Below are 115,343 nucleotides of genomic sequence, written 5' to 3'. Positions count from 1 at the left end.
CCGCCCGGACCCCGGCCGGTCCGTCCCGGTCGCCTCGGGCCAGGCCGCCTCAGGCCCGGTCGGCGGCCCGGGCGGCGAGCCGACGGGTGCGGCGGGGCGTGCGGGTCGGGCGGCGGGAGAGACGGGTGAAGGCGGCGACCAGGGCGAGGGCGGCGGCGGTGGCGGAGGTGACGGTGAGGCCCTCGGTGAGGCCGGGCGGGCGGAAGGAGCAGGCGATGCGGTCGGCGCCGGCGCCGAGCGGCACGCCGATCATGCCCAGGACGGGCGTCGGCGGGACGTACCGGCCGCCGCCCGCCGCGCAGGTCCAGCCCTCGGCGGCCGGGACGGACAGCAGCGCGGTGCCGGTGGAGCCGGCCGGGAGGGTCGCGGCGAGGGTGTGCCCGCCGACCGCCACGCCGGTCGCGCCGGTGGCGGTGAGGCGGGCGACGGCGGCGTCCAGGGCGCCGGGCCGCAGGCAGCCGATCGGGCGGGCGGGGATCTGGCCGACCGTGTCGGAGCGCAGTGTCACCCGGACCGTCCCGTCGGCGGGGACGGGCCCCAGCCGGTGGATCGCGACGGCGGTGGTGGGCTGTTCGCCGTCGCTGCGGTAGGTGGTGCCGAGGCCGCTGACCGTGCCCCGGTACCAGACGCCGTGGAAGTAGGCCGTGCCACCGGGGGTGCAGGCCGCGGTGAGGACGGTGCCCTCGCCGCCGCCGGGCAGCGACCAGCCGCTGGTGCCGTGCAGGGTGGGCGCCGGGCCGCCGGCCGGGACGGGCAGCGGGGCGTCGTACACCTGGCCGCCGAGCAGTGACTCCTGCCGGGACCAGACCGAGGAGGTGTCCGGCCGGGCGCCGGGCGGCAGCACGGTGACCAGTGGAGGTGCGGCGGACCGGCCGGGGGTGAAGCCGGCCGGGGGCGGTCCGTCGTCGAGGTGGGCGCGGACGGCGAACAGGGCCCGCCCGACCGGGTCGGTGACGCTGGCGGTCTGCCGCCCGCCGGCCGTCCAGCCCGCGCCGAGGTCGTGCAGCAGCAGGGCGGCGACGGTCGGCAGGTAGCCGCTGAAGTAGCCGCCGCCCTGGCCGTCGAGCAGCAGCGGGTCGTTGGTGGTGAAGGCGTGCGGGCCGGGGTCGCTGCGGCCGCGGGGCCAGGCACCGCCGTCGCGCACCGCCGCGTACCCGGCCCGGACGGCGGTGGCGGAGGGGGCGCCGGCCGGGTCGGCGGCGAGCGCCGCGTACCCGGACCAGACGGCGTTGCCGAGCACCGCGCCGCCCAGCACCCAGGTGGCGAGGGCGGTGGCCCGGCGGTCGGTGTGCCGGCGGTCGAGGGTCCAGAGCGCGGCGAGCAGGACGACGCCGCCGACGGCCAGCAGCGTCCAGGTGGAGGCGCGGACCGAGTGCCGGCCCGCCGCCAGCGCGGCGATCACCGCGACCACGGCGGCGCCGCCCAGCAGCGTGAGCCGGTCCGGCCGGTGCGCCAGCGACACCCAGCCGGCCAGCACCAGCAGGCCGCTGAGCACGAACGCGACCCGGTACGGCCCGCCGGCCGGGATCGCCAGACCGTGCCAGACCAGCATGGTCGGCGTCCAGACGAAGCTGAGCACCACCAGCACCAGCGCCCCGCACCACACCGCCCGCTCCCGGGCCCGCACCCGCCGGTTGAACGGCAGCCCGCACACCAGCAGCAGCCCCAGCAGGCCGATCGCGACGTCCGGCAGCGGCCGCCCGCCGTGGGTGGCGGGCAGCAGTTGCGCGAGGTGCCCGCCGAGCCCGGCCGGGCCGAGCGGCTGCACCGGGGACTCCGGCTGGGCGCCGCGCGCCGCCCGGACGGCGACGAACAGCACCGGGGAGGCGAGCAGGACGCCGGTGGTGGCCATGGTGACGGCCCGCCCGGTGACCCGGACCCGGTGGCGGAACGGCCGCGGGGTGGCGAACAGGCGGACGGCCAGCAGCAGCCCGGCCATCAGGGTGGCCAGCGCGGCGGTGTAGAGGTTGCCGGCCCAGGCGAGGGTGACGCACAGCGAGCCGGCCACCCAGCGCCGCTCGCGCAGGCACCAGTCGGCGGCCAGGCCGAGCAGCGGCAGCGAGACCAGGCCCCAGAGCCACATCGGCGCCGCCCCGCCGACATCGAGCACCCAGGCGCAGAGCCCGTACCCGACGGCGGCGAGCGCCCGCAGCCAGTGCGGGCCGGTGTGCAGCCGGCCGAGCAGGTGGGCCATCAGGGCGGTGCCGAGGCCGATGGTGGCGAGGGTGACCAGGAGGAGCGCGAGCCGGCCCTGGTCGCGGGGGAGCAGCGCGGTCGGCCAGGAGAACGGGTTCATCAGGTAGGCGAAGAAGTCGGCCAGGAACGGGACGCCGTAGCCGCTGTTCCAGTTGAACAGGAGGTCCCCGGCGGCCCGCCCGTGCAGCAGGTCCCACAGGTGGGCGTGGTACGGCAGGGCGGCCTCGCCCGCCCCCGTCGGCCACGCCCCGCGCAGCCCCGCCGCGAGCGCGTACCCGCCCACCGCCAGCCCGGCCGCACTCCCGCAGACCAGCACCTCCCGCCGCCGCACGCCCATTGCTGCTCGACCCCGTTTCCGCGAGGGATTGCCGGACCCCGTCACCCTAAGCGCGCTCCCCGCGCGGACCCGGCCCCCCGCGCTCCCTCGTAGGGGTGATGAGGTGGCAGCCCGGCGGATCGGCCTGCGATGGTGCCCCCGTGGAAAGGGAACTCGACCTTGCGATGCCGGGGTGGCTGCGCCCTCCGGCTACCGGCTACACGGCGGACGACCTGGATCGGCTACGGGATCTCCCGCCCCACACCGAGCTGCTCTTCGGTGGCCTGGTCTTCTCCGCCCGTCAGACAACGTTCCATGCCCGGACGTCCGGATGGTGGACGCCGGGTGTCAGCCCCTGGGACACCGGAGTAGGGTCCGAGCATGTCTCGCACGATTCGTCTCGCAGTTGTCCCGGGTGACGGCATCGGCCAGGAAGTGGTGGCCGAAGGTCTCAAGGTCCTGGGTGCCGTGCTCCCCGCCGACGTGAAGCTGGAGACCACCGAGTACGACCTCGGCGCCCGGCGCTACCACCGGACCGGGGAGACCCTGCCGGACAGCGTGCTGGCCGAGCTGAAGTCGCACGACGCGATCCTGCTGGGCGCCATCGGCGACCCGAGCGTGCCGTCGGGCGTGCTGGAACGGGGGCTGCTGCTGAAGCTGCGGTTCGCCTTCGACCACCACATCAACCTGCGTCCGGGCCGGCTGTTCCCCGGCGTGGAGTCCCCGCTGGCGGGTGAGCCGGACATCGACTTCGTCGTCGTCCGCGAGGGCACCGAGGGCCCGTACGTCGGCAACGGCGGCTCGTTGCGCACCGGGACGCCGCAGGAGGTGGCCACCGAGGTCAGCCTGAACACCGCGTTCGGCATCGAGCGCGTGGTGCGCGACGCCTACCGCCGGGCCCAGGCGCGTCCGCGCAAGAAGCTGACGCTGGTGCACAAGAACAACGTGCTGGTGCACGCCGGGCACCTGTGGTCGCGGATCTTCGCGGAGGTCGGCCGGGAGTTCCCGGAGGTCACCACCGACTACCTGCACGTCGATGCGGCGACGATCTTCTTCGTCACCCAGCCGGAGCGCTTCGACGTCATCGTCACCGACAACCTGTTCGGCGACATCCTGACCGACCTGGCCGCCGCGGTCACCGGCGGGATCGGCCTGGCCGCGAGCGGCAACATCAACCCGGGCGGCGAGTTCCCGTCGATGTTCGAGCCGGTGCACGGTTCGGCCCCGGACATCGCGGGCCAGGGCAAGGCCGACCCGACGGCCACCGTGCTGTCGGTCGCCATGCTGCTGGAGCACCTGGGCTTCGCCGCCGAGGCCGCCCGGGTGGAGGCCGCCGTCGCGGCGGACCTGGCCGGGCGCACCGGCACCCGCAGCACCTCCGAGGTCGGCGACGCGCTGGTCACCCGAGTAGCCGGCTGACGGGCCGGATCCGCGTCACGGACTCCGGCCCACGGGCCTGATCCGACAACGGTCGCGGCCCGGCGGGCCGCGACCACATAACCGCAGCTTGCAGCTCCCCAAGGAGCGGGCAGCTGTTCGGCACGGCCCTCTGGATGCGAGTATCGACAGTGGGTCGTGCCGCTGTGCGTTCGTTCCGGTGCTGGTTCGCCGTGACGCGCACCCGGCGGTGGCGGCCCTGACCTACCCCACGGTGAAGGAAACAGCCATGAGCACGCCCACCCAGGCGCCCATCACGTTCGACCTCAAGCCTTCCGCCCACCCGCTGCCCACCGTGGAGCGCGAGGCCCGGCTGACCAACCCCGGTTTCGGCCGGATCTTCACCGACCACATGGTCACCATCCGTTGGACCGAGGGCGTGGGCTGGCACGACGCCCAGCTGGCGCCGTACGCGCCGCTGGAGATCGACCCGGCGAACATGACCCTGCACTACGGCCAGTCGATCTTCGAGGGCCTCAAGGCCTACCGCCAGGCCGACGGCTCCATCGCGACCTTCCGTCCGGAGGCCAACGCCGCCCGCTTCCAGGCCTCGGCCCGCCGGCTGGCGATGCCGGAGCTGCCGGTGGAGACCTTCGTCGAGGCCGTCGAGCTGCTGGTCCAGCAGGACCACGCGTGGGTGCCGAACGAGCCGGAGCAGAGCCTGTACCTGCGCCCGTTCATGTTCGCCACCGAGGTCGGCCTGGGTGTCCGCCCGGCCAACTCCTACCTGTTCATGATCATCGCCTCGCCGGCCGGCGCCTACTTCCCGGGCGGCGTCAAGCCGGTCTCGGTGTGGCTGTCCAAGGAGTACGTCCGGGCCGCGCCCGGCGGCACCGGCGCCGCCAAGTGCGCCGGGAACTACGCCGCTTCGCTGATCGCCCAGGCCCAGGCCGCCGAGAAGGGCTGCGACCAGGTCGTCTGGCTCGACGCCGCCGAGCACCGGTGGATCGAGGAGATGGGCGGCATGAACCTGTACTTCGTCTTCGGCGAGGGCAAGGACGCGAAGATCGTCACCCCCGAGCTGTCCGGCGCCCTGCTGCCCGGCATCACCCGCGACTCGCTGCTCCAGCTCGCCGCCGACCTCGGCTACGCCGTCGAGGAGCGGAAGATCTCCACCGACGAGTGGCAGCAGGCCAACGCGGACGGCACCCTCACCGAGGTGTTCGCCTGCGGCACCGCCGCCGTCATCACCCCGGTCGGCTCGGTCAAGTCGGCCGCCGCCGACTGGACGGTCGGCACCGGCGAGCCCGGCCCGACCACCATGGAGCTGCGCCGGGCCCTGCTGGCCATCCAGGGCGGCCAGACCCCCGACACCCACGGCTGGCTGCACAAGATCGTCTGAGGCGGCACCCGCTCCGGCCTGCCCGGTTTCGCATCGCGAGACGGGCGGGCCGGATACCGGGACCTGTGCCAGACTGCGAGCGTGTCCTCGCTGACCCTGATGATTAGCAGCAGGCGCGCCGGTCCGCAGTGACCGCTCCCGCAGGACCCGATGCGGAGCGACCACCAGCGTCCAGACCCGCGCGCAGACCTCTCGCACCCGCGAGGGGTTTTTTCGTTTTTCGGGCACCGCCCCGATCGACACAGCCTCCGGACCGGCCGGGAGCCCCCACAAGGGGCTCAGGGACACCGGGGCCGCGCGCGGGATGCTGGACAGTGGAGCCGGGACTCGCAATCCGGCAGAGCAGTACGAACCTCCCCGAACGGAGAACCAGGGGTCATGACCGAGGTCAGCCGTACCGACGACAGTTTCCACGTGTTCGACACCACCCTGCGCGACGGCGCGCAGCGGGAGGGCATCAACCTGACGGTGGCGGACAAACTGGCCATCGCCCGGTACCTGGACGAGTTCGGGGTGGGCTTCATCGAGGGCGGTTGGCCGGGGGCCAACCCGCGCGACACCGAGTTCTTCGCCCGGGCCGCCGCCGAACTGGACCTCCGGCACGCCCGGCTGGTCGCCTTCGGCGCCACCCGCCGGGCCGGCGGCAAGGCCGCGGAGGACCCGCAGCTGGCCGCGCTGGTCGCCTCGGGCGCCCCGGTCGTCACCCTCGTCGCCAAGGCGCACGACCGGCACGTGGAGCTGGCGCTGCGCACCACCCTGGACGAGAACCTGGAGATGGTCCGGGACAGCGTCGAGTTCCTGCGGGCGCAGGGGCGCCGGGTGTTCATCGACTGCGAGCACTTCTTCGACGGCTACCGGGCGAACCGCGAGTACGCGCTGGCCGTGGTCCGCACCGCGCACCGGGCGGGGGCGGACGTGGTGGTGCTGTGCGACACCAACGGCGGGATGCTGCCGGCCGGCGTGCGGGAGACCGTCGCCGACGTCCTCGCCGTCACCGGCGCCCGGCTGGGCATCCACGCCCAGGACGACACCGGCTGCGCGGTGGCCAACACGCTGGCCGCGGTGGACGCCGGCGCCACCCACGTCCAGTGCACCGCCAACGGCTACGGCGAGCGGGTCGGCAACGCCAACCTGTTCCCGGTGGTCGGCGCGCTGGAGCTCAAGTACGACCGGCGGGTGCTCCCCGAGGGCCGGCTCGCCGAGATGACCCGGCTGTCGCACGCGATCGCCGAGGTGGTCAACCTGACCCCCTCCACCCACCAGCCGTACGTCGGCTACTCGGCCTTCGCGCACAAGGCGGGCCTGCACGCCTCCGCGATCAAGGTCGACCCGGACCTGTACCAGCACATCGACCCGGAGCAGGTCGGCAACACCATGCGGATGCTGGTCTCCGACATGGCGGGCCGCGCCTCGGTCGAGCTCAAGGGCAAGGAGCTCGGCTACGACCTGTCCACCGACCGGGACCTGGCGGGCCGGGTGGTGGCCAAGGTGAAGGAGCAGGAGAACCTCGGCTACACCTACGAGTCCGCCGACGCCTCCTTCGAGCTGCTGCTGCGCGACGAGGTGCGCGGCGGCCGGGACCGCTTCTACACCCTGGAGTCCTGGCGGACCATCAGCGAGCAGGGCCCGAACGGGTTCACCGGCAACGAGGCGACGGTGAAGCTGTGGGCGAAGGGGGAGCGCCGGATCGCCACCGGCGAGGGCAACGGCCCGGTGAACGCGCTGGACCAGGCCCTGCGCACCGCGCTGGAGGGGATCTACCCGCCGCTGGCCCGGTTCGAGCTGGTGGACTACAAGGTCCGCATCCTGGAGGGCCAGCACGGCACCGGCTCCAAGACCCGGGTGCTGATCGAGTCCACCGACGGCACGTCCACCTGGTCGACCGTCGGGGTGGCCGACAACGTGGTGGCCGCCTCCTGGCTGGCGCTGGAGGACGCCTACACCTACGGGCTGATCCGGGCCGGCCTGGAGCCCACCGCGTAGCCCGCCCGGCAACCCGCCGAGTGACCCGCCGCGGCCGCGGCCCGCGGACCTCCGAACGAAGGTCCGTGGGCTGCGGCCGTGGCCGTGGCCGTGCCCGTCATCGGAGTCGGGCGAGGAGGGCGTGTTCGACGAGGGTGATGAGGGCGCTCTTGGCGCTGTCGCGGCGGCGGGCGTCGAGCGTGATGACCGGGGTTTCGGCGCTGAGTTGGAGTGCTTCGCGGACTTCGTCGGCGGTGTGGGGTTGGTGTCCGTCGAAGCCGTTGAGGGCGACGACGAAGGGGAGTCCGCTGTTCTCGAAGTAGTCGAGGGCGGGGAAGCAGTCGGCGAGGCGGCGGGTGTCGACGAGGACGACGGCGCCGATGGCGCCACGGACGAGGTCGTCCCACATGAACCAGAAGCGGTCCTGTCCGGGGGTGCCGAAGAGGTAGAGGATGAGGTCTTCGTCGAGGGTGATGCGGCCGAAGTCCATGGCGACGGTGGTGGTGGTCTTGCCGGAGACGTGGCTGATGTCGTCGATGCCGGCGGAGGCCGAGGTCATGACGGCTTCGGTGCGCAGGGGGTTGATCTCGGAGACGGCGCCGACGAGGGTGGTCTTGCCGACGCCGAAGCCGCCTGCGACGACGATCTTCGCGGAGGTGGTGGCGCGGGTGGGGGCGGCCGCGTTAGAGCTTGCGAAGTCCACTGAGGACCCTTTCGAGCAGCGTGACGTCGGGCTGGTTTCCGGATTCGCCGCCGGAAGCGGGCTGGTGGATGGCGACGAGGCCGGCCTCGGCCAGGTCGGCCACGAGGATGCGGGCCACTCCCAGGGGAAGGGAGAGCAGCGCCGACACCTCCGCGACGGATTTGACCTCCGTGCACAGGGTGCAGATCCGCTGGTGCTCGGGGAGCAGGGTGGCCAGGCGCTGCGGGTCGACGTCGGCGGAGACGAGGGCCTCCAGCGCGAGTTCGTAGCGCGGCCGGGTGCGTCCACCGGTCATCGCGAACGGCCGGATCAGCGGGCCGGAGTCGACCTCGTCCTCGAACTCCTCGACGTGCCCGGGCTCGTGGGCCGGCTGGTAGCCGGGCGCCGGTGCCGGGTAGCCGGGCGGCGGCGTGTCGAAGGCGGGCTGCGGCCGGTCGTACTGGCCGTGCCGGCCCTGCCGGTCGTACTGCTCCTGCTGCGGCTGCCCGTACGGGTGCTGGGGCTGTCCGTACGGGTGCTGGCCGTACTGCTGGCTGTGCTGCTGGCCGTGCTGAGGCTGGCCGTACTGCTGACCGTGGCCGACGCCGGGTGCTCCGAAGGCGTCATGGCCTGTGCCAGGGTACGGAACGCCGTACTGGCCGCTGCGGTCGTCGGGCGGTGTCACGGTTCCTCTCCTCACAGGGTGCGGCGGTGCGGTGCGAGCTTCGGTGCAGGTCCGGAGCCGGTGGTGCGAAGGCCGTACAACGCCCGAACCCGAGCCCGCCGAAGCGGGCCCGGGAAGGACGCGGAGGTACTTCGAATACCTGGACGGTATCCGACGGACCGTCAGTGCAGGAGACTGCCCTGGAGTTCCGCGCGGAGTGCGGGGGTGAGGACGGCGCCGGCGCGGTCGACGAGCAGGGCCATCTCGTAGCCGACGAGGCCGATGTCGGAGTCGGGGGAGGCGAGTACGGCGAGGGCGGAGCCGTCGCTGACGGCCATGAGGAAGAGGAAGCCTCGTTCCATCTCGACGACGGTCTGGTTGACCTCGCCTCCTTCGAAGATCCGGCTGGCGCCGGAGGTGAGGGAGGTGAGGCCGGAGGCGACGGCTGCGAGCTGGTCGGCGCGGTCGCGGGGGAAGCCCTCGGACATGCACAGCAGGAGGCCGTCGGCGGAGACCACCACGGTGTGGGACACCCCGGGGGTGTTGTCCACGAAATTGGTGATCAGCCAGTTCAGGTTCTGTGCGGCCTGGCTCATCTGAGTCAACTCAACGCTCCTGGTGGTTCGAGCCGCCGAAGAGATCGGTGCTTCGGTTCTGTCCGTTGCCGGACGGGTCTACCTGATCGGGGTCGATCCGGAAGCTTCCGGTGTTACCGGCACTGCGGCCCTGCTCCACGCCGCGCCGCAGGTTGGTGAGCCGGCCGCGGACCTCCTCGGGGCTGCGGGAGACCTGCGGCCCGTCCTGCGGAGTGGGCTTGGCGTTCCCGGCCACCAGGTTCTGCTTGGGCACGCGCCGCGGCAGGCCGGCCCCGGTGGTGCCGCCGGAGGCGGGCTCGCGGGTCTGCTCGGCCTGCTGCCAGGCGCCGTCGTTGGGCGACTGCCAGGGCGAGTTGGTCGGGCCGGTCGGGCCGTAGCCGCCCAGCGCCGACACGTCGTGGCCGCGCGGTTCGTCGACCGCCGAGGTGTCCTTGGCGCCGGCGAACCAGTTCGGGGCGTCGCCGCCGCCCGCCGGAGCGGGCGACGTGCTGAGGCCGCCACTCGCCAGCTGCTGGCCGGGGCGGCGCTGCGGCAGCCCGGACGGCAGGGTGGCGGCGGGCTCGGCGGCGGGCAGCGCGGGCGGCTCCGGGGCGTACGGGTGGCCGGCCGGGGCCTCCTCGGCCTGCTGGCCGTACTGGTCGGCGTAGCCGTCCTGGTAGCCCTGGTAGCCGTTGTCCTGGTAGTCCTGGCGGCCGTACTGGTCGTCGGCGTAGCCGGACTGCTCGTAGCCCTGCTGCGGGTACTGGCCGTACTGGTCCTGGCCGTACTCGTCCTGCTGGTAGCCGTCCTGGGCGTAGCCGTACTGGTCGTCGGCGTAGCCGGACTGCTCGTAGCCCTGGGGGGCGTACTGGTCGTAGCCCTGCTGGTACTCCTCCTCGACCTCGGCGTCCAGCACCGGCGGCTCGCCGTCGTGCGGGGCGCCCTCCAGGGCCGCGCGGCGGACCTGGTCGAGGCGCTGCGAGCGCTGGACGGACTCCAGGGCCGGGCTGAAGCCGCTGGACCCGGCGTTGCCGGCGCCGGTGAGGTGGTCGTCGAAGCCCAGCTCGGCGGCGCTGCGCGGCTGGCCGCCCGGCGCCCACTGGGAGCTCGGCTCCTGCTCGGCGAAGATCCGGGAGACGGTGAACTGCTCCTCGGGCTCCGGCGCGGCGCCCGACCGGGTGATGAACGGCGGGATCATGACCAGCGAGGTGGTGCCGGCGGACTCGCCGGACGGGCGGAGCTGGACGCGGAGGTCGTGCCGCTGGGACAGCCGGCCGACCACGAACAGGCCCATGCGGCGGGAGATGGTGGCGTCGACGGTGGGCGGCTCGGCCAGCTTCTCGTTGATCTCGGCGAAGTCGTCGGCGGTGAGGCCGATGCCCTTGTCGTGGATCTCGACCAGCACCCGGCCGTCCGGCAGGCGGGTCGCGTTGACCAGGACCCGGGTCTGCGGGCTGGAGAACGAGGTGGCGTTCTCCAGCAGCTCGGCGAGCAGGTGGACGAGGTCGGTCACGGCGGCGCCGACGACCTCGACCTCCGGGATGCCGGACAGCTCGACGCGCTCGTACTGCTCCACCTCGGAGGCGGCGGCGCGGAGCACGTCGACCAGCGGCACCGGGGTGTTCCAGCGGCGGCCGGCCTCCTCGCCCGCGAGGACGAGCAGGTTCTCACCGTTGCGGCGCATACGGGTCGCGAGGTGGTCCAGCTTGAAGAGGTTCTCCAGCTGGTCCGGGTCGGCCTCGTTGTTCTCCAGGTCGGTGATCAGCGCCAGCTGGCGCTGGATCAGGCCCTGGCTGCGGCGCGACAGGTTGGTGAAGATCGCGTTGACGTTCCCTCGCAGCAGGGCCTGCTCGGCGGCGAGCGCCACGGCCTGCTGGTGGACCTGGTCGAACGCCCGGGCGACCTCGCCGATCTCGTCCTTGCCGTGCAGCGGGATCGGGGTGACGGAGGTGTCGACCCGGTCGGGGTCGGTCTTGGAGAGCTTCTCGACCAGGTCCGGCAGGCGGTGGTCGGCGATCTCCAGGGCGGCGCTGCGCAGGGTGCGCATGCCGAGGATCATCGAGCGGGCGACGTAGCCGGTGAGCAGACCGGCCAGGATGAGCGCCGCGACGACGATGATCGTGTTGAGGATGGCGTCGTAGAGCGCGTTGTCCTTGAGGTTGCGGGAGTCGGTGAGGACGTCGTCCAGCAGCTGGACCTCGGTGTCCCGCAGGGCCTGGATGTGGGTGTTGGAGGCCTGGTTCCAGTTCTCCGGGGTGAGGCCGGAGTCCTTGGCATCCTTGTAGGCCTGGTCGGCGGCGGCCTTGCCCTTGCTCTGGCCCTCGGCGGCGGCCTGGCTGTAGGCGGCGCCGAGGGAGAGCAGGGTCTGCATGGAGGGCGCGGTGCCGTTCGGCATCTTGTAGGCCGAGCGCTCCGACGCGGCGGCCTGGGCGACCTGCGCGTTGGCGTACTTGCGGGCGTCCTCGGGGGCGCTGCCGGTGTTGAACTCGGTCAGCGAGACCTGCTCCAGCCGCTCCGCCACCAGGATCTGCTGGATCACGTCGGCGTTCTCGAACCGGGTGGTGGCGTTCTGGGAGATGCCGACCAGCAGGTGCAGCATGAGCGCGCGCTGGGTCGAGGCGGAGGCCTTGGCGAGGGACATCGCGTAGATCGCGCGGCCCTTGCTGGCGGCGTTGCTGGAGCTGATGCCGACCGAGTTGTCGTAGGACAGCAGCGGGGCGAACATCACCGAGTAGGCGTTGACGGTGGCGCCGGCGAACAGCTCGGGGCCGTACGCGTTGGCCCGCAGGTGCGGCAGGTCGACCACCAGGGCCTGGAAGCCCTCGTGGCGGCGCGGCAGCTCGCCGGTCTTGTCGGAGGCCGCGTAGGCCGCCTCGTACGCCTTCAGCGCGGCGTCCGTGTTGGCGCGGATCTTGGCGACCTTGCCGTCCGGGTCCTGCTTGGTGAGCAGGGGTATCAGCGTGGTGTCGCGCTCGATCTCCAGCGATTCGGCGAGCTCGGTGGCCGCCTTGGCGAGCTCGGCGGTCTTCTCGGCGCGGGAGGCCTTGATGTAGCCGTCGACCGAGGTGTTCACGCGGAGGCCGCCGAAGACGAGGCTGATGATCACGGGGATCAGCAGGATCGCGATCAGGCGGGTCGGCACGCGCCAGTTGCGCGGGCGGAGGAAGTCGTACCGCCTGGATCCGTCGCCGTCCGGACCGTCGCTGCGGGGCTCCGTGGACGCGGCCGGGGGCTGCGGGGCCGAGGGCGCTTGGGAGCGCTCCTCGGTGGGGGTGAAAGCGGAGAATCCGGCCGGGTCCGCTGCGGTACCGTTCGGCTCGCTCCGGCGGGGCTCGGAGCGCCGCTGCGGGGCGGGTTGCTGCTTACGCCTCACTCGACAACTACCTCTCGGCCGACAGTCGGCCATGGATCAATCCAGCGCTACCCCCGGGCCCTGGCCCGTCACCGGCGGGCCGGCACGAGAGCTTCAGGGGTAGCTGGAATTTCAGCACGTGCAGGGATGGGGGACAAACAGCCGCCGGATGGCCCCCGCGTCGGCGCAATAGGGACATTCACCGACATGACGGAGCAAAACCGTGGTCTTCTGGCGCTGAGTGACGCTGATTCGCCACGCAGAGTCACTGTTGATCACGAAATGCCTACCGAACTGTTATCCGCTGCTTATACAGCGGGTCTTGCGCGATGCCCCTGGAGGACACCGGCCGGTAAGCGGCTCCGCCCCGGGGACCGCCACGCCGACGGCCCCCGGGGTCCGGATGTCCGGCCCGTCATCGGAGTCGGGCGAGGAGGGCGTGTTCGACGAGGGTGATGAGGGCGCTCTTGGCGCTGTCGCGGCGGCGGGCGTCGAGCGTGACGACGGGGGTTTCGGCGCTGAGTTGGAGTGCTTCGCGGACTTCGTCGGCGGTGTGGGGTTGGTGTCCGTCGAAGCCGTTGAGGGCGACGACGAAGGGGAGTCCGCTGTTCTCGAAGTAGTCGAGGGCGGGGAAGCAGTCGGCGAGGCGGCGGGTGTCGACGAGGACGACGGCGCCGATGGCGCCGCGGACGAGGTCGTCCCACATGAACCAGAAGCGGTCCTGTCCGGGGGTGCCGAAGAGGTAGAGGATGAGGTCTTCGTCGAGGGTGATGCGGCCGAAGTCCATGGCGACGGTGGTGGTGGTCTTGCCGGAGACGTGGCTGATGTCGTCGATGCCGGCGGAGGCCGAGGTCATGACGGCTTCGGTGCGCAGGGGGTTGATCTCGGAGACGGCGCCGACGAGGGTGGTCTTGCCGACGCCGAAGCCGCCTGCGACGACGATCTTCGCGGAGGTGGTGGCGCGGGTGGGGGCGGCCGCGTTAGAGCTTGCGAAGTCCACTGAGGACCCTTTCGAGCAGCGTGACATCGGGCGTTCCGCCCGACTCGCCCGCGGCGGCGGGCTGGTGGATGGCGACGAGGCCGGCCTCGGCCAGGTCGGCCACGAGGATGCGGGCCACCCCGAGCGGGACGCCGGCCAGTGCGGAGATCTCCGCGATGGACTTGACCTCACGGCAGAGGTTCACGATCCGGGCGTGCTCGGGCAGCAGGCCACCGGTCCGCTCGGCGTTGCCCGTGGTCGAGATCAGGGCCTCGATGGCGAGCTGGTACCGGGGCCGGGTGCGGCCACCGGTCATCGCGTACGGGCGGACCAGCGGCTGCTGCTCGTAGCCGTCGGACTGCTGCCCGCCGTAGCCGCTGCCGTACCCGTTGCCGTACGAGCCGGCGGGTGTCGAGGGCGGGGTCATGGGTCCTCCTTGTGCTGCAGCCTTGGGCAGCCGGTTCCAGCTGGGGCGGTGCCAGCTGAGGCGGGATCAGCTGCCTGAGGGTAGCTGAGGGTGAGACGCCGGGGCCGGTCGGGTCGGACCCGGCGGGGGAGGTGGGACGGTGGGTGGATTCCGCTCGGACTCCGGTCAGTGCAGGAGACTGCCCTGGAGTTCCGCGCGGAGTGCGGGGGTGAGGACGGCGCCGGCGCGGTCGACGAGCAGGGCCATCTCGTAGCCGACGAGGCCGATGTCGGAGTCGGGGGAGGCGAGTACGGCGAGGGCGGAGCCGTCGCTGACGGCCATGAGGAAGAGGAAGCCTCGTTCCATCTCGACGACGGTCTGGTTGACCTCGCCTCCTTCGAAGATCCGGCTGGCGCCGGAGGTGAGGGAGGTGAGGCCGGAGGCGACGGCTGCGAGCTGGTCGGCGCGGTCGCGGGGGAAGCCCTCGGACATGCACAGCAGGAGGCCGTCGGCGGAGACCACCACGGTGTGGGACACCCCGGGGGTGTTGTCCACGAAATTGGTGATCAGCCAGTTCAGGTTCTGTGCGGCCTGGCTCATCTGATTCAACTCAACGCTCCTGGTGATCTGCGCCGTTGCCGTCGGTCCGGCCACCGAAACTATCGAATCCGGGCTGCTGGGCACCATGCTGGGAGCCCGGCTGGTTGGCCTGTTCGGCCCCGGCCCGGCGGCCCTGCTGGATGCCGCGGCGCAGGTTGGTCAGCCGGCCGCGGACCTCCTCGGGGGCCCGGGAGACCTGGGGACCGGTCAGCGGCGAGGCCTCGGCGGTGCCGGAGACCAGGTTGGCCTGCGGGGTCCGCCGGGGGAGACCGGACATGGTGACGCCGCTGGTCGAGGGCTCGCGGACCTGCTCGGCGCGGCGCCAGCGCTCGTCGTTCGCGGACGGGCGCCACGGGGCGTCCCCGGTGCCGGGCTGCGGCTGGCCCTGCTGCGGGGCCTGGGCCTGGGCTTGGGCTTGGGCTTGGGCCTGCGGAGCCTGCTGCGGGGTCTGGGCCTGCTGCGGCTGCTGCGGGGCCTGCTGCGGGGCCTGGGCCTGCCGCCCCTGCGGGTCGGACGGCTGGAACTCCGGCGCCGAGGTGCCGGGCCGGCGCGGCTGGTACTGCCGCGGCCGCGCCTCCTGACCACCCTCCTGCGGGTACCACGGCTGCTCGGCCGCGCCCTCGGAGGGGCCGGTCGGCAGTGCCATCGGCTCGGGCCGGGCCTGCTCCTGGCGCACCGGCTCGGGCCGGGCCTGCTCCTGACGGACCGGCTCCGGGCGCGTCGGGTTCGGCACGCTCGGCAGCACCGGCTCCACCAGACCGAGGCCCAGCGGGTCGCGCGGGTCGATCTGGCTGGCCTCGAAGCGCGGCCGGGCGAACTGCTGGGTGCTCTCCATCGGCGACGGCTCGGCCGACGGCAGCGGCTGGGGCTGCTGCTGTGGCGGCAGCTGCGGCTGGCGGTCGCGCTGCGGCGCCTCCGGGCCGGGGCGCTGCGGACGGCGCTGGCCCTGCGGGCCGGGCTGGCCGGGGCCGCCCTGGCCCTGCGGGGCGGGCCGGCGCTGCGGCAGGCCGTCCTGCGGGCGGTTGCCCGGGCGGGCGCCCTGCTGCTGCGGAGCGCCGCCCGGCCGACCCGGCCGGCCGTGCTGCGGCTGCTCGCCGGTCCGGGGGCCCGGACCGCCGTCGAACTCGCCGCCCGGGCGCGGCCGTTCCTGGCCGGGGCGGCCCTGAGCGGGCCGTTCCTGGCCGGGGCGGCCCTGAGCGGGCTGCTGCTGGCCGGGGCGGCCCTGGGCGGGCCGTTCCTGGGCGGGGCGGCCCTGGGCGGGTTGCTGCTGGCCGCGGCGGGGCAGGCCGCCGAGGCCGCCCTGTGCCGGGCCGGGCCGGTTCGGGCCGCGCTGCGGCAGGCCGCCCTGCGGGGACTGCTGGGGCTGCGGGGACTGCTGGGCCGGCTTCTGGCCCTGGCCCTGGCCCTGGGGCTGAGGGGCCTGTCGGCCCGGTCCCTGGGGCCCCTGGGGCTGCTGGCCCGGTCCCTGCTGGCCCGGCTGGGCCGGGTTCTCGCGCAGCGACTGGCCGACCTGACGGGTCGGCAGGCCGCCGGGCGCGGCAGGCGCCCCCGGGCCGGTCGGAGCACCCGGAGCACCCGGGCCGGTCGGAGCACCGGGGCCGGTCGGGCCGGTCGGAGCGGTCGGGCCGCCCTGGCCGAGCTGCGGGCGGCCGCTCTGCGGGGCACCGCCGCCCGGGCCCTGGCCGAGCGCGGCAGGGCCGCCCTGGCCGCCCTGGCCGGGCGGCACCTGGCGCTGCTGGCGCGGCGTCGGGGCGACCCCGCGCTGCTGCTTGGCCTGCGCGGGGCCGGGCCGGCCGGCGCCGCGGCGGTCGGCGGAGTTGGTGACGTCCACCGGGAGCATGACCAGCGCGGTGGTGCCGCCGGAGTCGCTGGGGCGCAGCTGGATGCGGATGCCGTGTCGCAGGGACAGGCGGCCGACCACGAAGAGGCCCATGCGGCGGGAGACCGAGACGTCCACCGTCGGCGGGTTGGCGAGGCGCTCGTTGATCTCGGCGAGGTCGTCGGGGCTCAGGCCGATGCCGGTGTCGTGGATCTCGACCAGGACGCGGCCGTCGGGCAGCGCGTGGCCGGTGACCCGGACGCGGGTCTGCGGGCTGGAGAACGAGGTGGCGTTCTCCAGCAGCTCGGCGAGCAGGTGGACGAGGTCGTTGACGACGCGGCCGGCGACCTCGGCCGACGGCACGGCGGCGAGCTCGATGCGCTCGTACTGCTCCACCTCGGAGGCGGCGGCGCGGAGCACGTCGACCAGCGGGACGGGCCTGGTCCAGCGGCGGCCCGGGTCCTCACCGGCGAGGACGAGGAGGTTCTCGCCGTTGCGGCGCATGCGGGTCGCGAGGTGGTCCAGCTTGAAGAGGTTGGCCAGCTGGTCCGGGTCGGCCTCGCGGCTCTCCAGCTCGGAGATGAGCGACAGCTGGCGCTGGATGAGGCCCTGGCTGCGGCGCGAGAGGTTGGTGAACATCGCGTTGATGTTGCCGCGCAGGAGGGCCTGTTCGGCGGCGAGGCGGACGGCCTCGCTGTGCACCATGTCGAAGGCGTGCGCCACGTGACCGATCTCGTCGGTGGAGTCGACGGCCACCGGTTCGACCGTGGTGTCGACGTCGTGCGGGTCGCTCTCGGAGAGGGTCTTGACCAGCTCGGGCAGACGGCGTTCGGCGACGTCCTCGGCCGCGGCCTGCAGACGGGTCAGCGAGCGCACCATCGAGCGGGCGATCAGACCGGCGCCACCGAGGGCGACGAGCAGCACCAGGGCGATGGCGGCACCGATGATGATGGCCTCGGTGTCGGCCTGGGACTGGAGGTCCTGGGCCTTGCCGTCGAGGTCCTCGATGAGCTTGGACTCGATCCGGCGCTCGGCGGTGATCTTGGCGCTGGCCTTCTCGTACCAGTCCTTGTAGGTCACCGGGTCGGTCTGGTGGATGCCGCTCGGCTGGAGGATCGAGCGCGCGTACCGGTCGGCGTCGGCGATCACCGAGTTGTAGCTGAGCTGGCCGCGCAGGTTGTCCAGGTCGTGCGCGGTGTAGATGTTGTTGAAGCTGGTGAGCGAGTTGTCGTACGAGGTGCGCAGGCGGATGCCGAAGGACTCGTCGCTGGGGCTGAGGTCGGGGCCCTTGGGGTTGGCGAGTGCGGCGCCGATCAGGGCGCGCTGCTGCGAGGTGGCGTTCTTGGCCAGCGAGAACTGCTGCAGCGAGCGGGTCGCGACGAGCAGGTCCTTGTTGTTCGAGGCGAGCGCGATGTCCTGGGTGATGGCCAGCAGGTCGCGGATGATCACGTCGTAGGCGGTGATCGTCGACTGGATGTTCTGGTTGTTCTGGTACGGCGAGTTGCGCGCGTCCGAGATCGAGTTCAGGTCCCTGCGGATCTGGAACAGCAGCGCCTTTCCGCCCGAGAGTTCGAGGTTCTCGAACTTGTCCGAGGACGTGGTGAAGGTGCGGCTCAGGTCGTCGGTGGCCTTGCGGGCGGTGGCGATGTCGTCGTCGAGCGGGTCGTTGGGCCGCGCGGTGATGTAGCCGGCGCTGATGTCGCGCTCGGTCTGCAGGGCGTCCGCGAGGTTGGTCGCCTTCTTGGCCAGGTCGGACAGGTTGGCCATCTGGGCGAGCTGCTGCGAGTTCTGCATCGAGGCCTGGATCCGCAGGCCACCGAGGGACAGGGAGACCAGGACGGGCAGGGCGAGCAGGGCGATCAGCCGGGTGCGGATGCGCCAGTTGCGCATCGCGAGCCGGCTCAGACCGGTGGCCCGCCGCCTGGTCAGGGTCGTCCGGAGCTTGTCCCGGGCGGACTTCCGCTCCTGGCCGTCGTCCTCCGGGTGCCCGGGGGCCTCGGGGATCACCGGCTCGACCGGGCCGCCGGGGGCCGCCGCCGGCTGGGGGGCTGCCACAGGCTCAGGCTCCGGGTTACCCGCGGCGCCGCTACCCCTTTTGAAACGTCCCTGCACTGGCGTCGCAACCTCTGGACCGGGCGTCCCGCCGCGTCGCCGCGGACCGGACGGTGTCGAGTTTCCTTCCGCTCCCCGGCCGGTCCGGGTGAGCGGGTCGCCGGGGTGGACTTCTCCCTACCCACGGTCCGTGGCATTCCAGCACAGCCGGGGAATCCCAACAAGGGCCGCCAGGACACGCCGGGCGCCGCTACCGAACGCGTGCGTGACTTCACTGACTGTGTGGCAACAGGACCGGAATACCGCATTTTTCGGACACTCGCCGGATACATGCCAACCCGACCCGAGATCGAGAAGAGTCACAGACCTTCCGAAATGACCGTTATCGGAGATATGCCGGAAAATCCCGTTGCGGCGATATGTCGGATATCTGCAATTCACTCATGAATTTGTGAGCAAAATCACAGCACAATGTGTAGCTTTGGTCACGGTCCCTGTGGAATGAGATCTCGTAACCTGGCTGTCTCCGGAGCACGGCCCCGATCAGCCTGCCCAGAACCCCTCCGAATCAATCGGAATCACTCAGGCCGGTGCCGATCCGCCGCGATCCGCCCGACCGCGACCACGAGGTGCTCTCGATGTCCCAGGCGAAGAAGGCCACCAAGTCCACGCTGCCCTGCCGCTCCACGGCGAACCCGCGCCGGACGACGCTGGCCTCGGTCGCGGACTTCAGCACGATCCCGGGCGCCCGCAAGCCCGAGGACGCCGTCACCTACACGACCGAACTGCCGGCCAGCACCGCCAACCCGCGCCGCACCCAGCTGATGGTCGCCCCGGCGCCCGTCGTCCTGCAGGACTGATCCGACCCGCGCTCCGACAGGGCGCCGCGGCCACGCCCCGTGGGCGGCCGTGGCGCCCTGCGGCGTTCCCGGGCGGCTGCCGGGGCTTGCGGCCCAACCGCGCTGAACAGGGGCAAAGCGGTCAGCCGGAGCCCCACGCGATAGCCTGGACGACGATTGACGGGGCCGCGCCCACCGTGGGCGAGGCGCCCACCAGCGCCCGGGCGCGCCCCGGGCGGTCGACGAAGCGAGGGGTAGCCCAGCCGTGCGCATTGCCAGGTTTTCCGTCCGGGAGGGGAGCCCTGCCGCCGGCAGCGTCTCCTTCGGCGTGGTGGAGGGCGACCCTTCCCAGCCCGACTCGCTGGTCGTCCACGCGCTGGCCGGCCACCCGTTCGGCCAGCCCCAGCCGACCGGCGAGAGTTACCGATTCCAGGACGTCCGGCTGCTCAGCCCGATGCTCCCCAACAAGATCGTGGCGGTCGGCCGCAACTTCGCGGCGCACGCCGCCGAGCTGGGCAACGACGTCCCGGACGTCCCGCTGACCTTCTTCAAGCCGTCCACCTCGGTGATCGGCCCGACCGAGAACATCGCGTACCCGCCGTTCTCCTCGGACGTCCAGCACGAGGCCGAACTCGCCGTGGTGATCGGCCGGATGTGCCGCGAGGTGCCGCTGGACCGGGTGCCCGAGGTGATCCTCGGCTACACCTGCGCCAACGACGTCACCGCCCGGGACGTGCAGAAGCGCGAGGGCCAGTGGGCCCGGGCCAAGGGCTTCGACACCTCCTGCCCGCTGGGGCCCTGGATCGAGACCGACCTGGACCCGGCCGACCTCGCCGTCACCTGCACGGTCAACGGCGAGCTCCGGCAGGCCGGCCGCACCTCCCAGATGGTCCGCTCGGTCGCCGAGCTGATCGTCCACATCTCCGAGGCCATGACGCTGCTGCCCGGCGACGTCATCCTCACCGGCACGCCCGCAGGGGTGGGCCCGCTCAACGTCGGCGACGAGGTCGCCGTCTCCATCGAAGGCATCGGCACTCTCACCAACAAGGTGATCAAGCGTGGCTAACACTGACCCGGCCGTCCGGGTTCGCTTCTGTCCGTCCCCGACCGGGAACCCGCACGTGGGCCTGGTCCGTACGGCCCTCTTCAACTGGGCCTACGCCCGCCACAACGGCGGCACGCTGGTCTTCCGGATCGAGGACACCGACTCGGCCCGCGACTCCGAGGAGTCGTACGACCAGCTGCTCGACGCGATGCGCTGGCTCGGCTTCGACTGGGACGAGGGCCCGGAGGTCGGCGGCCCGCACGCGCCGTACCGCCAGTCCCAGCGGATGGACATCTACGCCGACGTCGCCCGCCGCCTGCACGAGGCCGGCCACGCCTACCACTGCTACTGCAGCACCGAGGAGCTGGACGCCCGCCGCGAGGCGGCCCGCGCGGCCGGCAAGCCCTCCGGCTACGACGGCCACTGCCGCGAGCTGACGGACGATCAGGTCGCCGTCTACGAGCTGGAGAAGCGCGAGCCGATCCTGCGCTTCCGGATGCCCGACCGCACCCTCAGCTTCGACGACCTGGTGCGCGGCACGCTCACCTTCGAGCCGGAGAACGTGCCGGACTACGGCATCGTCCGCGCCAACGGCGCCCCGCTGTACACCCTGGTCAACCCGGTGGACGACGCCCTGATGGGCATCACCCACGTGCTGCGCGGCGAGGACCTGCTCTCCTCCACCCCGCGGCAGATCGCGCTGTACGCCGCGCTCGCCGAGATCGGCGTCGGCGACGGCGCCACCCCGCGCTTCGGCCACCTGCCGTACGTGATGGGCGAGGGCAACAAGAAGCTCTCCAAGCGCGACCCGCAGGCCTCGCTCAACCTGTACCGCGAGCGCGGCTTCATCCCCGAGGGCCTGCTCAACTACCTGTCCCTGCTGGGCTGGTCGCTGGCCGACGACCGCGACCTCTTCGGCATCGACGAGATGGTCGCCGCCTTCGACATCGCCAAGGTGAACGCCAACCCGGCCCGCTTCGACCTGAAGAAGTGCGAGGCGATCAACGCCGAGCACGTCCGCAAGCTGGCCCCGGAGGACTTCGTCCGCCGCCTGGTGCCGTACCTGCAGGCCCCCGGTCTGCTGCCGGCCGAGCCGACCGCCGAGCAGCTGGACCTGCTCGCCAGGATCGCGCCGCTCACCCAGGAGCGGATGGTCGTGCTGAGCGAGATCGTGAACATGGCCGGCTTCCTGTTCGTCGACCCGGCCGACTTCACCGTCGACCCGGACGACGCCGCCAAGGCGCTCAACTCCGACGCCCGCCCGGTGCTGGAGGCCAGCGTCAAGGCGCTGGAGGCGCTCGCGGACTTCAGCCCGGAGCCGATCCAGGCCGCGCTGCGCGAAGCGCTGGTGGACGGGCTGGGCATCAAGCCCAAGTTCGCGTTCACGCCGCTGCGGGTGGCCGTCACCGGCCGCCGGGTCTCGCCGCCGCTGTTCGAGTCGATGGAGCTGCTCGGGCGCCCCGAGACGCTTCGCCGGCTGAACTCCGCCCTGGCGGCGCTGCCGGCCGCCTGAGCGGGCCGCTGAGCAGGCCACGGGCCCGGCCTCGTGCCGGGCCCGTGGCCTGCCCGGATGTCACCGCCCGGATGTCACCGGGCGGCCGCCCGGCCGCTGCCTGGGGTTATCAATTTTGGAGCCGGGGCAGACGTCGGGTAATGTTCTTTCTGCGCCGCCCGGGAGGGAACGGACGAGGGAGCGAAACCCCCCGCCGGTCCCGAACGAGAGGCGCAACGCCTGAGAGGGCCCCGACAGGGGTTCAACTCTGGTGGGGTATGGTGTAATTGGCAGCACGAGTGATTCTGGTTCATTTAGTCTAGGTTCGAGTCCTGGTACCCCAGCGCAGTACGCAAGTCCAGCAGTACAAGTGAAGATCAAGCCCCCGTTGTGTAGCGGCCTAGCACGCTGCCCTCTCACGGCAGTAGCGCCGGTTCGAATCCGGTCGGGGGTACTGATCCCGCAAGGGATCACCTGGAAAGCCCCCGTTGTGTAGCGGCCTAGCACGCTGCCCTCTCACGGCAGTAGCGCCGGTTCGAATCCGGTCGGGGGTACTGATCCCGCAAGGGATCGCCAGGAAGCCCCCGTTGTGTAGCGGCCTAGCACGCTGCCCTCTCACGGCAGTAGCGCCGGTTCGAATCCGGTCGGGGGTACTCCAGAGCATGAAGCCGGTGGGTTACCCCATCGGCCCTTGCTTTGTGTTGGGGTATGGTGTAATTGGCAGCACGAGTGATTCTGGTTCATTTAGTCTAGGTTCGAGTCCTGGTACCCCAGCCAGAAATTCAAGACCCCGGTTTCCGGGGTCTTTTTTCGTATTTCCCGGAGCATTTCGAAGGGCCCCGCGCGGTTGTGTCGCGCGGGGCCCTTCTCCGTGGTGGCGGTCAGCTGCGACGGAGTGCCTCGGTGAGCCGGTTCGCGGCCTCGATGATGGCCTGGGCGTGCAGTCGGCCCGGGTGGCGGGTCAGTCGCTCGATCGGGCCGGAGACGGAGACGGCGGCCACCACGCGGTTGGAGGGGCCGCGCACGGGCGCGGAGACGGACGCGACGCCCGGCTCGCGCTCGCCGATCGACTGGGCCCAGCCGCGCCGACGGACGCCGCTGAGCGCGGTGGCGGTGAAACGGGCGCCCTGGAGGCCGCGGTGCAGCCGCTCGGGCTCCTCCCAGGCCAGCAGGACCTGGGCGGCCGAGCCGGCCTTCATCGGCAGGGTGCTGCCGACCGGGACGGTGTCCCGCAGGCCGGAGAGCCGCTCGGCGGCGGCGACGCAGATCCGCATCTCGCCCTGGCGGCGGTAGAGCTGTGCGCTCTCGCCGGTGACGTCGCGCAGGTGGGTCAGGACCGGGCCCGCGGTGGCGAGCAGCCGGTCCTCGCCCGCCGCGGCGGAGAGTTCGGAGAGGCGGGGGCCGAGGATGAATCGCCCCTGCATGTCCCGGGTGACCAGACGGTGGTGTTCGAGTGCGACGGCGAGTCGGTGGGCCGTGGGGCGCGCCAGACCGGTGGCGGCGACCAGCCCCGCCAACGTGGCGGGGCCCGACTCCAGTGCGCTCAGCACCAGAGCGGCCTTGTCGAGAACGCCGACGCCGCTAGAGTTGTCCATGCCCTAAGACTGCAGTCTCAGTCCGCGAGACGCAAGTTCAATCTTCCGCGAAAAGCGCCACTCTGGATGCAGCAGCCCGGGAGACATCCAGGATGCGACCTCGGCAGAGTGTCCGCATCGTGGACAGCGATCCGGCGTGCAGGTCGCGCGAACGCGCCCGCCACAGGGCGGCGGTAGCTCCGACCTCGACGACACGAGAAGGCCGGCAACGCGGCCGGCTGGAGGGATTCCGATGGGACGGACACTCGCAGAGAAGGTCTGGGACGACCACGTCGTGCGGCGCGCGGAGGGAGAGCCCGATCTGCTCTTCATCGACCTGCACCTGCTCCACGAGGTGACCAGCCCGCAGGCCTTCGACGGGCTGCGGCTGGCCGGCCGGAAGGTCCGCCGCACCGATCTGACGATCGCCACGGAGGACCACAACACCCCCACCCTGGACATCGACAAGCCGATCGCCGACCCGGTGTCCAAGGTGCAGCTGGAGACGCTGCGCCGCAACGCCGCCGAGTTCGGCGTCCGGATCCACTCGCTCGGCGACGTCGAACAGGGCGTCGTGCACGTGGTCGGCCCGCAGCTGGGCCTGACCCAGCCCGGCATGACCGTGGTCTGCGGCGACTCCCACACCTCGACCCACGGCGCCTTCGGTGCACTGGCGTTCGGCATCGGCACCAGCCAGGTCGAGCACGTGCTGGCCACCCAGACGCTGCCGCTGGCGCCGTTCCGGACCATGGCCGTCACGGTCGAGGGCGAGCTGCCCGAGGGCGTCACCGCCAAGGACCTGATCCTGGCCGTGATCGCCAAGATCGGCACCGGCGGCGGCCAGGGCTACGTCCTGGAGTACCGCGGTTCGGCGATCCGGGGCCTGTCCATGGAAGCCCGGATGACCGTCTGCAACATGTCCATCGAGGCCGGCGCCCGGGCGGGCATGATCGCCCCGGACGAGACCACCTTCGCCTACCTCAAGGACCGTCCGCACGCCCCGCAGGGCGAGGACTGGGACGCCGCCGTCGCGTACTGGTCGACCCTGGGCACCGACGAGGACGCGGTCTTCGACCACGAGATCTTCATCGACGCGACCGCGCTGACCCCGTTCGTCACCTGGGGCACCAACCCCGGCCAGGGCGCCCCGCTGGGCTCCGACGTGCCGGACCCGGCCTCCTTCGCCGACCCGCAGGAACGCGCGGCCGCCGAGAACGCCCTCGCCTACATGGGCCTGGAAGCCGGCACCCCGCTGCGCGAGGTCACCGTCGACGCCGTCTTCGTCGGCTCCTGCACCAACGGCCGGATCGAGGACCTGCGCGCCGCCGCCGCCGTCGTGGAGGGCCGCCGGATCGCCGACGGCGTACGGATGCTGGTCGTCCCCGGCTCCGTCCGGGTCGCCCTGCAGGCCGTGGAGGAGGGCCTGGACAAGGTGTTCACCGCGGCCGGCGCCGAGTGGCGCCACGCGGGCTGCTCGATGTGCCTGGGCATGAACCCCGACCAGCTCGCCCCCGGCGAGCGCTGCGCCTCCACCTCGAACCGCAACTTCGAGGGCCGGCAGGGCAAGGGCGGCCGCACCCACCTGGTCTCCCCGCAGGTCGCCGCCGCGACCGCCGTCCTGGGCCGTCTGGCCGCACCTTCCGATCTGCCCTCCGACCTGGCGGACACCAACGTGGCTGTGGAGGCCTGAGAACCATGGAGAAGTTCACCACCCACACCGGCCGGGCCGTTCCGCTGCGGCGCTCGAACGTGGACACCGACCAGATCATCCCGGCCCACTGGCTCAAGAAGGTCACCCGTTCCGGTTTCGAGGGCGGCCTTTTCGAGGCCTGGCGCAAGGACGAGTCGTTCATCCTCAACCGGCCCGAGCGGCAGGGCGCCACGGTCCTGGTGGCCGGCCCCGAGTTCGGCACCGGTTCCTCCCGCGAGCACGCCGTCTGGGCACTGCAGAACTACGGCTTCCACGCGGTCATCTCGTCGCGCTTCGCGGACATCTTCCGTGGGAATTCCCTGAAGAACGGACTGCTGACGGTCGTCCTGCCGCAGGAGACCGTGGAACGACTCTGGGCGCTCACCGAGAGTAACCCTTCGGCCGAGATCACCGTTGATCTGGAAGCCCGTGAAGTCCGGGCCGAGGGCGTCACCGTCTCTTTCGAACTGGACGACAACGTCCGGTGGCGGCTGCTCAACGGGCTGGACGACATCAGCATCACCCTGCGAGAGGAGGCCGACATCGCGGCCTTCGAGGCGACCCGTCCGGCCTTCAAGCCCCGTACTCTGCCGGTTGCCTGAGATCCCCTCAGAACAAGCATTCTGGCGATCCACCGGATGGCCCGCCTCCCCTTCGGGGGGGCGGGCCATCCGCCGTTCCGGAGCACGAGTTAGCGCCGCGGCCCACCCCGGATTGCCCATTTGGCTTTGCCCGAGAGGGGCCCGCGCAAGTACAACTGCGGGTAGATGGCACAATCAGTACATGCACCGGCACCATGAACCTCCGTACGCGGGCGGCGAACCCGCGGCTCCGGAGTCCGTGGGCCGGGGATCCGAACGCCGAATTGACGATCGGCCGGACGTCGCCTCCGCACCAGCTGAGGGGCCGGACGACCAGGAAGTCGCAGCGCTCTACGCGCTTGTGGCCGAGCGGTTGAAGCAAGCTCACGCCCGCGTGCATGCGCTGAACGTGTCTGCCGATGCAAAGACCGCTCTCTCCCGTCAACTCCTCATCGTCACCGAGACCGCCAAGCGCGATCTTCCGGAGGCGGCAAGGCGGTTGAGTCGCTTTGTACATGACCTCGACGAGGGGCGCCCGCCCGTCGCCTGAGGTCGCCGACGCGCAAATCCATTGCGACACTAGGGTGATTCGCGCGTTTGGTAATTGAAAGTCCGCAGATACATACCTAACGTGCGAAAAGAACGGATGGAATCATCCGGCGCCCGTTTCCGAAGGGGAAGACGTGAACAAGGCTCAGCTTGTCGAAGCGGTGGCCGAGCAGCTGGGCGGTCGCAAGGCTGCCGCAGAGGCCGTCGACGCAGTGCTCGACACCATGGTCCGTGCCGTTGTGGCCGGTGACCGGGTTTCGGTCACTGGTTTCGGCACCTTCGAGAAGGTGGAGCGCTCCGCGCGCTTCGCCCGCAACCCGCAGACCGGCGAGAAGGTCAAGGTCAAGAAGACCTCGGTGCCCCGCTTCCGTCCCGGCCAGGGCTTCAAGGACCTGGTCAGCGGCAGCAAGAAGCTGCCGAAGGAAGGCCCCTCGGTGAAGAAGGCCCCCAAGGGCTCCCTCACCCCGGGCAAGAGCGGCGTCGCCGCCACCCCGGCCGCCAAGCGCGCCGCCACCAAGCGTGCCGCCACGGCCGCCGCCGCCGCTGCTCCGGCCAAGAAGGCCGCCGCCAAGAAGACGGCGACCACGGCCGCCGCCAAGAAGGCGGCCACCACCGCCGCGAAGAAGGCGACCGCCACCAAGAAGGCGACCACCACCGCCGCCGCGAAGAAGACCACCGCGACCGCGACCAAGAAGACGGCCGCCGCCGCCAAGAAGGCGACCACCACCGCCGCCGCCAAGAAGACCACCGCGACCGCCAAGAAGGCGACCGCCACGGCCAAGAAGACGGCTCCGGCGAAGAAGACCGCCACCCGCAAGACCACCGCGCGCAAGACCTCTGCCAAGTAGTCCCGCGCAGCGGTCCTCGGACGGCCTTCAGCAGAGAGCCGCGGCACCCCCCTCCGTGAATCGCGGAGACCGGGTCGCCGCGGCTCTTTCGATTTCCGGGCGCTTAGTCAGGATTCTCCGGCCGGCGGTGACCAGGCACGGAACGCGGCCGCGGCCGTGCCGGACGGTGGGGGAGGAACAGTGGGGGAGGGTCAGCCCGCGGCCGGGTCGGGGAAGGTCTGCAGCGTCACGAAGACCACCCGGCGGGCCTCGCCGGCGCCCTCGGTGCGGATCCGCACCCGCTGGCCCGGCCGCAGCAGCCGCAGGCCGCCGGCGTCGAAGGCGGCCGCGTCGAACGGCACCGGGGTCCCGTCGTCGAGCAGCACGGAGCCGGCCCGGGTGGCGGGGTCGAAGGTGAACGCGGTGGCCTGCATGGCAGCAGCATAGCGAGCGGCCCCGATCGGCCGGGCGGTGTCCCGCGGGGTGCGGGTCAGGACCGCTCCAGGCGGGCGAACAGGGCGCCGGTGTACGGGCCGAGGCCGAGCGCTGCGGCCTCGCCGAGGTCCGAGCCGGTGTCGACGTCCCGGCGCACCGACTCCACGTCCGCGAGGCGCAGTTCGAGTGCCCCGCCGGCCGCGTGCCGGGCCCGTGAGCCGTCCCCGAAGGCGGGGGAGAGCGGGCGGCCGGGGGTGCAGGCGAGCAGCGTGGTGCCGAGGCCGGGGGAGTCCGGCAGGAAGGCCCGGCCGTCCGGTGGCACCGCGCCCAGCACCCGGGCCAGTTCGCCCGGGCGCAGGGCCGGCAGGTCCGCCGAGAGGGCGGCCAGCGGCGAGCGCGGGGCGAGCGCCACGGCAGCCGCCGCGCCGTGCGCCAGCGCCTCGTTGAGACCGCCGCCGGGTTCGTCGGCGACCACCACCGCGCCCAGCGCCGCCAGTCGGGCGCCGGCCGCCGCGTCCCGGGTGACCACCAGGACCCGGGCGACGCCCGGGGTGGCCAGTGCGGCGGTGGCGGTGTCGAGCGCGAAGGACAGCGCGAGGTCCGCCCGGTGCGGCCCGGCGTACGGGGCCAGTCGGCTCTTCGCGAGGGCGAGCGGCTTGAGCGGCAGCACCAGCGACCAGTCGGCGATGGGTGCGGGGGGCGCGACGGGCCCGCTGGGGCGTACGGTGTCCTGGGTCATCGGCGTCATTGTGACGCCGGTCCCGGAGCCCTCGCCAGGCCGTCCGATCTGTGCGGACGTGCGTTTGATCACGCCTGCCGGGCGGGTTGGCGCGGTCGCTCGACAGCCGGTGAGCAGCCGGGCGAGACTGTTCCGCGCCCGTGACCCGGGCACCGGTCCCGTACCGGTGCGCGGCACCGGGAGGTTATGACCGCGGCACCCCACGTGCCGCATGGGATGAGGAGGACCTGGGGTGGCCCGCCGCTCGTACGCCAAGTTCGGCAACGCCGACTACGGCATCTGGTACCGCTTCGCGGCCGTGCTGGTGAAGCCGGTGACGACCGCGCTGGTGAAGCCCGACTGGCGGGGCTGGGAGCACCTTCCGAAGGAAGGCGGCTTCATCGCCGCGGTGAATCACAATTCGATCATCGACCCGGTGATCTACGCGCACTGGCAGTACAACAGCGGCCGTCCGCCGCGCATTCTCGGCAAGTCCTCGCTGTTCTCGATTCCCTTCATCGGATTCATGCTGCGCAAGACCGGCCAGATTCCGGTCTTCCGCGAGTCCACCGATGCCGCGCAGGCGTTCCGGGCCGCTATCGACGCCGTCAACGGCGGCCAGTGCGTGCAGTTCTACCCGGAGGGCACGCTCACCCGGGACCCGGACCTGTGGCCGATGACCGGCAAGAGCGGCGTCGCCCGGGTCGCGCTGATGACCGGCGCGCCGGTCATCCCGGTCGCACACTGGGGAGCGCACGAGATCATCCCGCCGTATGGCCGTCCGGGCTTCGGGAAGGGCAGGTTCAACCTCTTCCCGCGCCACCGGGTCACCGTGGCGGCGGGGCCCGCGGTGGACCTGAGCAAGTACCGGGGCCAGGAGCTCACCGCCCAGGTGCTCAACGACGCCACCGAGGACATCATGACGGCGATCACCGCCGTGCTGGCCGACGTCCGCGGCGAGGAGCCGCCGGCCGAGCGCTACGACATGCGCAAGGCTGCCCGGAACCGCGCCGCCGCAGCCGCCGCCGAACGCCGGCGCGCCAAGGGCGGCAACGACGACGAGGAGGGCGGCCGGTGACCCGCTGTGCAGTGATGGGGACGGGCTCCTGGGGCACCGCCTTCGCGATGGTGCTGGCCGACGCGGGCAGTGACGTCGTCCTGTGGGCCCGCCGCCAGGAACTCGTCGACGCCATCAACACCACGCACGAGAACCCGGACTACCTGCCGGGCGTGCCGCTGCCGGGCTCCGTCCGGGCCACCACCGACGCCGCCGAGGCGTTGGCCGGCGCCGACTTCGCCGTCCTGGTGGTGCCCTCGCAGACGCTGCGCGACAACCTGGCCGCCTGGACGCCGCTGATCGAGCCGCAGACCGTGCTGGTGAGCCTGATGAAGGGCATCGAACTCGGCACCGCCAAGCGGATGAGCGAGGTGATCGACGAGGTCACCAAGGTCGGTCCGGAGCGCGTCGCGGTGGTCAGCGGGCCCAACCTGGCCCGGGAGATCGCCAATCGGCAGCCCGCCGCCAGCGTCGTCGCCTGCGCGGACGAGGCGGTCGCCAAGCGGCTCCAGGCGGCCTGCCACACGCCGTACTTCCGCCCGTACACCAACACCGACGTGGTGGGCTGCGAGCTCGGCGGCGCGGTCAAGAACGTGATCGGCCTGGCGGTCGGCATGGCGGCCGGCATGGGGCTCGGCGACAACACCAAGGCGACGCTGATCACCCGCGGGCTGGCCGAGACCACCCGGCTCGGCGAGGTGCTCGGCGCCGACCCGCACACCTTCGCCGGGCTCGCCGGGATGGGCGACCTGGTCGCCACCTGCTCCTCGCCGCTGTCGCGCAACAACACCTTCGGCATGAACCTGGGCCGGGGCATGTCGCTCGCGGAGACCATCGCGGCGACCCGGCAGACCGCGGAGGGCGTCAAGTCCTGCGAGTCGGTGCTCGACCTGGCCCGGCGCAACGGCGTCGACATGCCGATCGTCGAGGCGGTGGTGGACGTCGTGCACAACGGCCGGCCCACCCAGGAGGCGCTCCAGGCCCTGATGTCCCGTTCGGCGAAGGCCGAGCGGCGCTGAGGCGGTGTGCCGGGGCGGGTCGCCGGGGCGGGTTGCCGGGGCGGCTGACGCCCCGGAAACCCGTCGCACGGTAGTCTCAAACTCGATATGAGCATCGAACAGTCCTCCCCGAACCCGTCCGCTGCGAAGCCGCGCGTCGCGCTGGTCTTCGGCGGACGCAGCTCCGAGCACGGCGTCTCGGTGGTCACCGCCGGCAGCGTGCTCAAGGCGATCGACCGCGAGAAGTACGAGGTGCTCCCGATCGGGATCACCCCCGAGGGCCGCTGGGCGCTGGTCAGCGACGAGCCCGCCCGGATGGCCATCACCGACGGCCGGATGCCGGACGTCTCGGGCGTCGCCGAGTCCGTGGACGGACAGGTCGCGCTGCCGGTCGCCCCGGGCGACCGGGAGGTCGTCCTGAGCGAGCCGGGAAGCGCCCCCAAGGCCCTCGGCGAGGTCGACGTGGTCTTCCCGCTGCTGCACGGCCCCTGGGGCGAGGACGGCACCCTGCAGGGCCTGTTGGAGCTGTCCGGCGTGCCGTACGTCGGCAACGGCGTGCTCTCCAGCGCGGTCGGCATGGACAAGGAGTTCACCAAGCGGATCCTGGCCTCGCACGGCCTGGGCGTCGGCCGGTACACCATCGTGCGGCCGCGCGACTGGGAGAGCGAGGACGGCCGCGCCGCGGTGCGCGAGCGGGCCGCCGAGCTCGGCCTGCCGCTGTTCGTGAAGCCCTGCCGGGCCGGTTCCAGCATGGGCATCACCAAGGTCAAGGACCTCGCCGACCTCGACGCCGCGATCGAGGAGGCCCGTCGGCACGACCCCAAGCTGATCATCGAGGCCGGCGTCAGCGGCCGCGAGATCGAGTGCGGCGTGCTGGAGACCGAGGACGGCCCGAAGGCCAGCCTCCCGGCCGAGGTGCTGGTCGGCGACGGCTTCGACTTCTACGACTTCGAGGCCAAGTACATCGACTCGTCCGAGGTGCAGATCCCGGCGAAGCTCGACGACGGGCAGACCGCCGAGATCCGCCGCCAGGCGGTGGCCGCGTTCGAGGCGCTCGGCTGCGAGGGCCTGGCCCGGGTGGACTTCTTCCTGCTGGAGGACGGCACCTGGATGGTCAACGAGATCAACACCATGCCCGGCTTCACCCCGATCTCGGCCTACCCGAAGATGTGGGAGGCCACCGGGCTGTCCTACCCGGAGCTGATCGACCGGCTGCTCCAGGCGGCGCTGCGCCGCTCGACCGGCCTGCGGTAGCCGCACCCGAACGACGGAGGGCGGGCCGGGAAGCTCCCGGCCCGCCCTCTCGGCGCCCTCGCGGGCTCAGCCCGGGATGGTGGCCTTCACCGCGCCGGTGAGGGCGGCGGCCGGGTCGAAGGGATTGGCCGCGGCCCCGGCCGGGACGGTCACCTCGACGTAGGCGGCGCGCATGGTCGTCACGAAGCGGTAGCCGCCGTCGGTGAGCTTCTGCGACCACCAGGTGACGTCGTCCACGGTCGGCGACCAGTCCTTGGCGTGCTCGCCGTCCAACTCCTCCGGGCGGTCGACGCCGCAACGCAGCACCGTGCGGGGCGAGCTGGCCCAGGCGGCCACGTACGGCGAGGCGGGCGACGGGTCCTTGCGGGCGTGCCCGAGCAGTTCCTGCGGCAGGGCCGCGGCCAGCGCGCGGCAGTACCCGGCCGCCTTGCCGCCCGGCTGGGGGGCCGCCACCGATGCGTCGGCGGAGCCCCAACTGCCGAGCAGCACCACGACCGTGCAGGTCAGGGCGAGCGGCAGGGCCAGCCAGCGGACGGGGGCGGGCAGGGCTGCCAGCGCCCGGGGGATTCGGAGTTCTCTGGCCACCCGCCGATGGTAGCCGGGCCTTACAGGTGCACCACCGGACAGGTGAGGGTGCGGGTGATGCCCTCGACCTGTTGGATCCTGGCCACCACGAGGCGGCCCAGGTCGTCCACGGTGTCGGCCTCGGCCCGGACGATGACGTCGTACGGGCCGGTGACGTCCTCGGCCTGGAGGACGCCGGGAATCTCGGAGATCGACTGGGCCACGGCGGTGGCCTTGCCGACCTCGGTCTGGATCAGGATGTATGCCTGTACCACGGGGACCTCCGGCGGCCGGTTACGGGGATCGCCGCCGTGATCGCCCGGACGGTCGTCGGGGTGGGAACGGGCTCACCGGCAGTCTGATCACCACGCTACCGCGCGGTGGGCCGGGGAGGGGAGACCCCGACACCCCGGAAGGGCGTACGCTGCGCGCGGGGGCGCGACGGGGCACGAGTTCAGATGGAAACGCGAGAGGACGGCAGATGCAGGGGACCGTGGGCGAGCTCGGCGAGTTCGGTCTCATCAGGGAGCTGACCGCCCGGGTGCCGCTCACCGACGCGGTGGACCTCGGCCCCGGTGACGACGCCGCGGTGGTGAAGGCCCCGGACGGCCGGGTGGTGGCCACCACGGACGTCCTGATCGAGAACCGGCACTTCCGCCGGGACTGGTCCACCGCCTACGACGTGGGCCGCAAGGCCGCCGCCCAGAACCTCGCCGACGTGGCCGCCATGGGCGCGGTGCCGACCGCGATACTGCTCGGCCTGGTCGCCCCCGCCGACCTGCCCACCACCTGGGCCACCGAGCTGATGGACGGGCTGCGCGACGAGTGCCAGGTGGCCGGGGCGACGGTCGTCGGCGGCGACGTGGTGCGCGGAGACACCGTCATGCTGGCCATCACGGCGCTCGGGGACCTCCAGGGGCGCGCGGCGGTGACGCGCGCCGGTGCGCAGGTCGGCGACGTGGTCGCGGTGACCGGCTGGCTCGGCTGGTCGGCCGCCGGACTGACCGTGCTCCAGCGCGGCTTCCGCTCCCCGCGCGCCTTCGTCGAGGCGCACCGCCGACCCGAGCCGCCGTACCACGCGGGCCCGGCCGGCGCCGAGTTGGGCGCGACCTCGATGATCGACGTGAGCGACGGACTGGTCGCCGACCTCGGCCACGTGGCCCGCGCCAGCGCGGTGGACATCGACCTGAAGGCCGCCGACTTCGACGTCCCGGCCCAGATGGCCGACATCGGACAGGCGGTCGGGGTGGACCCGCTGGTCTGGGTGCTGTCCGGCGGCGAGGACCACGCGATCGTGGCCACCTTCCCGCGCGGGGTCCAACTCCCGGCCCGCTGGCGGGTGGTGGGCGAGGTGACCGGCCGCCCCCGGGGCAGCCGCAGCGGCCGGGTGACGGTGGACGGCGCGCCCTGGGACCGGGTCGGCGGCTGGGACCACTTCGCCGAGTGACGGGCGGCCGCGCCGATTGTCGTACGGCACACGGCGGATGCGCCCCGGACACCGGCGCGCGGCGGGCGGCGCGTGACCCCCGGACTCGCGGCGGACGGGCTTCGCGGGTCCGTTTTGCGTAGGCTGGCGACTTCCGAGCCCGCCCGCCGTCTGGTGTGGGTGGTCTGAACCACTGCGAGCGGGAGCGCACCCAGTCATGCGTATCGGTGTACTGACCAGCGGCGGCGACTGCCCCGGCCTCAACGCGGTGATCCGCTCCATCGTGCACCGGGGCACGGACGTGCACGGCGACGAGATCGTCGGCATCCTGGACGGCTTCCTCGGCCTGATCGAGGGCCGCACCCGGCCGGTCTCGCACGACGACGTCACCGGCCTGCTCACCCTCGGCGGCACCGTCCTGGGCTCCGCCCGGGTGCAGCGCGAGCGGATCTCCTGGGCGGTGGAGAACGCGAGGACGCTGGCCCGGGACATCGGCATCGACGCGCTCATCGCGATCGGCGGCGAGGGCACGCTGACCGCCGCCAGGCTGTTCAGCGACGCCGGACTGCCGGTCGTCGGGGTGCCCAAGACCATCGACAACGACATCGACGCCACCGACGCCACCTTCGGCTTCGACACCGCGGTGCACGTCGCGACCGAGGCGATCGACCGGCTCAAGACCACCGCCGAGTCCCACCAGCGCGTCATGGTGGTCGAGTTGATGGGGCGTCACACCGGCTGGATCGCCCTCACCGCGGGCATGGCCGGCGGTGCGCACGGCATCCTCATCCCGGAGAAGCCCTTCGACATCGAGGCGGTGGCCCGGATGGTCGAGGACCGCTTCGAGCGCGGCAAGAAGTTCGCCATCATCGCCGTCGCCGAGGGTGCCGCCCCGCTGCCCGGCACCATGAGCTTCGACCACGGCGAGGTCGACCAGTACGGCCACCGGACCTTCGGCGGGATCGGCAACCGGCTCGCCCACGAACTGGAGGACCTGCTCGGCAAGGAGGCCCGCCCGGTCATCCTCGGGCACACCCAGCGCGGCGGCACCCCGACCGCCCGGGACCGGGTGCTCGCCACCCGCTTCGGCTGGCACGCCGTCGAGGCCGTCCACCAGGGCGCGTTCGGCCACTTCACCGCGCTGCGCCGGACCGGGATCGAGCTGGTGCCGATCGCCGACGCGGTGACCCGGCTGAAGACGGTGCCGGAGGACCGCTGGGTGGAGTCCGAGGCCGTGCTCTGAACGCGCGCAGCTAGGGTGCCGTGCTCTGAACCCGCGCAGGTAGGTTGACCTCATGGCCCACCCGTCTCCCACCCCCGCCCTTGGCCGGCGCGCTGCGCGCGGCCCCTCGTCCGCACCCCCCCGCGTGCTCACCGTCGCCGGCTCCGACTCCGGCGGCGGCGCCGGCATCCAGGCCGACCTCAAGACGATGCTCGCCCTCGGCGTCCACGGCATGAGCGTGATCACCGCCGTCACCGCGCAGAACTCGCTCGGCGTCCAGGGCTACTGGGAGCTGCCCGCCGAGGCGGTCCGGGCGCAGTTCCGCAGTGTGGTCGACGACATCGGGGTGCAGGCCGTGAAGACCGGCATGCTCGCCTCGATCGAACTGGTCGAGACCGTCTCCCAACTGCTGGCCGGGGTGGACGCCCCGGTGGTCGTCGACCCGGTCGGCGTCTCCAAGCACGGGGACGCCCTGCTGGCCGCCGAGGCCGTCGCCACCGTCCGCGAGAGGCTGTTGCCGGTCGCCACCCTGGCCACCCCCAACCTGCACGAGGTGACCCAGCTCACCGGCCGGACCGTCGAGGGCGAGGGGCAGATGCTGGACGCCGCCAAGGCGCTGCTCGACCTCGGGCCGCGCTGGGCGTTGGTCAAGGGCGGCCACCTGGAGGGCGAGGCCGCCGACCTGCTCTACGGCGGGCCCGGCGAGGTGCACTGGTACCGGGCGCCGCGCTACGACAACCGGCACACCCACGGCACCGGCTGCACCCTGGCCAGTGCGATCGCGGCCGGGCTGGCCAAGGGGGAGCCGCTGCCGGAGGCGGTCGGCTCGGCCAAGGAGTACATCACCGGCGCGATCGCCGGGGGCTTCGCGCTCGGCGCCGGGATCGGCCCGGTCGACCACGCCTGGCGCTGGCGCTGACCAGGGCGGTGGGCGGGCCCCCGGGCCCCCCCCCCACCACGGGTGTGGCGGGGAACACGGGCGGCGGCGGTGAAGCGGTGGCGGGAAAACAGTGAAGCCGGTTCATCCGAGGATGAACCGGCTTCACTGGAGGACCGGCATGCCGGTCTGCGCGTCAGCGCGAGACCTTACCGGCCTTGATGCACGAGGTGCAGACGTTGAGCCGCTTCGGCGTCCGCCCAATCACAGCGCGCACCGTCTGAATGTTGGGGTTCCAACGACGGGGGGTACGGCGGTGAGAGTGGGAGATGCTGTTGCCGAAGCCCGGCCCCTTGCCGCAGACGTCGCAGTTGGCAGCCACAGGAGTCACTCCAAGACTTCAGATCATTTACGTTCGACAACCCCGCTGGACCAGTGGAGCACTCGCGTGAACCGGACCGGACCGAAGGGCGAGCCCGGATTGTTCCAGGCAACCGGAAGAGCATACAACGCTTGTTCCGGTTCAACGAAACTACCATGTCCGGCCGGGTGATCGCTCCGGTCGCCGGTCCGGGCGACCCTCCCCGACCCCCGATAACCTGCCGGTATCACCCCTCGCCGCGGCTTCGAACGTGCTGCCGCCCCTCAGGCCATCGCGGCGTCCCACCCGGAGGAGACCTGGTGCTGCACACGCTCGACGCCCCGGCCGTGCGCACCTGGTGCCAGCTCGCCCTGCGCGCGCTCGGCCAGGCCCGCGAGGAGATCGACGCGCTCAACGTCTATCCCGTCCCGGACGGCGACACCGGCACCAACCTCTACCTGACCGTCGAATCCGCCGCCGCCGAGGTGGAGAGCCGCTTCGCCGACCCCGCCGCCGACCAGGCCCCCGGCCTGGCCGACACCGCGCGGGCGATGGCCCGCGGCGCCCTGGTCGGCGCCCGCGGCAACTCCGGGGTGATCCTCGCCCAGTGGCTGCGCGGCACCGCCGAGACGCTCGCCGAGGGCGGCGGCGCCGACCAGTTGCGGGCCGCCCTGCAGCGGGCCGCCGACTCCGCGTACCAGGCCGTGGCGGAGCCCGTCGAGGGCACCCTGCTGACCGTCGCCCGGGTCGCCGCCCGGGAGGCCGTCCGGGCCGGGGACGGGCTCGCACAGGTCGCCGACACCGCCTACCGGGCCGCCCGGGACGCGCTGCGGCACACCCCCCAACAGCTCGCCGTGCTGGCCGAGAACGGGGTGGTGGACGCCGGCGGGCGCGGCCTGGTCGCCGTGCTCGGCGCGCTCGCCGACGCCGTCGCCGGGCAGCAGCCGATGGGCCCGGTCGCGCTGCGCGGGGACGTCCGGGCGGTCGGGAGCTGCGCGGTGCACCTGAGGCCGCCCGGCCCCGGCCACCCCGCGTTCGAGGTGATCTACCTGCTCGACGCGCCCGACGACGCCCTGCCCGCGCTGCGCGAGCGGCTCGGCACGCTCGGCGACTCCCTGGTGGTCGGCGGCGGCGACGGCCTGTGGAACGTGCACGTCCACGTGGACGACGCGGGCGCCGCCGTCGAGGCCGGGGTCGAGGCCGGGCGGCCGCACCAGATCCGGATCACGCACTTCGCCGAGGCCGCCGCCCGGGCCGGCAGCGCCGCCGAGCGCGGCGAACGCCCGGAGCGGGCCCGCGCGGTGCTCTCCGTGGTGTCCGGCGAGGGCCTGGCCGAGCTGTGCGAGCAGGCCGGCGCCGTCGCCCTGCACGCCGACCCGGACCGCCCGCCGGCCAGCGCCGAACTCGCCGCCGCCGTCCGCCGCTCGGCCGCCCGCGAGGTCGTCCTGCTGCTCAACGACCCCGAACTGCGCGCCGCCGCCGGGGCCGCCGCCGACCAGCTGCGCGAGGAGGGCGTGCGGATCGCCGTGCTGCCCACCCGCTCGCCGGTGCAGGGCCTGGCGGCGCTGGCGGTGCACGAGGGCGGCCGCCGCTTCGACGAGGACGTGGTCGCCATGACCTCCGCGGCCGGCGCCACCCGGTACGCCGAACTCGCCGTCGCCGAGGGGGAGTCCTGGACGATGGCCGGGGTCTGCCAGGCCGGGGACGTGCTCGGCCTGATCGACGGCGACGTCGCGGTGATCGGCACCGGGCTGGCCGAGGTCGGGGCCAGCGTGCTGGACCGGATGCTCGGCGCGGGCGGCGAACTCGTCACCCTGGTCCTCGGCGAGGGCGCCGACGAGGCGCTCGCCGACCACCTGGTGGCACACGCCCGGCACCGGCGGCCCGAGGTCGACGCGGTGGTCTTCCACGGCGGCCAGGAGTCCGCGCCGCTGCTCATCGGGGTGGAGTAGGGCACGCCGCGGGGCCCGGAATGTCGGCCCCGTGGTGTAAACAGGGGCCTGATGGGCGCTCTCGATGAATCACTGACCAAACTCGTCGGCGACCGCACCGCGAAGGTGCTCGCCGACAGCCTCAAGCTGCGCACGGTCGGGGACCTGCTGCACCACTATCCGCGCCGCTACGTCGAACGCGGCCAGCTCACCAGTCTGGACGAGCTGGAGATCGACGAGCACGTCACCGTGCTGGCCCGGATCGAGAAGGTCACCCTGATCCCGTTCCGCGGCCGCAAGGGCGACCGGCTGGAGGTCGTCGTCACCGACGGCCGCAGCCGGCTCTCGCTGGTCTTCTTCAACCAGGGCTGGCGGCAGAAGGAGCTCAAGTCCGGCGCCCAGGGCCTGTTCGCGGGCAAGGTCGGCGTCTTCAACCGCAGCCGCCAGCTGGTCTCGCCGGACTACCAGCTGCTCGACGAGGAAGCCGGATCGGACGCCGCCCGGCAGTTCGCCGGCCGGCTCATCCCGGTCTACGGCGCCAGCGCGCAGATGCCCAGCTGGAAGCTGTCGATCTGCATCGAGACGGCCCTCACCAAGCACCTGGGCGATGTCGGCGAACCGCTGCCCGCCGAACTGCGCGAGCGGCACGAGCTGATCCCGCTGCCCGAGGCGCTGGAGCTGATCCACCGCCCGAGCAGCCAGGCCGACCGCGAGCGCGCCCAGAGCCGGCTGCGCTGGGACGAGGCCTTCGTGCTCCAGGTCGCCCTGGCCCAGCGTCGGGCCGCCGAGTCCGCGCTGCCCGCCGTCCCGCGCAGGGCCCGCGCGGGCGGCCTGCTGGACGCCTTCGACGCCCGGCTGCCGTTCACCCTCACCGAGGGCCAGCGGAAGGTGTCCGCCGAGATCGCCGCCGACCTGGCCGGCGAGCACCCGATGCACCGGCTGCTCCAGGGCGAGGTCGGCTCCGGCAAGACCCTGGTCGCGCTGCGCGCCATGCTCGCCGTGGTCGACGCGGGCGGCCAGGCCGTGCTGCTCGCGCCCACCGAGGTGCTGGCCCAGCAGCACCACCGCTCGATCGTCGAGATGATGGGCGACCTGGCGGAGGGCGGCATGCTCGGCGGCTCCGACCTCGGTACCCGGGTGGTGCTGCTGACCGGCTCCATGGGTGTCCCGGCCCGCCGCCAGGCGCTGCTCGACATGGCCTGCGGCGACGCCGGCGTCGCCATCGGCACCCACGCGCTGATCGAGGACAAGGTCCAGTTCCAGGACCTCGGCCTGGTCGTGGTCGACGAGCAGCACCGCTTCGGCGTCGAACAGCGGGACGCGCTGCGCGCCAAGGGCGAACAGCCGCCGCACCTGCTGGTGATGACCGCCACCCCGATCCCGCGCACCGTCGCGATGACCGTCTTCGGGGACTTGGAGACCTCCGTCCTCGACCAGCTGCCGGCCGGCCGCTCGCCGATCTCCACCCACGTCGTCCCCGCACTGGAGAAGCCCAACTTCCTCACCCGGGCCTGGGAGCGCGTCCGCGAGGAGGTCGCCAAGGGCCACCAGGCGTACGTGGTCTGCCCCCGGATCGGGGACGAGGAGCCCGCCGCCGAGCCGAAGAAGAAGCGGAGGGCGGCCGAGGAGGACCTGGAGGACGTCGCCGACGCCGGTGCCGGGAGCGACGAACGGCGGCCCCCGCTCTCGGTGGTGGAGACCGCCGAGAAGCTGGTCGAGGGCCCGCTGCAGGGCCTGCGGGTGGAGATCCTGCACGGTCGGCTGGCCCCGGAGGCCAAGGACGAGGTGATGCGCCGGTTCACCGCGGGCGAGGTGGACGTGCTGGTCGCCACCACCGTCATCGAGGTCGGCGTCAACGTCCCCAACTCCACCGCGATGGTCATCATGGACGCCGACCGCTTCGGCGTCTCCCAGCTCCACCAGTTGCGCGGCCGGGTCGGCCGCGGCAGCGCGGCGGGCCTGTGCCTGCTGGTCAGCGACATGCCCGCGGGCAGCGCCGCCCGGGCCCGGCTGGACGCGGTGGCCGGCACCCTGGACGGCTTCGAGCTGTCCCGGATCGACCTCGAACAGCGCCGCGAGGGCGACGTGCTGGGCCAGGCGCAGTCCGGGGTGAAGTCCTCGCTCAAGGTGCTCTCGGTGCTGGAGGACGAGGAGGTCATCCTCACCGCCCGGACGGAGGCCACCCGGCTGGTCGCCGAGGACCGCGAGCTGACCGCCCACCCGGAGCTGCGCACCGCGCTGGAGAGCCTGCTCGACGAGGACCGCGCGGCCTACATGGAGAAGGGCTGAGCGGCCGCCGCCGGCCCCGGAATTGTCAGACCCCCGCGAGAGAATGAAGGTGTTCAGGGCGCACCCCAAGGTGCGTACCTGGCACGACATTTGGGGGTCCTGCCATGGCATTCCGTCATCTCAACGAGCTCCCGCTGGGCGACAAGGTCTTCCGGATCGAACTCGCCAGCGACGACGACCGCGAGGTCACCCTCACCCTGACCGGCTGGCGCGAGGGGGCGGCCGCCCAGCCGCTCGCCTCGGGCAAGCTCCGCCTGCCGGTCGAGGACGTCGCCTCGCTGCGGATCGCGCTCAACCGCGCGCTGCGGGCGCTGGCGATCGTCGCCGACGTCTCCGAGCCCATCCCCGACCGCGACGTGCTGCGCGAGCTGTACCCCGGCCACGGCGCCCCCTGGGTCCCGCAGCACGAGGAGGAGCTGGTCCGGCGCTTCCACGAGGGCGAGACCGTCGCCCGGATCGCCGCCCGCTTCGGCCGCACCCCCGACTCCGTCCGCACCAAGCTGCGCGAGCTCGGGCACGACCCGCGCCGCCCCGAGTTCTGCCCGCCCGACGGCTGCCTGTCCTGGTCCCGCTACGCCTCGCCGGCGCTGCTCGGCGCGGCCGTCCCGGCCCGACCGGCGGGCTCCGAGGCGAGCTGAGCCGTGACCCCCGGGGCCCCACCGATCCGTCGGTGGGGCCCCGACCCGTATAGCGTGGTCGGGCAGCGACGAAAGGACCTCCCCCCACCATGACCCGCGTGATCGCCGGGCTGGCCGGCGGCCGCCGGCTGGCCGTACCGCCAGGCCGGGGCACCCGCCCGACCTCCGACAAGGCCCGTGAGGCGATGTTCTCCACCCTGGAGGCGCTGCGCGGCACCCTGCACGGGGCCCGGATGCTCGACCTGTTCGGCGGATCGGGCGCGGTCGGCCTGGAGGCGCTGTCGCGCGGCGCCGAGCACGTCCTGCTGGTCGAGGCGGACGGCCAGGCGGCCCGGGTGATCCGGGAGAACGTCCGCACGATCGCCCTGCCGGGCGTGGAGGTGAAGGCCGCCAAGGCCGAGCAGGTGATCGCGGGCCCGACCCCGCAGACCCCGTACGACCTGGTCTTCCTCGACCCGCCGTACGCCGTGACGGACGACGAGTTGCGCGAGATGCTGATCACACTCCTGGCTGGGGGCTGGCTCGCGGAGGACGCACTCGTCACCGTGGAGCGCAGCACCCGTGGCGGCGAGTTCGGCTGGCCCGAGGGCTTCGAGGTGCTGCGCTCGCGCCGCTACGGCGAGGGCACGCTCTGGTACGGTCGCGCCGCCGCCGAGGCCAGCCAGCACGAGTAGCGGGCCGAGGCCCGCAGCAGCCGTCACCCCACGAGGGAGCACACACGCCATGCGCCGCGCCGTCTGTCCCGGGTCGTTCGACCCGATCACCAACGGTCATCTCGACATCATCGGGCGGGCCTCGAAGCTGTACGACGTCGTGCACGTCGCGGTCCTGATCAACCGGAACAAGCAGGGCATGTTCAGCGTCGAGGAGCGGATCGGGCTGATCGAGGAGGTCACCGCGGACTTCGGGAACGTGGTGGTCGAGTCGCACCACGGCCTGCTGGTGGACTTCTGCCGGGAGCGCGGGATCCCCGCGATCATCAAGGGCCTGCGCGCGGTCAGCGACTTCGACTACGAGCTGCAGATGGCCCAGATGAACCACGGCCTGACCGGGGTGGAGACGCTGTTCGTGCCGACCTCCCCGACGTACAGCTTCCTCTCCTCGACGCTGGTCAAGGAGGTCGCCTCGTACGGCGGGGACGTCTCCCACCTGCTGCCGGAGACGGTGCACCGGCGGCTGGTCGAGCGGATCGCGGAGCGCAAGGCCGAGCAGTAGCCGGGGAGCAGGGGCGCCGGCGGCCGCGCGGCCGCCGTCCGTTTCTGCCGGTTCGTCATGACTTGTCCGGCGCCCGGTCGGCCGGTTCGACTCGGGCGTTGTGACCTCGCCGCGCGGTGGCCGTACAGTCTGTATTCCTGCCCCTGCGGTGAGGTTCACCGCGTCGGGCCTGCCTCCGCCGGACCGTCGGCGGCACACGGAAAGACGAAGCCCCGTGGACGTGCAGAACAAGGTCGACGAGATCGTCACAGCGGTCGAGAACGCCCGCTCGATGCCGATGTCGGCCTCCTGCGTGGTGAACCGGGCCGAACTGATCGGCCTGCTCAAGGACCTCAAGGCGGTGCTGCCCGCCGAACTCGCCCAGGCCCAGTCGATGATGGCCGACCACGAGCAGGTGGTGGCCGGGGCCCAGGCCGAGGCCGACCGGATCATCCAGGGCGCACACGCCGAGCGCGGCTCGCTGATCTCGGACACCGAGGTGGTCCGCCGGGCCCAGGCCGAGGCCGACCGGATCCTCGCCGAGGCCCGTGGCGAGGTCGAGGCCAAGCGTGCCGAGGCCGACGACTACGTGGACAGCAAGCTCGCCAACTTCGAGGTCGTGCTGACCAAGACGCTCGGCGCCGTCGGCCGCGGTCGGACCAAGCTGCGCGGCGACTCCAGCGTCTTCGAGACCGAGTTCGACGGCGAGACGGACGGCGAGGAGTTCCAGCCGCAGCGGATCACCCCCAGCCCCGAGGTCGACGAGTACGTCGATGTGAAGCTCGCCACGCTGGAGAACGTCCTCGGCGCCACCCTGGAGGCCGTCGGCAAGGGTCGCGACAAGCTGCTCGGCAAGCGGTCGATCGACGAGCTGGGCGCCTACCTGGCCGCCGCCGACGAGGCGCAGCAGGCCAAGGAGCGGGCCGAGGCGGTGGCCGCCGGCTTCTCCACCGAGGCCGACGCCAACGGCGACGACATCGCCTGGTACCGCGAGGACGTCCCGCAGCAGCAGACCTGGCCGGAGCAGGCCCCGGCGGCGGCGGGCTGGCAGGCCCCCGGCGCCGACCAGTACGCGGCCGCCCAGCAGCAGGGCGGGCAGCAGCAGGGCGGGCAGTACGCCGAGGTGTACGCCGGCGGCTACGACCCGGCCGGCCAGGGCGACCCGTACGGCGCCCAGTGGGGGCACCAGCAGCAGGGCGCCGTGGACGGCTACCCGCAGCAGCAGCCGGACTACGCGGGCCAGCAGCAGCACGGGGACTACGGCTATCCGCAACAGCAGCAGCCGGGCTACGGCGCGCAGCAGTACGACGCCTACACCTACCCGCAGCAGCCCGCCGCCCCGCCGGCCGTGCCGCAGCAGCAGCAGCCGGGCCTGGACGAGACCAGCTTCTTCGACACCAGCATGATCGACATGACCCGGCTCCGGGAGCTGGGCGGCCGCTGAGCCAGGTCGGCGCGGGCCCGGCGGGAGCTCCTGACGGGAGCGAAGTTGGGCCTGGCCGGAGACTCCGGTAGGCTGACCACTCCGGCCTTTTCGTGTCGGACTGTCGGCTTGCCCGCGCACCGTTGGTGCGGTGGCACCGCGATCGAAGATTCCCCATGGAAGTCAGGACACCTTGAACCGCCTCGACCACCGCGACCCCCTCGTGTTCGACACGCACGAGCTGGGACGTCGCCCGGGCTCGCTGCGCAAGGTGTCCCGTACCCTGGAGGCCCCCGCGGGCCTGGGGATCATCGACGTGATCGGCGTCCCGGAGAAGAGCGAGCTCCGGCTGGAGCTCCGCCTGGAGTCCGTGGTCGAGGGCGTGCTGGTGACCGGCACCGCCGAGGCCCAGGTCGAGGGCGAGTGCGTCCGGTGCCTGGAGCCCGTCGAGGACGACCTCGACGTCGACTTCCAGGAGCTGTACTACTACCCGGAGTCCGACGAGCGTCACCGCGCCCGGACCGCCGGGACCGAGGACCTCGACGAGGACTCGGAAGAAGAGACTTACCGCTTGGAGGGCGACTTCTTCGACCTCCAGCCGGTGCTGCGTGATGCGGTGGTGCTCGCACTGCCGCTGCAGCCGGTGTGCCAGGAAGACTGCCTGGGCCTGTGCTCCGAGTGCGGAGCGCGCCTGAGCGACGACCCGACGCACCACCACGACGCCGCCGACCCCCGGTGGGCGGCTCTGCAGGGACTCTCCGCCGCCCCCGGCGACGAGGGTGACGGGATCAAGAACAGCGACACCCGTGAGGGTCTCGCCGAGAACCAGGAGAAGTAGCCGTGGCTGTTCCGAAGCGGAAGATGTCGCGCAGCAACACGCGCCACCGCCGGTCCAACTGGAAGGCCGTCGTTCCGGCCCTCGTGGCGTGCGACCGCTGCCACGAGCCGAAGCTGGGTCACATCGCGTGCCCGAGCTGCGGCACGTACAACCGTCGCCAGGTCCTCTCGGTCTGATCGGCGGGGTGCACGGATCGATGTCGGACGGTAACTCCACCCGCAAGGCGTCCTCCGCCCCTAAGGGTTCCTCTTTGGGCGGTGGCAAGGCCGGTGGGCCGGCTTCGACCGAATACGACGTCCTGGAAGGGCGCCTCGGGTACACGCTCGAGCGCGCCCTTCTGGTGCGTGCCCTGACCCACCGCTCGTACGCGTACGAGAACGGGGGCCTGCCCACCAACGAGCGCCTGGAGTTCCTCGGGGACTCGGTGCTGGGCCTCGTGGTGACCGACACCCTCTACCGCGTCCACCCGGACGTCCCGGAGGGCACGCTCGCCAAGCTGCGCGCCGCGGTGGTGAACTCCCGCGCGCTCGCGGACGTCGGCCGGGGCCTGGAACTCGGCACGTTCATCCGGCTCGGCAAGGGCGAGGAGGGCACCGGCGGCCGCGACAAGTCGTCGATCCTCGCCGACACCGTCGAGGCCGTGATCGGGGCCGTCTACCTGGACCAGGGTCTGGACGCGGCCACCGAGTTCGTCCACCGGCTGTTCGACCCGCTGATCGAGGAGTCCTCTCAGCTGGGCGCCGGCCTGGACTGGAAGACCAGCCTCCAGGAGCTCACCGCCTCGGTGGGCATCGGGGTGCCCGAGTACGTGGTCATGGAGTCCGGTCCGGACCACGAGAAGACCTTCACCGCGGCGGCCCGGGTGGCCGGCGAGGACTTCGGCAGCGGCGTCGGCCGCTCGAAGAAGGAGGCCGAGCAGAAGGCCGCCGAGAGCGCCTGGCGGGCGATCAAGGAGAAGTACGCCGACCGGCTGCCCGCCGGGGCGTGAGGGAGCAGTAGCCTTCCTCCTGCTGATCCCTTCCGCAGGAGGCCTGTTCCCGTGCCCGAACTTCCCGAGGTCGAGGTCGTCCGCCGTGGTATGGCGAACTGGGTCGCCGGGCGGACCGTCGCCGACGTCCAGGTGCTGCACCCGCGCGCGGTGCGCCGCCAGCCCGCCGGCGCCGCCGACTTCACCGCCCGGCTGACCGGCACCACCCTCGGCACCGCGCAGCGGCGCGGCAAGTACCTGTGGGTGCCGCTGGCGGGGACGGGGGCGGGATTCTCGCTGATCGGCCACCTCGGCATGAGCGGCCAACTCCTCGTCCAGGACCCGTCCGTACCCGACGAGACGCACCTGCGGGTACGGCTGCGGTTCACCGACGGCGGGCGCGAACTGCGCTTCGTCGACCAGCGGACCTTCGGCGGCCTCGCGGTCGAGGAGGCCGAGGACGGCGACCCCGAGGGCACGCCGCTCTCCATCGCGCACATCGCCCGCGACCCGCTCGACCCGCGCTTCGACGACGCCGCCTTCACGGCCGCGCTGCGGGCCAAGCGCACCACCGTGAAGCGGGCGCTGCTCGACCAGACGCTGATCAGCGGGGTCGGCAACATCTACGCCGACGAGGCGCTCTGGCGCTCCCGGCTGCACTACGACCGCCCGACCGCGACGCTCACCCGCCCGCAGGCCGCCGAACTGCTGGCCAACGCCCGCGAGGTGATGACGGCGGCGCTCGCCGTCGGCGGCACCAGCTTCGACAGCCTGTACGTCAACGTGAACGGCGAGAGCGGCTACTTCTCCCGCGACCTCGACGCGTACGGCCGCGAGCACGAGCCCTGCCGCCGCTGCGGCACCCCGATCCGGCGGGCCGCCTGGATGAACCGCTCCAGCTACTTCTGCCCCCGCTGCCAGCGGGTGCCGCGGGCCCGCAGCGGGGGCTGACGGCGAGGGCCGGGGAGCTCAGTGCTTGGCGAGTTCCGGCTGGTCGGCGGCCGCCTCGCCGGGGGAGCCGTGGGTGTCCTGGCCGTAGTAGGCGACCCCGACCGCGGACACCACCGCGAGCAGGAAGCCGACCACGCCGAGCCAGCCCAGGCCGGACTTGGAGGAGTCGCCGAGCCAGAGCACGCCGATCGCGCCGGGCAGCACCGTCTCGCCGACCACCAGCGCGGCCGTCGCGCCGTTCACCGAGCCGATCTGCAACGCCACGGTGTGCACGTACATGCCGCCGAGGCCGCCGACCAGGATCGCGTACAGCGCCGGGTCGGAGAGCAGCTTGGCGAGGTCGAACGGGTCGACGCCGTTCAGGATGCGCACGCCGACGCCCAGCGCGCCGAAGCCCAGGCCGGAGAGCAGACCGGCGACGATCGCGCCCTTGGAGCCCATCCGCCGCACCAGCAGGCCGCCGCCGACCAGCAGCACGGTGGTGACCAGCAGCAGGCCCCAGTGGAAGGCCATCGACGCGTGGTGGCCGCCCTCCGGGCCGGCCGAGACGGCCAGCAGCACCAGCGCCGAGCAGAGCACGCCGATCGAGGCCCACTCCAACTGCTTGAGCCGGATGCCGAGCAGCTTGATGCTCAGCACCGCGGTGATCACCAGGTTGGCGCTGATGATGGTCTGGGAGAGGAACAGCGGCAGCAGCCGCGCGGCCAGCGCGCCCAGCCCGAAGCCGATCAGGTCGAGCACCGTGCCGAGGATGAACTCCCAGGTGACGGCGGCCTTCGCGGTCGAGGACAGGCTCGGCCCGCCGTGCTCGGTGGTGGCACCGGCGGCGCCCTTGGCGGCCTCCTCGCGGGCGGAACGGCGGGATCCGACGGCCTGCAGGACTGAGCCGGTGCCGTAGCAGGCGGATGCCGCCACGGCGGTGACGAGGCCGATGATCACCGGGTGCTCCGATCGGGAGATGGGTCAAGAACAGGTAATGGGACCAGTGGTCCGGGACCACTATGCCCGCCCGCGCGGTACGGTCGGCGCACCGCCCGGAACACCCTGGGCCCGCCGGGACGTACGTCCGGGCGCCGGCCGCAGTTCCCGCGCACCGCCCGCATCAGGGGCGAGTGGGGGAAACATCATCCCCGAGGAGGGGTGCGGCCCCGGCGGTCGGCGGGGAATCTTGTCATTACCAGTATGCGAAGGGTATGCCGTGCCTTGACGCCGGTCGGGGTAGCGTCGGGGGCATGAGAACCCTTGCACGACGTTCCCGGGGCGCCGGGCCGCTTGCCCTGGTGGCGGCGCTGCTAGGGCTGCTGCTCCTGCTGGCGCCGGCGGCCTCGGCCGCGGGCGGGCTGGACGACGCGGCCTCCACCCTGAAGCAGGGCCGGGTCTACGTCGACCCGGCGATGACCAGCCGATTCAGCCAGAGCCAGGCCGACGCCCTGACCGAGAAGATCAAGAAGGCCGACAAGCCGATCTTCGTCGCGGTCGTCCCGGCCAGCGCCGCCTACGGAGCCCAGACCGTCTTCAAGGACCTGCGCACCAAGGTCGGCATCGACGGTGCCTACGCGATCTGGCGCGGTGACCAGTTCGCGGCCAAGGCCGACCGCGGCGCGATGTCGCAGGGCAGCGCCGAGCGCATCGCCGGCGCCGCCTTCCGCTCCCACAACGGCGACATCGACGCCACCCTGAACGAGTTCGTCGACAGCGCCACCCCGCAGGCCAAGGGCACCGGGGTGAACCACAGCACCTCCATCGCCTGGGTGGTCATCCCGGTCGTGCTGCTCGCGCTGGCCGGCGCCGGGGTCTTCCTCCTCTTCCGCCGCGCCAAGAAGCGCAAGGAGGAACAGGCCCGGACCGAGCTGGAGCAGCTGCGCCGCGTGGTCGACGAGGACATCACCGCCTTCGGCGAGGAACTGGACCGGCTCGACTTCACCCCGGGCGCGGCCGGCGCGGACGACACCCAGCGCGCCGACTACACCCACGCCCTGGACTCGTACGAGAAGGCCAAGCGGCTGATGGACGAGGCCAAGCGGCCGGACGACGTCAAGCCGGTCACCGAGGCGCTGGAGGACGGCCGGTTCGCGCTGGCCACCCTGGCCGCCCGGCGGGAGAAGCGCCCGGTGCCCGAGCGCCGTCCCCCGTGCTTCTTCGACCCGCGCCACGGCCCGTCGGTGAAGGACGTCGACTGGGCCCCGGTCGACGGCGCCGCCCGGACCGTCCCGGTCTGCCAGTCCGACGCGGACCGGCTGGCCTCCGGCCTCGACCCGGCCATCCGCACCGTCGAGACCGAGCACGGCCCGCAGCCGTACTGGAACGCCGGCCCGGCCTACGCCCCCTGGGCGGGCGGCTACTTCGGCGGGTTCGGCGGCGGCCTGCTGCCGGGCCTGCTGGTCGGCACCATGCTCGGTTCGATGATCAGCGGCCCGGCCTACGCCGCGGCGCCGATGATGGACCACGGCTACCAGGACCAGCACGAGGGCGGCGACTTCACCGGCGCCGACTTCAACTCCTCCGACTTCAGCGGCGGCTTCAGCGACGGCGGCGGCTTCGGTGGCGGGGACTTCGGCGGCGGGGGCGACTTCGGCGGCGGCGACTGGTGACCCGCTGAGCCCCACCGCCACACCCCTGCGGCCCCGCCGGACCTCCTCCGGCGGGGCCGCAACGGTTTGAGAAGGCAACCCGGTGTGGCAGGCTGGCGCCGTGACCCCCCGCGCCGTGACCCCCGCCACCGAGGCCTCCACCACCGAGGCCGTCCGCGCCCCGGGCGCCGTCCCCGGCCGGCCGTGCTCGATGGCGGCCGCGCTGCAGGTGGTCGGCGAGAAGTGGGCGTTGCTGGCCGTCCGCGAGCTGTTCTACGGCAACCACCGCTTCGACCGGATCGCCCGCAACACCGGCGCGCCCCGGGACCGGCTGACCGCACGGCTGCGGGCCCTGGAGGAGGCGGGCGTGGTCGAGCGGCGCCCGTACAGCGAGCGGCCGCCGCGCTACGAGTACCACCTCACCGAGGCCGGACGGGACCTCGCGCCGCTCGCCCACGCGCTGCGCACCTGGGGCGACCGCTGGCTGCTGCCCGAGTCGCCGGTGACCTTCGAGCACGCGCCCGAGGGGCACGAGCCGCACCCCTTCGATCCGGCCTGGGTCTGCCGCTGCTGCGGCCGGGAGGCCCGCCGCGGCGAACTGCACGCACAGGTCCACACCCCGGGCTGGACGGTCGACGGCCCCGTGGAGCTGTGACCGGCCGGTGCGTTCGTTAGGGTCGGGGCATGCACGGTCGCGACGCCCACAGTGAGGAACCGGTCCGGGTGACCGCCTGGGTCCGGGGGAAGGTCCAGCAGGTCGGGTTCCGCTGGTGGACCAGGGCGCGAGCGCTGGAGACCGGCCTGACCGGCTACGCGAGCAACCTCGGCGACGGCCGGGTGCAGGTGGTCGCCGAGGGACTGGCCGCCGACTGCGAACTGTTGCTGGAGCTGCTGCGCGGCCCGGACACCCCGGGCGAGGTCAGCGGCGTCACCGAGATCTGGACGGCCGTCGGCCCGGGCTACGAGGGCTTCGAGATCCGCTGAGCCCGGCGACACCCGCGCGGGCCGGAAATGATCCGCAACTGTCGGTGTCATGCGGTTGCCATTCGGGCAGACTCGTGGTTGACTCCGCATCGAACGATGATCCACGAGCAGGTGGTGGACCCCAACCCGAGACCCCCAGGCGTGACGACACCGCCAGGCAGGTGACAGGGTCGCGGTAGCGTGCGGTGATCGTGTTGACCCTTTCCGTCTTTGGTGAGACGCTGGAAACCCGCGCACACGACCGCGTTTTCCCGGCAGGCGTCTGCCCTCGTGAGCCCAGCTCACGATGGTTGTGCCGTAAGTGCCCAGCCAGCACTACCGGTGACGCGCCGCGCGTGCGTCCCCCTTCCCCCTAGACCTGTACCGTTCCGGTTCGGTCACTCAGCGTGGAGGACCATTCATCATGGCAAAGGCGCTTCTCGGGTACGTCGGCGGCCCCGACCCGCGAATGCTCTCCGAGATGCGACGGCTTCAGCAGCGCGTTCAGGACCTTGAATCCGAGCTCCTTCGGATGCAGGCCGAGAACGACGCGCTCGCCGCTGTCGCTGACGGGCACTCGCTGCTCAACAGCATTGATCTGGATCAGCGGGAGCCGGCTCTCACCTGAGTCCCGCCCGGTCCTCGCAGATCGACGCCGCTGTGCACTGAGCCGCTCCGAAAGGGACGCAGCTTGCAAGGGACGCCCGGTTGTGGCGTCCCTTCGTCGTGTCCGGACCCGGGACGCATGGCCCACCGGGGATACAGTCGCGGTCAGGGCGTGTTTCACCGTTCCCGCCGGGCACGTGACGCGAATTGTCAGACACGTCCTAGGGCCTGAGGCCCCGGCGAGCGACGAGGAGACCGGCCGCGTGCACCTGAAGAGTCTGACGCTGCGCGGGTTCAAGTCCTTCGCCTCCAGCACCACCCTGCGCTTCGAGCCCGGCATCACCTGCGTGGTCGGCCCGAACGGCTCCGGCAAGTCGAACGTCGTCGACGCGTTGTCCTGGGTGATGGGGGAGCAGGGCGCCAAGTCGCTGCGCGGCGGCAAGATGGAGGACGTCATCTTCGCCGGGACCAGCGGGCGCGCCCCGCTCGGCCGCGCCGAAGTCAGCCTCACCATCGACAACGCCGACGGCGCCCTGCCGATCGACTACTCCGAGGTGACCATCACCCGGACCATGTTCCGCAACGGCGGCAGCGAGTACGCGCTCAACGGTGAGACCTGCCGTCTGCTGGACATCCAGGAACTCCTCTCCGACTCCGGCATCGGCCGCGAGATGCATGTCATCGTCGGCCAGGGCCAGCTGGACTCCGTCCTGCACGCCGACCCGATGGGCCGCCGCGCCTTCATCGAGGAGGCGGCCGGCGTCCTCAAGCACCGCAAGCGCAAGGAGAAGGCGCTGCGGAAGCTGGACGCGATGCAGGTCAACCTCAACCGCGTCCAGGACCTGGTGGCCGAACTGCGCCGCCAGCTCGGACCGCTCGGCCGGCAGGCCAGGATCGCCCGCCGCGCCGCCGGCATCCAGGCCGACCTGCGCGACGCCCGGCTGCGGCTGCTCGCCGACGACCTGCTGACCCTCCGCCAAGCCGTCGAGGCCGAGATCGCCGACGAACTGGCGCTGCGGCTGCGTCGCACCACCGTCGAGCAGGAACTGGCCGGTGTCGTCCAGCGCGAGGCCGTACTGGAGGCGCAGGTCCAGCAACTCGGCCCGGGCCTGGAGGCCGCCCGGCAGACCTGGTACCGGCTCTCCGCGCTCGCCGAGCGCACCCGCGGCACCATCGGGCTGGCCGAGGCCCGGGCCCGGCACGCCACCGCCGGCGGGCAGGCCGAGGAGCGGCGCGGCCGCGATCCCGAGGAACTGGAACGGGAGGCCGCGCGGGTCCGCGAGGACGAGGCCGCGCTCGCCGAGGCGCTGGAGGAGGCGCAGTACGCGCTGGCCGAGGCCGTCGAGCGAAGGAGCGAACTGGAGCGCCGGTTGGCCGCGGAGGAACGCCGGCTGCGGGACGCCGCCCGGGCCATCGCGGACCGCCGGGAGGGCCTGGCCCGGTTGCAGGGGCAGGCCGCGGCCGCCCGCTCCAAGGCGGCCTCCGCCGAAGCCGAGATCGGCCGGCTCGCCGAGGCCAGGGACGAGGCACTGCTGCGGGCCGAGGCCGCCCAGGGTGAGTACGAGGAGCTCCAGCGGCAGGTCGGTGGCCCCGCCGAGGACGACGAGCAGGCCGAGGCCGCCCACCGGCAGGCCCGGGAACGGCTCGCCGCCCTCGAACAGGACCTCGCCGCCGCCCGGGAGGCGGCCGGGGCCGCCGAGCGCGAGCGGGCCGGGCTCAGCGCGCGGCACGAGGCGCTCTCCCTCGGACTGCGCCGCAAGGACGGCACCGGCGCCCTGCTCGACGCGGGGGAGCGGCTGGGCGGACTGCGCGGCCCCGCGGCCGCGCTGCTGCGGATCGCACCCGGGTACGAGGTGCCGGTGGCGGCGGCGCTCGGCGCGGCCGCCGACGCGGTGGCCGTCGACTCGCCCGGCACCGCCGCCGAAGCGCTGCGGCTGCTGCGCGCCGAGGACGCCGGCCGGGCCGCGCTGCTGATCGAAGGCGCCGGCGAACCGTCCACCGCCGTCGGGGAGTTGCCGAACGGAGCCCGTTGGGCGGCCGAACTCGTCGACGGGCCAGCCGGGTTGGTCGGCGCCGCGCGGGGCCTGCTGGCCCGGGTGGCGGTCGTCGACACCCTCGACGAGGCGCTGCGGTTGGTCGCCGACCACCCCGGGCTGACCGCTGTCACCGCCGCCGGGGACCGGCTCGGCGCCGACTTCGCGCACGGCGGCTCCGACGGTGCGCCGAGCCTGCTGGAGACCCAGGCGGCGGTCGACGAGACCGCCCGGGCGATCGCCGAACTCGCCGCCCGCTGCACCGAGTCGGCCGAACGCCTGGCCGAACTCGCCGAACAGCGAAGGGAGTCGGCAGCCGACGTGGAACAACTCGCCGACCAGCGGCGGCAGCAGGAGAAGGAGCGGGCCCAGGTGGCGGGTGCGCTCGGCCGCCTCGGTGGGCAGGCCAGGGCCGCCGCCGGCGAGGCCGGGCGACTGTCCGCCGCCGCCGCGCGGGCCGACCAGGGACTGGCGGAACTGCTCGCCACCGTCGAGGAGTTCGCCGAACGCCTGGCCGCGGCCGAGGACTCGGCCGACGCCGGGGAGGACGAGCCGGACACCGCCGAGCAGCAGCGGTTGGCCGAGGCCGCCGCCGGCTCCCGGCAGGCCGAGCTGGAGGCCAGGCTCGCGGTGCGCACCCACGAGGAGCGGGTCCGCGCGCTCGCCGGCCGGGCGGACCAGCTGGACCGGGCCGCCCACGCCGAGCGCGAGGCGCGCGCCCGGGCCGCCGAGCGCCGCCGGCGCGCCGAGCACGACGCCGGGGTGGCGAACGCCGTCGCGGCGGGCGCCCGGCAGCTGCTGGCCTGCCTGGAGGTGTCGCTGGCCCGCGCGGACGCCGGGCGGGCGGCGGTCGAGCAGGCGCGCGCCGAGCGCGAGACCGAACTGCGGGCGCACCGCGAGCACGGTCGCGGCCTCAAGGAGGAACTGGACAAGCTGGTCGACGCCGGCCACCGGGACGAGGTGCTGCGGGCCGAGAAGCGGCTGCGGATCGAACAACTGGAGGCCCGGGCGCTGGAGGAGTTCGGCATCGACGGCGGCGAACTGCTCGCCACCTACGGACCGGACCGGCCCGTCCCGCCGTCGACCCCGGACGAAGGACAGGAGCCGGGCGAGCCGCGCCCGTACGACCGGGCCGAGCAGGAGAAGCGGCTCAGGGCGGCGGAGAAGGCGTACCAGCAGCTGGGCAAGGTCAACCCGCTGGCGCTGGAGGAGTTCACGGCGCTGGAGGAGCGCCACCAGTTCCTCGGGGAGCAACTGGACGACCTCAAGCGCAGCCGGCGCGACCTGCTGGACATCGTCCGGGAGGTGGACGAGCGGGTCGAGCAGCTGTTCACCTCGGCGTACCACGACACCGCCGCCCAGTTCGAGGGAGTCTTCGCCCGGCTGTTCCCCGGCGGCGAGGGGCGGCTGGTGCTGACCGACCCCGACCACATGCTCACCACCGGCGTCGAGGTGGAGGCCCGCCCGCCGGGCAAGAAGGTCAAGCGGCTGTCGCTGCTGTCCGGCGGCGAGCGCTCGCTGACCGCGGTGGCGCTGCTGGTGGCGATCTTCAAGGCCAGGCCCAGCCCGTTCTACGTGATGGACGAGGTGGAGGCGGCGCTCGACGAGACCAACCTGCGCCGACTGGTCGGGATCATGGAGGAGCTGCGGGAGAGCTCCCAGCTGATCGTGATCACCCACCAGAAGCTGACCATGGAGTCCGCGGACGCCCTCTACGGCGTGACCATGAAGGGCGACGGCATCTCGCAGGTGATCAGCCAGCGGCTGCGCGCGGGGGCACCTCCCGGCCGCCGGGCCGGGGGAGAGCACCGGGAGCGAAGGACACGCCCGCTGCCTCCTCGACAGCGCGAGGAGGCGGTTGCCTCCGGGCCGGCGGACTGATCCGTCGGCCTGGCCGGGGCAGATGCTCCCGGACGCTCCGATCACGGATACTGGAGCGGTTGTGACTCCTCCCCCTCGCTCGCGAGGGGGCTTCTCGTTCAGCCGTTTGACGACCTCATGACGGCCAAGCCCTGACCGGTGCCGCACGGCACAGCGGTCAGCGTGAGGGAGGCGGCGACGCTCCGAGCGTCGGTGACCGAAGGATCACTCTGTCGTGGGATCCCGAGAAGGAGATTTATGTGGAATACGTGATCCTTGCCGTAGTCATCGCCGTGGTCGCCGTCGGCGCGATCGCCGGCCTCGTCGTCTCCGGCAGGCGACGCCAGCAGTTGCCCCCGAAGTCGCAGGCGCCGGTCATCACGGCGCCGCCGACCACCCCGCAGGAACCCCAGATCGGTGAGGAGGCCGCGCCGCCGACCGAGGAGCGTCGCCGCACCGTCGAGGAGGTGCAGCTCCCCGAGACCGAGGCCCTGGCCGAAGCCCCGGCCGAAGCCCCGACCGCGGCCCCGACCGCGGCCCCGACCGCGGCCCCGACCGAGGTCGAGGTCGAGGCCGCCGAGGCCGGGACGGCGCCCGCCGTCGAGGTCCCCGAGCCCACCGCGGGCCGGCTGGTCCGGCTGCGCTCCCGGCTCTCCCGCTCGCAGAACTCGCTCGGCAAGGGCCTGCTCTCGCTGCTCTCCCGCGAGCACCTGGACGAGGACACCTGGGAGGAGATCGAGGAGACCCTGCTGACCGCCGACGTCGGCGTGACCCCCACCCAGGAGCTGGTCGAGCGGCTGCGCACCCGGGTGAAGGTGCTCGGCACCCGGACGCCCGACGACCTGCGCGCGCTGCTGCGCGAGGAACTGGTCGAGCTGATCGGCAAGGACGCCGACCGCACCGTCCGCTCCACCAAGCACGCGGAGGGCCCGGCCGTGGTCCTGGTGGTCGGCGTCAACGGCGTCGGCAAGACCACCACCACCGGCAAGCTCGCCCGTGTCCTGGTCGCCGACGGCCGCAAGGTGGTGCTCGGCGCCGCCGACACCTTCCGCGCGGCGGCCGCCGACCAGTTGCAGACCTGGGGCGAGCGGGTCGGTGCGCGCACCGTGCGCGGCCCGGAGGGCGGGGACCCGGCCTCGATCGCCTTCGACGCGGTCAAGGAGGGCATCGCCGAGGGCGCCGACACCGTACTGGTGGACACCGCCGGCCGGCTGCACACCAAGACCGGCCTGATGGACGAGCTGGGCAAGGTCAAGCGGGTCGTCGAGAAGCACGGTCCGGTGGACGAGGTGCTGCTGGTGCTGGACGCCACCACCGGCCAGAACGGCCTGATCCAGGCCCGGGTGTTCGCCGAGGTGGTCGACATCACCGGCATCGTGCTGACCAAGCTGGACGGCACCGCCAAGGGCGGCATCGTGGTCGCGGTCCAGCGCGAGCTGGGCGTGCCGGTCAAGCTGGTCGGCCTGGGCGAGGGCGCGGACGACCTGGCGCCGTTCGAGCCGGGCGCGTTCGTGGACGCGCTGATCGGGGACTGAAAGCCCCGTACGCACGAAGGGTCCGCTCCGCGAGGGGCGGGCCCTTTCGCGTTGCCGCCCGGAGCCGGAGGGGCTCGCGTCGAGCGGGAGGGGCGCGCTGAGCGGGAGGGGCGCGCGCCGAAGCCTACGAGGCGAGCCAGGCGGGTTCGGCGGTGCGCTCGCGGCCGCGGTGGCAGGCGTAGGCGAGGGTGCCGAGCAGCAGCCGGGCCTCGGGCGGGCAGCCGGCGTTGTCGCGGGTGGGGCGGCGAAGCCAGCGGACCGGGCCGAGCGCGCCGAGCACGGTGGGCGGGGCGGCGACGTAGCTGCCCTCGCCGTGGCAGGTGAGGTCGAGCGCGGCGTCGTCCCAGCCCATCCGGTAGAGCAGGTCGGGCAGTCGGCGGGCGGCGCCGGCGGCGACCAGGAACTGCAGCCGGCCGGTGGGTGCGGCGAGCACCGGGCCGACCTGGGTGCCCATCCGCTCCAGCCGGACCAGCGCCTGCAGGCCGGCCTGCTCGGGGACGTCCAGGACGTCGAAGGCGCGGCCGGTGGGGAACAGCACCGAGCCCTCGGCGCCCGTGTCCCGGGACCGGTCCTCGTCGCCCGGTACGGGGTGCAGGCCGGGCGCGGCGCAGCGGGCGGAGCCGCAGGGACAGCGGGTCGGGGCGGTGGCGGAGCCGGCCGGGGCGCCGGTGGCGACCGTCCAGCCCCAGCGGCCGGTGTACTCCGCGGCGGCTTGGGACGCGGTGACCTTGGTGCGGCGGCGCGCGCCCAACGGTGCCAACCGCAGGTGCCCCAGTCGAAGTTCGCCGAACAGGTTGTCCATGCCTCCCCCAACAGGTTCCCGTAGCCGATGGTTACGGGATGGTGACTGTGTGTTGATTGTCCGTTGCGTGGTGCGGTGTGCGGTGGCGGCGTGCAGCGCCCGGTGTGCGCCTGTCGCGCTGGTGCGCCTCGGGCGCCGCCTTGTGGCTGGCGGCACCGATGCCGGATCGTGGGGTGGGCGAGGCGGCCGCCGATCAGGGTGGGCGGCGAACTCGCCTGTGACTGCGGTGGGTTGCCGGGTCTGCCGGGTTTCGCCAGAGGTCTTGGCGGCCCGCATATGCCCGGGCCGTCGGACTACCTAGTGAAGCGCGTGGACCGTGGCTTCGGTTCACTCGTGGGGGTGGCGAAAGGTGGCGTTTCGCCAGGGCCGCTCCCATGGGCGCCGCGCGGGGCATTACGTTCAGCACACGGACGTCATCGTGGAATCGACTCCGGTCCGCCGGGGCGCGGGAGTTGGGGATCTGACGGTCAGTCCGCAACGATGGCACGCCAGTGCGAGAGCGTGGTACGGCGACACCTCAGGCACGGCACGTCTGGCAAGGGCCCGCAACCGTCGGGCGTCACGATCGGGGGCCCCGAAGGGGCCGGGCGGGATGGGACGTTCCCATGGCAGAGAAGCAACCCAACGAGAAGCTGACCACCTGGTTCGCCCGCAGCGGCTGGTCCAAGGGCGAGTTGGCCCGTCAGGTCAACCGTCGGGCCCGGCAGATCGGCGCCCACCACGTGTCCACCGACACCTCGCGGGTGCGCCGATGGCTCGACGGCGAGCAGCCCCGCGAGCCGATTCCCAAGATCATGTCGGAGCTCTTCTCCGAGCGCTTCGGCTCGGTGGTCTCGATCGAGGACCTCGGCCTGCGCGCCGCGATCCCGGTCTCCACCGTGGGCGGCGGCGTCGACCTGCCGTGGAGCGCGCCGCAGACCGTCCAGCTGATCAGCGACTACTCCCGCAGCGACCTGATGCTCAACCGCCGGGGCTTCCTCGGCACCTCGCTCGCGCTGACCGCCGGCGCCGCGCTGATCGAGCCGATGCAGCGCTGGCTCACCCCCGGCCCGACCGGCACCCCCACCCCGATCCTCGCCGCGGCCAACGGCGGTGACCCGTTCACCGGCCGGTTGTCCGAGCCCGAGCTCGAACTGCTGGAGCAGACCACGGTCATGTTCCGGCAGTGGGACGCGCAGAACGGCGGCGGGCTGCGCCGCAAGGCCGTCGTCGGCCAGCTCCACGAGGTCACCGACCTGCTCCAGGAGACGTACAACGAGAACACCACCCGGCGGCTGTTCCGGCTCACCGCCGAACTCGCCCACCTGGCCGGGTGGATGTCGTACGACGTCGGGATGCACCCGAGCGCGCAGAAGTACTACGTGCTGGCCCTGCACGCCGCCAAGGAGGCCGGGGATCGCCCGTTCGGCGCACTCATCCTCACCGACATGAGCCGCCAGATGATCCACCTCAACCGGGGCGAGGACGCCCTGGAACTCATCCACCTGGCGCAGTACGGCAGCCGCGACACCGCCAGCGCGCGCCAGCAGTCCCTGCTGTACGCGATGGAGGCGCGCGCCTACGCCACCATCGGCGAGGTGAACCGCTGCGCCCGGGCCGTCCGGCTGTCCGAGGACACCTTCACCGACATCCGCGAGGGGGACGAGGAGCCGGACTGGCTGAAGTTCTTCTCGCCGGCCGAGCTGAACGCCGAGAACGCGCACTCCTTCCGCGACCTCGCGTACCACTCCGACAACGCCCAGCTGTACGCCTCGATGTCCGCGCCGGTGATGGAGCGCGCCGTCGACCTGTTCCGCCAGGACGGCGACCACGTGCGCTCGTACGCCTTCAACCTGATCGGCATGGCCAGCGTCCACCTGTTGCAGCGGGAGGCCGAGCAGGCCGCGGTGATGGCCGAGCAGGCGGTGGACATCGCCACCAAGGTGCGCTCGGAGCGGCTGAACTCCCGGGTCCGCAAGACCACCGAGGCCGCGGCCGCCCGGTTCAAGGGCGTGGACGCGGTGAGCCGGCTCAAGGAGCGCGTCGTCCAGGACATCCCCGAGTACGTCTCGGTGGTCTGAGCACCCCGAGCCCGTGGGCCGGGGACCCGGCCCCGAGCACCCCGCCGACCGTGACGGCCGCCGTCGCCACGGTCGGCGGCCGTCATGCCACCGGCCGTCCCGTGCGGCGGCACGGTAACCCGTCCGGCCTAGGGCGTGTTCCATCGTTCCCGCCCGGCGCGAATGATGGAACACGCCCCAGCGGCACGGCCGTCGTTCACGCAGGTGTAACCCGGGCGTCGCACGCGTCACGGCCGCGAAACAACGAGCCGCACTGGCCGAAACCAGCCTTCGGCACTCTCCTCTTCATCTTCATCGCCGACGCCCCGGGTGGCACGGGACGGGTAACCCGGGTTTTGATCGGCTTCCACGCAGAGGAGACGCCGATGCCGGACGGCTTCAGCGCGGGCGACACCGCCTTCGTGCTCATCAGTGCGGCCCTGGTCATGGTGATGACCCCGGGCCTGGCCTTCTTCTACGGGGGCATGGTCAGGGCCAAGAGCACACTGAACATGCTGGCGATGAGCTTCCTCTCGCTCGGCATCGTCAGCGTGCTCTGGGTCCTCTACGGGTACTCGCTCAGCTTCGGGCCCGACTCCTTCGCCGGTCTGATCGGCAACCTGGACTTCCTTGGGATGCGCGGCATCGGCCTGAACGACCTCACCGGGACCATCCCGGTCACCGCGTTCGCCACCTTCCAGCTGATGTTCGCGATCATCACCCCGGCGCTGATCAGCGGCGCCGTCGCGGACCGGGCCAAGTTCGGTGCCTGGGGCCTGTTCATCGCGCTCTGGGTGACCGTCGTCTACTTCCCGGTCGCGCACTGGGTGTTCTTCTTCGACGGCGGTCACGGCGGCTGGCTGGGCGACCGCAACGGCGTGATCGACTTCGCCGGCGGCACGGCCGTGCACATCAACGCGGGCGTGGCCGGCCTCGCGCTCTGCCTGGTGCTGGGCAAGCGGGTCGGCTTCAAGAAGGACCCGATGCGCCCGCACAGCCTGCCGCTGGTGATGCTCGGCTCCGGGCTGCTGTGGTTCGGCTGGTTCGGCTTCAACGCGGGCTCGGCGCTGGCCGCCAACGGCGTCGCCGCGATGGCGATGGTCAACACCCAGGTCGCCACCGGCGCGGCGCTGGTCGGCTGGCTGGTCTACGAGAAGCTCAGGCACGGCGCGTTCACCACGCTGGGCGCCGCCTCCGGCGCGGTGGCCGGCCTGGTCGCGATCACCCCGGCCTGCGGCTCGGTCAGCCCGCTGGGCGCGGTGGCGATCGGCCTGATCGCCGGCGCGGTCTGCGCCGCCGCGGTCAGTCTCAAGTACCGCCTCGGCTTCGACGACTCGCTCGACGTGGTCGGCGTGCACGCGGTGGGCGGCGCGATCGGCTCGCTGCTGATCGGCCTGTTCGCCACCGGCGGGGTCGGCCAGACCGCCAAGGGCCTGTTCTACGGCGGCGGGCCGGCGCAGCTCGGCAAGCAGGCGATGGGCGTGGCCGTGGTCGCGGCGTACTCCTTCGTCCTCTCCTGGCTGCTGGCGAAGGCGATCGACAGGACGGTCGGTTTCCGGGTCGCCGAGGAGGTCGAGGTGGCTGGCATCGACCAGGCCGAACACGCCGAATCCGCCTACGATTTCAGCGCGGTGGGCGCGGGCCTGGCGCGGGCCCTGCCGGGCCTGGTCGGCGCCGCCGCGGCCGCGAGGTCGGCGGAGCAGCCCGTCGCCGGGAAGGCCGTCGCCGGGAAGGCCGCCGCCGAGAAGGCCGTCGAGCCCGCCGCCACGGGCGCCGAGAAGGCCGTCGAGCCCGCTGCCAAGGCCGCTGAGAAGCCCGCCGACAAGACCACCGCCGAGAAGACCGAGGTCGACGCCCGATGAAGCTCATCACCGCCGTGATCAAGCCGTACCGCCTGGACGAGGTGAAAGCCGCCCTGCAGGACTTCGGGGTGCACGGCCTGACCGTCACCGAGGCCAGCGGCTACGGCCGCCAGCGCGGCCACACCGAGGTCTACCGGGGCGCCGAGTACACCGTGGACCTGGTGCCCAAGATCAGAATCGAGGTGCTGGTCGAGGACGAGGACGCCTACGAGCTGATCGAGGTCCTGGTGAAGGCCGCCCGGACCGGCAAGATCGGCGACGGCAAGGTGTGGAGCATCCCGGTCGACGCCGTCGTACGGGTCCGCACCGGCGAGCGCGGCCCCGACGCCCTCTGAGGGCCCTCCCACCACAGGTCGCGCCGCGGGCGGGCCCGTGCTCCCCACGGGGTCGCGGGTCCGCCGACGGCGTATCGGCGCCAGGCCGCCCACCGGCCCCGCACAGGCCGCCCGCAGGCCGTCCGGCGCCGCCCGCTCAACCGCACGACGGACGGGACCACGCCATGACCACCGAGACCAGTCCTTCCGACTACGGCGCCGCCCGGGCCGCGCTGCTCGCCGGCCCCGGACCGGCCGGGCGGCCCCGCCGCGCCGCGCTCGCCCGGCTCACCGACGACTGGCTGGCCGGCCTGCTCGCGGCCGCCGGCGGCCCGCCCGGCGTCGCGCTGGTCGCGGTCGGGGGCTACGGGCGCGGCGAACTGTCCCCGCGCAGCGACCTCGACGTCCTGCTGCTGCACGACGGCCGGCTCGCCCCCGACCTGCCCGAGCGGATCTGGTACCCGGTCTGGGACGCGGGCGCCGCGCTCGACCACTCGGTGCGCACCGTCGCCGAGGCCCGGTCCGTCGCCGCCGCCGACCTCAAGGCCCAGCTCGGCCTGCTGGACGCCCGCCACCTCGCCGGGGACCAGGCGCTCACGACCGCCCTGCGCTCCACCGTGCTCACCGACTGGCGCGCGAGCGCCCCCGCGCGCCTGCCGGAGCTGCGCGACCTCGGGCGGGAGCGGGCCGAGCGGCACGGCGAGCTGTCGTTCCTGCTGGAGCCCGACCTCAAGGAGGCCCGCGGCGGCCTGCGCGACGCCGTCGCGCTCAACGCCGTCGCCGCCACCTGGCTCGCCGACGCCCCCCGGGACGGCCTGGACGCCGCCGCGCTGCGGCTCGCCGACGTCCGCGACGCGCTGCACCTGGCCACCGGCCGGGCCACCGAGCGGCTCAGCCTCCAGGACCAGGAGCAGGTCGCCGAACGGCTCGGCGTGCTGGACGCCGACACCATGCTGCGCCAGGTCTACGAGGCCGCCCGCACCATCGCCTACGCGAGTGACGTCACCTGGCGGGCGGTGGACCGGGTGCTCGCCGCCCGGTCCGGCCGGGGCCGCCGGGCCGTCCGGCTGGCCTTCCCGTTCACCGGCGCCGGGCGCGGCGCGGGCGCGGTGGCCCGGGGCGCGGTCGCGCGCCGGCCGCTCGCCGAGGGCGTGGTCGAGCAGGACGGCGAGGCGGTGCTCGCGCAGGGCGCCCGCCCGGCCGCCGACCCGGTGCTGCCGCTGCGTGCCGCGGCCGCCGCCGCGCAGAACGGGCTCACCGTCTCGTATGCGACGGTGCGCCGGCTGGCCGCCGAGTGCCGCCCGCTGCCGGTGCCCTGGCCGGACGAGGCGCGCGAGCAACTGGTCACCCTGCTGGGCGCGGGCGAGGCGGCCGTCCCGGTGTGGGAGGCGCTGGAGGCGGAGGGCCTGATCACCCGGCTGCTGCCGGACTGGGAGCGGGTGCGCTGCCGTCCGCAGCGCAACGCCGTGCACCGCTGGACGGTGGACCGGCACCTGGTGGAGACGGCGGTGCGGGCCGCGGCGATGACCCGCCGGGTGGCCAGACCGGACCTCCTGCTGGTCGCCGCGCTGCTGCACGACATCGGCAAGGGCTGGCCCGGCGACCACAGCGAGGCCGGCGAGGTGATCGTCCGCGACGTCGCCGCCCGGATGGGCTTCGACCCCGAGGACACCGAGACCCTGGCGGTGCTGGTCCGCCACCACCTGACCCTGGTCGACACCGCGACCCGGCGGGACCCGGACGACCCGGCCACCGTCGAGGCGATCACCAAGGTGGTCGGCACCGCGGCGCAGCTGGAACTGCTGCACGTGCTCACCGAGGCGGACGCGCTGGCCACCGGCCCGGCCGCGTGGAGCGGCTGGCGGGCCTCGCTGGTGGACGGCCTGGCGGCCCGGGTCGCCGCCCGGCTGGCTGGCGCCGGGGCGGTGCCCGTGGAGGCCGCGGCGACCGCCGGGCAGGAACGGCTCGCGGTGGAGGCCGCCCGGACCGGCGGGCCCGCCCTGTCGCTGCTGGCGCAGTCCGAAGGGGCGGACCCGGGCGCCGAGCCGATGGGCGTCGAGCTGACCCTGGCCGTCCCGGACCGGCCCGGGCTGCTCGGCACCGTCGCCGGGGTGCTCGCGCTGCACCGGCTGGCCGTCCGCTCGGCCGGCCTGCGCGAGCTGGACCCGATCGGCGCGGGCCCGGTGCTGCTGCTGTCCTGGCGGGTGGCCGCCGAGTTCGGCGAGCTGCCGGAGGCCGCCCGGTTGCGGGCCGACCTGCGTCGGGCGCTGGACGGCTCGCTGGACGTCGCGCGCCGGCTGGCCGAGCGGGACGCCGCCGCGCCGCGCCGCCGGGGCATCCCCACGCCGCCGCCGGTGGTCGCGGTGGCGCCCGCGGTGGCCTCGGCGACCGCGACCGTCCTGGAGGTCCGCGCGCACGACGCCCCGGGACTGCTGCACCGGATCGGCCGGGCGCTGGACGGGGCGGGCGTCCGGGTGCGGACCGCGCACGTCTCGACGCTGGGCGCGGAGGCCGTCGACTCCTTCTACCTGACCGACGAGGCGGGCCGGCCGCTCGCCGCCGGGCGGGCCGGGGAAGTGGCGGCGGCGGTCCGGGCGGCGTTGGGCTGAGGCCGGCCGGGGGCCGCAGGGGGCCGTAGGGGGCTGCCCGGGGTCTGCTCCGGGGTCTGCTCCGGGGTCTGCTCCGGGGTCTGCTCCGAGGTCGTGGCAACCCGGGTGGAGACCGTACCCGGGGCGGCCGGATACCCTGGGGGGCGACGACCGTACCGATACCGATGCCGCAGAGGACCCGCGACGACGTGTTCGACACTCTTTCCGATCGCCTCGCAGCGACGTTCAAGAACCTCCGGGGCAAGGGCCGCCTGAGCGAGGCGGACATTGATGCCACCGCCCGCGAGATCCGCATCGCGCTGCTGGAGGCGGACGTCGCGCTGCCGGTCGTGCGGGCCTTCATCAAGCAGGTCAAGGAGCGGGCGCTCGGCGTCGAGGTCTCGGGCGCGCTCAACCCCGCGCAGCAGATCATCAAGATCGTCAACGAGGAGCTCATCGCGATCCTCGGTGGCGAGACCCGCCGGGTCCGGTTCGCCAAGAACGGCCCGACGGTGATCATGCTCGCCGGCCTCCAGGGTGCCGGTAAGACCACCCTCGCGGGCAAGCTCGGCCACTGGCTGAAGAGCCAGAAGCACACCCCGCTGCTGGTCGCCTGCGACCTCCAGCGGCCCAACGCCGTCAACCAGCTCCAGGTGGTCGCCGACCGCGCCGGCGTGGCCTTCTACGGCCCGCAGCCGGGCAACGGCGTCGGCGACCCGGTGCAGGTGGCCAAGGACTCGATCGAGTACGCCAAGCAGAAGCAGTACGACGTCGTCGTCGTCGACACCGCCGGACGCCTGGGCATCGACGCCGAGCTGATGCAGCAGGCCGCGGACATCCGCGCCGCGGTCGACCCGGACGAGGTCCTGTTCGTCGTCGACGCGATGATCGGCCAGGACGCGGTCACCACCGCGCAGGCCTTCCTCGACGGCGTCGACTTCACCGGTGTCGTGCTCTCCAAGCTCGACGGCGACGCCCGCGGCGGTGCCGCCCTGTCGGTCGCGCACGTCACCGGCCGGCAGATCATGTTCGCCTCCAACGGCGAGAAGGTCGACGACTTCGACGCCTTCCACCCCGACCGGATGGCCTCGCGCATCCTCGGCATGGGTGACGTCCTCTCGCTGATCGAGAAGGCCGAGCAGACCTTCTCGCAGGAGGAGGCCGAGAAGATCGCCGCCAAGCTGCGCGGCGGTCCGAAGGCGTTCACCCTGGACGACTTCCTGTCGCAGCTGGAGCAGGTCCAGAAGATGGGCTCGATCTCCAAGCTGCTGGGGATGCTGCCCGGGATGGGCCAGATCCGCGACCAGATCAACAACATCGACGACAAGGACGTCAACCGGGTCGGCGCGATCATCAAGTCGATGACGCCGGGCGAGCGCGCCGAGCCGGAGCTGATCAACGGCTCCCGCCGCGCCCGCATCGCCAAGGGCTCGGGCGTCCAGGTCGGCGAGGTGAAGAACCTGGTCGAGCGGTTCTTCGACGCCCGCAAGATGATGTCCGCGATGGCCTCCGGCAAGGGCGTGCCCGGCATGCCGGGGATCCCGGGCATGGGCGGCGGCGCCAAGAAGTCCGGGAAGAAGGCCCCGCAGGCCAAGGGCAAGCGCAAGAGCGGCAACCCGCTCAAGCGCGCGCAGGAGGAGGCCGCGGCCGCCCAGCGCCGCGCGCTCGGCCCGGGCGGCGACCAGGAGCCTGCCGGCGGCGGCGCGTTCGGCCTCGGCGCGGGCAAGGGCCCGGCCGACTTCGAGCTGCCCAAGGAGTTCAAGGACCTGCTGTAGGCCGGTCCGTCGTTCGAGCGGCCCGCCGTCCGGGATCTTCCGGGCGGCGGGCCGCTCGCATGCCCGATGATGGTGGCGTGCGAGTGACGATCAGGGCCCCGCGGGCCGAGGACAAGGACATGTACGCCGAGGCGGTCCGACGGTCCGCCGACCACATCGGGCGGTGGAACCCGGTCGAGCCGGACGGGCTGGCCGAACTGCTGGACCGCCAGGGGCCGGGCCTGCGCACCTTCCTGATCGTCGACCGGGACACCGGCGGGCTGGTCGGCAAGGTGAACGTCGCCAACATCGTGATGGGCCGGTTCTGCAACGGCGCGCTGGGCTACGACGCGTACCTGCCGTTCGCCGGCACCGGACGGATGACGGAGGGGCTGCGGCTGGTCCTGGACCGCTGCTTCGCCCCGCAGTCGGCCGGCGGGCTGGGCCTGCACCGGCTGGAGATCAACGTGCAGCCGGACAACGAGCGGTCGGTCGCGATGGCCGAGCGGCTGGGCTTCCGGCACGAGGGCTTCACCCCCCGGATGCTGTTCCTCCAGGGCGACTGGCGGGACCACGAGCGGTTCGCGCTGACCGCCGAGGAGTGGCCGGGCTCCTCCGGGGCGTAGGGAGCCATCGCGGCCGGTCAGGGGCGTCCTCGGCGCGGCGTTGCGGGTGGCTCGCCCGAGCCCGCGTCCGTATCGTCCGATGGGTGACCGAACCCGTGCCGCCGCGCCAGACCCCCGACCAGCCCTGGCGGTCCGAGGGCGCCCCGCCCCCGCCGCCGCCCCGCCGCCGGATGCCCGGCGGCTGGATGGGCCTCGCCCTCACCGCGCTCGTGGTGTTCCTGATCTCCGACCTGCTGCTGTCCTTCTTCGGCAACGCCGGTGCCACCACGATCTCCTACACCGAGTTCAACGACCAGCTGAACAAGGGCAACATCACCAAGATCTACTCCAAGGGCGACGCGATCGAGGGCACCCTCAAGAGCGCCCAGTCCAAACCGGACGGCGGCAAGGGCGACTACACCGACTTCGCCACCCAGCGGCCGTCCTTCGCCAACGACAACCTGTGGACCACGCTGCAGCAGCAGGGCGTCGAGGTCACCGCCACGTCCCCGGTGGTCCAGCAGCGCAGCTTCCTCGCCAACCTGCTGATCTCGCTGGCCCCCATGGTGCTGCTGATCCTGATCTGGGTGCTGATCGCCCGCCGGATGGCCGGCGGCCTGGGCGCCGGCGCGCTCGGCCGCAAGGCCCCGCCCAAGCCGGTCACCGCCGACCAGGGCAAGCGCACCACCTTCGCCGATGTGGCCGGCATCGACGAGGTCGAGGCCGAACTCGCCGAGGTGGTCGACTTCCTGAAGAACCCGCAGCAGTACCGCAGGCTCGGCGCCAAGATGCCGCGCGGCGTGTTGCTGAGCGGTCCGCCCGGGACGGGCAAGACCCTGCTCGCCCGGGCCGTCGCCGGCGAGGCGGACGTGCCGTTCTTCTCCGCCTCCGCCTCCGAGTTCATCGAGATGATCGTCGGCGTCGGCGCCAGCCGGGTCCGCGAACTGTTCGCCGAGGCCCGCAAGGTCGCCCCGGCGATCATCTTCATCGACGAGATCGACACCATCGGCCGCCAGCGCGGCGCGGGCGGCGGCATGGGCGGGCACGACGAGCGCGAGCAGACGCTCAACCAGATCCTCACCGAGATGGACGGTTTCACCGGCTCCGAGGGCGTCATCGTGATCGCCGCGACCAACCGCGCGGACGTGCTCGACCCGGCGCTGCTGCGCCCCGGCCGGTTCGACCGGCGGATCACCGTCAGCCCGCCGGACCGGGACGGCCGCGCCGCCATCCTGCGCATCCACACCCGGACCGTCCCGCTGGCCGGCGACGCCGACCTCACCCGGCTGGCCAAGGTCACCCCCGGGATGACCGGCGCCGAACTCGCCAACCTGGTCAACGAGGCCGCCCTGCTGGCCGTCAAGCGCAAGCAGGACGCGGTGAACGAGCGGGACCTCTCGGACGCCCTGGAGAAGGTCCAGCTCGGCGCCGTCCGGCCGCTGGTGATGCCGCAGGAGGAGCGCGAGCGGACGGCCTACCACGAGAGCGGGCACGCGCTGCTGGGCATGCTGCAGCCCGGCGCCGACCCCGTCCGCAAGATCACCATCGTGCCGCGCGGCCGGGCGCTCGGCGTCACCCTCTCCACCCCGGAGAACGACCGCTACTCCTACACCGAGCCCTACCTGCGCGGCCGGATCATCGGCGCGCTCGGCGGGATGGCGGCCGAGCAGGTGGTCTACGGGGTGATCACCACCGGTGCGGAGAGCGACCTGGAGCAGGTCACCAACATCGCCCGCGGGATGGCCGGCCGGTGGGGGATGAGCGAGCGGGTCGGCCGGTTGACCGCGGTGCCCGCCGACCCGCAGGGCGCCTACGGGCTCTCCGCCGCGCCGACCACCCTCGACGCGGTGGACGAGGAGGCCCGGCGGATCGTCGCCGAGTGCTACGAGGACGCGGTGCGGCTGCTGACCGAGGAGCGGGCCCGGCTGGACGCGCTGGCGGCGGCGCTGCTGGAGGCGGAGACGCTGGACGAGGAGCAGGCGTACCGGGCGGCCGGGGTGCCGCGGAAGGGCTCCGCCTCCGACGGGAAGTCGCTCGACCAGGCGTGAACCGGTCGGCCGGGGGCGCTCGCCGTGATGGCGGGCGCCCTCGGTTTCGTCGGTGCCGGTTTCGTCGCTGCCCGTTCCGGTGCTGCCGGTTCCGTCGCTCTCGGTCTTGTCGCCGCCCGGGGCCGTTCCGGTCGCTGTCGCTGTCGCTGTCGCTGTCGCTGCCGGGGCCGGTCGGCCGCCGCTACCGCGGTCGTTCGGCGACCAGGTAGCGGAAGACGTTCTCCATCCGGACCGAGCCGTCCGCGCGCAGGTACGGCTGCAGCGCCTCCTCCAGCTCCTTGGCCACCAGCGACGCGCCGGAGAACTCCTCGGCCGCCTCGAACAGGCCGGTGGAGAGCAGGCCGCGCACCGCGCTGTCCAGGTCCGCGTAGGCGAACGGGCAGCTCACCCGCCCGCTGCCGGCCGGGCGCAGGCCGGCCGGGGCGAGCAGGTCCTCCAACGTGCCGGGCGTGCTCAGCTCGAACGGGTCGCGCGCGGTGGTCCGGCCCGCCCGTCGACGCGCCACGTCCAGCACCGGGGCGCTCTCGCAGCGCTCCGGCGGGCCCCAGGCGGCCAGCACCACGTGCCCGCCCGGGAGGGTCAGCCGGGCGGCCTCGACGACCACCGGGCCCGGCTCGGCGCAACCGGGCAACTGCTCGAAGACCGTCACCAGCGAATGGGCCGAGCGGGGGACGGCGGCGGTCGGCCGGGCGCCCGCGCACACCCGCAGCCGGCGGGCGCGGGCCAGCTCGCGCAGCTCGTCCCGCGGCTCCTGGCCGGTGACCTGGGCGCCGCGCCCGGCGGCGAGCAGCAGTGCCAGTCCGGACCGGCAGCCCAGGCCCAGCACGCTGGTCGCCGGGCCGACCTCCAGCCGGTCGTGGACCGCCTCGTAGAGCGGTACCAGCATGCGCTCCTGGATCTCCGCCCAGTCGCGCGCCCGCGCGGGCCGCGCCGTCCCGGGCTGCGGGTGGTGCGGTCGTGCGCCTGTCGGTCGTACGGTCGTGCCGGTCGTCCGAGCTGAAGCCATCGCGGCCTCCCATCCGGTCCTTCGGTGTGCTGCTACGGCTCCCCCAAAGTCCCGCCCCACTCCAGCGAACAGCGGGTCGGGCCCGGCGTCCAGAGGGGTGCAGGGTGGTGCGCGCGTGTCACGGTCGTGCGCCCCCTGCGGTCGGCGGGTACCCCCGCCTGCCGCTGGCAGGTGCGGTGGTCGTCCGTCCGGCGGGCGCGGGGGTGTTGTCGATTCGAAGTCAGGGGGCCGTGCCCCGTACCATTCGGGCCATGGCTAAGGCACCCGTTCTCACCCCTCAGGCGGAAGACTTCCCGCGCTGGTACCAGGACCTCATCAACAAGGCCGAGCTGGCCGACAACGGTCCGGTGCGCGGCACCATGGTCATCCGACCGTACGGCTACGGCCTGTGGGAGCGGATGCAGCAGGAGATGGACGCGCGGATCAAGAAGGCCGGCGCGCAGAACGCCTACTTCCCGATGTTCATCCCGCAGTCCTACCTGACCAAGGAGGCCGAGCACGTCGAGGGCTTCGCCCCCGAGCTCGCGGTGGTCACCCACGGCGGCGGCAAGCAGCTCGACGAGCCGGTCGTCGTCCGGCCCACCTCCGAGACGATCATCAACGAGTACTTCTCGAAGTGGGTGCAGAGCCATCGCGACCTGCCCCTGCTGATCAACCAGTGGGCCAACGTGGTCCGTTGGGAGCTGCGCCCGCGCGTCTTCCTGCGCACCACCGAGTTCCTCTGGCAGGAGGGCCACACCGCCCACGCCACCTACGAAGACGCCCGCGCGTACGCGTCGATGATCCACACCCAGGTCTACGGCGACTTCATGACGAACGTGCTCGGCATCGACGTCGTGCTCGGCCGCAAGACCGCCAAGGAGCGTTTCGCCGGCGCCATCAACACCCTCACCCTGGAGGGCATGATGGGCGACGGCAAGGCGTTGCAGATGGGCACCAGCCACGAGCTGGGCCAGAACTTCGCCAAGGCGTTCAACACGACCTACCAGCTCCAGGGCGCCGAGCGCGAGTACGTCTGGCAGACCTCCTGGGGCGTCTCGACCCGCATGGTCGGCGGCCTGATCATGTCCCACGGCGACGACAACGGCCTGCGGGTGCCCCCGCGACTGGCCGCCGTCCAGGCCGTCGTGCTCGCCATCAAGGGCGACGACGCGGTCATCGCCAAGGTGCGCGAGATCGGCGCCACGCTGGAGGCCGCCGGCGTCCGGGTGGTCGTCGACGACCGCACCGACACCCCGTTCGGCCGCCGCGCGGTGGACTGGGAGCTCAAGGGCGTGCCGCTGCGCATCGAGGTCGGCCCGCGCGACCTCGAGAACGGCACCGCGATGCTGGCCCGCCGGATCCCCGGCGGCAAGGAGCCCGTCTCCATCGACGCGCTGGCCGCGCTGGTCCCGGGCATCCTGGAGGAGGACCAGGCGCTGCTGCTGCGCCAGTCCCGCGAGCGCCGCGAGGCCCGTACCGTCGACGTCAAGACCCTCGACGAGGCCGTCGAGGCCGCCGCGACCGGCTGGGGCCGGATCTCGTGGGCCGACCTCGGCCCGGAGGGCGAGGCCAAGCTGGCCGAGCAGGGCGTTTCGGTGCGCTGCATCGTCGCGGCCGACGGCTCGGTGCCGCTGGCGGATGACCAGGACGGCAATATCGCGATCGTCGCCCGCGCGTACTGATGACTGTTACCGGCAAGTAATGACTGTTACCGGCGACATTTGCCCGGAATGCGGATGAGTAAGAATCCGGTAACCGTCCGAGGTGCACCCCGGCCGCGGACATCCCTACTGGCCGGTCAACTGCCGGTATTAACGCAATAGCGGTACGGTGTACGGCCCGTGGCCCTGTCAACTCGACGGGTCCACGGGCCGTACGTCCAGGGGCGACAGCCCGCCCCCGGACGGAATTCACGAGGCCCGCCGAGCTGCGGCGGGCCGAAACCGGCAGGGGGTTGGTCTTGCGTCAGATCCGGAACGCGCAATTCGCGCGCGACCATGCATTCCTGGGAGTTCCCTGGGAATTCCCGGAGAACGAGAACATGCGGAACGTCGGCTCGCACTCCATCGTTGGCCTAGCGTGAGCACGACACAGCCCCTCGTCCTCGCGGCCGAACTGGCCGCCGCCTGGAGTGACATCCAGGCCCATCACCAGGACCTCCCCGACCTGGCCTCGCCCGAGGCCCTGATCGGCGAATCCTCCTCGGCCTGTGGCACCCGGCTCGGTTTCGAGCGGCTCCTCCACGAGGCTGCCCACGGTCTGGCCGCGGCCCGGGACATCCGGGACACCTCGCGAGCCGGCCGCTACCACAACCGGCGCTTCCTGCTGCTCGCCTCCGAGCTCGGCCTGGCGCACCCGGTGGAACCGCACGCAAGCAGCGGCTTCTCCCAGGTGACCATGCTCAAGGAGACCCAGGAGCGCTACGCGGAGACCATCGAGCGACTGGACCGTGCCCTCGGCGCGCACCAGGAGGCAGTGGCCGGCGACGGTACGACGCGGGCCTTCCGCGGTCCGGCCGCCCGGCACGGCTCCTCCGGGGGCGGCGTCCGGGTCAAGGCGGTGTGCGGCTGCGGACGGAACGTCCGGGTCGTGCCGTCGGTGCTCGCCCAGGCGTCCATCGTCTGCGGCGCGTGCCAGCAGCCGTTCAAGATCTCGTGACCGATCGGTCCGCCGGGACACCGGAGGGCCGGACGGTTGTCGGATCGGACGGCCGGTGCGCTGGGCGACCGTTGAAGCGGGCGACCGGTGCGTCGGATGACCGTTGCGCCGGGCGACCGGTGCGGCGGAGGACTGTGGGACCGGAAGATCGTTAGACCGGAACACCAGAAGACGGGGAAGGCCGGCGGACGGCTGTGCGGGCAGCGGATCCGGCCGGAGCGAGCGGTACATCGGTGAGTCTGTGGGCGGACCGGGAGCGAGGGCTCCCGGTCGCGCCTTGTGGACAGGCCTGCGAACGGGCCTGCGAACGGGCCTGCGGAGGCGGTCGGGGGGCGGCCTCCGGAGGGCCGGGGTGCGGTCGGGACACGGTCGGGACATGGCCAGGACGCGGTCGGGATGCGTCCTGCGAATGGCCGAGCGAAGGCGGTTCGCGCCGGTATGGCACAATGGACAGCTGAGTACTCGGCAGCCGAGCAGGACCCCTCTCTCCTACGGCTGGCGTGTCCCTTGAACGGCCCACGGCGCAACCCCACGCGTCGGTACGGCCGCTCACCCACGTCAACACCAGGAGAATCCACTCCCGTGGCAGTCAAGATCAAGCTGAAGCGTCTCGGCAAGATTCGCTCCCCGCACTACCGCATCGTCGTCGCCGACTCGCGCACCAAGCGTGACGGTCGCGCGATCGAGGAGATCGGCATCTACCAGCCGACCTACAACCCCTCGAAGATCGAGGTCGACACCGACCGCGCTCAGTACTGGCTGTCCGTCGGCGCCCAGCCGACCGAGCCCGTGCTCGCCATCCTCAAGCTGACCGGCGACTGGCAGAAGTTCAAGGGCCTGCCGGCCCCGGCGCCGCTGCTGGTCGCCGAGCCCAAGGTCGAGGACTTCTCGCACCTGTTCGCGAAGGCCGTCGCCGGCTTCGAGGACGCCACCACCGGTGTTGCCATCACCCCGAAGGCCAAGAAGTCGGACAAGGTCGAGGCTGAGGCCGACGCCGCCGTCGAGGCCTGAGCGTGATCGAGGACGCCCTCGACCACTTGGTGAAGGGCATCGTCGAGCACCCCGACGAGGTGCAGGTGCGCTCGCGCAACCTGCGTCGGGGCAACACCATCGAGGTGCGAGTGCACCCCGATGACCTCGGCAAGGTGATCGGCCGGGGTGGCCGTACGGCGCGCGCACTGCGCACCGTGGTCGGCGCCCTCGGCGGTCGCAACGTCCGGGTCGACCTAGTCGACGTGGACAACATTCGCTGACAGCGCTGCTCGTTCAGCCGTCAGGGCTTGTGAGGCCGGCCGGGACGCATGTCGTCCCGGTCGGCCTTTTCGCGTTTCTCGCGCTTTTCGCATTCCGTCCCGCTTAGGAACTCCAGGAGAACGATCACCGTGCAGCTCGTCGTCGGCAAGATCGGCCGCGCCCACGGCATCAGGGGGGACGTCAGCGTCGAGGTCCGCACCGACGAGCCGGAGCTCCGGCTCGGCCCCGGTGCCGTCCTGTTCACCGACCCCGCGTCGGTGGGACCGCTGACCATCGAGTCCGGCAAGGTGCACAGCGGCCGGCTGCTGCTGCGCTTCGCCGGCGTCAAGGACCGCAACGCGGCGGAGGCGCTGCGGGGCACCCTACTCATCTCCGAGGTCGACCCCGAGGAGCGTCCCGAGGACCCGGAGGAGTTCTACGACCACCAGCTGATCGGCCTGGACGTGGTGCTGCTCGACGGCACCTTCGTCGGCGAGCTGACCGAGGTCGTCCACCTGCCGTACCAGGACCTGCTCACGGTGAAGAAGGCCGACGGGACGGAGGTGCTGGTGCCCTTCGTCAGCCAGATCGTGCCGACCATCGACCTGGAGAACCAGCGCGCCGTGATCACCCCGCCGGTCGGGCTGATCGACCTGGAGCAGGCCGAGGTCGCCCGTGGCGCCTCCGCCGAGGGCGAGGGCGCTGAGGACATCGAGGGCGCTGAGGACATCGAGGGCGCTGAGGACACCGAGGGCGCTGAGGGTGTCGACGGCGCTGAGGGCGCTGAGGGCGCGGACCGTGCCAAGGGTGCGGGAGAGTCGGAGTGACCGTGGAGGAGGGCGTCGCGCCGGTCCAGAACGGGATGCGGATCGACGTCGTCTCGATCTTCCCCGAGTACCTGGAACCGCTGAACATCTCGCTGGTCGGCAAGGCCCGCTCCCGCGGCCAGCTGGACGTGCACGTCCACGACCTGCGCGAGTGGACCCACGACGTGCACCGGACGGTGGACGACAGCCCGTACGGCGGCGGCCCCGGCATGGTGATGAAGCCCGAGCCGTGGGGCGAGGCGCTGGACGCGGTGGTCGCCCGCGGGCCCGAGGGCCAGTTGCCGACGCTCGTCGTCCCCACCCCCAGCGGGCGGCCGTTCACGCAGGAACTCGCCCAGGAACTGGCGAGCCGCCCCTGGCTGGCGTTCACCCCCGCCCGGTACGAGGGCATCGACCGGCGGGTCATCGAGGAGGCGGCCACCCGGATGCCGGTGGTCGAGGCCTCCATCGGCGACTACGTGCTGGCCGGCGGCGAGGTCGCCGTGCTGGTGATGGTCGAGGCGATCGCCCGGCTGCTGCCCGGGGTGCTCGGCAACGCCGAGTCCCACCGGGACGACTCCTTCGCGCCCGGCGCCATGGCCGACCTGCTGGAGGGCCCGGTCTACACCAAGCCCGCCGAGTGGCGCGGTCGGACGGTGCCGGACGTGCTGCTCAGCGGCAACCACGGCCGGATCGCCCGCTGGCGGCGGGAGCAGGCCTTCGCCCGGACCCTGTCGAACCGCTCCGACCTGGTCGAGCGCTGGCGCTACGGCGCCTTCGACAAGAAGGACCGGGAGGCGCTCAGCGTTCTCGGCCTGGCCTGGGACGAGGAGCTCGGCCGATTTCGGTCCGTGGCCGGTGGTGTGGAAGAATAGGCCGCTGCTGTCTGTTGCTGGGCCCCCTTCGTAGGGGTCACGTGGACCGGCGTCCCCGCCACGGGGGGATCGTCGTCAGCCGATGCGGCCCGCAGCAAACCCCATTGTGACGAACTTCCGTGGGCGGCCCGTGGCGCCTGCGATGGAGAGCAACATGAGCAACAAGCTCGCTGCTGTCGACGCGGCCTCGCTGCGTAGCGACATCCCGGCCTTCCGCGCCGGTGACACCCTGAAGGTCCACGTCCGGGTCATCGAGGGCAACCGCTCCCGTGTCCAGGTCTTCCAGGGCGTCGTCATCCGCCGCCACGGCGCCGGCATCGGTGAGACCTTCACCGTTCGCAAGGTCAGCTTCAACGTCGGCGTGGAGCGCACCTTCCCGGTGCACACCCCGGTCGTCGAGAAGATCGAGGTCGTGACCCGCGGTGCGGTTCGCCGCGCCAAGCTGTACTACCTGCGTGACCTCCGCGGCAAGGCCGCGAAGATCAAGGAGAAGCGCGACCGCTGATCCACCGGCTCCCGGCCTCGCCGGGGGATCGGATCGCTCTGAGGAGCCGGGCCACCGCACGGTAAGCTCAGCGCCCGATGAGCACGCACGAACCACCCGCGGACCGCGACGGCAGTCCCGCACCCACCGGTGCGGACTCGCTGTCGCGGTCCGCGGTCGTTTCCGGGGCCGTTTCGGGGCCTGCTCCGGGTGGGCAGAAGCCTGACCCCGGTGGGGAGCCGCGGGCGGAGGCCGAGGGCGCATCGGAGGGCGAGGACGAGCCGGCGGGCGAGGTCACGTCCGAGGACGAGACCGCACTGGAGGACGAGGATCCGGGCCACTCGCGCTCGCGGGACCTGCTGCTGCTCGTGGGGATCTGCCTGCTGGCCCTGCTGCTGGTGAACGCCTTCGTCGCGCGCCCGTTCTCGGTGCCGTCCGGGTCGATGGAGGGCACCCTGCGCCCGGGCGACCGGCTGATCGCGAACCAGCTCGCCTATGCCTTCGGCGGTCACCCCCAGCGGGGCGACGTCGTGGTCTTCGACGGGACGGGCTCCTTCCTGCCGGAGTCGGGCGGGCCGGCCGGCTTCTGGGACGGGCTGAGCTCGCTCGGCCGGGGCCTCGGGCTGGCCCCGGCCGGGAACACGGTCTACGTCAAACGGGTGATCGGCATCGGCGGGGACCGGGTGACCAGCACCGGCCCGGGCGGGCGGATCACCGTCAACGGGGTGCCGGTCGACGAATCCTCCTACCTGGCCCCGGGGGACCAGCCGTCGAGCGTGGCCTTCGACGTGGTGGTGCCGACCGGCAAGCTCTGGGTGATGGGGGACCACCGCATCGCCTCCCGCGACTCGCGCGACCACCTCGGTGAGCCCGGCGGCGGCTTCGTGCCCGAGAGCAGGGTGATCGGCCGGGCGGACTGGGTGGTCTACCCGTTCTCGCGCTGGACCGACCTGGACCGGCCGGCGGCCTTCGCCGCGACTGCGGGGACGGGCGGTCATGGGGAGCAGGGGTAGCAGAGGCAGGGGCCGGCTGGCGGACCGCCCGGTTCCGGAGCCGGACGCCGGCGGACCGGCAGGCGTCGGAGCCGCAGGTGTCGCACCTGTGGACGTCGGATCCGCGAGTGCCGGATCCGACGGTGCTGGGCCAGGGGACGCCGCCCCCGGGGGTGCGGGTCCAGCCGTGGTTCTGCCGGTCCGGGGCCGGGCCGATCGCCGTCGCAGCGCCCGCCGTGCGGCCCGGCGACGCAAGCGGTCGCTGCTGCGCGAGTTCCCGCTGATCATCCTGGTGGCGCTGCTGGTCGCGCTGGTGATGAAGACCTTCCTGCTCCAGGTGTTCGTGATCCCTTCGGGTTCGATGGAGCAGACCATCCAGGTCGGGGACCGGGTGCTGGTGGACAAGCTGACCCCCTGGTTCGGCAGTGAGCCGCAGCGCGGCGACGTGGTGGTGTTCAAGGACCCGGGCGGCTGGCTGGACAACGACCGCAAGCCGTCCGACGACGGTCCGGTGCTGGGGGCGGCCAAGCAGGTCCTCACCTTCGTCGGGCTGCTGCCGTCGGACAGCGAGCAGGACTTGATCAAGCGGGTCATCGGCGTCGGCGGGGACACCGTGGAGTGCTGCGACGCGCAGGGCCGGTTGAGCGTCAACGGCACGCCGGTGGACGAGCCGTACCTCGCGCCCGCCAACCCGCCGTCCCGGCAGCCCTTCAAGGTGCAGGTGCCGCAGGGCCGGCTCTGGGTCATGGGCGACCACCGGGACGTGTCCGCCGACTCCCGCTACCACATGGGGAATCCGGGGCAGGGGACCATCCCGTTGAGCGGTGTGGTCGGTCGGGCCTTCGTGACCGCCTGGCCGCTGGACCGCTTCCATCAACTCGACGTGCCGAGTTCACTCTCCTCGTTGGCGCGGGCTCCGCAGGCGCGCGGAACTGTGCCGGAATCCGTGGGCATTGGGCCGGTTCCGATGGAACCTCCGCTCGTTATGGGTGTGTTGGGCATCCTTCCGGTCGTCGTTCGCCGGCCAGGGCGGCCGCCAGAGTGAGCCGGGCCGGGCGTCTCGCGGCCGGGCCGCGCGCGTGGGACCGCGAGCCGGATGCCTTGGAGTGATAGAGAAGTGCAGGTGCGGCCGGGAGGTCCCGGTCGTGCGCCAAGGCTGTGCTGGTGTCAGGGGAGCCCACGACGGGCAGTCCCGAAGCGTCCATGGTCGTGGTGAGCGTGGTGCCCGCTGTGCGGCACTGTGAGCGCGGGCGCGCGGGCGTCCGCACAGCAGGGAGGAGACGTTGTGGGGGATGTGGTGATCGGCGCCCGCTCAGGTGCCGGGGAGCCCGAGGGCTCTGGCCGTCGAGCGGCCCGGTCCGCCGAGTCAGGTGCGCCCTCGGCCTCGGTCGAGGACGCGGCGGCCCAGACCGCCGACGAGCAGGGCGACGGGGCGGAGGGCCCCACCGAGGGCTCCTCGAAGTCCCACCGGTCCGACGCCGAGTCGGCGGACCAATCGGAGTCGCAGGCCCCCGGCAAGCAGCGCAAGCAGCGTTCCTTCTGGAAGGAACTGCCGATCCTGGTCGGCATCGCGCTGGTCCTGGCGCTCGTGATCAAGACCTTCTTCGTCCAGGCCTTCTCCATTCCGTCGGAGTCGATGCAGAACACGTTGCAGGTCGGTGACCGCGTCCTGGTGGACAAGCTGACCCCCTGGTTCGGGGCGGAGCCCGAGCGCGGTGAGGTCGTGGTGTTCCACGACCCGGGCGGCTGGCTGAACGACGAGCCGACCCAGCAGAGCAACAACTCCTTCGTCCGGGGCGTCCAGGACGTGCTCAGCTTCGTCGGCCTGATGCCCTCGGCGAACGAGAAGGACCTGATCAAGCGGGTCATCGCGGTCGGCGGGGACACCGTCGAGTGCGAGGGCACCGGGCCGGTCAAGGTCAACGGCGTCGCGCTCAACGAGCCGTACGTCTACCAGGGCAACACCCCCTGCGGTGACCATCCGTTCGACCCGGTGAAGGTGCCCAACGGCCGGATCTGGGTGATGGGCGACCACCGCGCCGATTCGCTGGACTCCCGCTTCCACATGGACCAGCCGGGTGGTGGCACCGTTCCGGTGGGCAATGTGATCGGGCGCGCCTTCGTCGTGGCCTGGCCGGTCGGCCACTGGTCGACGCTCTCGGTGCCGGACACCTTCGACCAGAAGGGCCTGGCGGCGGCCGCGCCTCTGGCACCTCCCGTGGCCGGCGCGGTGGGCGCGGTCGCGCTGCTCCCGCTGGTGCGTCGGGTGCGGGACCGGAGGGACGGCCGGAAGGACTCCTGAGCTCCACCGGGTTCTCCCCAACCCTTGCGCGGGCCGTGGTACCGACGAGTAATCTGCTCGGACGTGCCACGGCCCGTCGGCCTTTCCGCCGGTGCCCCCGGCGTGCCAGTGGTGTTCTCCGGTCGGCCAGAGGTGGACGGTTTCGATGAGCGGTGTCGTTGATCAGACGGCCGACCACCCGGCTTCGCCCGCCCTTCCGGGCCGTCGGCTCGCAGCGGTGCTGCAGGGCGTGGCGATCGCGCTCGGGCTGGTGCTGATGATCGGCGGCTTCGCCTTGATCGCGATCGACTACCGGCCGTACAACATCCCGACCGCCTCGATGTCCCCCACGCTTCGGATCGGGGACACCGTGCTCGCCCGGAAGGTCGGCGGCGGGGCCGTCGGCCGGGGGGACGTGGTGGTCTTCCGGGACCAGGACTGGGGTGGCGAGCTCATGGTCAAGCGCGTGGTCGCGGTCGGTGGGGACACCGTCGCGGCCACCGGCAACGACCACCGGCTGACGGTCGACGGACAGGCGGTGGAGGAGCCGTACCTCGCGGCGCAGGGCCCGCAGGGCTCCTCGTTCAGCGTCACGGTGCCGCCGGGGCGGCTGTTCCTGCTCGGCGACAACCGGCTGGGCTCGCTCGACTCCCGCACCCACCTGGAGGTCGACGGCGGGACCGTCCCGGCCGGCGCGGTGGAGGCCAGGGTCGAGGCCACCCTGATGCCGTTCGGCCGGATGGGCGACCTCGGCCGGACCACGGCCTTCGACGGGCTGCCCGGCCCGAAGGCCGGTTCGTCCGGGCCGCTCCGGCCGGCCGCCTACGCGACCGTTGCGGGCGCGGCGTTGATCCTCGTGACTTCGGCGGTGGGCGGGGTGGCGGGCCTGGCCGGCCGACTCCGTCGGGGGCGCAGCTCCTGACCGCGGCCGTCGCGGCCCGGGCCGCTCTGCCGAACATCGCCCCGGACGGCCGCGCCGGGTGGCAGGATCGGTAGCGCCACCGACGCGAACGGAAGGAGCGTGGAGCGCTGCCATGACGGCACAACGGCGCAGGGCGGCGCGGATCCTGCTGCTGGACGGGCAGGACCGCATACTTCTCTTCCTGGGCTCCGACCCGGCGACGCCGGGGGAGACCTGGTGGTTCACGCCCGGGGGCGGCTTGGAACCCGGGGAGGACGTGCGGGAGGCCGCCGCGCGGGAACTCGCGGAGGAGACCGGCCTGCGGGGTGTGGACCTGGGGCCCTTGGTGGCGTACGGCACGGTGTCGTTCTCCTTTCAGGGACAGCGTTACGAGCAGGACCAGTGGTTCCACCTGGCTCGGACCACGGAGACGGGGCTCGACCACTCGGGGATGGGCGAGGAGGAACACGCCCAACTGCTCGCGGCGCGCTGGTGGACGGTCGAGGAGCTGCGGGGGACCGCCGAGTCGGTCTACCCGGTCGGACTGGCGGACTTCCTGGAGCGACTGCTGGCCGAGGGCCCGCCGGTCGCTCCGGTACGGCTCTGAGCGTGGGTGCGGTGGTCCACAATGGGTGGACGTGACAAGTTGAGGGGACGCCTGGATGAGTGCCGAAGATCTCGAGAAGTACGAGACCGAGATGGAGCTCAAGCTCTACCGGGAGTACCGGGACGTCGTCGGCCTGTTCAAGTACGTGATCGAGACCGAGCGACGGTTCTACCTCACCAATGACTACGAGTTGCAGGTGCACTCGGTGCAGGGCGAGGTCTTCTTCGAGGTGTCGATGGCGGATGCGTGGGTCTGGGACATGTACCGGCCGGCCCGGTTCGTCCGGAAGGTCCGGGTGCTGACCTTCAAGGACGTGAACATCGAGGAACTCGCGAAGAGCGATCTGGAGCTGCCCTCGGACGAGTCCGGCTTCGGGAACTGACGTTGGACCGCTCGGACCCGCGTTGTCCAGCGGAATTTCGCGCGATCGGGGCGTCTCACTCCTGCGGGTGACAAAAGTTATCCACAGGCCTGAGTTATCCACAGGGAAGAGGAAATTCCCGGCCCCGCCGTGCGCGACGGTGCAACCTCCACGGCGGAGGTGGTCACCGTGCAGAACACGATCACGAAGGACCAGGCCGTACCGGGTGCGGCCGTACTGGACCCGGCCGGAGCGGCCGGAGCCGTGCGCGACGGCACGCGGGACGGCGCCGGGCCGGGCCCGGGCCGCAGTGCCGGCGGCCGCAGTACCAACAACAACGGGCTCGGCCGCTACGGCGAGCGGGTCGCCGCCCGCCGTCTCACGGAGGCCGGGCTCCGCATCCTGGACCGCAACTGGCGCTGTGTCGAGGGTGAGCTGGACATCGTCGCCCTCGACGGCGACACCGTGGCGGTCTGCGAGGTGAAGACCCGCTCCGAGCGGGGCTTCCAACAACCCAGCGAGGCCATCGGCCAGGCCAAGGCCGCCCGGCTGCAACGCCTGGCGGAGCGCTGGATGGCCGAACGCTGGCCCGGCCACTTCGCGCGGCTGGCCGGTCCCGGGTACGACCCCGGGCCGACGGACCCGCACTGGCCGCCCGCTCCGCCCGGGGGCGTGCGGATCGACCTGGTGGCCGTGGTCAACCGGGCCCGGGGTGCGGCCCTGGTCGACCACCTGCGGGGGGTGGTCTGAGATGGCCTTCGCCCGTACCTGTTCCGTCGCGCTGGTCGGCGTCGACGGAGTGATCGTCGAGGTCCAGGCCGATCTGGAGCCCGGGGTGGCCGCGTTCGCCCTGGTCGGCCTGCCCGACAAGGCACTGTCCGAGGCCCGCGACCGGGTGCGCGCGGCCGTGGTCAACAGCGGTGAGGCCTGGCCGCAGCGCAAGCTGACCGTCGGGCTCAGCCCGGCCTCGGTGCCCAAGAGCGGCAGTGGCTTCGACCTCGCGGTGGCCTGCGCCGTGCTGGCCGCGGCCGAGCGGCTCGACCCGTCGTCCATCGCCGAGCTGCTCATCATCGGCGAACTGGGGCTGGACGGTCGGGTGCGGCCGGTCCGGGGGGTGCTGCCGTCGGTGCTCGCCGCGGCCGACGCGGGATACCGGCGGGTCGTGGTCGCGGAGCAGACCGCGCCCGAGGCCTCGCTCGTCCCCGGGGTGACCGTGACCGGCGTCCGCAGCCTGCGGCAGCTGGTCGCCGTCCTGACCGGCGCGCCCGCGCCGGAGGAACCGCCCGACCCGATCGGAGGCCGACCGGATCCGCTGATGGCCGGCCTGATGCTGCCCAGCGCCGGCGTCCGGGGACTGGCCGACGACAAGGCGGCGCGCCTCGACCTGGCCGACGTGGCCGGGCAGTACGAGGCCCGGCGTGCCCTGGAGATCGCCGCTGCCGGCGGACACCACCTGTACCTCAAGGGCCCGCCGGGTGCGGGCAAGACGATGTTGGCGGAGCGGTTGCCCTCGCTGCTCCCGCCGCTGACCCAGAAGGAGGCTCTGGAGGTCACCGCCGTGCACTCGGTGGCCGGGCTGCTCCCGGCCGGGCGCCCGCTCATCGACACGGCGCCGTACTGCGCCCCGCACCACTCCACGACGATGCCGGCGATCGTCGGCGGCGGCAGCGGTCTGCCGAGACCGGGGGCGGTCTCGCTGGCCCACCGGGGCGTGCTGTTCCTGGACGAGGCGCCGGAGTTCCCGGTCCGGGTACTCGACTCACTGCGCCAGCCGCTGGAGTCGGGCGAGGTGCTGATCGCCCGCTCGGCCGGCTCACTCCGGCTCCCGGCCAGGTTCCTGCTCTGCCTGGCCGCCAACCCCTGTCCGTGCGGTCGGCACTCACGGCGGGGCGAGGGGTGCGAGTGCACTCCTGCGATGGTCAGCCGCTACCAGGGGAGGCTCTCAGGGCCGTTGCTGGACCGGGTCGACCTCCAGGTCCAGGTCAACCCGGTGACGAGGATCGAACTCATGGAGCGGGACGTCACGGCGGAGAACACCGAGACCGTCGCGGCCCGGGTGCTGGCCGCGCGGGAACGGGCGGCGGCCCGGCTGGCGAACACCCCGTGGCGGACCAACGCGGAAGTCCCGGGCCATGAACTGCGGACCCGCTGGCAGCTCGCCCCCGGCGCACTGAACGATGTCGCACGCCAGTTGGAGCGGGGACTGCTGACCGCTCGCGGTCTGGACCGGGTGCTCCGGGTCGCTTGGACGGTCGCCGACCTCGCCGGTCGCGACCGGCCGGACCAGCGGGACGTACGCACCGCACTGGTCCTGCGTACCGGCGTCGAGCAGGGGCTGCCGCGGGCCGAGCGGGTCTACGGCCAGCTCGGTGGCATCCCGGCCCAGCGCAGCGGCCCGGTCGACGAACCGCCCGAAGGACAGGGCCGGTTGGGTCGGTTCGAGAAGCCCGATCACCCCGATCACCCCGGCTGTCCTGATCACCCTGGTCACCCTGATCAGCCGGACCGCCCCGATGCCCCCGGCCAATCCACCCGGTCCGGCTCCGCCAGGCAGTTCGGGAAACGCGACCGGCATCCGGCGAACGAGGACGGTGAGGCATGAACCCGATGAAGGCGCACCTTCAACCTTCCGGCGGGGCGGAGGCCGGGGCCGGGCCCGATCCGGAGCGCCTCGCCCGCGTCGTGCTCAGCCGGTTGAGCGAGCCCGGGGACGCGGTGATCGGCCGATGGCTCGGTCAGCTCTCCGCCGTCGACGCCGTCCGGGCGATCCGCGACGGGACGGTGCCCGCGCACCCCGGGCTGGACGGGCCCCGGCTCGCCGGCTACCAGGCGAGACTCCCCGGTCTGGACCCGGCCGAGGACCTGGAACGGGTGCGAGCCGTCGGTGGACGCTTCATCATTCCGGGGGACACGGAATGGCCCAGCCAACTGGACGATCTGGGCGACGGGCGCCCGATCGGGCTCTGGACGACCGGTACGGGCTCGCTGCGGCTGCTCGCGCTCCGCTCGGTGTCGATGGTCGGTTCCCGGGCCTGCACGGCCTATGGCGCCCATGTCGCGGGGGAGCTGTCGGCCCAACTGGCCGAGCGCGGTTGGGTCGTGGTGTCCGGAGCTGCCTACGGGATCGACGCGGCCGCCCACCGCGGGGCGCTCGCCGTCGGCGGGATGACCATCGGGGTGCTCGCCTGCGGGGTCGACGTGGCCTACCCGAAGGGGAACGCCGAACTGATCCGGCGGATCGGCGCCCAGGGGCTGCTGGTCAGTGAACTCCCGCCCGGGGAGCACCCGAACCGCTTCCGCTTCGTGCTCCGCAACCGGGTCATCGCGGCGCTCACCCGGGGCACCGTGGTGGTCGAGGCGGCGATGCGCAGCGGGGCGCTGAGCACGGCCAGACGGGCGCGGGACCTCAACCGCCACACCATGGGCGTCGCCGGGCCGGTGACGTCGGAACTCTCGGCCGGGGTGCACGCCCTGATCCGCAGCGGCGGCGCCACGCTGGTCACCGACTCCGCCGAGATCGCCGAACTGATCGGGGCGATCGGGGACGACCTGACGCCGCAGCGCAGCGGCCCGGTCCTGCCCCGGGACCTGCTGGAGCCGGCGGTAGCCAGGGTGCTGGAGGCCGTCCCGGCGACGGCGGAGGGCGCGCCGGTCGAGCGGCTGGCCCGGCAGTCCGGACTCCCTCCGGACGAAGTGCTGCAGCGGCTCTACGAGTTGGGCTCGCTCGGCTACGTCGAGCGGCACGGTGCGCACTGGCGCCTGGTGCGGAGGAGGTGACGGTCGGAACGAAGCGCACATCCGCTCCGTGGGATGGCGTGTCGGAATCGCCCGGCTGACCTGCCGATCCAGTTCGTCCGCTCGCGTGCCCGGATCCGGTGACACGAACGCCACCGGATCGGGGGACGACCGAGTGGCGGTAGCGCATTGCAGTGAGTCGGTCACGCTACGCTCCACATGCCTTCCCTATCAGCACATGACTCGGCAGAACGGCGCAGACCAACGCATGCCCACACACATTCCCGGACACAGAGTGACCGGTGGCGCCCGGTCCTCGGGAGGGCCGCGGACCGAGCGGCGCCCCGTGACTGAGTTCCCGCCCAAGGCGACGGGGACGATGGGAGGCCTGTCGCGCCAGGGCGGCCGACCGACGGCGGTGCCGGGCCAGCCCGCCGACGCGGCCGGCGCCGCCACCGGCGACGGCTCACCCCGCCCGATCGCCGCGGGTGCCCTGCCACCGGACGCCACCTCCCCGCCCGGCCCGGAGCAGGGGCCGGGGCCGGGACCGGGTGGTCAGGGCTCCGGGGCCCAGGGGCGCACCGCGCTCGAAGAGCTCTGGCGTTCCTACAAGGAGACCGGCGACCAGCGGTTGCGCGAGCAGTTGATCCTGCACTACTCGCCGCTCGTCAAGTACGTGGCGGGGCGGGTCGGGGTCGGCCTGCCCTCCAACGTCGAGCAGGCCGACTTCGTCTCCTCGGGGGTCTTCGGGCTGATCGACGCGATCGAGAAGTTCGACATCGGCCGTGCCATCAAGTTCGAGACCTACGCGATCAGCCGCATCCGCGGCGCGATCATCGACGAACTGCGCGCCCTGGACTGGATCCCGCGCTCGGTGCGGCAGAAGGCGAAGGCCGTCGAGCGGACGTACGCGACGTTGGAGGCCCGGCTGCGCCGGACGCCGCACGAGCCCGAGGTCGCGGCCGAGATGGGCATCGCGATCGAGGATCTGCACGCGATCTTCAGCCAGCTGTCCCTGGCCAACGTGGTGGCCCTGGACGAACTGCTGCACCCGGTGGGGGAGGGCGGCGACCGGCTGAGCCTGATGGACACCCTGGTGGACCACGGTGCCGACAACCCGGTCGAGGTGGCCGAGGATCGTGAGCTGCGCAGGCTGCTGGCCCAGGCGGTCAACACCCTCCCCGAGCGGGAGAAGACCGTGGTGACGCTCTACTACTACGAGGGCCTCACCCTCGCCGAGATCGGTCAGGTGCTGGGGGTGACGGAGAGCCGGGTGAGCCAGATCCACACCAAGTCCGTCCTCCAACTGCGCGCGAAGCTATCGGACATCCGGTAGCGCGGGCCGGGACCGACCGCCCGGCCCGGGCAGCCTCCGGGCCGTGACCCCGACCGCATCCCCGGGCGGCACATGCCCGGCCGCATCCCCGGGCCGCACGCGCCTGGCCGTAACCCCGGGCCGAATCCCCGGGCCGAATCCCCGGTTCGCGCGCCCGCTCGCACGCCTCGCCGCACGCCCGCACACCCGTGCTCCCTGCCCAAATACGCGGCGCCGTACCGGCCGCAGGTAGGGCTCCGTACAGTGGGAGCGTGCCGAAGATCCGAGCGGCCACGGTGGCCGAGCATCGCCAGCTGCAGCGGGCAGCCCTCCTTGACGCTGCCCGCACCCTGCTCACGGAGGGCGGGATGGAGGCGCTGACCTTCCCCGCGCTCGCTGCGCGCACCGCCCTGGCGCGCTCCTCGGTCTACGAGTACTTCCGCTCCAGGGCCGCCGTGGTCGAGGCGCTCTGCGAGGTGGACTTCCCGCTCTGGGCGGCCGAGATCGAGGCCGGGATGGAGAGCTGCGACAGCGCGGCCGACCGGATCGAGGCGTACGTCCGTGGCCAGCTGGCGTTGGCCGCCGACCCGCGCCACCGGGCGGTGGTGGCGATCTCCGCGCTCGAACTCGACGAGGCCGCGCGCGAGCGCATCCGGGCGGCGCACGGCAAGCTGGTCGGCCTGGTCGTCCAGGCCCTGGAGGATCTCGGGCACACGCAGCCCCGGCTCGCCGCGGCGCTGCTCCAGGGTGTCGTGGAGGCCGCCGTGCGCCGGGCCGAGCACGTGGCCGCCGGGGACCGCGCCGGGTGCGCGGCGGCCGAGCGCCCCGAGCTGATCGCGGACGCCGCTGTGGCCATGGCCCTGCACGGCCTCGACCGAGCCCGAGCCTGAGCCGCCACGCCAACCGGCCCGGTTCAGCTGCTTCGTCCGGTTCCTCAGGTCACCCAGCGCCGCCCAACGGCAGCAGCCGCGCCGCTCCCGCGCCGAACAGGGCCAGCGGGTCGAGGTAGCGCCCGCCGCGCAGCAGCCCCCAGTGCAGGCAGTCCCGCGTGGGGCAGTGTCGTCCGTCGGGGGCGAGCCGCCCGATCACCTGCCCGGCGGATACCTCGGTGCCGACCGGGGCGGTGCCGGCGACGGGCAGGTAGGTGGTCCGCAAGGGGGGAGATCCCGAGCCGGGGTGGGTGACGGTCACCACCGGACGCCCCGCCACCAGCCCGGAGAACGTGACCACCCCGGCGGCAGCCGCCCGCACCTCCGCCCCGGGCGCGGCGGCGAGGTCCACTCCTCGGTGTCCGGCGGCCCAGGGCGTGGCCGGTGGCTGGAACCGCCCGAGCACCCCGCCGGGCCCGCCCACCGGCCAGGCCCGCGCGCCACCCGAACCGGTCCGGCCGGCCTCGCCGCCCTCGTCAGCACCCCCGCCAGTACTTCCAGCACTCCTGTCCGGACCTGGGCCGACGCCCCCGCTGGGTGCGGCGCCCCGCGCCGCACTGCCCGAGACCAGCAGCACCAGGGCCACCAGTACGGCGATCAGCCCCCGCAGCACACCGTACGAGCCCGGCCCCAACCGGCCCGCCCCCAACCGGCCCGCCCCCAACCGGCCCGCCCCCAACGAGCCCGCCCCCAACCAGGCCGGGCCAGCGGCGGACGGAACCGGGCACCCGGCGCGAGCAGTCATGCCCCGAGGCTCGCTGCGCCGCCGCCCCGGCACCACCCACTTCCGGACTCCTGTGGACAAACCGCCCTCGTGGCCTGACCCCACCCCTCCAACGGGTGTACGGATGCCGCCATCCGGTGTACAAGCGGCGTAGCCGCGACGCTTCCACGGCTCGGCCGCCCCGCGCTCCGCACCCCTGCCCCGCGGCCCGGCCGCCCCGCTCCCGCCCCGCCTCCGCCCCGCTCCCGTCCCGCCTCCGCCCGGCTCCCGCCACCGTGGACCCGCCCGCTGAGGGCCCCCGCCAGCCGCGGAGTCGCCCGCCCCGCGGCGCTTCCCGTACACTTCACACGCGACCCGGTCCGCCGGGTCGACTTCGCACGCCCCGCCACCGGTGGACGGACGCGGCCCGGCCGCTGCCCCCGCCAGGTGCGAGTGCCGCTCGGTCCGCCGAGCCCGCCTGGTCTCCGGACCGTGCGGGTTCAAGCGGCTCGGCACGTTCGGGGCGTCAGGCGTGGCTGTCACCTGGCTGCCACGGACAAACCGAGCCTGACCCGGCCGGACGCACCGCGCGAGCGGGGAGCGCCACCGCGCGAACCCGCCGTCCGTTGCGCGACCGCCGGGCCGTAACACCTGAGGAGCACGGCCATGGCCGTCGTCACGATGCGGGAGCTGCTGGAGAGCGGCGTCCACTTCGGTCACCAGACCCGCCGTTGGAACCCGAAGATGAAGCGCTTCATCATCACCGAGCGCAACGGCATCTACATCATCGACCTCCTGCAGTCGCTGAACTACATCGACCGCGCCTTCGAGTTCATCAAGGAGACCGTTGCCCACGGCGGCAGCGTCCTCTTCGTCGGCACGAAGAAGCAGGCCCAGGAGGCCATCGCCGAGCAGGCCACCCGCGTGGGCATGCCCTACGTGAACCAGCGCTGGCTCGGCGGCATGCTGACCAACTTCTCGACCGTCTACAAGCGCCTGCAGCGCCTGAAGGAGCTCGGCGAGCTGGACTTCGCGGACGTGGCCGGTTCCGGCCTCACCAAGAAGGAGCTCCTGGTCCTCCAGCGCGAGCACGACAAGCTGGAGAAGACCCTCGGCGGTATCCGCGACATGCAGCGCGTTCCCAGCGCCGTGTGGATCGTGGACACCAAGAAGGAGCACATCGCGGTCGGCGAGGCCCGGAAGCTCAACATCCCGGTCGTCGCCATCCTCGACACCAACTGTGACCCCGACGAGGTCGACTACAAGATCCCGGGCAACGATGACGCGATCCGCTCCGTCACCCTGCTGACCCGCGTGATCGCCGACGCCGTGGCCGAGGGTCTGAAGTCCCGCGCCGGTGTCGCCAAGGGCGACGTCAAGGCCGAGCCGGGCGCCGACCAGCCGCTGGCCGACTGGGAGAAGGACCTCATCGAGGGCGAGAAGAAGGCCGAGGAGGCCCCCGCCGCCGCCGAGGCCCCCGCTGCCGAGGCCCCCGCTGCCGAGGCTCCGGCCGAGGAGGCCCCCGCTGCCGAGGCGCCCGCCGCCGAGGCCCCGGCCACCGAGGCGCCGGCCGAGCAGGCCTGACGTACCAAGGGTGAGGGGCACCCGCCGGTGCGACACCGGTAGGTGCCCCTCTCTCCCGCGCCGGGACCGAACCATCGGTCCCGGCGTCTCCCCACGCAGACACGCGAGACGCGAGAAGAGATTCACACCATGGCGAACTTCACCGCCGCGGACGTCAAGAAGCTCCGTGAGCTCACCGGCGCCGGCATGATGGACTGCAAGAAGGCCCTGGACGAGGCCGAGGGCAACGTCGAGAAGGCCGTCGAGCTCCTGCGCATCAAGGGCCAGAAGGGCGTTGCCAAGCGCGAGGGCCGTGACGCCTCCAACGGCGCCGTCGCCGCGCTGATCGCCGAGGACAAGACGTCCGGCGTTCTGGTCGAGCTGAACTGCGAGACCGACTTCGTCGCCAAGGGTGACAACTTCGTCAAGGTCGCCGACGCGATCGCGGCTCACGTGGCCAAGACCGCCCCGGCCGACCTGGACGCCGCTCTGGCGTCCGAGATCGAGGCCGGCAAGACCGTCCAGCAGTTCGTCGACGAGGCCAACGCGACCCTGGGCGAGAAGATCGTCTTCCGTCGCTTCGCCCAGTTCGACGGTGACGGCTTCGTCGCGGTCTACCTGCACAAGACCAGCCCCGACCTGCCGCCGGCCGTCGGCGTCCTGGTCGAGCTGGACAAGGAGAACGCCGAGGTCGCGAAGGACGTCGCGCAGCACATCGCCGCGTTCGCGCCGAAGTTCCTGTCCCGCGAGGACATCCCGGCCGAGGACCTCGAGAACGAGCGTCGCGTCGCCGAGGCCACCGCCCGCGAGGAGGGCAAGCCCGAGGCCGCCCTGCCGAAGATCGTCGAGGGCCGCGTCACCGGCTTCGTCAAGGAGAACTCCGTCCTGGAGCAGGCCTTCGCGAAGGACAACAAGAAGACCGTCGCCAAGGTCCTCGAGGAGAACGGCGTCGCCCTCAAGCGCTTCGCCCGCTTCCGCGTCGGCGCCTGAGCCACGTTCCACCTGGTCCCCGGCACCCTTACGCTGGGAACCGCCCCCGCCCGTTGACCAGGGCGGGCGGAACGCCGAACGGGCTCACCCAGTGCCAGCCGTCCACGGGCGGGCCGCGTCGGCACCATGAACGACGAGGAGGCCATTGCCGTGCAGGACACCGAACCGGTTCCCGCGGCAGTGGCCTCCTCTCGCGTACGCGCAGGCCGGGCATCCGCACACCCGCGCCTGTGAGCCAGTAGGTGCAAAAAGGAGAAGTCCATGCAGGAGACGCAGGAGACCGCGCAGGACCCCAAGGCCGGCTCGCGCCGCCGGGTGCTGCTCAAGCTGTCCGGTGAAGCCTTCGCCGGTGGTGGCGGACTCGGCGTCGACCCGGACGTCGTGCACGCGATCGCCCGGGAGATCGCCACCGTCGTCCGTGCCGGTACCGAGGTCGCGGTGGTCATCGGCGGCGGCAACTTCTTCCGTGGCGCCGAGCTGCAGGTCCGCGGCATGGACCGGGCGCGGTCCGACTACATGGGCATGCTCGGCACCGTGATGAACTGCCTGGCGCTGCAGGACTTCCTGGTCAAGGAGGGCATCGAGACCCGGGTCCAGACCGCGATCACCATGGGCCAGGTCGCCGAGCCGTACCTGCCGCTGCGGGCCGTCCGGCACCTGGAGAAGGGCCGGGTGGTGATCTTCGGCGCCGGTATGGGCATGCCGTACTTCTCGACCGACACCACCGCCGTCCAGCGGGCCCTGGAGATCCACGCCGACGTCCTGCTGATGGGCAAGAACGGCGTGGACGGCGTCTACGACTCCGACCCCCGGACCAACCCGGACGCGGTGAAGTTCGACGCGCTGGAGTACTCCGAGGTCATCGCGCGCGACCTCAAGGTCGCCGACCTCACCGCGATCACGCTGTGCAAGGACAACAACCTCCCGATGCTGGTCTTCGAGCTGCTGGCGGAGGGCAATATCGCGCGCGCGGTGAAGAGTGAGAAGATCGGCACACTCATCAGCCAGGATTCTGTCCGGGCCTGAGCAGCAATCAGCCGTACGGGACGGCGCCGTCGCCGTGACCGGCCTCGACGCCGACACCGGTCGGGACAATCGCAGATGAACCGGACAGGGAGATCACAGTGATCGAAGAGACCCTCCTCGAAGCCGAGGAGAAGATGGAGAAGGCCGTCGCCGTCGCCAAGGACGACTTCGCCGCCATCCGCACCGGCCGTGCCCACCCGGCGATGTTCGCCAAGATCGTCGCCGAGTACTACGGCACCGTGACGCCGATCAACCAGCTGGCTTCGTTCTCGGTGCCGGAGCCCCGGATGGCGGTCGTCTCGCCGTTCGACAAGACCGCGCTGAAGGCGATCGAGCAGGCGATCCGCGACTCCGACCTGGGCGTCAACCCGTCCAATGACGGCTCCCTCATCCGGGTGGTGCTGCCCGAGCTGACCGAGGAGCGCCGCCGGGAGTTCATCAAGGTGGCCCGGGGCAAGGGCGAGGACGCGAAGGTCTCGATCCGCGCGGTGCGCCGCAAGGCCAAGGACGCCATCGACAAGCTGGTCAAGGACGGCGAGGTCGGCGAGGACGACGGCCGCCGTGCCGAGAAGGAGCTCGACGACACCACGGCCAAGTACGTGGCCGCCGTCGACGAGCTGCTGAAGCACAAGGAAGCCGAGCTGCTCGAAGTCTGATGAACGACGCCCCTGACGCCCCTGGCTACTGGGGCCCGTCCGACCAGCAGTTCCAGCCCTACCGCCCGGCGCCGCAGCCCCGGCCGCAGGCTCCTCTGCAGCAGGCGCACCCGGCGCCGGAGTACGGCGAGTACCCGGCGCCGCCGCAGGTCCGGGGTTACCCCGGCCACCCGGGCGGCCAGACCGCCTCCCCGGGTGCGCCGGGCGGCGCACCGGGTGACCCCGGCCACCGTTCGGATCACTCGCAGCAGCCTCCGGTGTACTGGGGCGGCGACGCGGAGGAGACTCAGGTCATGCCTCCCGTACCGGCGGGCCCCGGCCCGTTCCCCGGCGTGCCGGACCAGGGCCCGCCGGCGGGCTCCGGCCGGTCGGGCGGCCCCGCCGCCGGCCAGCCCCGGGAGGCCGGTCGGCTGAGCGGCCCGCTGTTCCGGGACGACCGGTCCGGGGCGGCGGTGCCGGGTGTGACGGAGACGGTCGTGCTGCGCGCGATAACCGATGACGCAACCCCCGGCCGCGGCGCCCCGCCGCACCCCGGGGCCCCGGTGCCTCCCGTGCCGCCGTCGAGCCACCCGGCGGCCGGGCAGCCCCACTTCGTGCCGTCGTCCCATCCAGGGCAGGAGACACCCGTGGCCGCCCAGTCCGCCCCGCAGCCGCAGCCGCAGCCGCGCAAGCAGCGCGGTGGCCGTAACCTCCAGGCCGCGATAGGCGTGGGCGTCGGTCTCGGTGTGGTGATCATCGCCTCGCTGTTCGTGGTGAAGGCGCTGTTCCTGTTCGTCGTGATGGCCGCGGTGTCGGTCGGCGTCTGGGAGCTGACCAGCCGGCTCGCCGAGCGCAAGCAGATCAAGGCGCCGTTGGTCCCGCTGGTCGTGGGCGGCCTCGCCATGATCGCCACCGGCTACTGGGCCGGCGTGCAGTGGGCCGCGGCCTCGCTCGCGCTGACCGGGCTGGCGGTGATGGTCTGGCGGATGGCCGAGCCGCCGGAGAACTACCTGCGGGACATAACGGCCGGGGTGTTCACCGCCTTCTACGTGCCGTTCCTGGCCACCTTCGTGGCGATGATGCTGGCGGCCGACGACGGCCCGCAGCGGATCGTGCTGTTCCTGATCGTCACGATCTGCAGCGACACCGGTGCCTACGCCGTGGGCTACAAGTTCGGCAAGACCAAGCTCGCCCCGACGATCAGCCCCGGCAAGACCCGCGAGGGCCTGGCCGGCGGCATCGGCCTGTCGATGCTGGCGGGCGCCGTGCTGATGGAGCTGATCATCGACGGCGGCAGCTGGTGGCAGGGCCTGATCCTGGGCGGCTGCGCGGCGGTCACCGCGACCCTGGGCGACCTGGGCGAGTCGATGATCAAGCGTGACCTCGGCATCAAGGACATGGGCACGCTGCTGCCCGGCCACGGCGGCATCATGGACCGGCTGGACTCGCTCCTGCCGACCGCCCCGGTGGTCTGGCTGCTGCTGGCGGCCTTCGTCGGCAGTTAGACCCCGCCTCCGGCCGCGAGCGGCGGAAGGGCCCCGGACGCCTGCGCGTCCGGGGCCCTCGCACGTCCTGGCCTGCGTCTGGCGTCTGCGACACTGGATGAACCATGCCTAAGCCCGGAGAACTCACCTTTGTCGCGCCGCGCGGCGCCAAGCCCCCGCGACACCTCGCCGACCTGAGCCCCGCCGAGCGCAAGGAGGCCGTCGCCGAGCTGGGCGAGCAGCCGTTCCGCGCCAAGCAGCTCTCCAACCACTACTTCGGCCGGATGTCGAACGACCCGGCGGAGTGGACGGACATCCCCGCCGCCAGCCGGGAGAAGCTCACCGGGAGCCTGCTGCCCGAGCTGATGTCGGTGGTGCGACACGTCTCCTGCGACGACGACACCACCCGCAAGACGCTCTGGAAGCTCTTCGACGGCACGCTCGTCGAGTCGGTGCTGATGCGCTACCCGGACCGGGTCACCATGTGCATCAGCTCGCAGGCGGGTTGCGGCATGAACTGTCCGTTCTGCGCGACCGGCCAGGCCGGGCTGACCCGCAACCTGTCCACCGCCGAGATCGTCGAGCAGATCGCCGCCGGGATGCGCGCGCTCAAGGCCGGCGAGATTCCCGGCGGCGAGGCGCGGCTGTCCAACGTGGTCTTCATGGGCATGGGCGAGCCGCTGGCCAACTACAACCGGGTGCTGGCCTCGATCCGCCGGCTGACCGACCCGGCGCCGGACGGCTTCGGCCTGTCCCAGCGCGGCATCACGGTGTCCACCGTCGGCCTGGTCCCGGCGATGAACCGGCTGGCCGACGAGGGCCTCAGCTGCCGCCTGGCGCTGTCGCTGCACGCCCCGGACGACGAGCTGCGCGACGAGCTGGTGCCGGTGAACACCCGCTGGAAGGTCGCCGAGGTGCTGGACGCCGCGTGGAACTACGCGGAGAAGTCCGGTCGGCGGATCTCCATCGAGTACGCGCTGATCAAGGACATCAACGACCAGGCGTGGCGGGCGGACCTGCTCGGCCGGCTGATCAAGAACCACCGGGTGCACGTCAACCTGATCCCGCTGAACCCGACGCCGGGCTCCAAGTGGACCGCCTCCCGGCCCGAGGACGAGCGCGAGTTCGTCCGCCGGCTCCAGTCGCACGGGGTGCCGACGACCGTCCGCGACACCCGCGGCCAGGAGATCGACGGCGCCTGCGGCCAGCTCGCCGCGGCGGGCTGAGCCGGGGGTCAGCGCAGACCGGCGGCCGCCAGCGCGGCGGTCGCCCCGCCGGTCACCAGCAGCGTGGTGCCCACCGCCAGGGTCCGCAGCGCGACCGCGCCGAACAGCAGCCGGGGCGAGGTGCCGAGGCGCAGCAGCGCGTCGGTGACGTCCCGGCGGTCGGTGTGGACCTCGGCCAGCCGGGCGGCCACGGCGGCGGCCGCGCAGCCGAGCACCAGGCAGGCCTCGACGGCGGGCAGCGCGTCGGCGCTGTCGGGCGTGCCGATCCAGTAGCGGATGGTGGTGAGCACCAGCGCGAGGGCGAGGGTGAGCACCGCCAGCGGCGGGCCGAGGCGGCGGGCCTGGGCGGTGAGTCCGCGGCCGGCCAGCAGCCGCAGCGGGGTGGGCCGGCCGAGCGCGAGCAGCCGTCCGGCCCAGGACAGCAGCGGGCCGGTGAGCAGGGCGAGCCCGACGGCACTGGCGGCCCAGCCGCCGAATGCGGCGGTGCTGGTGCTGCCGAGCCCGGCGGGCAGGTGGATCGGCCGGCCGTCGGCGGCGGCGCCGGGCCGCAGGGCGATGAGTCCGAGGGCGAGGCCGATCACGACGAGCCCGACCGGCAGGGCGATCCGCAGGGCGCCGAAGTCAGTGCCGCCGTGGGCGCGGGTGCGGCCGCCGGGCAGGGTCTCGGTGGGCGGGACGGCGCAGGCGGCGGCGATCCCGGCGGTGAGCGGGACCAGGGCGAGCAGGGTGACCGGCGCGACGGCCGGCAGCGGTACGCCCATGCCGAGGTCGGGGGCGAGCGCGGGCCCGGCGATGTCGTTGCGCAGGACCAGGAAGACCAGCAGGGTGAGCACGCTGCCGAGGGTGCAGGCGAGCGCGACCTCACCGGCGATCAGGGCGCGGATCCGGCCGGAGCCGGCTCCGGCGGCGCGCAGGCCGGTGATCCGTTCGGGCCGCTGGGCGGGGACGGCGCGGGCGGCGACGGCCGCGAACCAGGCGACGGCGGCGAGCGGCGGCAGGCACCAGAGCAGTCGCACCAGCGCGTCGTCGCCGCCGAGCGGGTCGCTCATCGCCCGGCCGAGGGAGCGCAGCAGGAAGGCGGCGACCACGGCGGCGGCCAGTGCGGTGAGCAGCCAGCGGCCGAGGTCGGGCACCCGGTAGCCCCGGGCCAGACGGAGATAGAACACGTCGACTCTTTCAGCGGCTCGGCGTCGTCAGCGGCGGGTGGCCGAGACGGCGGACCCGCCGGCCGTCCAAGGGGCGGCGGGGCCGCGCGGGACGGGGGCGGCGGGGGCGGTGAGCCGTCCGTCGACGAGGGCGACGGCGCGGTCCGCGAACCGGACGAGCTCGGGGTCGTGAGTGGCCAGGACGAGGGTGAGCTGGTGCGAGCGGGCCGCGCTGGTCAGTATCCGCAGGACCTGGTCGGCGGCCTCGCGGTGGAGCGGGGCGGTGGGGTCGTCGGCGAAGACGACGGGCGGCAGCGGGGCGAGGGCGCGGGCGACGGCGATCCGCTGGCGCTGGCTCTGGACCAGCCGGTCGGGGCGCTGCCGGGTGACCTCGCCGACGTCGAGGCGTTCCAGCCATTCGTCGGCGGCGGTGTAGGCGGCCTTGTTGCCGGCGCCGGCGAGCAGCAGCGGCAGGGCGACGTTCTCCCGGGCGGTCAGTTCGGGCACCAGGTGGGGTTCGGAGCCGACGAAGCCGAAGCGGTCGCGGCGCAGCCGCTCGCGTCCGGCCCGGCCGAGGGTGTGGACGGGCGCGCTGTTGAACCAGACCTCGCCCTCGTCGACGGTGTGGTGGGCGGAGAGGCATCCGAGGAGGGTGCTCTTGCCGGAGCCGCGCGGGCCGGTGACGGCGAGCACTTCGCCCTCGCGGACGCCGATCGAGATGCCGCGCAGGGCGGGGGTGCCGTGATGGGACTTGACGATCCCCCGGGCCCACAGCACGTCGTTGTCAGGCGGTGCCGCTGACATGAGGTTCCATCCTGGGTGGCCGCAGGGATATGACAGTCGTCAGATTAGAACGACTGGGACCGGGTGCGGTTGCGGCGCTCTGGTCCATCGCGGGCAAATCACCCGCAATCAGGCATGTTTGATCGGTCAACAGGGTCGGAAAACGCCGCAGGGCGGTCCCGGGGAGTGGGACCGCCCTGCGGCGGAGGGTGGGAAAGGAGGATCAGGAGGTCAGATCTTCGCCCACGCGTCGGTGAGGCTGGTCCGCAGGATCTGCTCGATCTCGTCGAAGGTCGACTGGTTGGAGATCAGCGGCGGGGCCAGCTGGATGACCGGGTCGCCACGGTCGTCGGCGCGGCAGTACAGGCCGTTGTCGAACAGGGCCTTGGAGAGGAAGCCGTAGAGGACGCGCTCGACCTCTTCGTCGTTGAACGACTCCTTGGTGACCTTGTCCTTCACCAGCTCGATGCCGTAGAAGTACCCGTTGCCGCGGACGTCGCCGACGATCGGCAGGTCGCGCAGCTTGTCCAGGGTGCCCAGGAACGCGGCCTCGTTGTCGAGGACGTGCTGGTTCAGGCCCTCGCGCTCGAAGATGTCGAGGTTGGCCAGCGCCACCGCGGAGGAGACCGGGTGGCCGCCGAAGGTGTAGCCGTGCAGGAAGGTGTTGTCGCCCTTGTAGAACGGCTCGGCGAGGCGGTCCGAGATGATCGTGGCACCGATCGGGGAGTAGCCCGAGGTCATGCCCTTGGCGCAGGTGATCATGTCGGGCTGGTAGCCGAACTTGTCGGCGCCGAACATGGTGCCCAGGCGGCCGAAGGCGCAGATGACCTCGTCCGAGACCAGCAGCACGTCGTGGCGGTCGCAGATCTCGCGCAGGCGCTGGAAGTACCCGGGCGGCGGCGGGAAGCAGCCACCGGCGTTCTGCACCGGCTCGACGAAGACGGCGGCGACGGTCTCGGCGCCCTCGTTGAGGATGGCCACCTCGATCTCGTCGGCGCACCAGCGGCCGTAGGCCTCGGGGTCGACCGTGCCGTCCGGGCCTTCGAGGAAGGCCGGGGCGCGGTAGATGTTGGTGTTCGGGGCCTTGTGGGTGCCGGGCACCAGCGGCTCGAACGGGGCCTTCAGGCCCGGCAGGCCGGTGATCGACAGGGCGCCCTGCGGGGTGCCGTGGTAGGCGACGGCGCGCGAGATGACCTTGTACTTGGTCGGCTTGCCGGTCAGCTTGAAGTACTGCTTGGCGAGCTTCCAGGCGGTCTCGACGGCCTCGCCGCCACCGGTGGAGAAGAAGACCTTGTTCAGGTCGCCCGGGGCGTAGTTGGCCAGGCGCTCGGCCAGCTCGATGGCCTTCGGGTGGGCGTAGCTCCACACCGGGAAGAAGGCGAGCTCCTTGGCCTGCTTGGCGGCGGCCTCGGCCAGCTCCTCGCGGCCGTGGCCGGCCTGGACGACGAACAGGCCGGCGAGGCCGTCGAGGTACTTGCGCCCCTTGTCGTCCCAGACGTAGGTGCCTTCGCCCTTGACGATCGTCGGCACGGGGGAGTTCTCGTACGACGACATGCGGGTGAAGTGCATCCACAGGTGGTCGTAGGCGGTCTTGGAAAGGTCCTTCTGCGCCGGGTCGGCTGTCATCGGGTGCCCCAGGTGTAGGTCTGTTTCCGGAGCTTCAGGTAGACGAAGCTCTCGGTGCTCCGCACGCCGGGAAGCGCGCGGATGCGCTTGTTGATCATTTCGAGCAGGTGCTCGTCGTCCTCGCAGACCAGTTCGGCCAGGAGGTCGAACGAGCCTGCGGTGCAGACCACGTAGTCGACCTCGTCGAGGGCGGCCAGCGCGTCGGCGACGGGCTCGATGTCGCCCTCGACCCGGATGCCGACCATCGCCTGGCGGGTGAAGCCGACGGTGAGCGGGTCCGTGACGGCGACGATCTGCATCACGCCCTGGTCGAGCAGTTTCTGGACGCGCTGACGCACGGCCGCCTCGGACAGGCCGACGGCCTTGCCGATGGCGGCGTACGGGCGGCGTCCGTCCTCCTGGAGCTGCTCGATGATCGCCTTGGAGGCGGCGTCGAGGGGAACACTCGCGTTCCGGTCGCGGTTGGCCACGCCGCCACTGTGCCTGATCGTTCCCCTGTTCGCAAGCGAGGAATCTGCTGATTTCGTCGTGATCTTGGAATCGGCGTACGGATTTCATCGCCTACTCGCACTGCGTCTGTCGATACCGGCAGTCGTGCGGCTACCCTGGCACGGTACGCGCGCCGCCCCGCAGCGCAGTGCGCGTTCCCCCAAACCAGTGGACCGTGCCGTCCGGCGCCCGGCTACCCGAACACCCTTCGTGCGCCGGATCCGCCGACGTACCATGGCGCCGGAAACTGCAACGCCGCAGGCCCAGACCGAGGAGAGACCCCGTGAGCGACCTTCGCACGCTGCGCAACTACATCAACGGTGAGTTCGTCGATGCGGCGGACGGCCGCACGCTCGACATCGTCGACCCCACCACCGGCGAGGTCTACGCGACCTCCCCGCTGTCCGGTGCCTCCGATGTGGACGCCGCCATGGCCTCGGCCGCCGCCGCCTTCCCGCTCTGGCGCGACGCCACCCCGAGCACCCGCCAGAAGCTGCTGCTCAAGATCGCCGACGCGGTCGAGGCCCGGGCCGACGAGCTCGTCGACGCGGAGGTCCGCAACACCGGCAAGCCGCGCGGGCTGACCCTCTCGGAGGAGATCGGTCCGATGGTGGACCAGATCCGCTTCTTCGCCGGTGCCGCCCGCCTGCTGGAGGGCAAGGCCGCCGGGGAGTACATGGAGGGGATGACCTCGATCGTCCGCCGCGAGCCGGTCGGCGTCTGTGCCCAGGTCGCGCCGTGGAACTACCCGATGATGATGGCCGTCTGGAAGTTCGCCCCGGCCATCGCCGCGGGCAACACCGTCGTCCTGAAGCCCTCGGACACCACCCCGGCCTCCACCGTCCTGCTCGCCGAGATCATCGGCGGCGTCCTCAAGGACCTGGAGCTGCCGGCCGGCGTCTTCAACGTGATCTGCGGCGACCGCGAGACCGGCCGGATGATGGTCGAGCACAAGACCCCGGCGATGGCCTCCATCACCGGTTCGGTCCGGGCCGGCATCCAGGTCGCCGAGTCCGCCTCCAAGGACGTCAAGCGCGTCCACCTGGAGCTGGGCGGCAAGGCCCCGGTCGTGGTCTTCGAGGACGCCGACATCGCCGAGGCCGTCGAGGGCATCTCGGTCGCGGGCTACTTCAACGCCGGCCAGGACTGCACCGCCGCCACCCGCGTACTGGTGCACGAGTCGATCCACGACGCCTTCGTCGAGGCGCTGGCCAAGGCCGCGGCCGAGACCAAGACCGGCGGCGTGGACGACGAGGACGTGCTGTACGGCCCGCTGAACAACGCCAACCAGCTGAAGCAGGTGGCCGGCTTCATCGAGCGGCTGCCCGCCCACGCCAAGGTCGAGACCGGTGGCCACCAGGTCGGCGAGAAGGGCTACTTCTACGCCCCGACCGTCGTCTCCGGCCTGCGGCAGGACGACGAGATCATCCAGAACGAGGTCTTCGGCCCGGTCATCACCGTGCAGAAGTTCACCGACGAGGACCAGGCCGTCGACTACGCCAACGGCGTCGACTTCGCGCTGGCCTCCTCGGTGTGGACCAAGGACCACGGCCGCGCCATGCGGATGTCGCGCCGGCTGGACTTCGGCTGCGTGTGGATCAACACCCACATCCCGCTGGTCGCCGAGATGCCGCACGGCGGCTTCAAGAAGTCCGGCTACGGCAAGGACCTCTCCGCGTACGGCTTCGAGGACTACACCCGGGTGAAGCACGTCATGACCGCGTTCTAGCGGGTCGTGACGGTCGAGCGCCGTACGACCGTGATCTGATCGCACGTCCATCGTGTGAACTGACAATGGGCCCGGGTCTTTTCGACCCGGGCCCGGTGTCTTTGCATCCTGTCGGCCGTTCGCGTGACCGGCTGACAAGATGAAACTGCACTTCGGGGCCGTGACTCCCTAGCCTTACCGGCATGAGCATCCCCACCGCTGACTCAGCCGCCGGCCAGGCCGTCAAGGCCGCCGACCGCGCGCACGTCTTCCACTCGTGGTCCGCCCAGGCGCTGATCGACCCCCTCGCGGTGGCCGGCGCAGAGGGCTCGTACTTCTGGGACTACGACGGCAACCGCTACCTCGACTTCTCCTCGCAGCTGGTCAACACCAACATCGGTCACCAGCACCCGAAGGTGGTCGCCGCGATCCAGGAGCAGGCGGCGAAGCTCTGCACCATCGCCCCCGGTTTCGCCGTCGAGGCGCGCAGCGAGGCCGCCCGGCTGATCGCCGAGCGCACCCCCGGCGACCTCGACAAGATCTTCTTCACCAACGGCGGCGCCGAGGCGAACGAGAACGCCATCCGGATGGCCCGGCTGCACACCGGCCGGCAGAAGATCATGTCCACCTACCGCTCGTACCACGGCGCCACCGCCAACGCGATCGCCCTCACCGGCGACCCGCGCCGCTGGGCCAACGAGACCGGCGTCTCCGGCGTGGTGCACTTCTGGGGCCCGTACGCCTACCGCTCCAACTTCCACGCCGAGAACGAGGCGCAGGAGTGCGAGCGCGCGCTGGAGCACCTGGAGCAGGTGATCGCCTTCGAAGGCCCCGGGACGATCGCGGCGATCATCCTGGAGACCGTGGTCGGCACCGCCGGCATCCTGATCCCGCCGGCGGGTTACCTGGCCGGGGTGCGGGAGATCTGCGACCGCTTCGGCATCGTGTTCATCCTCGACGAGGTGATGGCCGGCTTCGGCCGCACCGGCGAGTGGTTCGCCGCCGACCACTGGGGTGTCACCCCGGACCTGCTGACCTTCGCCAAGGGCGTCAACTCTGGCTACGTCCCGCTGGGCGGCGTGGCGATCAGCGCCGAGATCGCCGCCACCTTCGCCGAGCGGGCGTTCCCCGGCGGGCTCACCTACTCCGGTCACCCGCTGGCCTGCGCCTCGGCCGTCGCCACCCTCAACACCATGGCGGAGGAGGGCATCGTCGAGAACGCCAAGCACATCGGCGAGACCGTGATCGGCCCCGGCCTGCGCGAACTGGCCGAGCGGCACCCCTCGATCGGCGAGGTCCGCGGCCTCGGCGTGTTCTGGGCGCTCGACCTGGTGAAGGACCGCGGGACCCGCGAGCCGCTCGTCCCGTACAACGCGGCCGGCGCCGCCAACGCGCCGATGGCCGAGCTGGCCGCCGCCTGCAAGCAGCGCGGGCTCTGGCCGTTCGTCAACATGAACCGCTTCCACGTCGTCCCGCCGTGCACCGTCACGGAGGAGGAGGCCAAGAGCGGCCTCGCGGTGCTCGACGAGGTGCTGTCGCTCACCGACGCGCACACCGTCTGACGTACCGATCGGACGGCCCCGGGTGTCGCGTACGCCCGGGGCCGCCCATGTTCCGGAGGCCTTCCCCCATGCCCAGCAGCACCACCCTGACCAGCCCCCACAACTCCCGTACGATACGCCGACGTTCGGTGCTCGGCGGGGCCGCGCTGCTCGGCGCCGGCACGCTGACCGGCTGCGGCATCCCGTCCGCGTACGTCGCCCAGGACCGCCGCTCGGTCCAGGACCGCTCGGACCGCGAGAAGCGGCTCGCCTTCTCCAACTGGACCCAGTACATCGACACCGACGACGAGGGGCACCGGCCGACCCTGGACGCCTTCACCGAGCGGACCGGCATCGCGGTCACCTACACCGAGGACATCAACGACAACGACGAGTTCTTCGGCAAGATCAGCCCGGTGCTCACCCAGGGCGCCGACCCCGGCCGGGACCTCATGGTGGTCAGCGACTGGATGGCCGGCCGGTACGTCTCGCTCGGCTGGGTGCAGGCCATGGACCGGGCCAACCTGCCCAACGTCACCGCCAACCTGGATCCGCAGCTCGCCGACCCGGCCTTCGACCCCGGGCGCCGGCGCAGCGTGCCCTGGCAGTCCGGGATCACCGGCATCGCGTACAACCGCAAGGCGCTCGGCCGGGAGCTGAAGTCGACCGCGGACCTCTGGGCGCCCGACCTCAAGGGCCGGGTCACCCTGTTCGCCGGGCTGGACGAGGCGCTCGGGCTGCTGATGCTCGCCCAGGGCGCGGACGTCTCCCGGTTCAGCGAGGACGACGCGCACCGGGCGATGGACATCGTGCAGAAGATGGTCGACACCGGCCACATCCGCCGCTTCACCGGCAACGACTACACCAGCGACCTCGCCTCCGGCGCCGCCGTCGCCTGCCAGGCCTACTCCGGTGACGCCGTCCAACTGACCGCCCAGAACCCGGACATCGAGTTCGTGGTGCCGGAGGAGGGCGGCGAGCTGTGGGCGGAGAGCCTGATGATCCCCAACCGGGCCCGGCACAAGCGCAACGCCGAACTGCTGATCGACCACTACTACCAGCCCGAGGTGGCCGCCGAACTCGCCGCCTTCGTCCAGTACATCTGCCCGGTGCCGGCCGCCCGCGAGGTGCTGGCGGCCAGCGGCGACAAGGACAAGGCCGAACTGGCGGAGAACCCGCTGCTCTTCCCGACCGACGAGATGCGCGCCCGGCTGCACACCATGCGCGACGTCACCTCGGCGGAGCGGCCCGAACTGCACAAGGTCTGGGGGCGCATCACCGGCGTGTAGCGGTCAGCGGCGGACGGCGTCCAGGGCGAGCAGTGCCACGTGCAGGGAGAGGCAGGACTCCACCTGGTCGAGGTCGACGCCGAGGATCCGCTCGACCTTGTGCAGGCGGTCGTAGAAGGACGGCCGGGACAGGTGCGCGGCGTCGGCCGCCGCCGACTTGTTCCGGCCCTGCTCCAGGTAGATCCGCAGCATCTGCACCAACTGGCCGTTGTGCTCGGCGTCGTGGGCCAGCAGCGGGCCCAGCTCCCGTTCCACGTAGGTCTGCAGCCGGGCGTCGTCGCGCAGCAGGTGGAGCAGGCCGCGCAGCCGGACGTCCGGCAGCCGGTAGTACGAGGCGGCCCGGCCGCCGGGCGCGTCGTGCAGGGCCGCGTCGGCGACCTGGGTGGCCTCCAGCAGGGTGCGCCGGGCGTCCCGGACGGAGCCGACCGAGGAGCCGACCGCGACCACCGGGGCCGGTGCGGCGGCGTTGTCCCGGCCGGCCTCGGCCGACATCCGGCGCAGCGTGGCCGAGAAGGCGTCCAGCGCGGCGTGCTCGTCCTGCTGGGTGCCGAGCGTGATCAGCACGCCGACGCCCTCGTCGTCCAGCGCGCCGACCAGGGCGGAGAGCCGGCAGGCCCGGACGGCTCCCGCGGCGAGCTCGGTGAAGTCGCGCAGCCGGGCCTGCGCCTCCAGGGCGGCCGGGCTCGGGCTGCGCCGCTGCCGCAGCACCACCCCGACCAGCCGGCGGCCCTCCAGCGGGACGCCGAGCGCCTGGGCGCGCAGGGCCACCTCGGAGACGGTCAGCGCGTGGGTGAGGACGCCGGACAGCAGGGTGCGGTGGGTCTGCCGCTCCAGGCTCTCCCGGTCGCGCACCACCAGCCGGTTGAGCGCCAGTGCGGAGGCGCCGCGCTCCAACAGCATGGTGTGCGGGTGGGCCTCGCCCTCGGGCAGCGGGCCGGGCTCCTGCACCAGTACCAGCCGGCCCCAGTCCTGGCCGCGGGCGCCGACCGTGGTCACCAGCCAGCCGCTGCGCGGGTCGTGGCCGGTGCGGCCGGGCGGGCGGACCCCGCGGGAGCGGCGCTCCCAGTCCTCCAGCAGCTCGACCTCCGGGCGTCCGGCGGTGTCGTGGGCGAGCACCTGGTGTGCCAGGTTCTCCAGGACGACCGGCGCGCCCGCCATCCGGGCCACCTGGCGGATCACCTCGGGCGGCTCGGCGCCCTCCACCACCAGCTCGTTGAACACCTGGTGGACGGCCTCGGAGTTGCGCAGCTGCTCCAGCTGGGCGTTGACCACCAGCGCGTGCACGGCCTCGGTGACGGCGACGAAGCGCAGCTCGCGGCGGAGCGTGATCAGCGGCAGGCCGCGCTGTTCGGCGGCGTGCACTAGGGCGCGGGGCAGCGAGTCGAAGTAGCGCCGGCCGTACTCGACGACCAGGCCGGCGACCCCCACCTCGTCCAGCTCGCGGACGTAGCGGGCCAGGCCCTCGCGGTCGTCGGGCAGCGCGATGCCGGTGGTGAGCACCAGCTCGCCGCCCTGGAGCATCCCGGCGACGTCGGGCAGTTCGCTCACGTGGACCCAGCGGACCGGCCGCTCCAGGTGGTCGGCGCCGGCGACGACCTGGGGCAGGCCGCGCCGCATCACCTCCAGGTCGAGCACGCGGGCGACGGTGGGGAGCATCGCGGGCCTCCAGGGCCTTGAGGGACCAGAGTGTCAGGTAAATCATCCATCGCGGCGACGACCTGTCGCCCTCGGTGAACCCTTCCACCCTGTAAGGCCCTACCCGCCGAGGTTGTCGCAGTGACCCTTGTCACGCCGGGGCGGCAGCGGGCATGGTCAGCGGGTCGGCTGTGGCGAAAAACAGACCTCACGCCGGAATCCATCGCGTTGACCGGAATGCAACAGCGGAATCCCTTGTCCGGAGTCCGCCGGACTGCCAGGATCGCGCAACCCCGGTGATCAGCCGGTCGGATTCCCCCACTGCGGAACGGTGAGAATCGCCGTGGCAGTCGACCCACCGGCACTTGGAGGAACCAGATGGACCTGACCGACTTCGGCGCGGGCGCGCAGTACATCGCGGGCCGTCAGACCCGGGGGAGCGGCGAGCCCTTCCAGGTCGTCAACCCCGCGGACGGCAGCGTGGTCGAGCAGGTCGCCCTGGCCACCACCACGGAGGTCGACGCGGCCGTGGCCGCCGCCAAGGCCGCCCTGCCCGGCTGGTCCTCCGCCACCCCCGGCGCCCGCTCCGAGGCGCTGACCAGGCTGGCCGCCGTCCTGACCTCCGCGAGCGCCGACCTCGCCCGGGTGGAGACCGCGCAGACCGGCAAGCCGGTCAAGCTGGCCACCGAGTTCGACGTCCCCGGCACCATCGACAACGTCGCGTTCTTCGCCGGCGCCGCCCGCAACCTGGAGGGCAAGGCGGCCGGCGAGTACTCCGGCGACCACACCTCCTACGTGCGCCGCGAGGCGATCGGCGTGGTCGGCTCGATCTCGCCGTGGAACTACCCGCTGCAGATGGCCGCCTGGAAGGTCCTGCCGGCGATCGCGGCGGGCAACACCATCGTGCTCAAGCCGTCCGAGCTGACCCCGCTCACCTCGCTGATGTTCGCCCGGGCCTGCACCGAGGCGGGCATCCCGGACGGCGTGGTCAACGTGGTCACCGGTGCCGGACGCACCACCGGCGAGCACCTGGTCTCGCACCCGGACGTCGCGATGGTCTCCTTCACCGGCTCCACCCCGGTCGGCCGGAGGGTCGCCGAACTCGCCACCGCGAGCGTCAAGCGCACCCACCTGGAGCTCGGCGGCAAGGCCCCGTTCGTGGTCTTCGACGACGCCGACCTCGACGCCGCCGTGCACGGCGCGGTCGCCGCCTCGCTGATCAACGGCGGCCAGGACTGCACCGCCGCCACCCGCGCGTACGTCCAGCGCCCGCTGTACGACGCGTTCGTGGCCGGCGTGGCCGAGCTGTACGCCGCGATCCGGATCGGCGACCCGCTCAACCCGCACACCGACCTCGGCCCGCTGGTCTCGTACACCCACCGGGACCGGGTGGCCGGCTTCGTCGAACGCGCCCGCTCGTACGCCACCGTGGTCACCGGCGGCCGCGCGCCGGAGAAGGGCCACGACGGCACCGACCTCACCCGCGGCGCGTACCACTCGCCCACCCTGATCACCGGCGCCGCCCAGGACAGCGAGGTGGTCCAGGGCGAGATCTTCGGCCCGGTGCTGGTCGTGCTGCCCTTCGACACCGACGACGAGGGACTGCGGCTGGCCAACGACACCCCCTACGGCCTGGCCGCCTCCGCCTGGACCGGCAACGTGCACCGCTCGCTGCGCGCCACCCGGGAGATCGCGGCCGGGTGCGTCTGGGTCAACGACCACATCCCGATCATCAGCGAGATGCCGCACGGCGGCTACAAGGCGTCCGGCTACGGCAAGGACATGTCCCAGTACTCGCTGGACGAGTACACCCAGGTCAAGCACGTCATGTTCGACACCACCGCGGTCGCCCGCAAGGACTGGCACCGCACCGTCTTCGGAGACAGATAACCCCTGCCCAGGGGCGCCGCCCCCCAGGGCGCCCCGATTCGACCTCTTACCCCCAGGAGGCCCGTCCCATGGCGTTCAACGAGTTCACCGACGGTCTGCCCGAACCGGTCCGCAAGGCCTGGGAACGCAGCCTGACCAGCGGCCGGGCCGCGATCGGCCGCCGCACCCTGCTGCGGGCCGCCGCGCTGACCGCCGGTGCGGGCACCCTGGCCGCCTGCGGGATCCCGGCGGCCAGGACCGCCGGCGGCGACTCGACCGCCAACGCCGCCAAGGACCTCTCGGACACCGAGAAGGTGGTCAACTTCTCCAACTGGCCGCTGTACGTCGACACCGACGAGAAGGACAAGCAGAAGCACGGCACCCTGGACGCCTTCACCGCGGCCACCGGCGTCAAGGTCAGGTACAACGAGGACGTCAACGACAACGTCGAGTTCTTCGGCAAGGTCAAGCCGCAGCTCGCGGCCGGTCAGGACACCGGCCGCGACCTGATGGTCCTCACCGACTGGATGGCCGCCCGGCTGATCCGGCTCGGCTGGGCGCAGAAGCTCGACCCGGCGAACGTCACCACGGCGATCACCACCATCGACTCCCGCTTCCGCGCCCCCGACTGGGACCCGGGCCGGCTGTACTCCTACCCGTGGGCCGGCATCCAGGTCGTCATCGCCTACAACAAGAAGGCGACCAAGGGGAAGGAGGTCACCAGCGTCTCCCAACTGCTGGACGACCCCGACCTCAAGGGCCGGGTCACCTTCCTCTCCGAGATGCGCGACAGCATCGGGATCACCCTGCTGGACCTGGGCAAGGACCCGGCGAAGTTCACCGCCGACGACTACGACGCCGCCGTCGCCCGGCTGCAGAAGGGCGTCGACAGCAAGCAGATCCGCCGCTTCACCGGCAACGACTACGGCCAGGAGCTGTCCTCCGGCGACATCGCGGCCTGCGTCGCCTGGGGCGGTGACCTGATCCAACTGCGCGCCGACAACCCGGACATCGAGTTCGTCATCCCGGAGAAGGGCTACGTCTCCTCGACGGACAACATGCTGATCCCGGCCCGGGCGCAGCACAAGGCGAACGCGGAAAAGCTGATCGACTTCTACTATCAGCCGAAGATCGCGGCGCAGCTGGTCGCGGGCATCGGCTTCGTCTCCGCCGTCACCGGGATGAAGGACGAACTCGCCACCCTCGCCCCGGACAGCGCGGCCAACCCGCTGGTCGTACCCACCCCCGAGATGGCGGCCAAGGCGCACGTGTTCCGCACCCTCACCGAGACCGAGGAGAGCGACTTCGAGCAGAAGTTCTCCAAGCTCATCGGCGCCTGACCCCCACCCGCGGCCCACTCACGGCAGAGAACCCAGGAAGACACCCCATGACAGACCAGCAGCGCGACGCGGCCGCCGGCGGCGACGTCCGCCTCACCGGCATCGGCAAGACCTACGGCGCCTTCACCGCCGTCCACCCGCTCGACCTCACCGTCCCGCAGGGCTCCTTCTTCGCCCTGCTCGGCGCCTCCGGCTGCGGCAAGACCACCACCCTGCGCATGATCGCCGGCCTGGAGGAGCCCACCAGCGGCACCGTCCTGATCGGCGGCCAGGACGTCACCGACCTGCCCCCGTACAAGCGGCCGGTGAACACCGTCTTCCAGAGCTACGCGCTCTTCCCGCACCTCGACATCTTCGAGAACGTCGCCTTCGGCCTGCGCCGCCGCGGCCGCAAGGACGTCAAGAAGCAGGTCGAGGAGATGCTGGAGCTGGTCGAACTCGGCCAGTACGCCCGGCGCAAGCCGCACCAGCTCTCCGGCGGCCAGCAGCAGCGCGTCGCCGTCGCCCGCGCCCTGATCAACCACCCCCAGGTGCTGCTCCTCGACGAGCCGCTCGGCGCGCTCGACCTCAAGCTCCGCCGCCAGATGCAACTGGAGCTCAAGCGGATCCAGACCGAGGTCGGCATCACCTTCGTGCACGTCACCCACGACCAGGAGGAGGCCATGACCATGGCCGACACCATCGCGGTGATGAACGGCGGCCGGGTCGAGCAACTGGGCGCCCCCGCCGAGCTGTACGAGAACCCCGCCACCACCTTCGTGGCCAACTTCCTCGGCCAGTCCAACCTGCTGCCCGCCGAGGTCACCGGCACCGACGGCGGCGACCTGCTGCTCACCGCGGCCGGCGCCCGCCTCGCCGTGCCCAAGGCGCGCTGCGCCACCGAGGCCAAGCAGGTCCACCTGGGCGTGCGCCCGGAGAAGATCACCATCGCGCACGCCTCCGCCGAGGTCGCCGACGGCCGCAACCGACTGGCCGGCACCGTCCTCGACTCCAGCTTCATCGGCGTCTCCACCCAGTACGTGGTGCGCACCGACGGCGGCCAGGAGGTCGCCGTCTTCGAGCAGAACATGGAGCGCGACGCCCGGATCGTCCCCGGCGCGTCCGTCCTGCTGCACTGGAACCCGGCGCACTCCTTCGCCCTGGACGCCGCGCAGGCGATCGACGCGGGCACCGCGGAGGAGGCCGCATGACCACCACCACCCCGGCCGCACCGCCGCAGGCGATACCCCCCGACGGCGGCCCCCTGGCGTCGGAGGCACGGAAGCCGAAGCGCAAGCTCACCGCGTACTGGCTGCTGCTGCCCGGCATCGCCTGGCTCGTCGTCTTCTTCGCCGTCCCGATGGTCTACCAGGCGTCCACCTCGCTGCAGAGCGGCTCGCTCGAAGCGGGCTTCAAGGTCACCTGGCACCTCGCGACCTACTGGGACGCCCTGGTCGAGTACAAGTGGCACTTCGTCCGCTCGTTCTCCTACGCGGGCATCGCCACCGTGCTCTGCCTGGCCGTCGGCTACCCGCTCGCGTACACGATCGCCTTCAAGGCGAGCAAGCGCTGGCGCAACGTCATCCTGATCCTGGTCATCGCGCCGTTCTTCACCAGCTTCCTGATCCGCACGCTGGCCTGGAAGACCATCCTGTCCGACGGCGGGCCGGTGGTCGGCGCGCTCAACACCCTGCACGTCCTGGACGTCACCAACGCGCTCGGCCTCACCTCCGGCGACCGGGTGCTCGCCACGCCGCTCGCCGTGGTCTGCGGTCTCACCTACAACTTCCTGCCGTTCATGATCCTGCCGCTGTACACCTCGCTGGAGCGGATCGACCCCCGCCTGCACGAGGCGGCCGGCGACCTGTACGCCCGGCCGTTCACCACCTTCCGCAAGGTCACCTTCCCGATCTCGCTGCCCGGGGTCGTCGCCGGCACCCTGCTCACCTTCATCCCGGCCTCCGGCGACTACATCAACGCCCAACTGCTGGGCTCGCCGAGCGAGCAGATGGTCGGCAACGGCATCCAGAAGCAGTTCCTGAACGTGCTCGACTACCCCACGGCTGCCGCACTGAGCTTCATCCTGATGGCCCTGATCCTGGGCATGGTGACGGTCTACATGCGCAAGGCCGGGACGGAGGAACTGGTCTGATGTCCCGGATTACCAAGTGGATCCGCGCCCACCTGGTGGTGCTGGCCGGCCTGCTGGCCCTCGCCTACCTGGTGCTGCCCAACCTGGTCGTGCTCGCCTTCTCGTTCAACAAGCCGGTCGGCAAGTTCAACTACGAGTGGAACGAGTTCTCCACCGACGCCTGGACCAACCCCTGCGGCGTGGCCGACATGTGCCAGTCGCTCTCGCTCAGCCTGCAGATCGCGGTGCTCGCCACCATCGGCGCCACCGTGCTCGGCACCATGGTCGCCTTCGCGCTGGCCCGCTACCGCTTCCGCGGCCGCTCGGCCACCACCGCGATGATCTTCCTGCCGATGGCCATGCCCGAGGTGGTCATGGCCGCCTCGCTCGGGACGCTGTTCCTCAACATGCGCATCCCGTTCGGCTTCACCACCATCCTCATCGCGCACATCATGTTCTGCCTCAGCTTCGTGGTGACGGCCGTCAAGGCCCGCGTGATGAGCATGGACCCGAGGCTCGAACAGGCCGCCCAGGACCTCTACGCGACCCCCACCCAGACCTTCCTGCGGGTCACCCTGCCGCTCGCCGCCCCCGGCATCGCGGCGGGAGCGCTGCTCAGCTTCGCGCTCTCCTTCGACGACTTCATCATCACCCAGTTCAACTCGGGCCCGACCACGGTCACCTTCCCGATGTTCGTCTGGGGCGCGTCGCAGCGCGGCATCCCGGTGCAGGTGAACGTCATCGGCACCGCGATGTTCATCGCCGCCGTCGCGCTGACCGTCGCCGGCCAGTGGCTGGGCAACCGCCGGAAGGCCACCGCCTGACGTACGGTCGGGTGCGGTGGCTGAACAAACCATCGCCTAAGTACAGAAAGTGGCTGATAATGCATGGACTCCGCCCGCGCACTCAGTGACGCCAGGCCCACCCCCTTCTGGCTGGAGGACCCGGGTCGGCCGGCGGCCCTGCCCGCCCTGGTCGGCGACACCACCTGCGACCTGCTGGTCGTCGGCGGCGGCTACTCCGGCCTCTGGACCGCCCTCATTGCCAAGGAACGCGATCCCTCGCTGGACGTCGTGCTGGTCGAGGGCAACGAGGTCGGGTGGGCCGCGTCCGGGCGCAACGGCGGATTCTGCGCGGCCAGCCTCACCCACGGCTTCGGCAACGGCCTGCAGCGCTGGCCCGCCGAACTCGCCCAGCTGGAACGCCTCGGCGCCGCCAACCTGGACGGCATCGAGGCCACCCTCAAGCGCTACGGCATCGACGCCGAGTGGGAGCGCACCGGCGAGATCGACGTTGCCACCCAGCCGCACCAGGTCGAGGAACTCCACGAGATCGCCGAGGCCGTCGCCCGGTACGGCTTCGACCTCACCGTCCTGGACGCCGACGAACTGCGCGCCGAGGTGAACTCGCCGACCTTCCTCGGCGGCCTCTGGGACAAGGAGGGCGTGGCGATGGTCCACCCCGCCAAGCTCGCCTGGGGCCTCCGGGACGCCTGCCTGGGCCAGGGCGTACGGATCTTCGAGCACACCCGGGCCACCGACCTGCGGGAGTACGGCAGCGGCATGGCCGTCCGCACCCCGTACGGACGGGTCTTCGCCCGGCGCGTCGCACTCGGTACCAACGTGTTCCCGTCGCTGGTCAAGAGGGTCCGCCCGTACATCGTGCCGGTGTACGACTACGCACTGATGACCGAGCCGCTCAGCGACGAGCAGCTCGCCGCGATCGGCTGGCGCGGCCGGCAGGGGCTCGGCGACAGCGCCAACAAGTTCCACTACTTCCGGCTCTCCGCCGACAACCGGATCCTGTGGGGTGGCTACGACGCGGTCTACCACTACGGCGGCCACGTCCGACACGAGTACGACCAGCGGCCGGAGACCTTCCGCACGCTGGCGAACCACTTCTTCCGCTGCTTCCCGCAGCTGGAGGGCCTGCGGTTCACCCACGCCTGGGGCGGTGCCATCGACACCTGCAGCCGCTTCTCGGCGTTCTTCGACACCGCCTACCGGGGCAAGGTCGCGTACGCGGCCGGGTACACCGGGCTCGGCGTCGGCGCGACGCGCTTCGGCGCCGAGGTGATGCTCGACCTGCTGTCCGGCGAGCGCACCGAGCGCACCTCGCTGGACATGGTGCGCAGCAAGCCGCTGCCGTTCCCGCCCGAGCCGGTGCGCTGGGCCGGGATCGAGATCACCACCCGCTCGCTGGAGCACGCGGACCGCAACGGCGGCCACCGCAACCTCTGGCTGCGCACGCTCGACCGGCTGGGGCTCGGCTTCGACAGCTGACCCCGCTATCCGTGTAAGAGAGACCCGCCGTCCGCCTCTCCTTGGTGACGGCGGGTCTCAGTCTTCCCCGCCGCGTCCTGACCAGGACGACCCGACCGGAACAGCGGCAAGAAGCGGGGACAGACATGGAGAGCACCGGACTGCACTGGCTCGCCCAGGTGGCACCGGACCCGGAGGCCTTCCGGGAGCAATGGGAGCGCACCGGGCTGGGGCTGATGTTGCTACCGGCCGGCCGCCGCTGGGACGTCCTCTCCGTCCCCGGACGGCTCGGGCGCCCGGCCCTGGAAGTCCTGGACACCGGCTCCCGCGGCCCCGTCCTCACCGACTTCGGGGGCGAGCACGTCAGTTTCCTGGTCCCGGTCGGTACCGCCGCCCGCTGGATCGGCACGGGCGTGCGCAGCGCGGGGGAGGGCACCTGGATCGTCGTCCCGCACCCCGAGCGCAGCAGCCGCGGGGTGCGCTGGCTGGTCCCGCCCGACGGATCCGGACGGCTCAACGACCCGGTGCTGCTGGAGCTCGCCCTGCACGAGGCGGCGGCCGGGCTCAGCGGCTGGTGATCCCCGTCCCGGGCTCCGGGCCCGGGCGCCGGCCCCGGGCTCGGGCTCGGGGCTCGGGACGGCGGTGGCGCGCAGGGCGCGCAGTCGCGTCAGACTGGAAGCGTGACCACCGCCCCGGGCGCCGTCGACGCGCCCCTCCGACCGGGCCCGGCCCAGCTGCGCCTCGCCGCACTGGCCGCCCCCGTCTGCGACCGGTACGGGCTCGCCCTGGCCGGCGGGCATGCGCTGCGCGCCCACGGCGTCGCGGCCTGCCCGCAGGACGGACTCACCCTGGTGACCGGCGGCGCCGACCTGTCGGAGGTGGCCGCCGCGCTGGGCGAGGCCTACCGTGCGGCCGGCGGCGGGGTCGCCGAGCGCCCGGGCACACCGCGCCTGGAGCAGCTCACCGTCCGGCTCGCGCTCGGCGGGCGGTCGCACTCGGTGGAGCTGCGGAAGGAGCCGCTGGCCCACCGGCCGGTGCGCTTCGACCTCGCCGTGCCGCCGACCGGCGAGCCGGCGGTGGCGCTGTCGGTGGTCCTGTCGGTGGTCCTGCCGGTCGTCGCCCTGGAGGACGCCGCCGCGCTGACCACCGCGCTGCTGGTGGACCGCGGCATGCCGCGGGACCTGGTCGACGTGCACGCCCTCACCGGCTGCTACCGGGAGGGTGAACTCCTCGCACTGGCAGGCGAATTGGACGCCGACTTCCAGCCTGCGGCGCTCGCCGACCGGCTGGAGACGCTGGCCGAGGCGGCGGACGGCCGGTTCCGGGCCCGGGGTGTCGCGGCGGGCGCGGTGGACGGGCTGAAGCGGTGGGCGCTCGCCTGGGCCCAGGACCTGCGGCTGGACCTGTTGGAGACCCAGGAGGCGGCCGACGGGCTGCACGACCCGTACCTGGAGGACGAGGAGTCCTGAACGCGGGCGGCGGCCAGGCTCCGTGCGTTCGCCCTCGTAGGTCCGGCTTCACGCGGCCATCCTTGTGGGTCCGGCTTCACACGTTCGTCCTCGCGCGTTCGTCCTCATATTCGGCCTCCCTCACGCATTCGGCCGAGCAACCGGACGACCTGTAAGGCTGAATCCGGGATCCCCGTCAGCCTGTTCGTTGAGGCGGGGCGCGGCGGCCACCAGACTGGAGACGAGCGCGGTAGCCCCGTGAATCCCGTCGCCCGGCCCACTCGCGGGCGGCGCCAGACAGGACCGGCGGCAGGACGCCGCCCGGGACTTCGGAGGCAGACGGACTTGAGCAAGCACATCATTCACTGGATCGGCGGCGAGCCCGTCGCCACCGCCGGCGCGGCGCCCCGCCGCGGTGACATCTTCGACCCGGCCACCGGCCAGGTCGCCGGCCAGGTCGACTTCGCCGAGATCGCCGAGGTCGACCAGGCCGTGGCCGCCGCCGCCTCGGCCTTCGTTGAGTGGCGCACCGCCTCGGTCGCCAAGCGCACCACCGTGCTGTTCGCCTTCCGCGAGCTGCTGAACGCCCGCCGCGACGAGCTGGCCGCGATCATCGTGTCCGAGCACGGCAAGGTCCACTCCGACGCGCTCGGCGAGATCGCCCGCGGCCTGGAGGTCGTCGAGTACGCCTGCGGCATCCCGCAGCTCGTCAAGGGCGGCTTCACCGAGCAGGCGTCCACCGGCGTCGACGTCTACTCGATCCGCCAGCCGCTCGGCCCGGTCGCGATCATCTCGCCGTTCAACTTCCCCGCCATGGTGCCGATGTGGTTCTTCCCGCTCGCCATCGCGGCCGGCAACACCGTCATCCTGAAGCCCTCGGAGAAGGACCCGTCCGCCGCCAACTTCCTCGCCGGGCTGTGGAAGGAGGCCGGCCTGCCGGACGGCGTCTTCAACGTCGTGCACGGTGACAAGGCCGCCGTGGACCGCTTGCTGGAGCACCCGGACGTCAAGTCCGTCAGCTTCGTCGGCTCCACCCCGATCGCCCGCTACGTCTACGAGACCGGCACCCGCTACGGCAAGCGCGTGCAGGCCCTGGGCGGCGCCAAGAACCACATGCTGGTCCTGCCCGACGCCGACCTCGACCTCGCCGCCGACGCCGCGGTCAACGCGGGCTTCGGCGCGGCCGGCGAGCGCTGCATGGCCGTGTCCGTCCTGGTCGCGGTCGACCCGATCGGCGACGAGCTGGTCGACAAGATCAAGCAGCGGATCGCTTCGCTGAAGGTCGGCCCCGGCTGCAACGGCGACTCCGAGATGGGCCCGCTGGTCACCGGCCAGCACCGCGACAAGGTCACCTCCTACGTCGAGTCCGGTGTCGCCGACGGCGCCGAGCTCGCGGTGGACGGCCGCAAGCACCCGATCACCGCCGAGGACGAGAACGGCGCCCCGACCTCGGACGGCTTCTGGCTCGGCCCCACCCTGTTCGACCACGTGAAGCCGGGCATGTCCGTCTACAACGACGAGATCTTCGGCCCGATCCTCTCCGTCGTGCGCGTCGCCTCCTACGACGAGGGCCTGGCGCTGATCAACGCCAACCCGTACGGCAACGGCACCGCCCTCTTCACCAACGACGGCGGCGCGGCCCGACGCTTCCAGTTCGAGGTGGAGGTCGGCATGGTCGGCATCAACGTGCCGATCCCGGTCCCGGTCGCCTACTACTCCTTCGGCGGCTGGAAGGCCTCCCTGTTCGGCGACGCCCACGCGTACGGTCCGGACGGCGTGCAGTTCTTCACCCGCGGCAAGGCCGTGACCCAGCGCTGGCTGGACCCCTCGCACGGCGGCATCAACCTCGGTTTCCCCACCAACAGCTGATCCCTCCGCCCCGCGGTCGTGCCGGCCGGACCCCTCTCCCCGGGGTCCGGCCGGCCCTTGCGTCCTGTTTGCATCCGGTCGCGATCCCGCGTAGAGTTCTTCGAGCTGCCTGGCAGGGAGCACCGGACACGCATCTGCGCGGACGGTCCCGGGGTAGCCAATCCTTTTGAAATACCACTTCCTGGTCTGGGCTGGGTTGCGTTTTGTCGCGGCTTGGTTCTTATTCGGCGTGCTCGTTTTATTGGATTGCGGCGGATTCGCTTTTCGGAGCAGGGATCGGCTAGAGTTTGAAACGTCGGACGGGGCGTCAAGCCGCAGAAGACACCGGCGAGTTGGATGAAGGAAGCCCCGGAAACGGAGCGGAAAACATCTGATAAGCTGGGAACACGAAAGAACGAAGCGCCCGGAGGGCCCGCTGGAAGGCGGCCTGAAGGAAGTGTCCGTTCCTTGAGAACTCAACAGCGTGCCAAAAGTCAACGCCAGATATGTTGACATCCCCGGCCTCGATCGTCTGATCGGGGTTGGAGATTCCTTTTGAAGTAAAACACTAGCGAGGACGCAGTGCGCGGGATCACCTTATTCCGGTGGTTGCCGTGCCGCTCAACGCGGGTGTGGACCGGCCCTGCTTCATGTTGGGGCCGAGTAGACATTCACGGAGAGTTTGATCCTGGCTCAGGACGAACGCTGGCGGCGTGCTTAACACATGCAAGTCGAACGGTGAAGCCCTTCGGGGTGGA

At 72.4% G+C, this 115,343-nt stretch carries 99 protein-coding genes, 5 tRNA genes and 1 rRNA gene; 81 read left to right on the top strand and 24 right to left on the bottom strand.

Features of this window, described 5'->3' with window-relative positions; all coding sequences use genetic code 11:
* Positions 1-49: 49 nt before the first annotated feature.
* Positions 50-2,533 carry a YfhO family protein gene (locus tag ACIPLC_RS05725; protein ID WP_400471401.1) on the bottom strand — a complete coding sequence of 828 codons (2,484 nt, stop codon included), beginning with the start codon at positions 2,531-2,533 and terminating at the stop codon, positions 50-52.
* 360 nt (positions 2,534-2,893) lie between these two features.
* Here ACIPLC_RS05725 and ACIPLC_RS05720 point away from each other — a divergent pair, with 360 nt between their 5' ends.
* From ACIPLC_RS05720 to cimA, 3 genes are all read left to right on the top strand, one after another.
* Positions 2,894-3,931, top strand: a complete 1,038-nt coding sequence (locus ACIPLC_RS05720; protein WP_400471399.1) for a 3-isopropylmalate dehydrogenase — start codon at positions 2,894-2,896, stop codon at positions 3,929-3,931.
* Between the two features lie 247 nt (positions 3,932-4,178).
* Entirely contained in the window at positions 4,179-5,291 is a 1,113-nt protein-coding gene (locus tag ACIPLC_RS05715) for a branched-chain amino acid aminotransferase (protein ID WP_400471397.1), read from the top strand.
* A gap of 378 nt (positions 5,292-5,669) precedes the next feature.
* A complete protein-coding gene (gene cimA / locus ACIPLC_RS05710; protein ID WP_400471396.1) occupies positions 5,670-7,274 on the top strand; it encodes a citramalate synthase in 1,605 nt (534 codons plus the stop codon).
* Between the two features lie 97 nt (positions 7,275-7,371).
* Here cimA and ACIPLC_RS05705 read toward each other — a convergent pair whose 3' ends face one another.
* From ACIPLC_RS05705 to ACIPLC_RS05670, 8 genes are all read right to left on the bottom strand, one after another.
* A complete protein-coding gene (locus ACIPLC_RS05705; protein ID WP_400471394.1) occupies positions 7,372-7,956 on the bottom strand; it encodes a GTP-binding protein in 585 nt (194 codons plus the stop codon).
* Complete coding sequence (locus ACIPLC_RS05700; protein ID WP_400471392.1) at positions 7,937-8,620, bottom strand: DUF742 domain-containing protein; 684 nt, start codon at positions 8,618-8,620, stop codon at positions 7,937-7,939. Before ACIPLC_RS05700 ends, ACIPLC_RS05705 begins: the two co-directional genes overlap by 20 nt.
* A 161-nt stretch (positions 8,621-8,781) precedes the next feature.
* Positions 8,782-9,195: a roadblock/LC7 domain-containing protein gene (locus ACIPLC_RS05695; RefSeq protein WP_030057391.1), complete on the bottom strand. Its 414-nt coding sequence runs from the start codon at positions 9,193-9,195 to the stop codon at positions 8,782-8,784.
* Between the two features lie 10 nt (positions 9,196-9,205).
* On the bottom strand, positions 9,206-12,547 hold the full coding sequence (locus tag ACIPLC_RS05690; RefSeq protein ID WP_400471390.1) for a nitrate- and nitrite sensing domain-containing protein: 3,342 nt from the start codon (positions 12,545-12,547) through the stop codon (positions 9,206-9,208).
* Between the two features lie 394 nt (positions 12,548-12,941).
* Positions 12,942-13,526: a GTP-binding protein gene (locus ACIPLC_RS05685; protein WP_400471388.1), complete on the bottom strand. Its 585-nt coding sequence runs from the start codon at positions 13,524-13,526 to the stop codon at positions 12,942-12,944.
* Entirely contained in the window at positions 13,507-13,932 is a 426-nt protein-coding gene (locus ACIPLC_RS05680) for a DUF742 domain-containing protein (RefSeq protein ID WP_063347718.1), read from the bottom strand. The genes ACIPLC_RS05685 and ACIPLC_RS05680 overlap by 20 nt, the downstream gene beginning before the upstream one ends.
* A gap of 165 nt (positions 13,933-14,097) precedes the next feature.
* Positions 14,098-14,511 carry a roadblock/LC7 domain-containing protein gene (locus ACIPLC_RS05675; RefSeq protein ID WP_030057391.1) on the bottom strand — a complete coding sequence of 138 codons (414 nt, stop codon included), beginning with the start codon at positions 14,509-14,511 and terminating at the stop codon, positions 14,098-14,100.
* Between the two features lie 10 nt (positions 14,512-14,521).
* Positions 14,522-18,385, bottom strand: coding sequence for a nitrate- and nitrite sensing domain-containing protein (locus ACIPLC_RS05670; protein ID WP_400471386.1), 3,864 nt, complete (start codon positions 18,383-18,385; stop codon positions 14,522-14,524).
* A 587-nt stretch (positions 18,386-18,972) separates the two neighbouring features.
* On the opposite strand from ACIPLC_RS05670, the gene ACIPLC_RS05665 reads away from it, so the two are divergent.
* The 8 genes from ACIPLC_RS05665 (at position 18,973) to ACIPLC_RS05630 (ending at position 22,535) form a co-directional block, all read left to right on the top strand.
* A complete protein-coding gene (locus ACIPLC_RS05665; RefSeq protein ID WP_400471384.1) occupies positions 18,973-19,242 on the top strand; it encodes a hypothetical protein in 270 nt (89 codons plus the stop codon).
* Positions 19,243-19,486: 244 nt separating this feature from the next.
* Positions 19,487-20,287: a fumarylacetoacetate hydrolase family protein gene (locus ACIPLC_RS05660; protein ID WP_063347716.1), complete on the top strand. Its 801-nt coding sequence runs from the start codon at positions 19,487-19,489 to the stop codon at positions 20,285-20,287.
* Positions 20,280-21,779 (top strand): glutamate--tRNA ligase, encoded by a 1,500-nt coding sequence (gene gltX, locus ACIPLC_RS05655; protein WP_400471382.1) that lies wholly within the window; start codon positions 20,280-20,282, stop codon positions 21,777-21,779. The genes ACIPLC_RS05660 and gltX overlap by 8 nt, the downstream gene beginning before the upstream one ends.
* A gap of 251 nt (positions 21,780-22,030) precedes the next feature.
* Positions 22,031-22,102, top strand: a tRNA-Gln gene (locus ACIPLC_RS05650).
* 37 nt (positions 22,103-22,139) lie between these two features.
* A tRNA-Glu gene (locus tag ACIPLC_RS05645) sits at positions 22,140-22,212 on the top strand.
* A 27-nt stretch (positions 22,213-22,239) separates the two neighbouring features.
* Positions 22,240-22,312: transfer RNA gene (locus ACIPLC_RS05640), tRNA-Glu, on the top strand.
* A gap of 26 nt (positions 22,313-22,338) precedes the next feature.
* Positions 22,339-22,411, top strand: a tRNA-Glu gene (locus tag ACIPLC_RS05635).
* Positions 22,412-22,460: 49 nt separating this feature from the next.
* Positions 22,461-22,535: transfer RNA gene (locus ACIPLC_RS05630), tRNA-Gln, on the top strand.
* Between the two features lie 104 nt (positions 22,536-22,639).
* On the opposite strand, the gene ACIPLC_RS05625 is transcribed toward ACIPLC_RS05630, so the two are convergent.
* Positions 22,640-23,353, bottom strand: a complete 714-nt coding sequence (locus ACIPLC_RS05625) for an IclR family transcriptional regulator (protein WP_030306825.1) — start codon at positions 23,351-23,353, stop codon at positions 22,640-22,642.
* Positions 23,354-23,585: 232 nt separating this feature from the next.
* On the opposite strand from ACIPLC_RS05625, the gene leuC reads away from it, so the two are divergent.
* From leuC to ACIPLC_RS05605, 4 genes are all read left to right on the top strand, one after another.
* Positions 23,586-25,022 carry a 3-isopropylmalate dehydratase large subunit gene (gene leuC / locus ACIPLC_RS05620; protein WP_400471379.1) on the top strand — a complete coding sequence of 479 codons (1,437 nt, stop codon included), beginning with the start codon at positions 23,586-23,588 and terminating at the stop codon, positions 25,020-25,022.
* Between the two features lie 5 nt (positions 25,023-25,027).
* A complete protein-coding gene (leuD, locus tag ACIPLC_RS05615; RefSeq protein ID WP_400471377.1) occupies positions 25,028-25,624 on the top strand; it encodes a 3-isopropylmalate dehydratase small subunit in 597 nt (198 codons plus the stop codon).
* A 181-nt stretch (positions 25,625-25,805) separates the two neighbouring features.
* Positions 25,806-26,153 carry a hypothetical protein gene (locus ACIPLC_RS05610; RefSeq protein ID WP_371517045.1) on the top strand — a complete coding sequence of 116 codons (348 nt, stop codon included), beginning with the start codon at positions 25,806-25,808 and terminating at the stop codon, positions 26,151-26,153.
* A 133-nt stretch (positions 26,154-26,286) separates the two neighbouring features.
* Entirely contained in the window at positions 26,287-27,000 is a 714-nt protein-coding gene (locus ACIPLC_RS05605; RefSeq protein ID WP_400471375.1) for an HU family DNA-binding protein, read from the top strand.
* A gap of 191 nt (positions 27,001-27,191) precedes the next feature.
* On the opposite strand, the gene ACIPLC_RS05600 is transcribed toward ACIPLC_RS05605, so the two are convergent.
* Together ACIPLC_RS05600 and cofC are read right to left on the bottom strand one after the other, a co-directional pair.
* Positions 27,192-27,413, bottom strand: a complete 222-nt coding sequence (locus tag ACIPLC_RS05600; protein ID WP_063347710.1) for a hypothetical protein — start codon at positions 27,411-27,413, stop codon at positions 27,192-27,194.
* 56 nt (positions 27,414-27,469) lie between these two features.
* Complete coding sequence (cofC, locus tag ACIPLC_RS05595) at positions 27,470-28,153, bottom strand: 2-phospho-L-lactate guanylyltransferase (protein ID WP_400471373.1); 684 nt, start codon at positions 28,151-28,153, stop codon at positions 27,470-27,472.
* 232 nt (positions 28,154-28,385) lie between these two features.
* Here cofC and ACIPLC_RS05590 point away from each other — a divergent pair, with 232 nt between their 5' ends.
* The 3 genes from ACIPLC_RS05590 to ACIPLC_RS05580 all read left to right on the top strand — a co-directional run bounded on the left by ACIPLC_RS05590 (position 28,386) and on the right by ACIPLC_RS05580 (position 31,441).
* Positions 28,386-29,210, top strand: a complete 825-nt coding sequence (locus ACIPLC_RS05590; RefSeq protein WP_400471371.1) for a lysophospholipid acyltransferase family protein — start codon at positions 28,386-28,388, stop codon at positions 29,208-29,210.
* Positions 29,211-29,224: 14 nt separating this feature from the next.
* Entirely contained in the window at positions 29,225-30,208 is a 984-nt protein-coding gene (locus ACIPLC_RS05585; RefSeq protein ID WP_400471778.1) for an NAD(P)H-dependent glycerol-3-phosphate dehydrogenase, read from the top strand.
* A gap of 87 nt (positions 30,209-30,295) precedes the next feature.
* Complete coding sequence (locus ACIPLC_RS05580) at positions 30,296-31,441, top strand: D-alanine--D-alanine ligase family protein (RefSeq protein ID WP_400471370.1); 1,146 nt, start codon at positions 30,296-30,298, stop codon at positions 31,439-31,441.
* A 66-nt stretch (positions 31,442-31,507) separates the two neighbouring features.
* Here ACIPLC_RS05580 and ACIPLC_RS05575 read toward each other — a convergent pair whose 3' ends face one another.
* Positions 31,508-32,026 carry a DUF3515 domain-containing protein gene (locus ACIPLC_RS05575; protein WP_400471368.1) on the bottom strand — a complete coding sequence of 173 codons (519 nt, stop codon included), beginning with the start codon at positions 32,024-32,026 and terminating at the stop codon, positions 31,508-31,510.
* A 20-nt stretch (positions 32,027-32,046) separates the two neighbouring features.
* Positions 32,047-32,280, bottom strand: coding sequence for an Lrp/AsnC family transcriptional regulator (locus tag ACIPLC_RS05570; protein ID WP_400471366.1), 234 nt, complete (start codon positions 32,278-32,280; stop codon positions 32,047-32,049).
* 206 nt (positions 32,281-32,486) lie between these two features.
* On the opposite strand from ACIPLC_RS05570, the gene ACIPLC_RS05565 reads away from it, so the two are divergent.
* The 3 genes from ACIPLC_RS05565 (at position 32,487) to thiD (ending at position 35,572) form a co-directional block, all read left to right on the top strand.
* Positions 32,487-33,452, top strand: coding sequence for a thiamine-phosphate kinase (locus ACIPLC_RS05565; RefSeq protein WP_400471364.1), 966 nt, complete (start codon positions 32,487-32,489; stop codon positions 33,450-33,452).
* A 196-nt stretch (positions 33,453-33,648) separates the two neighbouring features.
* The gene (locus tag ACIPLC_RS05560) at positions 33,649-34,674 is read left to right on the top strand and encodes a 6-phosphofructokinase (RefSeq protein WP_400471362.1); all 1,026 of its coding nucleotides are present in this window, start codon (positions 33,649-33,651) and stop codon (positions 34,672-34,674) included.
* Between the two features lie 52 nt (positions 34,675-34,726).
* Positions 34,727-35,572: a bifunctional hydroxymethylpyrimidine kinase/phosphomethylpyrimidine kinase gene (gene thiD / locus ACIPLC_RS05555; RefSeq protein ID WP_400471360.1), complete on the top strand. Its 846-nt coding sequence runs from the start codon at positions 34,727-34,729 to the stop codon at positions 35,570-35,572.
* 154 nt (positions 35,573-35,726) lie between these two features.
* On the opposite strand, the gene rpmB is transcribed toward thiD, so the two are convergent.
* A complete protein-coding gene (gene rpmB / locus ACIPLC_RS05550; protein WP_014138233.1) occupies positions 35,727-35,912 on the bottom strand; it encodes a 50S ribosomal protein L28 in 186 nt (61 codons plus the stop codon).
* A gap of 299 nt (positions 35,913-36,211) precedes the next feature.
* Between rpmB and ACIPLC_RS05545 the strand changes: the two genes are divergently transcribed.
* The 10 genes from ACIPLC_RS05545 to mutM all read left to right on the top strand — a co-directional run bounded on the left by ACIPLC_RS05545 (position 36,212) and on the right by mutM (position 46,122).
* Positions 36,212-37,843, top strand: coding sequence for a DAK2 domain-containing protein (locus tag ACIPLC_RS05545; RefSeq protein ID WP_400471358.1), 1,632 nt, complete (start codon positions 36,212-36,214; stop codon positions 37,841-37,843).
* Positions 37,844-37,894: 51 nt separating this feature from the next.
* The gene (gene recG, locus ACIPLC_RS05540) at positions 37,895-40,111 is read left to right on the top strand and encodes an ATP-dependent DNA helicase RecG (RefSeq protein ID WP_400471357.1); all 2,217 of its coding nucleotides are present in this window, start codon (positions 37,895-37,897) and stop codon (positions 40,109-40,111) included.
* 104 nt (positions 40,112-40,215) lie between these two features.
* Positions 40,216-40,749, top strand: a complete 534-nt coding sequence (locus ACIPLC_RS05535; RefSeq protein ID WP_400471355.1) for a hypothetical protein — start codon at positions 40,216-40,218, stop codon at positions 40,747-40,749.
* Positions 40,750-40,838: 89 nt separating this feature from the next.
* Entirely contained in the window at positions 40,839-41,423 is a 585-nt protein-coding gene (gene rsmD, locus ACIPLC_RS05530) for a 16S rRNA (guanine(966)-N(2))-methyltransferase RsmD (RefSeq protein WP_400471353.1), read from the top strand.
* 49 nt (positions 41,424-41,472) lie between these two features.
* Positions 41,473-41,964: a pantetheine-phosphate adenylyltransferase gene (gene coaD / locus ACIPLC_RS05525; RefSeq protein WP_400471351.1), complete on the top strand. Its 492-nt coding sequence runs from the start codon at positions 41,473-41,475 to the stop codon at positions 41,962-41,964.
* Positions 41,965-42,178: 214 nt separating this feature from the next.
* Positions 42,179-43,387 (top strand): cell division initiation protein, encoded by a 1,209-nt coding sequence (locus tag ACIPLC_RS05520; protein ID WP_400471349.1) that lies wholly within the window; start codon positions 42,179-42,181, stop codon positions 43,385-43,387.
* Between the two features lie 172 nt (positions 43,388-43,559).
* Positions 43,560-44,204, top strand: a complete 645-nt coding sequence (locus tag ACIPLC_RS05515) for a YceD family protein (protein ID WP_400471347.1) — start codon at positions 43,560-43,562, stop codon at positions 44,202-44,204.
* A 2-nt stretch (positions 44,205-44,206) separates the two neighbouring features.
* Positions 44,207-44,380, top strand: coding sequence for a 50S ribosomal protein L32 (gene rpmF, locus ACIPLC_RS05510; RefSeq protein ID WP_030056747.1), 174 nt, complete (start codon positions 44,207-44,209; stop codon positions 44,378-44,380).
* Positions 44,381-44,400: 20 nt separating this feature from the next.
* Positions 44,401-45,192 carry a ribonuclease III gene (gene rnc, locus ACIPLC_RS05505; RefSeq protein WP_400471345.1) on the top strand — a complete coding sequence of 264 codons (792 nt, stop codon included), beginning with the start codon at positions 44,401-44,403 and terminating at the stop codon, positions 45,190-45,192.
* A gap of 51 nt (positions 45,193-45,243) precedes the next feature.
* On the top strand, positions 45,244-46,122 hold the full coding sequence (gene mutM / locus ACIPLC_RS05500; RefSeq protein ID WP_400471343.1) for a bifunctional DNA-formamidopyrimidine glycosylase/DNA-(apurinic or apyrimidinic site) lyase: 879 nt from the start codon (positions 45,244-45,246) through the stop codon (positions 46,120-46,122).
* A gap of 18 nt (positions 46,123-46,140) precedes the next feature.
* On the opposite strand, the gene ACIPLC_RS05495 is transcribed toward mutM, so the two are convergent.
* Complete coding sequence (locus tag ACIPLC_RS05495) at positions 46,141-47,061, bottom strand: hypothetical protein (RefSeq protein WP_400471341.1); 921 nt, start codon at positions 47,059-47,061, stop codon at positions 46,141-46,143.
* Between the two features lie 293 nt (positions 47,062-47,354).
* Here ACIPLC_RS05495 and ACIPLC_RS05490 point away from each other — a divergent pair, with 293 nt between their 5' ends.
* The 6 genes from ACIPLC_RS05490 (at position 47,355) to ftsY (ending at position 55,689) form a co-directional block, all read left to right on the top strand.
* Positions 47,355-48,713, top strand: a complete 1,359-nt coding sequence (locus ACIPLC_RS05490; RefSeq protein ID WP_400471339.1) for a hypothetical protein — start codon at positions 47,355-47,357, stop codon at positions 48,711-48,713.
* 100 nt (positions 48,714-48,813) lie between these two features.
* Positions 48,814-49,347: a winged helix-turn-helix transcriptional regulator gene (locus tag ACIPLC_RS05485; RefSeq protein ID WP_400471337.1), complete on the top strand. Its 534-nt coding sequence runs from the start codon at positions 48,814-48,816 to the stop codon at positions 49,345-49,347.
* Between the two features lie 29 nt (positions 49,348-49,376).
* The gene (locus ACIPLC_RS05480; protein WP_400471335.1) at positions 49,377-49,676 is read left to right on the top strand and encodes an acylphosphatase; all 300 of its coding nucleotides are present in this window, start codon (positions 49,377-49,379) and stop codon (positions 49,674-49,676) included.
* A gap of 403 nt (positions 49,677-50,079) precedes the next feature.
* Positions 50,080-50,283, top strand: a complete 204-nt coding sequence (locus ACIPLC_RS05475; RefSeq protein WP_063347689.1) for a hypothetical protein — start codon at positions 50,080-50,082, stop codon at positions 50,281-50,283.
* 241 nt (positions 50,284-50,524) lie between these two features.
* A complete protein-coding gene (gene smc / locus ACIPLC_RS05470; RefSeq protein ID WP_400471333.1) occupies positions 50,525-54,175 on the top strand; it encodes a chromosome segregation protein SMC in 3,651 nt (1,216 codons plus the stop codon).
* Between the two features lie 239 nt (positions 54,176-54,414).
* On the top strand, positions 54,415-55,689 hold the full coding sequence (gene ftsY, locus ACIPLC_RS05465; protein WP_400471331.1) for a signal recognition particle-docking protein FtsY: 1,275 nt from the start codon (positions 54,415-54,417) through the stop codon (positions 55,687-55,689).
* 124 nt (positions 55,690-55,813) lie between these two features.
* Here ftsY and ACIPLC_RS05460 read toward each other — a convergent pair whose 3' ends face one another.
* A complete protein-coding gene (locus ACIPLC_RS05460; RefSeq protein ID WP_400471330.1) occupies positions 55,814-56,491 on the bottom strand; it encodes a bifunctional DNA primase/polymerase in 678 nt (225 codons plus the stop codon).
* Between the two features lie 605 nt (positions 56,492-57,096).
* Here ACIPLC_RS05460 and ACIPLC_RS05455 point away from each other — a divergent pair.
* The 7 genes from ACIPLC_RS05455 to ftsH all read left to right on the top strand — a co-directional run bounded on the left by ACIPLC_RS05455 (position 57,097) and on the right by ftsH (position 67,701).
* Positions 57,097-58,551, top strand: a complete 1,455-nt coding sequence (locus ACIPLC_RS05455; RefSeq protein ID WP_400471328.1) for a hypothetical protein — start codon at positions 57,097-57,099, stop codon at positions 58,549-58,551.
* A 365-nt stretch (positions 58,552-58,916) separates the two neighbouring features.
* Complete coding sequence (locus tag ACIPLC_RS05450) at positions 58,917-60,392, top strand: ammonium transporter (RefSeq protein WP_400471326.1); 1,476 nt, start codon at positions 58,917-58,919, stop codon at positions 60,390-60,392.
* On the top strand, positions 60,389-60,727 hold the full coding sequence (locus ACIPLC_RS05445) for a P-II family nitrogen regulator (RefSeq protein WP_400471324.1): 339 nt from the start codon (positions 60,389-60,391) through the stop codon (positions 60,725-60,727). The genes ACIPLC_RS05450 and ACIPLC_RS05445 overlap by 4 nt, the downstream gene beginning before the upstream one ends.
* 164 nt (positions 60,728-60,891) lie before the next feature.
* The gene (locus tag ACIPLC_RS05440) at positions 60,892-63,315 is read left to right on the top strand and encodes a [protein-PII] uridylyltransferase (RefSeq protein WP_400471323.1); all 2,424 of its coding nucleotides are present in this window, start codon (positions 60,892-60,894) and stop codon (positions 63,313-63,315) included.
* A 188-nt stretch (positions 63,316-63,503) separates the two neighbouring features.
* On the top strand, positions 63,504-65,069 hold the full coding sequence (ffh, locus tag ACIPLC_RS05435; RefSeq protein ID WP_400471776.1) for a signal recognition particle protein: 1,566 nt from the start codon (positions 63,504-63,506) through the stop codon (positions 65,067-65,069).
* Between the two features lie 59 nt (positions 65,070-65,128).
* Positions 65,129-65,674 (top strand): GNAT family N-acetyltransferase, encoded by a 546-nt coding sequence (locus tag ACIPLC_RS05430; RefSeq protein WP_400471321.1) that lies wholly within the window; start codon positions 65,129-65,131, stop codon positions 65,672-65,674.
* Positions 65,675-65,757: 83 nt separating this feature from the next.
* Positions 65,758-67,701, top strand: coding sequence for an ATP-dependent zinc metalloprotease FtsH (ftsH, locus tag ACIPLC_RS05425; RefSeq protein ID WP_400471319.1), 1,944 nt, complete (start codon positions 65,758-65,760; stop codon positions 67,699-67,701).
* A gap of 181 nt (positions 67,702-67,882) precedes the next feature.
* On the opposite strand, the gene ACIPLC_RS05420 is transcribed toward ftsH, so the two are convergent.
* Positions 67,883-68,707: a methyltransferase domain-containing protein gene (locus ACIPLC_RS05420; protein ID WP_400471317.1), complete on the bottom strand. Its 825-nt coding sequence runs from the start codon at positions 68,705-68,707 to the stop codon at positions 67,883-67,885.
* Between the two features lie 251 nt (positions 68,708-68,958).
* Between ACIPLC_RS05420 and proS the strand changes: the two genes are divergently transcribed.
* From proS to ACIPLC_RS05330, 18 genes are all read left to right on the top strand, one after another.
* The gene (gene proS / locus ACIPLC_RS05415) at positions 68,959-70,371 is read left to right on the top strand and encodes a proline--tRNA ligase (RefSeq protein ID WP_400471315.1); all 1,413 of its coding nucleotides are present in this window, start codon (positions 68,959-68,961) and stop codon (positions 70,369-70,371) included.
* 397 nt (positions 70,372-70,768) lie between these two features.
* The gene (locus ACIPLC_RS05410) at positions 70,769-71,347 is read left to right on the top strand and encodes a hypothetical protein (protein WP_063347677.1); all 579 of its coding nucleotides are present in this window, start codon (positions 70,769-70,771) and stop codon (positions 71,345-71,347) included.
* A 582-nt stretch (positions 71,348-71,929) separates the two neighbouring features.
* Positions 71,930-72,358: a 30S ribosomal protein S16 gene (gene rpsP / locus ACIPLC_RS05405; protein ID WP_400471313.1), complete on the top strand. Its 429-nt coding sequence runs from the start codon at positions 71,930-71,932 to the stop codon at positions 72,356-72,358.
* Between the two features lie 2 nt (positions 72,359-72,360).
* On the top strand, positions 72,361-72,600 hold the full coding sequence (locus ACIPLC_RS05400; RefSeq protein ID WP_030056773.1) for an RNA-binding protein: 240 nt from the start codon (positions 72,361-72,363) through the stop codon (positions 72,598-72,600).
* Between the two features lie 129 nt (positions 72,601-72,729).
* Complete coding sequence (rimM, locus tag ACIPLC_RS05395) at positions 72,730-73,407, top strand: ribosome maturation factor RimM (protein WP_400471311.1); 678 nt, start codon at positions 72,730-72,732, stop codon at positions 73,405-73,407.
* A gap of 35 nt (positions 73,408-73,442) precedes the next feature.
* Entirely contained in the window at positions 73,443-74,261 is an 819-nt protein-coding gene (gene trmD, locus ACIPLC_RS05390) for a tRNA (guanosine(37)-N1)-methyltransferase TrmD (protein WP_400471774.1), read from the top strand.
* A gap of 154 nt (positions 74,262-74,415) precedes the next feature.
* On the top strand, positions 74,416-74,766 hold the full coding sequence (rplS, locus tag ACIPLC_RS05385) for a 50S ribosomal protein L19 (protein ID WP_030306736.1): 351 nt from the start codon (positions 74,416-74,418) through the stop codon (positions 74,764-74,766).
* Between the two features lie 77 nt (positions 74,767-74,843).
* A complete protein-coding gene (gene lepB, locus ACIPLC_RS05380) occupies positions 74,844-75,758 on the top strand; it encodes a signal peptidase I (RefSeq protein ID WP_400471309.1) in 915 nt (304 codons plus the stop codon).
* 166 nt (positions 75,759-75,924) lie between these two features.
* Positions 75,925-76,782 carry a signal peptidase I gene (lepB, locus tag ACIPLC_RS05375; RefSeq protein ID WP_400471307.1) on the top strand — a complete coding sequence of 286 codons (858 nt, stop codon included), beginning with the start codon at positions 75,925-75,927 and terminating at the stop codon, positions 76,780-76,782.
* 240 nt (positions 76,783-77,022) lie between these two features.
* Complete coding sequence (gene lepB, locus ACIPLC_RS05370) at positions 77,023-78,039, top strand: signal peptidase I (protein ID WP_400471305.1); 1,017 nt, start codon at positions 77,023-77,025, stop codon at positions 78,037-78,039.
* A 145-nt stretch (positions 78,040-78,184) separates the two neighbouring features.
* Positions 78,185-78,940 carry a signal peptidase I gene (lepB, locus tag ACIPLC_RS05365; RefSeq protein ID WP_400471303.1) on the top strand — a complete coding sequence of 252 codons (756 nt, stop codon included), beginning with the start codon at positions 78,185-78,187 and terminating at the stop codon, positions 78,938-78,940.
* Positions 78,941-79,052: 112 nt separating this feature from the next.
* The gene (locus ACIPLC_RS05360) at positions 79,053-79,526 is read left to right on the top strand and encodes an NUDIX hydrolase (protein ID WP_400471301.1); all 474 of its coding nucleotides are present in this window, start codon (positions 79,053-79,055) and stop codon (positions 79,524-79,526) included.
* 55 nt (positions 79,527-79,581) lie between these two features.
* Positions 79,582-79,908 (top strand): DUF2469 domain-containing protein, encoded by a 327-nt coding sequence (locus ACIPLC_RS05355; RefSeq protein ID WP_030056781.1) that lies wholly within the window; start codon positions 79,582-79,584, stop codon positions 79,906-79,908.
* A 243-nt stretch (positions 79,909-80,151) separates the two neighbouring features.
* Complete coding sequence (locus ACIPLC_RS05350; RefSeq protein WP_400471772.1) at positions 80,152-80,637, top strand: YraN family protein; 486 nt, start codon at positions 80,152-80,154, stop codon at positions 80,635-80,637.
* 1 nt (position 80,638) lies between these two features.
* On the top strand, positions 80,639-82,489 hold the full coding sequence (locus tag ACIPLC_RS05345) for a YifB family Mg chelatase-like AAA ATPase (RefSeq protein ID WP_400471299.1): 1,851 nt from the start codon (positions 80,639-80,641) through the stop codon (positions 82,487-82,489).
* A 5-nt stretch (positions 82,490-82,494) separates the two neighbouring features.
* Complete coding sequence (gene dprA / locus ACIPLC_RS05340) at positions 82,495-83,664, top strand: DNA-processing protein DprA (protein WP_400471770.1); 1,170 nt, start codon at positions 82,495-82,497, stop codon at positions 83,662-83,664.
* Positions 83,665-83,968: 304 nt separating this feature from the next.
* On the top strand, positions 83,969-84,958 hold the full coding sequence (gene whiG, locus ACIPLC_RS05335) for an RNA polymerase sigma factor WhiG (RefSeq protein ID WP_400471297.1): 990 nt from the start codon (positions 83,969-83,971) through the stop codon (positions 84,956-84,958).
* 275 nt (positions 84,959-85,233) lie between these two features.
* Positions 85,234-85,827, top strand: coding sequence for a TetR/AcrR family transcriptional regulator (locus ACIPLC_RS05330; RefSeq protein WP_400471768.1), 594 nt, complete (start codon positions 85,234-85,236; stop codon positions 85,825-85,827).
* A gap of 49 nt (positions 85,828-85,876) precedes the next feature.
* On the opposite strand, the gene ACIPLC_RS05325 is transcribed toward ACIPLC_RS05330, so the two are convergent.
* Positions 85,877-86,611, bottom strand: coding sequence for a M23 family metallopeptidase (locus tag ACIPLC_RS05325; protein WP_400471295.1), 735 nt, complete (start codon positions 86,609-86,611; stop codon positions 85,877-85,879).
* Between the two features lie 624 nt (positions 86,612-87,235).
* On the opposite strand from ACIPLC_RS05325, the gene rpsB reads away from it, so the two are divergent.
* The 6 genes from rpsB to rlmN all read left to right on the top strand — a co-directional run bounded on the left by rpsB (position 87,236) and on the right by rlmN (position 93,493).
* Entirely contained in the window at positions 87,236-88,153 is a 918-nt protein-coding gene (gene rpsB, locus ACIPLC_RS05320) for a 30S ribosomal protein S2 (RefSeq protein ID WP_400471293.1), read from the top strand.
* A gap of 129 nt (positions 88,154-88,282) precedes the next feature.
* Positions 88,283-89,122 carry a translation elongation factor Ts gene (tsf, locus tag ACIPLC_RS05315; RefSeq protein ID WP_400471291.1) on the top strand — a complete coding sequence of 280 codons (840 nt, stop codon included), beginning with the start codon at positions 88,283-88,285 and terminating at the stop codon, positions 89,120-89,122.
* Between the two features lie 261 nt (positions 89,123-89,383).
* Positions 89,384-90,148: a UMP kinase gene (pyrH, locus tag ACIPLC_RS05310; RefSeq protein WP_030056790.1), complete on the top strand. Its 765-nt coding sequence runs from the start codon at positions 89,384-89,386 to the stop codon at positions 90,146-90,148.
* Between the two features lie 98 nt (positions 90,149-90,246).
* Complete coding sequence (frr, locus tag ACIPLC_RS05305; RefSeq protein ID WP_063347665.1) at positions 90,247-90,804, top strand: ribosome recycling factor; 558 nt, start codon at positions 90,247-90,249, stop codon at positions 90,802-90,804.
* On the top strand, positions 90,804-92,288 hold the full coding sequence (locus ACIPLC_RS05300) for a phosphatidate cytidylyltransferase (RefSeq protein WP_400471289.1): 1,485 nt from the start codon (positions 90,804-90,806) through the stop codon (positions 92,286-92,288). The genes frr and ACIPLC_RS05300 overlap by 1 nt, the downstream gene beginning before the upstream one ends.
* Positions 92,289-92,392: 104 nt before the next feature.
* A complete protein-coding gene (rlmN, locus tag ACIPLC_RS05295; RefSeq protein WP_400471287.1) occupies positions 92,393-93,493 on the top strand; it encodes a 23S rRNA (adenine(2503)-C(2))-methyltransferase RlmN in 1,101 nt (366 codons plus the stop codon).
* An 8-nt stretch (positions 93,494-93,501) separates the two neighbouring features.
* On the opposite strand, the gene ACIPLC_RS05290 is transcribed toward rlmN, so the two are convergent.
* The 4 genes from ACIPLC_RS05290 to ACIPLC_RS05275 form a co-directional block, all read right to left on the bottom strand.
* Positions 93,502-94,659: a hypothetical protein gene (locus ACIPLC_RS05290; protein ID WP_400471285.1), complete on the bottom strand. Its 1,158-nt coding sequence runs from the start codon at positions 94,657-94,659 to the stop codon at positions 93,502-93,504.
* A gap of 27 nt (positions 94,660-94,686) precedes the next feature.
* Positions 94,687-95,442: an ABC transporter ATP-binding protein gene (locus ACIPLC_RS05285; protein ID WP_400471283.1), complete on the bottom strand. Its 756-nt coding sequence runs from the start codon at positions 95,440-95,442 to the stop codon at positions 94,687-94,689.
* A gap of 210 nt (positions 95,443-95,652) precedes the next feature.
* Positions 95,653-97,047 carry an aspartate aminotransferase family protein gene (locus tag ACIPLC_RS05280; RefSeq protein WP_400471281.1) on the bottom strand — a complete coding sequence of 465 codons (1,395 nt, stop codon included), beginning with the start codon at positions 97,045-97,047 and terminating at the stop codon, positions 95,653-95,655.
* Positions 97,044-97,517 (bottom strand): Lrp/AsnC family transcriptional regulator, encoded by a 474-nt coding sequence (locus ACIPLC_RS05275; protein ID WP_030306695.1) that lies wholly within the window; start codon positions 97,515-97,517, stop codon positions 97,044-97,046. The genes ACIPLC_RS05280 and ACIPLC_RS05275 overlap by 4 nt, the downstream gene beginning before the upstream one ends.
* 302 nt (positions 97,518-97,819) lie before the next feature.
* On the opposite strand from ACIPLC_RS05275, the gene ACIPLC_RS05270 reads away from it, so the two are divergent.
* From ACIPLC_RS05270 to ACIPLC_RS05260, 3 genes are all read left to right on the top strand, one after another.
* Complete coding sequence (locus ACIPLC_RS05270; protein ID WP_400471278.1) at positions 97,820-99,265, top strand: gamma-aminobutyraldehyde dehydrogenase; 1,446 nt, start codon at positions 97,820-97,822, stop codon at positions 99,263-99,265.
* A 182-nt stretch (positions 99,266-99,447) separates the two neighbouring features.
* Positions 99,448-100,806, top strand: a complete 1,359-nt coding sequence (locus ACIPLC_RS05265; RefSeq protein ID WP_400471276.1) for an aspartate aminotransferase family protein — start codon at positions 99,448-99,450, stop codon at positions 100,804-100,806.
* A gap of 68 nt (positions 100,807-100,874) precedes the next feature.
* The gene (locus tag ACIPLC_RS05260) at positions 100,875-102,074 is read left to right on the top strand and encodes a spermidine/putrescine ABC transporter substrate-binding protein (protein ID WP_400471274.1); all 1,200 of its coding nucleotides are present in this window, start codon (positions 100,875-100,877) and stop codon (positions 102,072-102,074) included.
* Between the two features lie 3 nt (positions 102,075-102,077).
* Here ACIPLC_RS05260 and ACIPLC_RS05255 read toward each other — a convergent pair whose 3' ends face one another.
* Positions 102,078-103,730 (bottom strand): PucR family transcriptional regulator, encoded by a 1,653-nt coding sequence (locus tag ACIPLC_RS05255; protein ID WP_400471272.1) that lies wholly within the window; start codon positions 103,728-103,730, stop codon positions 102,078-102,080.
* A gap of 357 nt (positions 103,731-104,087) precedes the next feature.
* Here ACIPLC_RS05255 and ACIPLC_RS05250 point away from each other — a divergent pair, with 357 nt between their 5' ends.
* From ACIPLC_RS05250 to ACIPLC_RS05205, 10 genes are all read left to right on the top strand, one after another.
* On the top strand, positions 104,088-105,599 hold the full coding sequence (locus ACIPLC_RS05250) for a gamma-aminobutyraldehyde dehydrogenase (RefSeq protein WP_400471270.1): 1,512 nt from the start codon (positions 104,088-104,090) through the stop codon (positions 105,597-105,599).
* A 68-nt stretch (positions 105,600-105,667) separates the two neighbouring features.
* Positions 105,668-106,918, top strand: a complete 1,251-nt coding sequence (locus ACIPLC_RS05245) for a spermidine/putrescine ABC transporter substrate-binding protein (protein ID WP_400471268.1) — start codon at positions 105,668-105,670, stop codon at positions 106,916-106,918.
* A gap of 47 nt (positions 106,919-106,965) precedes the next feature.
* The gene (locus tag ACIPLC_RS05240; RefSeq protein WP_400471266.1) at positions 106,966-108,108 is read left to right on the top strand and encodes an ABC transporter ATP-binding protein; all 1,143 of its coding nucleotides are present in this window, start codon (positions 106,966-106,968) and stop codon (positions 108,106-108,108) included.
* Complete coding sequence (locus ACIPLC_RS05235; RefSeq protein WP_400471264.1) at positions 108,105-109,049, top strand: ABC transporter permease; 945 nt, start codon at positions 108,105-108,107, stop codon at positions 109,047-109,049. The genes ACIPLC_RS05240 and ACIPLC_RS05235 overlap by 4 nt, the downstream gene beginning before the upstream one ends.
* Positions 109,049-109,852, top strand: coding sequence for an ABC transporter permease (locus ACIPLC_RS05230; protein ID WP_371517000.1), 804 nt, complete (start codon positions 109,049-109,051; stop codon positions 109,850-109,852). The genes ACIPLC_RS05235 and ACIPLC_RS05230 overlap by 1 nt, the downstream gene beginning before the upstream one ends.
* Before the next feature lie 63 nt (positions 109,853-109,915).
* Entirely contained in the window at positions 109,916-111,310 is a 1,395-nt protein-coding gene (locus tag ACIPLC_RS05225; RefSeq protein WP_400471262.1) for an NAD(P)/FAD-dependent oxidoreductase, read from the top strand.
* Between the two features lie 125 nt (positions 111,311-111,435).
* Positions 111,436-111,867 carry a hypothetical protein gene (locus tag ACIPLC_RS05220; RefSeq protein WP_400471260.1) on the top strand — a complete coding sequence of 144 codons (432 nt, stop codon included), beginning with the start codon at positions 111,436-111,438 and terminating at the stop codon, positions 111,865-111,867.
* A gap of 102 nt (positions 111,868-111,969) precedes the next feature.
* Positions 111,970-112,758, top strand: a complete 789-nt coding sequence (locus ACIPLC_RS05215) for a hypothetical protein (protein ID WP_400471258.1) — start codon at positions 111,970-111,972, stop codon at positions 112,756-112,758.
* Between the two features lie 324 nt (positions 112,759-113,082).
* On the top strand, positions 113,083-114,606 hold the full coding sequence (locus ACIPLC_RS05210; RefSeq protein WP_400471256.1) for a CoA-acylating methylmalonate-semialdehyde dehydrogenase: 1,524 nt from the start codon (positions 113,083-113,085) through the stop codon (positions 114,604-114,606).
* Positions 114,607-115,255: 649 nt separating this feature from the next.
* Positions 115,256-115,343, top strand: a 16S ribosomal RNA gene (locus tag ACIPLC_RS05205); the annotation flags it as partial.

This window comes from Kitasatospora sp. NPDC086801 (assembly GCF_044745805.1).
Taxonomy (GTDB): domain Bacteria; phylum Actinomycetota; class Actinomycetes; order Streptomycetales; family Streptomycetaceae; genus Kitasatospora.
The sequence above is the reverse complement of the archived record's forward strand: the minus strand, read 5'-3'. Positions and strand labels throughout refer to the sequence as shown.

Coding starts and splice junctions, on each gene's coding strand:
- ACIPLC_RS05455 (WP_400471328.1), top strand. CDS start 57,097: ATGGCAGAGAAGCAACCCAACGAGAAGCTGACCACCTGGTTCGCCCGC.
- ACIPLC_RS05535 (WP_400471355.1), top strand. CDS start 40,216: ATGGCATTCCGTCATCTCAACGAGCTCCCGCTGGGCGACAAGGTCTTC.
- lepB (WP_400471309.1), top strand. CDS start 74,844: ATGAGCACGCACGAACCACCCGCGGACCGCGACGGCAGTCCCGCACCC.
- ACIPLC_RS05230 (WP_371517000.1), top strand. CDS start 109,049: ATGTCCCGGATTACCAAGTGGATCCGCGCCCACCTGGTGGTGCTGGCC.
- ACIPLC_RS05680 (WP_063347718.1), bottom strand. CDS start 13,932: ATGACCCCGCCCTCGACACCCGCCGGCTCGTACGGCAACGGGTACGGC.
- ACIPLC_RS05245 (WP_400471268.1), top strand. CDS start 105,668: ATGGCGTTCAACGAGTTCACCGACGGTCTGCCCGAACCGGTCCGCAAG.
- ACIPLC_RS05490 (WP_400471339.1), top strand. CDS start 47,355: ATGAGAACCCTTGCACGACGTTCCCGGGGCGCCGGGCCGCTTGCCCTG.
- ACIPLC_RS05240 (WP_400471266.1), top strand. CDS start 106,966: ATGACAGACCAGCAGCGCGACGCGGCCGCCGGCGGCGACGTCCGCCTC.
- ACIPLC_RS05360 (WP_400471301.1), top strand. CDS start 79,053: ATGACGGCACAACGGCGCAGGGCGGCGCGGATCCTGCTGCTGGACGGG.
- ACIPLC_RS05450 (WP_400471326.1), top strand. CDS start 58,917: ATGCCGGACGGCTTCAGCGCGGGCGACACCGCCTTCGTGCTCATCAGT.
- ACIPLC_RS05480 (WP_400471335.1), top strand. CDS start 49,377: ATGCACGGTCGCGACGCCCACAGTGAGGAACCGGTCCGGGTGACCGCC.
- ACIPLC_RS05265 (WP_400471276.1), top strand. CDS start 99,448: ATGAGCATCCCCACCGCTGACTCAGCCGCCGGCCAGGCCGTCAAGGCC.
- ACIPLC_RS05345 (WP_400471299.1), top strand. CDS start 80,639: ATGGCCTTCGCCCGTACCTGTTCCGTCGCGCTGGTCGGCGTCGACGGA.
- ACIPLC_RS05725 (WP_400471401.1), bottom strand. CDS start 2,533: ATGGGCGTGCGGCGGCGGGAGGTGCTGGTCTGCGGGAGTGCGGCCGGG.
- ACIPLC_RS05445 (WP_400471324.1), top strand. CDS start 60,389: ATGAAGCTCATCACCGCCGTGATCAAGCCGTACCGCCTGGACGAGGTG.
- ACIPLC_RS05600 (WP_063347710.1), bottom strand. CDS start 27,413: ATGCAGGCCACCGCGTTCACCTTCGACCCCGCCACCCGGGCCGGCTCC.
- leuD (WP_400471377.1), top strand. CDS start 25,028: ATGGAGAAGTTCACCACCCACACCGGCCGGGCCGTTCCGCTGCGGCGC.
- ACIPLC_RS05715 (WP_400471397.1), top strand. CDS start 4,179: ATGAGCACGCCCACCCAGGCGCCCATCACGTTCGACCTCAAGCCTTCC.
- ACIPLC_RS05250 (WP_400471270.1), top strand. CDS start 104,088: ATGGACCTGACCGACTTCGGCGCGGGCGCGCAGTACATCGCGGGCCGT.
- lepB (WP_400471303.1), top strand. CDS start 78,185: ATGAGCGGTGTCGTTGATCAGACGGCCGACCACCCGGCTTCGCCCGCC.
- ACIPLC_RS05355 (WP_030056781.1), top strand. CDS start 79,582: ATGAGTGCCGAAGATCTCGAGAAGTACGAGACCGAGATGGAGCTCAAG.
- ACIPLC_RS05580 (WP_400471370.1), top strand. CDS start 30,296: ATGAGCATCGAACAGTCCTCCCCGAACCCGTCCGCTGCGAAGCCGCGC.
- ACIPLC_RS05440 (WP_400471323.1), top strand. CDS start 60,892: ATGACCACCGAGACCAGTCCTTCCGACTACGGCGCCGCCCGGGCCGCG.
- cimA (WP_400471396.1), top strand. CDS start 5,670: ATGACCGAGGTCAGCCGTACCGACGACAGTTTCCACGTGTTCGACACC.
- ACIPLC_RS05560 (WP_400471362.1), top strand. CDS start 33,649: ATGCGTATCGGTGTACTGACCAGCGGCGGCGACTGCCCCGGCCTCAAC.
- ACIPLC_RS05695 (WP_030057391.1), bottom strand. CDS start 9,195: ATGAGCCAGGCCGCACAGAACCTGAACTGGCTGATCACCAATTTCGTG.
- ACIPLC_RS05225 (WP_400471262.1), top strand. CDS start 109,916: ATGGACTCCGCCCGCGCACTCAGTGACGCCAGGCCCACCCCCTTCTGG.
- ACIPLC_RS05420 (WP_400471317.1), bottom strand. CDS start 68,707: ATGGCTTCAGCTCGGACGACCGGCACGACCGTACGACCGACAGGCGCA.
- ACIPLC_RS05235 (WP_400471264.1), top strand. CDS start 108,105: ATGACCACCACCACCCCGGCCGCACCGCCGCAGGCGATACCCCCCGAC.
- ACIPLC_RS05430 (WP_400471321.1), top strand. CDS start 65,129: ATGCCCGATGATGGTGGCGTGCGAGTGACGATCAGGGCCCCGCGGGCC.
- thiD (WP_400471360.1), top strand. CDS start 34,727: ATGGCCCACCCGTCTCCCACCCCCGCCCTTGGCCGGCGCGCTGCGCGC.
- ACIPLC_RS05280 (WP_400471281.1), bottom strand. CDS start 97,047: ATGACAGCCGACCCGGCGCAGAAGGACCTTTCCAAGACCGCCTACGAC.
- ACIPLC_RS05460 (WP_400471330.1), bottom strand. CDS start 56,491: ATGGACAACCTGTTCGGCGAACTTCGACTGGGGCACCTGCGGTTGGCA.
- ACIPLC_RS05720 (WP_400471399.1), top strand. CDS start 2,894: ATGTCTCGCACGATTCGTCTCGCAGTTGTCCCGGGTGACGGCATCGGC.
- rlmN (WP_400471287.1), top strand. CDS start 92,393: ATGCCTAAGCCCGGAGAACTCACCTTTGTCGCGCCGCGCGGCGCCAAG.
- recG (WP_400471357.1), top strand. CDS start 37,895: ATGGGCGCTCTCGATGAATCACTGACCAAACTCGTCGGCGACCGCACC.
- ACIPLC_RS05565 (WP_400471364.1), top strand. CDS start 32,487: ATGCAGGGGACCGTGGGCGAGCTCGGCGAGTTCGGTCTCATCAGGGAG.
- ACIPLC_RS05220 (WP_400471260.1), top strand. CDS start 111,436: ATGGAGAGCACCGGACTGCACTGGCTCGCCCAGGTGGCACCGGACCCG.
- ACIPLC_RS05675 (WP_030057391.1), bottom strand. CDS start 14,511: ATGAGCCAGGCCGCACAGAACCTGAACTGGCTGATCACCAATTTCGTG.
- cofC (WP_400471373.1), bottom strand. CDS start 28,153: ATGACCCAGGACACCGTACGCCCCAGCGGGCCCGTCGCGCCCCCCGCA.
- rpsB (WP_400471293.1), top strand. CDS start 87,236: ATGGCCGTCGTCACGATGCGGGAGCTGCTGGAGAGCGGCGTCCACTTC.
- leuC (WP_400471379.1), top strand. CDS start 23,586: ATGGGACGGACACTCGCAGAGAAGGTCTGGGACGACCACGTCGTGCGG.
- trmD (WP_400471774.1), top strand. CDS start 73,443: ATGCGGATCGACGTCGTCTCGATCTTCCCCGAGTACCTGGAACCGCTG.
- tsf (WP_400471291.1), top strand. CDS start 88,283: ATGGCGAACTTCACCGCCGCGGACGTCAAGAAGCTCCGTGAGCTCACC.
- ACIPLC_RS05255 (WP_400471272.1), bottom strand. CDS start 103,730: ATGCTCCCCACCGTCGCCCGCGTGCTCGACCTGGAGGTGATGCGGCGC.
- ACIPLC_RS05585 (WP_400471778.1), top strand. CDS start 29,225: ATGGGGACGGGCTCCTGGGGCACCGCCTTCGCGATGGTGCTGGCCGAC.
- rsmD (WP_400471353.1), top strand. CDS start 40,839: ATGACCCGCGTGATCGCCGGGCTGGCCGGCGGCCGCCGGCTGGCCGTA.
- ACIPLC_RS05300 (WP_400471289.1), top strand. CDS start 90,804: ATGAACGACGCCCCTGACGCCCCTGGCTACTGGGGCCCGTCCGACCAG.
- coaD (WP_400471351.1), top strand. CDS start 41,473: ATGCGCCGCGCCGTCTGTCCCGGGTCGTTCGACCCGATCACCAACGGT.
- rnc (WP_400471345.1), top strand. CDS start 44,401: ATGTCGGACGGTAACTCCACCCGCAAGGCGTCCTCCGCCCCTAAGGGT.
- ACIPLC_RS05625 (WP_030306825.1), bottom strand. CDS start 23,353: ATGGACAACTCTAGCGGCGTCGGCGTTCTCGACAAGGCCGCTCTGGTG.
- dprA (WP_400471770.1), top strand. CDS start 82,495: ATGAAGGCGCACCTTCAACCTTCCGGCGGGGCGGAGGCCGGGGCCGGG.
- ACIPLC_RS05325 (WP_400471295.1), bottom strand. CDS start 86,611: ATGACTGCTCGCGCCGGGTGCCCGGTTCCGTCCGCCGCTGGCCCGGCC.
- pyrH (WP_030056790.1), top strand. CDS start 89,384: ATGCAGGAGACGCAGGAGACCGCGCAGGACCCCAAGGCCGGCTCGCGC.
- ACIPLC_RS05475 (WP_063347689.1), top strand. CDS start 50,080: ATGGCAAAGGCGCTTCTCGGGTACGTCGGCGGCCCCGACCCGCGAATG.
- rplS (WP_030306736.1), top strand. CDS start 74,416: ATGAGCAACAAGCTCGCTGCTGTCGACGCGGCCTCGCTGCGTAGCGAC.
- ACIPLC_RS05285 (WP_400471283.1), bottom strand. CDS start 95,442: ATGTCAGCGGCACCGCCTGACAACGACGTGCTGTGGGCCCGGGGGATC.
- proS (WP_400471315.1), top strand. CDS start 68,959: ATGGCTAAGGCACCCGTTCTCACCCCTCAGGCGGAAGACTTCCCGCGC.
- ACIPLC_RS05260 (WP_400471274.1), top strand. CDS start 100,875: ATGCCCAGCAGCACCACCCTGACCAGCCCCCACAACTCCCGTACGATA.
- ACIPLC_RS05610 (WP_371517045.1), top strand. CDS start 25,806: ATGCACCGGCACCATGAACCTCCGTACGCGGGCGGCGAACCCGCGGCT.